A 115,343-nucleotide genomic window follows, 5' to 3' on the forward strand; every position below is an offset into this window, starting at 1 on the left:
ATAGGAATCGAAGAAAACGGTTTGGCTTAAGATTTAACCTGATCGCGGGGATACACAATTTGGAGTTGCCGTAAGGAATTTCGAAAGAAGTCTATTATTATTTTAGTCCATGGGATCAAAAAGATCATCATAACTCTGAAAATATCCTCGAGCAAGTTTTAAAAAAAATGGTTGGAGAGATCCGACAAAATAGTGGTCGGAAAGAGCTCAAGCATTAAGTATACGGATACAGCTGAAAATAGAGGATACGATGCGGGAAAAAAGATCTCAGGCATAAAACGCACATAGCCCCGTAGACACTCAAGATAGAAAAGGGGCTCTAGAAGCATGTTCATTGAACAAGAGTTTTTTGTCAGGGGTAAAAAATGTTTTAGCCGATGGAAGATATTCTGGAAAACTATTTTCAAATAGTATTCAAGAAATATTGGGGTGTACAGTGGAAATAGCAAAAAGAAATGAGTTGCATACTTTTAAAGTGATTCCGAAAAGATGGGTCGTAGAACGTTCTTTCAGCTGGCTGGAAAAATGCAGAGGTTATGGAAAAACTGCGAAAGAAAGCTTAATACCAGCTTAAATCTGGTCATTCTGGACTTTGTCGTTCTTCTTTTAAAAAGATTTTAAACAGGTTCTAAGTCAAAAGAATACGTCCGTTCTAAACAGAACGTGGGGCATGACTTGATGGCTCTGAATATTTCTTTACAACGTTCATCTATTTTTTTAGCAACTAGAGGGATAAACTCTTTGTATCTGGAAGCGAAGGTTGGTTTGATGTGTTGTCTTACATAATTTTCAATCAAAAGGCTATATTGAGGTGTCACTAAACTATAATCAAGAGCAGTCATATCAGTCCCTTTTAATGTATTAAACACGCTATTATAATTTTTTCAGCTTAGCATATTTTGCGACAAGCGTTCTTTCGCGGTTATCTTTAACAAAGAAGATCTGGTAAGTAAGTCCTATAGAGCCTTGGTAAGATTTGTTGATTTTTCCTACTCCAAACTCCTTGTGGAATATTGTGTCACCTGTTTCAAGGGATTCAGGTTCTTCTACAGCAATAACAGGTTCAACCATTTTATATTCTGGTATGGGCGGCCGGTAACTGTCGGGTCGTCGGTTTAAGATTATTTTTTCAATAAAATTGGGTGGAATTTCACTTAAAAAGCGACTGGCACGCTGAGAGCGTATGGTTCCCCATAAATGGCGATTGCGTGCAAAAGTCAGGTATAAATATTCTTTGGCTCGAGTCATTCCCACGTAGCACAAGCGGCGTTCTTCTTCGAGTGCATCAAAATTTCCTCTCGAATTGGCATGGGGGAATAAATCCTCTTCCATGCCAGCTAAAAATACAGCAGTAAATTCAAGCCCTTTTCCGTTGTGAATAGTCATGAGATTGACCCGATTTTTAGAGTGATGGGTGTCATCGATGGTGGATTTAAGAGATAGCTCCTCTAAAAAGGCGGATAAGGAGGGTTCAGGTGTTGAGGTTTCCCATTCATTTGCTTTTGAAACAAGTTCCTCTAAGTTGGCTTTACGATCTTGGAAGGTTTCTGCATCTTCTTTTAGTAGACCTAAGTAGCCGCTTTCTTTAATGGCTGCTTCCACACCTTCTTGAATGGTTCCTTTTGCCGAAATTTCTTGTAAACGAGCAATTACTTGTAAATATTCTTTAAGTCCTTCCTGTTGTTTTTGATTCAATTTAAAGATAAAAGGAAGGGGCTGTTGCTCAATGAGTGCTTGGGCAAAACTTAGAATAGACATCCGATTTTTTTGAGCATGTACGCGGATTTTTTCCAGTGTGGTATCGCCAATGCCCCGTTTGGGAAGATTGATTGTTCGGGCAAAGGAGACATAATCGCTAGCTTCATTTGCGATACGTAGAAAAGCTAAAATGTCTTTGATTTCTTTTCTTTGATAGAATGAAACACCGCCGACAATTACATAAGGGATATCATTATGTAAAAAAGTATCCTCAAATACACGCGATTGGAAGTTTGTCCGATAAAAAACCACCATTTCGTTATAAGGAATACCCTGTTCGTGATAATTTTGGATTCTTTCTGCGATAAATCCCGCTTCGAACCTTTCTGTTTCAGCTGGAAATAGTTTGATTTTTTCTCCAGCACCTCGATCACTCCACAAGGATTTTTTAAGGCGATTTTGGTTATTGTCAATTAAGGCGTTAGAGGCATCCAAAATATTGCTACGGCTGCGATAGTTTTGCTCAAGATGGATCACCTGTGCGCCCGGAAAGTCTTTTTCAAAATTTAGGATATTATAAATTTTAGCTCCACGCCAAGAGTAGATCGACTGATCTGGATCCCCCACAACAAAAAGATTATGCGTTTTTTCTACAAGGTGGGTGACCATGGCATATTGCGCATCATTTGTATCTTGATATTCATCGATTAATAGAAATTGCCAACGATTTTGGTAATAGGCCAGTATCTCTGGGTATTCCCGAAAAAGGCGAACTGTTAAGTAGAGGAGATCATCAAAATCGAGTGCATTGTATTCACTCATGCGGCGTTGATAAGCAGCGTAGACTTTTTGGAAATGGAGCTCCGCATTTGATTCAGCGTCAAAATCATTAATTTGATCGGGATTTTTTAGAGCATTCTTTGCTTGAGAAATTAAGTGCTTAAAAGCTTTGGGTTCAAGTTTTTTGTCGGAAATGTGCAATTCTTCCATGCAATTTTTGATGACCTTCAAAACATCTTCTTCATCGTAAATCACAAAATTGCGGGAATAATGAGGGAAAGCATGAATAGATTCGCGTAAAATGCGTGCACCCAAGCTATGAAAAGTGCTAATTAAAACAGAATGAAAAGTGAGCTCTTTGACTCGATTTTGCATTTCGCTGGCTGCTTTGTTGGTAAAAGTCACAGCCAAAATTTGGGAAGGAGGAATGCCTTCATCAATTAAATGCGCAATTCTTTGCGTCACAACGCGTGTTTTTCCTGATCCAGCACCCGCAAGCACTAAAAAAGGACCCTCTAAAGCTTGAATAGCGCGAACTTGCTGATCATTAAGATTTTTCATAATATCCTTTTTTCCACGAAGTCGTCAAAGACTAAAAACTGAGAAACAATTTTCGCAGAAAAGGGATATTATTTAAACCTGGAATTCACGATCTCCTAAATTCCCATAACGATGATAATTTATGCTAAATGCCACTTCGCGAAGATATTTGATTAACTCTAAATATCCTTTTGCTAAAACAGGGGATACAACCAAGCTAAAGCTATTCTTTGCTAGCATTTCAAGTAAAGCAGGCGTACTTGAAGAAAGCAGTCGGATCCGTCCGTCTTGAGTTTCTGAAATTCGGTGGATAAAGTTTTCTTCCGCTTCTATTTTTAGAGTGAGCAGAGAGAAGTGTTTGATCCAATCCGCTTGGATTAACATCCCGAGTTGTTTTTGATCTCCACTGATTTCAAGAGGGGTTCCACAGATATGTGCCGCAGCCATGACAAGTAGACCATCCACATAGTCGTCTGCATCCTGAATTCTAAAAAACATTTTTGGATAGGGGGTATAATGCAGAAGATTGTCTTGTCCTAGAATTTTAGAAGGGTCATGGTCTCGGCTAAAATAGGTGGTCCATGATTGTTGATAGTCTGTGATAGCCGCCTTCCAGCGGGTCACTTGCTCCTGGGAAAATCCTGATTTTTCGAGATGCTCCACTATTTCAGCGGTGAAGGCCGGAGTTTGACCGTGGTTTTCAGGAAGGTTTTTTTGCTCTGCATGCATAAATTGTGTGAGTGTATGGGGACCGCCGGCTTTAATGCTAGGTCCAAAGCTACTTTGCTTACATCCACCAAAAGGTTGCCTTTGAACGATGGCGCCTGTAATGGTGCGGTTGATATAGCAGTTTCCTGCTTGAATATGCTGCTTCCAGTAGTCTTGCTCACGTTCGTCTAAAGAATGCAGACCCGCTGTTAACCCATAAGAAGTCCCATTGGCCAGCTCTAAAGCATGTTTGAGATTTTCTGCTCGCATGATTCCTAAAACAGGACCGAAGAGTTCGGTTGTATAAGTAAAACTTCCCTTTGTGACGCCGATTTTGATCCCAGGACTCCAAAGATGGGGATTTTCAGGATCTTGCTTGGGTGCAAGCAGCCACTCTTCCCCTTCTTCGAGCGTGGTTAATCCCTTTAAAAGATGTTCATTTGGAGGACGAATTAAAGGATTGATGCGTGTTGAGAGATTCCAGGGAGATCCAACCGGCAAACTTGCGACTGCATCGCAAAGTTGAGCTCGGAATAGTGGATCATCGTAGACTTCTGCTTCCAAAATAGCTAAGCTGCAGGCGCTGCATTTTTGTCCCGCATGCGAAAAGGCGGAATGCATGAGGTCTTTAATGGCGAGATCACGATCAGCTAAACTTGTAATGATTAAGGTGTTTTTTCCTCCCGTTTCAGCCACCAAATTCATTCCAGGTCTTAGCTTAAGTAAGTGTTTGGCCGTTGCTGTAGCGCCTGTTAAGACGATGGTGGAAACACGAGGATCTTTCACGAGCTCACTTGCAACCGGATCATCTTGGCAGGGAATAAATTGTAAAACTTGTGGATCAATTCCGGCTTCCCACAAGATCTGTGCTAGCGTATAACCCACCAATACGGCTTCAAGGGCAGGTTTAAAAAGTACACAGTTTCCAGTAACGAGAGCAGCGACAATGCCACCCGTTGGGATAGAACAAGGGAAATTCCAAGGTGGGGTAACCACTACAATCCCCTTTGGAGACCACGAGATATCTTGAAATAGTCCAAATTTCTCAGCGTTACGTCGATAATATTCAATAAAATCGATGGCTTCCGATATTTCCCCGTCCGCCTCAGCCATTGTTTTGCCCGTTTCAGCAATCATTACCCCGATCAATTTCCCTCTATTAGTGCGGAATGCTTGAGCTACTTTTGCAAGTAGAAGAGAACGATCTTGAAAGGATGTTTCTCGCCATTTTGGATAAGCTTTCAACGCAGCTTCAATCGCTTGATTCACTTGTAAAGAATTAGCTAAGGAATATGTGAATAAAGGTTTGTTAGGATTAGATGGGGCTATTCCGTGTGCTGTTAAATCGGGATTATTGGTATGTATCATTTCTCCCGCGATCATCAGAGGAACAGGCTCAAAAGAAAAATTTTTCCAATCTTTTGCAATATTTTCTGCCCATTTTGAATTTGTTGGAAGAGACCAGTCGGTATCGGCTTCGTTCAAAAAAGGGGAGATGAGAGGAGGATCCTGCGGTGGGAAAAAACGATTTTGGTTTCGCTTGGGATTAATGCTCACATTTTGCATGGTATGACAAGCGTAGGAGAATAGATTTGCTTGTGCTTGCCAATGCTTTGTTCCGGGGATCATGCTAAAAAGGTAGCGAAGGAAATTCTCTGATGACGTGTTTTCATCTAAGCGGCGGATAAGGTAGGCCACTGCATTCTGAAAATGTTCTTTGTCTGCTACTGGGCAATAAAGCAAAAGATCATTTGTGAGTTCCTTGACAACCCTTGGTAGGGGGGCTCCCATTCCTTCAAGCATTTCAAATTGCATGTAAGGCCAAATATCTTTTTCAGCAGTCAGTACGATGGCGTAGCAGATATCAAAGAGGTTGTGGCTTCCAATTCCAATGTGAACAGATTTTGCATGCTCAGGTTGTGCTGCATAGGTGAGCATCCGCTTAAAGTTCCCATCCGTCTCCAATTTCGTTTGATAAGTTGCGAGAGGCCATCCATGCATGGAGGCATCCACTTTTTCCGCCGCTAGATTTGCACCTTTTACAATACGAATTTTAATGGGGGCTCCTCCATTAGCCGTTCGTCTCAAAGCCCAAACCGTGAGCTCTTGCTGGAGAAGGAAGGAATCAGGAATATAACTCTGTAAAACAATTCCAGCCTTATATTTCAGAAATTCCGGTTCCTCTAGAACTTTTTTAAATAGTTCCACGGTGAGGTATAAATCGCGAAATTCTTCCATATCTAAATTAACAAATTTAGAGGTGCGCATTCCAGTTGGCTGGACATATTGATACTGCTGAGCAGCGCGATAAAGCTTTCTTAAGGTTTGAGCTAAATGATTAAGCGTGCCTTCACGATCGATAAGATTAAGCTGGCTTGAAAGGGTGGAAATTTTAACAGAGATGTATTCAATTTCTGGCTTAGATAGATCTTCAATATACTTTTCTAAACGCTTTTCGGCTTCTTTTTCACCTAAAATGGCCTCTCCCAGGCGATTGAGATTGATACGAATTCCTTCATCTCTTCTTTTTCGAACATGTTTTGAAAGAGTACTCCATTCACCAGGAAGAACAACGGCAGCTGTTTCTTTTCTTAATGCTCTTTTTGTGAGAGGTACAGCGATACTTGGAATTTTATTTGCGACCCATTTAAAAGCGTGTAGTTGAAACTGTTTATCATAAGAAAGATAAGAAGGAACCCCGTATTTGTTAAGCAGGTATAAAAGTTGATCTGCAACGCGCGTGACTTTAGAGCTACGGAAGCATTGATCTGTCATATGGATAGTAAAAAGTTTACCTGACGGATCATTCATCATGCGGGCGAGCTGAGCCAGAATCCGTCTTTCTTTATTGGAAATCGTTCGACGCGCTTCTTTTTGAATCAACGTGGCGAGTTCAATGGCGAGCTCACGTCGCTCTTCGACTGTTAGCGATTTGCCTTTGAGATCCTGAATAATTTTTTTGGATTGTGTGATGTAACGAGAGCCTTCCATGAATCTCTTCCTTCATGAGCTAATCCACAAATGGGAAAGTTGTTGCTAAGATATTATATTTATCCTAACAGAACATCCTCTTATATCGAAAGCCTTTCAGGGAGGGTTGCTAAATTTTCTTCAGAATCAACCAACTGGATTAGGAACGTTGGGTATCGGAATGTGCGGTCAAAACTTTCATCCATTTTACTGTCGCGCGACCAACTCGCCAGTTTTGATTTCCAATCTGATGCTTTGCAATTTTTTTTCTAAATTTTGGTGTGTCTTGCTCTGGATGCAAACGCAGGTAGGCTTCAAAATCGGATGGAGAAAATTGAGCGACCTTCATAAAATCAGCGGGTAGAGTTTCTATTTTTTTTAATATTAATTTACCAATTGTTTGGCTGGTCGGGGAATTTTTTCCAACCTCTGTAAAAAAATACGGGTGTTTTAAAAAATTAACCGCATCTTTTAGAGCGAAAACCCAACAACCATTTGATTTTTCTCTCAACACACCAGAGTAATAGAGTGTTGTTGTATCGGGATTCAATTCAGCAGTTAAAATATGGCTTAAAATGAGCTCTTGTTCTGAAAAATCAGTCTCCTTCTCTAAGCCAATACGAGAGGGCGTAATGGTCTCGTTTCCAAGTCGAATCATGGGATCTAAAAGGGCAATATGCAATGCATTTCCTATTTTTTCTGCAACAATGGCAATAATGTGCTGACCGGATGTCTCGGTGCGTTTCGGAACGACATTAGTTTGATCATGACCCCACAAAGATGAGTGTGTTGGCACAATAAATGCGATCCGCTGGTCTCCTTCTAATTTCTCAAGAGCTTTGAGTTTTTGTGAGAGGTTTTGAAGAGAGGGGCACACATGCAAAAGATGATCTTCAAAATGATGCCTTGCTTTTAATAGGTTTGCAATTTGAGTCAATCCGAGTGTACTGGGTCTAATATTGCCATCGGAATAGCGACTCCAAGTAAAGAGAGCATCCCCAGAGTACTGTTGTTTGACTAGGCAATGGTAATGGGTGATTAACGTTTTATTCCATAAATTGTAATCTTGTTTTTTCTTCTCTTTTTTATCCACTCTTGCAGCAGGAATAGACAGGTGGTGAAGTAAATTTTGAGCTCTTTTTTGTGCAATGAAGTGGGAAGTGTGAAATCCTCTGAACAATAAAAAATTTTTAATTTTAGAAAAGAACTCTTTTACATACAAAATGATTTTATGGGTTGTGTTTTTTGGTTGAGGCTGTGAAATAGAGGTCAAAATATTTTTTACGGTTTCGTAAGAGGGGTTAGAAGGAGAGGGATTGAGCTTAAGATATGCAGAAACGAGACCGATGATTTTGTTCTCAGATAATTTTTTATATCCTTTCCCTTGATGCATTTGAAAATGGTCCTCTTTTTGATAAAGGGAATCAAGAGGTGCATTGGATTGGTTGACAAAAGCAATAAAATTTTCAGGAGGCATGAAACTCTTCTTTTTATAAAAAAATTAACTAATTATAACATTATATTAGCATTAAAGCAAATGGGTGATGAAAAAGCTTTTTTGTTTATAAAAATATCCGTTGTAGTTTATTTACACAAACTTTTAGGGGATTTGTGAAATTACCAATAGTCTTTTTTTTACCTTTCCATTTTTTTAAGATATCTATAGAATGAACCGAATAACGTAAACTAATGAGGTAGTAATTGTTGTTGCTTTTCAATAAACGCAACAGGATAAGATAAGGAGTCTATCATGAAAAAGTTGATTGCGCATTCTCTGCGAGAGTGTACGGCTGTAATTGCACAACTTGACAATCCTGAAGTTCATATGTTTATTGAAAATGTAGCTCTTACGCTTGCCTCTGCCTTTCAAAATGGTCAGAAAGTGTTGATTGCCGGTAATGGTGGAAGCCTTTGTGATGCCATGCATTTTGCCGAAGAACTGACAGGCTATTTTAGACAATCAAGACCCGCTCTTCCAGCCATTGCTCTTTCTGATTCTGCCCATATTACTTGCACGGGAAATGATGTTGGATTTGAATCCATTTTTTCTCGGAGCGTTGAGGCTTATGGTCAAGCTGGCGATGTGTTTGTGGGTTTAACAACCAGTGGGAATTCCAAAAACATCATCCGTGCTTTTGAAGCGGCGAAAATGCGAGGACTCAAAACAGTCGCTTTTCTCGGCAAAGATGGAGGACAGCTAAAAGGATTTGCAGACTTTGAAATTATCATTCAAGGTTTTAAAACTTCTGATCGTATTCAAGAAGCCCACATGGCGATTATTCACATTTTAATTGAAATGATTGAAGAAACACTGTTTTCTGTTTCTCCATCATCTCAACATGAATGCAACTGCTTAGCGACAGCTGAAGTATAATTGTTGTATCCTGCTTCTTTTTCCTGTTCATCATCATGTTTTTTTTGACATAATTCGAAGCGGGCTGCCATTTTTCTTATTTAAAAAGATGGAAGAGAAGGAATGTTTGCCTTTATAGAAACTTACATTATTCATGTGATCACAGATCAGCGCAAAGGATTCTTTCCTTCTTTGATTAAGGGAGCCTTGTGGATTTTAAGCTGTGTTTATCAGGCGATTGTCTTTTTGCGAAACTGGGGGTATGATCAGGGATTATTCCGTCAATACAACCCTCCTGTGCCTGTTGTGATGAGCATTGGAAATATTGTGGCGGGGGGAACAGGCAAAACGCCTTTGACTTTAATACTAGCGCAAGAATTTTCCGAAGCTTATCATGCCGTCATTCTATCCCGTGGATACCGTTCGCAGGCAGAACGTTTATCTTCACCCGTTATTCTTAGTCATGGGGATGGACAAGGTCCTATTCTTCCCGCTAATTTCTGCGGAGATGAGCCTTATATGCTGGCAAAAAATTTGCCTGATGTTGTGATTGTGGTGGGAAGAGATAGACGGAAAGGGGCGGTTTTAGCTGCGAAGACAGGGGGGCAGCTTCTCTTATTGGATGATGGGATGCAGCACCGTCGTCTTGCTCGCGACTTTGAAGTGGTGGTAATGGATGGAGCTAATCCTTTCGGAGGAGGCTACTACTTGCCGCGAGGTTTTTTGCGAGAAAGCTTAAAATCTCTTGCGCGTGCAGACATAATTATACTAAACCATGTTTATTCAGATGCAGAATATGATAGGCTTAAAAAGCAAATTGCTGTTTATTCGTCTTCACCAATTATAGCGACGCGAGCCAATGTTTGTGGCGTATGGTCATTGATTGATCATGCCCCTATTAATTTGAAAGGAGTAAAAATCGGCGTTTTTTGTGCCATTGCACACCCCGACTACTTTCTTCAAACGCTGAAAGAGCTGGGGGCAGAAGTCGTTGCCTCCCATTTTGAAAGAGATCATTTAGATTTTGAGACGCAAGAATTAAATAAATTTGCTAAATTATGCAAAAACTGCGGAGCTAATTTTTTAGTTTGTACAGAAAAAGATCAAGTAAAGCTTGTTGATCCGCAGAAACTTTGCCTTCCTGTCGTGTGGGTGCAAATCCAACTTCAAATTGTACAGGGAGTTTTTGAGTGGAATGCTTTTATTGCGAAAGTGAAGAGTGAACTACAGAATCGCATATAAGGCAACGCTTGGCAGATCTTGAGGAGATACTAATGAAGCTATGGTTAAAAATTTTAATAGCCCTTGCTCTAGGTGTGGCAACAGGACTGATATGGGGCCCTCAGGCTGAGATTCTCAAGCCTATTGGAGGTGTTTTTCTAAGCCTCATCAACATGATTATAATGTTGCTTGTGCTTGCATCGATGACAGTGGGAATTACCAGTATCCATGATCCAAAAAAGTTGGGGCGTGTAGGATTAAAGTCCTTGATGGTATTTGCATTTACGACGATGGCGGCCATCGTGATGGGACTTTTGTTTTCTCAGATTTTTCAGGTAGGAGAAGGTCTGAATTTAAAGCAATCGACCGAAATTGTTCTTCAAACACCTCCTAGTTTAAGCGAAATTTTGTTGTCCATTGTTCCTAATAATCCCATAAAATCTTTAGTGGAAGGAAATGTATTGCAAATCATTGTATTTGCTCTTTTTCTAGGCATTTCGATTAATTTTGCTGGAGAAAAAGGGAAACCTCTTCTTGAATTTATGGAATCTTTGGCAGATGTGATGTATCGGATGACTTCTATTGTGATGGAATTTTCTCCGATTGGGGTGTTTGCTATTATGGCTTCTGTCGCAGGATCTTTTGGGATTGCTGTGCTTATCCCTCTCATTAAATTCTTACTCGCTTATTACACAGCTGCGATTGTGCATTGTCTTGTGGTATTCTGCTCAATTTTATGGTTTATGGCAAAGCTTAGTCCCTTACCTTTTTTCAAAGGAATGAGTGACGCGATTATGGTTGCTTTTTCAACTTCCAGCAGTTCCGCTACACTTCCTGTTTCGATGCATTGCGTGCAAGAAAACCTGGGGGTTTCCAAAAATATCTCGAATTTTGTGCTCCCTCTTGGATCAACGGTTAATATGAATGGCGCTGCAATTTTTCAAGGCATGGCTGCTGTTTTTATTGCGCATGCTTACGGGATCGAACTGGACTGGCAGAGCTTGATTACTCTTACGGTAACGGCAACTCTTTCCGCTATTGGAGCTGCCGGCATCCCTGGTTCAGGGTTTATTATGCTGACAGTTGTCTTTACCTCGATTGGTTTGCCAATTGAAGGATTAGCTATTTTAGCAGGTATTGACCGTATTCGTGAGATGGGTTCCACGGTATTAAATATTTTGGGTGATGCAGTTTGTGCGATTTACGTGGCGAAGCAGGAAGGGGAATTAGATGAACGACAATATTATCATGAGGAATTAGTTGAATTAGAGGGGAGTGATATTTAAAAAAAAACTCCTTATCGAAAGAAGTTCGTTTATTTAATTCAAAAAATATTATAATAAAACATATCACATTCCACTAAGGAGGTGCGTTATGTTTCCTCGTAAGTTTTTGTTTCTATCCTTGTTTGCTCTTTCTTGTTCATCTCTAGCCTTTTCTGCTCAATCTACACTTTTGGCTAGAGGAGGTGAGCATGAAGGTGGCGGCCATCACGAAGGTCAGCATCACGAAATGAATCACCATGAAAATGGTCAAAGATTTCATGATGAAGGACATGGCAATGAATTTAGACATGGTTATGGACATGAGGGTGAGTGGAATAATAATCGTCACGGCGTGTTTGTGGATGAATCAAACCCTGCCCCTGTAGTGGTCGAGCCATCAGACGATGTCCCTTATAACTCTTCTAATGGCTATGGTAATTAATATTAAGACACCTCTCTAACGAGAGGTGTCTAGTTAATTTATCATCTGTTTATCCATTTTCTGAGGGAATAGCTGCAAATTGTATTTGGGTATTATCCGATACAAATGGCGTTTTAGAGATTGCTCATATGAGCGTATCTCTTATATAATCCAGTATTTTCCTGGATATCAATCTGCTGAGACTGGTAACTCAAAGCAATCAAATAATTCATTATCTCGCCTCCCGGCGTGTAGTCTTTCTCAAATATCCTGATTTTGTAAAGATTTATGGCGAGACGTTTGGTCTCATTGATTTGGCTAAGCATCAAGGATTCACCAAACTAATATTCAACCGTTGATAAAAAGCCTGTTTTAGCTTCAATGTGAAAGCAGAATGTGGAAAGTTTTGTAACAAATTTGATCAGGATGACGGTTATTATTTTCTAGTAAAAAGAATTCCTCTTCGGAACTAAAATGAATTAAATTTTTATCACTAAATGGAAGTTTAGTAGATAGATTAAATGTAAATAAACAAAAATACGTTTAATATTTTTAATATACATAAAGACTTTCTTTAAGAATGTGTTAAATTTTATTTGCTTAATTTTTACTTTCCATTCTTCCCTCAAATTAGTTTTAGCAATATCCTCTTCTGACAACATTTTTAATGTGTCATATGCAGGACATAAGAGATTATTTATTTCAAAAAAAGCGTTATCTTGCTAAAGTGCCACTTTACCCGCTGACATGTGGTTGAGGGTTTTCTTTTTTTGACAAGGGATGGGTAGCGTGTTTGAAGAAGACACAATAAATGCATATCAAGAAATCTATGAGACAGTAATTCCAGATTTGGATTATTACTTGCGACAAATCGATTGTCGGGATGGATGTCCTGTCAATACGGATCCGCGCGGTTATATGATGGCTTTGCATGCGGGAAATCTTATGGAAGGCTACAAAATAGCCAGAGGGCCAAATCCCTTTGCTTCAATTTGTGGTATGATTTGTGGGGCACCTTGTGAAACCTCATGCCGTCGAGATCGTGTCGATAAAACTCTCACCATTCGTGCGCAAAAACGTTATCTGGACGAATGGTTCGGATTAGATAAAGAAGCTCATATTAAATCTCTTGAAATGAGTTATGCCCGAGGATCAACTAAGCCCGTTCCAAACGGATTAAAAGTTGCTTGTATAGGTGCGGGAGTGGCTTCTCTAACAGCTGCACACGATTTATTACGCTTAGGCTATGCGGTTGATGTTTACGAAATGATGCGCATGCCTGGGGGAATGTTAACTTATGGTGTGCCTTCCTACCGTTTAAAAAATGAAATTGCGATTAATGAATGCTTTGCTATTGAGTATCTGGGAGCCAAAATACACTACAACATGAAAGTTGGACGTGACATCACAATGACTGAACTTCAAGCCAAATATGATGCCGTCTTTATTGGCATTGGATTGTGGAAGTCGCGTGATTTACCGATTCCAGGAGCTGATCAACCAGATGTGATTCGTGGAATTGAATATTTACGCGTGCGCTGTGCGGATCAAGAATGGAAAATTGGTGAGCGCATGGTCGTTGTGGGAGGTGGAAACGTTGCCTTTGACGTTGCCCGAACATCTCGTCGAAACGGGGCTAAGCAGGTCACTATGGTCTGTTTAGAAGCACGCGATGAACAAACCGCGGATGAGTTTGAAATAGAAGATGGCCTTGAAGAGGGCATCAAAATCATCAATCGATTAGCCCCTATTGCTGTTGAAAGAGATGCACAGAATCGGATCACAGGTCTACGTGTTCAACCTATTTACTATCTATTTGATCACACTGGACGTTTTGCTCCAAAATTTGTTCCTGATTCTCAATTTGTGATTGAATGCGATTCGATTGCTTTGGCCATTGGGCAGGGGATGGATATGAGTCTATTTAATGGTTGGGATAAAAAAGATGCACTCAAGTTAGACCGTGGGGTTATTGCTGCGGAAAGAGGAACTTGTCGAACTTCTGTTAAGGGCATTTATGCGGGAGGTGACGCTGCTTTTGGAGCTGCTCTCTTTATTACGGCTATTAGACATGGTCAAGAAGCGGCACGAGCCATTGATGAGGATCTTCAAAATGCCCATCCCTATCAAGAATTTGTGGGCGAATTTACTGAATTACCTCCTATGCGGGATAAAACTTACCTCCGAACAAAATGGGCTTTGCCATCCATGCAGCCCCCAAGTGTACGTGTAAATAATCTCAATATGGTGGAAAACAACTATACAGATGAAGAAGCTCATCAGCAATCAAATCGTTGTTTACAGTGTCATGTAAGCCCTGTTTTTGATGGAACATTATGCATCAAATGCAATGGATGTGTCGATGTTTGTCCTTGTAATTGTTTAAAGCAGGTTCCGATTAGCAAGTTAAACTTGGATCTGGGAGAAGGGGATTTGCGTAAAGCTGTGGATAATTTCTATGGGGTCGACTCGGCCAGCATGAGCCCTTCAGAACTTTCGATCATGGGAACAGCTATGTTAAAAGATGAAGATTTGTGTATTCGATGTGGGTTATGTGCAGAGAAGTGTCCAACCCAGGCTGTAACCATGGATGCGATGAATTATTCTTTCAGGTGGATTGGCTAAGATGTTTTGGGATCTCATTTTAACCCTTTTGCTTGCTGTAGGAGGGATATGCGTGTACTTATATTATTTAAAAAAAGGTCAATTTGAAGATCCGGAAGATGTCAAATACCAGATGTTTCGTGATGAGGAGTAAAGGCAATGCCAAAATATCGTAATTCTTTAAATGTAGATCCAGATGATAAGGATCCTTTAATTTCGCGTCGCTCTTTTCTTGCATTAATGGGAGTCGGAGCGTGTTTGATCGGTGTTGGGCAAATGGTGGGTGCTTCTTTTTTAGGATTTTTATATCCGAATGCGATGAAGGTTCCTCCTAGCATTTTTTCTCTAGGGCGTCCTGAAGAGGTGCTTTCCAAAGATGCCAAAGTATTCGATCCAAAGCAAAAAGTGTTTGTCGAAACACAGTCGGGAAAAGTCCGTGTTCAGACGGCTGTATGTACACATTTGGGTTGTACGGTCAATTTAGTTGAAACGGGATATGCCTGTCCTTGCCATGGCTCAACATATGATCAATATGGAAGAAATACAGGCGGACCTGCTCCTTTGCCATTAGTGTATTTTCTTGTTTTTTTGGGCGCCTCTGGAGAGATCATGGTGGATAAATCGAAAACAACCCTTGATTGGTCAAAAGCATGGTTTACCCCTACTGTATAAATATGATTATTTTGGAGATTGAATAAATATGGAAGTTTTCCAGGGAAGACCTCGAGAAACGTGGGGAGAATATCTTCTTAATCTGCCTGCTTTGTTTGTGCGATCCATTTTCAGACATAACTATCCAAATAATGATGTTGACCGCTCCGAAATTGTCTTTAAGAATTTCTTTTTGCATTTCCACCCTGTCAAATGTCACAAGCACTCGCTTGATCCTTTTTATACCTTGGGTTTAGGCGTAATCACGATGAGCTTGTTTCTTCTTTTAGTTTTTACAGGGGTTGTTTTGATGTTTTATTACATCCCCGCAGAAGATCGTGCATACGACATCATGAAAGATTGGCAAGACACAACCCCTTTTGCCATGATGTATCGTAACATGCACCGTTGGAGTGCTCACTTGATGGTTTTGTTTGTTTTCTTGCATATGTCAAGGGTTTTTTACACGGGATCCTATAAAGGAACAAGACGCTTTAATTGGGTGATTGGAGTCATTTTGATGGTATTGACCCTGCTCTTATCTTTTACCGGGTATTTGCTTCCTTGGGATCAGCTTGCCTTTTGGGCGATTACGGTGGGTTCCAACATTGCGGGATATGTCCCTAATATTCCAGGATTTGAACACAATATCAATCGGGTGATGCTTCTAGCCTCCACGAATGTTGGACAAGATGCTTTAATTCGCTTTTATGTTTTGCATGTCGCTTTTTTACCTTTATTAGCTGGCACATTAATTGGCGTGCATTTTTGGCGCATCCGTAAGGACGGTGGACTTTCCAGGCCTCCAGATCGGATTATTCCTGACCCATTGCGCGTTGTGCAGAGATCGGATACGAAAGAGTCTTTTGCTCCTGGTGTCAAACGCACATATGGTCTGATGGAATTGGTGAGAGGCACATGTCCCACTGTTGATAAAGGGCCTTACCAGTTTGTATTCACCTGGCCTCATTTGCTGAGGGCTGAGTTGGTGGCATTTTTGTTAACAACGGCCCTTGTTTTATGTCTTTCGTTTATCGACGCGCCTTTGGAAGAACCGGCCAATCCCACCAAACCTCCGAACCCTTCTAAAGCTCCTTGGTACTTTTTGGGTCTTCAAGAAATGGTGGCATATGATGCTTTTTGGGGTGGTGTAGGTGTGCCAACGGCAATCATTTTGGGGTTAATGGCCATTCCTTATTTGGACAGAAATCCTCAAGGTCAAGGTGTGTGGTTCCATCGTAGTCGTTATTTAGCCATATTCCTCTATACGGCATTTATGACGTTTCAAGGTCTTTTAATCATTGTAGGGACTTATTTTCGAGGAGCTAACTGGGGATGGGTTTGGCCATGGACAGAAAATTTTGCGAGACACTGATGCAAGGAGTATTTAGGAATGCGTTCTGACTTATACCAAATCGCCCTTATTTTCCTTGGTGTGGTGGTGACTGCTTTATTTGGGGTTTTTTTCTATCGTGAAATTTTTCCAGAATACAAGATCTATCAAAATGATTATGTGGCTTTAGAAGACTTTCGATCTACTTACAGTGGGTCTCCTCCCCCGGCTTTTAATAAGGGGATTCAGCAAATTGTGATGGAGCGAAGTGATAAAGGCCCCGCTAAAATTGATCGGTGCATTTCATGCCACGTGACCATGAAATTTAATCACTTTTCTCCCACCAAAATTGCCAAAGATTTTAATGGAAATATTCTAGTTGATGAACAAGGCTTTCCAGTAAAAGTACCTAATGAAGATTATGTATGGGGAAGATTAAATCAAAAGGTCGCAGAATTAACAGATACTAAAGTGATTCAGCAACTCACGGAACAGGGGCATCAAGGTGAAGTCAACGCAAGACTTTCTCAAGCGGAGAAGCTAAAGTCTTTAAAGACGGCTCAGGTTGGAGAGCACGTTTTTGATGTGACAAAAGTCTTGACCATGCATCCTCTTATTGGGCGAGAAACACGTCCATTTGAGTACCATCCGATGGAGCAATACGGTTGCACTTCATGCCACGGGGGAAACGGAAGAGGTTTAACAACGGAAACGGCGCATGGTCCTGTTTTTGATGGGGATTATGAAGTTGAATATGTAGGGGAAAAACCCCAGTTTACTGAGCCTGATGCTAAAAATGATCCTGAGTTTGCACACGTTTTTAATGCAAAACCCGGTCATCGACTTTTATTCCAAACAGATCCTATCCTGCCTGGAGCGTTGATGCAGGCCAAATGTATGCAATGTCATCAATCCAGTGACGCCTCATTGCAATCAGCCGCTTCAAATGCGAATCGGGTGATCGACCAATTTAAATCCCGCATTTCAGAACTCAAGACTTCCTATGAAAAAGAGAAAGAAGCCCTTTTATCCATGCTTCTCATTCGTAAAAGCATTGAAGAAAATGGCTTACCAAAGGTTGTGGAGGATTTAAAGAAAGAGGCAGAAGATTATCGGATTTCTCAAGCTGAGCGGACCAAGATTGGAGAGCAGACCAAAAGCTTACTTCAAATTGCTGGGGGAGCAAATGCCATCCAGACACCTGTCGCAAAAGAACGCGTTTTAAATCATCTTCGGCAGCAAATTATTCAAATTGTAGGCTCACAAGCAATCTCAGAAAAATTGGAAGAGCAGATTTCTAAATCGTCAGATTTCCTCGATACTCTCAATCAATTTTTACAGGAGGAAGAGGGGCAGGTTTCTACTGGATCCATTTTTACAAAGCTGGCTGCTGTCAAATTGGAAAATGTGGTAGAGAAGCATGTTGAAAATCAAGAACTTCCTTTTTCTCAAAATAGTCGGGATGCTTTAGGCCTGATAACAGATGTGGATATTTTGACCCATAACTTCCACCGCGGGGAACAATTATTTGTTTCGCAAGCCTGTTATGCCTGTCATCGCATTGCAGGTCTGTCAAGAGGGGGTGTTGGTCCAGAATTAACCCGCGAAGGGGAAAGCTATCCTTGGTTTGTAAAGGAATCCATTGTGTGGCCTCAAGCGGATTTAAAAACTTCGACAATGCCCAATTACCGCATGGACCATGAAGAAGTACAAGATTTGATGACCTTTCTTCTCGCGCAAAGAGATGATAGTGCAATTCGCAAGGGTGCTGCTTATCAACTTGCTGTACAAGAATGGGAAGGCGGTAAAAAAACAGCATTAGAAAAACCGATCACTCCAGCCAATGTACATAATCTAAAATACGCCATGACTGTTTTTGCAACAGAAGGCTGTGCGGCCTGCCACCGTCTCAAAGGATTCGATTCCAATGTGGGCTTTGCCATTGAGAAAGACAAATTGGTTACCTTTGAACAACTTCAAAAAGAGCGGGATTGGTTTAGGCAACTTGTTCCTGAAATGATTACCGGAAGCCAATTAACGAAAGTTTTAGAAGAACATCGGGATGAAATCAATCAACGCATTGTGGAAAATGTGCGTCAAAATTCAATTTTAGAGGAGATAGAGGAAAAATCTCCCAACACAATTGAATCCCTATATACAAGCTTTAAGTATGTTTCTCGGGCAAAAAATCATCCGTTCGCAGAGATTATCCAAAATGCCCAGTCTCCTGAGGAGCGACAGAAAGTACAAAAAGAGATGGAGGATTGGCAACAGCTGATTCACCGTGTCTTAATGGCTTATGTTCAAGAATATGGCTTAGGACGATTAGTGGGACCACGTCCAAATTGGTCGGGGGTATACCGATCTGATGAATGGTTAATGGATCACTTCCATCAACCAAGTGCACATGTGGCAAGATCGATTATGCCTGTTATTCCGTTTGATGACAGTAAGTTCTATGCCTTGACTTACATGCTAGATAAGCTTGGCATCCGCAACCGGGATGCTTCGCGCAGGGAATGGAATCAACATGGATTTAATCCACAAATTGCCTATGACATGCTTTGTGCACAATGCCATGGTGACCATTTGCAAGGAAATGGACCTGTCTCCGAATGGATTTATCCGATCCCTAAGAATCTGCGCAATGCAGACTTTTTGAGAAATTACTCGAGAGAAAATGTGATTGCCGCCATCACACATGGTGTGAATGGAACACCTATGCCACCATGGGGAGAAGTCGCAACTGATAAATCCACTTCGGATGGGGTTCCAGTCTTAACTAAAAATGAAATCATTCAATTAACGGATTGGTTATTCTCCTCATTGCCAGGTGGACAAGTGATCAGAAGCACGGAAGACATTCCAAAATGGCGCTATGAGCCAAAAGATGTATTAGAGGAATTGAAACGAGAAGGGTCTCAGTTGAAGGCTAAAGAACCTCCTCCCTCAGAACATGCGGCTCTTTTTGAGCAGGTATTCGAAAAAGGGGAAGGTTTATTTGCTGCTCTAGAGCCCGGTTCCATGATCACAAAAAAAGCAAATATGGATGTTACAGATGTTTTTAATGAAATTCCTAATCTGTATGGTGGCACAGAGAAATATGCTTACTACATCAAAAAAGAATACTATACGCCGGAAAATGTGGAAGCCGGAAGACAGTTTTTTGAATTAAATTGTGCTGTATGTCACGGAAAAGACGCGGATGGTGCCGGACTGCGGGCAGGGACAATGGTTGATGCTAAACCACGTATGTTAACCAATTTGAATTGGATTCATAGTCGGGATGATTTGCGATTGCTCCGTTCGATTAAATATGGAGTTCCGGGGACGTCTATGACTCCCTGGGGAGATCAAACGTCTTCACTCCAGCGCTTACAACTCGTTATGTTTATTCGGTCACTAACAGAAGAACAAACATTAAGAGATAAACTGAAAACCACCACTTATGAATCATTTGCCAAAGCTAATGAGATCATTGAGCAAGCCCGCATACAGCCGTCACTAGCACTTTCAGAATTGCGTCAAAAATTGGAAAGTATACAAAAAGATCGTCGACAATTGCATCGCGGAATGGCAGAAGAAAATACTTGGGCAGAAAAAGCAGCACAGTTCTATAAACAGCAACTTGAAACTCAGGACAAGATTGATCAAATCAAAAGCTTAGATAATCTTTACGAACATTTTAATTTGATCATTAATGACCAAGAGACCCTTTTTAAAAATCTTGGCTCCACATTGATTTTAAAGAAAGTGGGAGAGCCATTTTTTGCACAATATCTACAAATGATTCGGTTATTGACCCCTGAATATCGCATTTCAGATCACACGTTTTCTTTTGCAAATTCAGAAGAAAAAACAAAGCAAGCAGAAGCGATCCAGCAGGAATTATTAAAAGAAATTTCTCATCAAATGGAAGATATAGAAAAGCAAAAAAGAGTCATTGAGGGGAAAATAGGATCGCCAGAACGTTTTGAGCAATTGGAACATTACAACGCGGAATTGAGTGGATATAACCAGATTAAAAATCAGTTAATTAATGCTTTTGAAGAAGCTTTGAGAGCTCAAAAGCAAGAGCTAAAAATTTACAAAGACATTCAAGAAAAATTGAAAACAATCCATTTTTCTAACGAAGCTCCTAAAACAGAGAAGAGTACGCAAACATGACAGCCTCCACATCTTCAGCAAGTGCCATTCCTTTTGATGACACACCTGCCAAATGGCTCATTTATCCCGCGATTATTTTCATGCTCATTGGCATGTTAACTGGTGTGTTTATCGCCTTTAATGGTTTTATTTTTCCCGATTACTTTGCCGGGGAATACATACATTTTGGTAAAATTCGTCCTGTACACGTAGGGCATGTGACGTTACTGTGGCTGCTTTCTGCAAATGCAGGCTTATTCTTTTATTTTGTCCCTCGCTTGTGTGGCGTGCCTTTATGGAGCAGCAAGCTGGCTTATGTCACGATTGCTTTATGGTGGTCTTCCCTTATTATTGGAACCTATTCTCTTCCATGGGGCACAAATTTTGGCTGGGAATATGCTGAATTGCCAGTTTATGTCTCTTGGATTCCGACGAAAGTGATGTTTGCACTGGCATGGATTTTATTTAGCTTAAATTTGTACATGACCATTTTTACACGCAAATATGAGAAGATGTATGTCTCTCTTTGGTATGTGATGGGCAATTTATTCTGGACTGCTTTTACTGTGATTGCAGGTTTTTTTGCTATCAATTGGGTTCCGGGAGGGATTTCTAAAGTTAATGTCAGTTGGTTTTATGTGCACAATCTTGTGGGTCTTATTTTCACTCCGATGGGATTAGCAACGGCTTATTATGCGCTTCCTAAACTTGCAAATGTGCCGATTTATAGTCACCGCCTTTCTATGATTGGATTTTGGTCGCTTGCTTTTGTTTACTCTTGGGTGGGCGCTCACCATATGATCCATGGACCTATTTCACAATGGTTACAAACCACGGCGATTATCTTTTCAATTTGGCTTTTTATACCTGTTTGGACGGTTGTAACGAATATTTTTGCAACTCTAAGTGGATACTGGGAAAAGTATTCACAAAATGTTCCGATTCGCTTCATCATGATGGGCAATATTTTCTATTTGCTTACCTGCATTCAAGGTCCTTTAATGGGATTGAGAAATATCAATGAAATCACCTCGAAAACGGATTGGGTGATTGGACATTCTCATATTTCTCTTTACGCAACTTTCACCTTTTTTGCGATTGCAGGGATCTATCAAGCACTTCCCGCCTTAACCAAAAAGCCTTTATGGTCTCAAGCTCTTGCTGACTGGCATTTTTCTCTTAATCTTTTTGGCAGCCTTCCTTTTCTTTTAGCCTTATGGATCGGAGGGTATCTTCAAGGGATGATGTGGGCAACCTGGGCGGAAGGAACGACTTACGCTGAATTTCACCAAAAATTAGCGATTCTTCCTTTTCTTGAAACAATTGCCGAAATGCGCATTTGGTGGATCTGGAGAGGGATTGGAGGCGTTATCATCTTAATTGGGAACATTTTGTTTGCAATTAACATATTCAATACAATCGTTTTGAAAAGTACAGAAACCATTCCAATGGAAAAAGAGGCGGCACAGTCATGAGCCAGAATAACTTTTTTTATAACATCGAAAAATCTTTTGTAGTCACGATTATTGGTGTTTTGTTGCTCTTTGCGGGTTCTGTTGCTGTCACGCTTCTTGCTCCACGGTATGTAGACCCTACCTGGACGCATCCGACGAGTGATTACCAAGTGCAGATGTATGAGGTGATGGATCCTCATGTTTACATTAGCAGTGCTCCTCTAAAGACGAATGAAGTCCAAACGGTATTTCATCTTAAAAGTGACCATATGTTATTGGCCTTTAAAGAGGATCCAACTGTACGGATCATTGCTCCCAAGGAGCTCCAAAAGTATATCACTACTGTTGATGATCATACGCTCAAGTTAACTTCGCGTCTCTTGCTTTTACGTATCCCTGTGGCTCAGTCTGGGAAGGAATATAATCCTGTAGAAATCGCTCAAACAAAACAAATAGAGTTGCAAAAAGCGTGGGAGAACGCAAATCCAGATTGGGAAAAAGAGGATCTTCCGAAACCCCGTTATACCCTATTGGAATTGTATGATCCAGGAACTTCTGAAGCATTTGCTTTAGCTCCGTTGCAAGGTATTTTACAAGATTGGGTCGATCGAGATTTTAAGATTTTAGATGAATCTATCAAACAGCCTTATCACCAAAGTGAAGGGGTTATTTATGTGCACAATCCGATTGAATATCGCATTTCCTACTATACGTTTGGAGAGGAGAAAGGGTGGCAATACGATCCAAAAGGCGAGTCTATAAAAAATATTCAGGAATTACGCGGTCATGCGTTAGGTTTTCGCTCTCGTCAGGAATTTATTCATGAAGGAGAACAAATTTATGCGGCTGAAGGATGTTGGTATTGTCATACAGATCAAACGCGAACGTTAGTGCAAGACGTGGTTTTGAATGGATCTGATTCGTTTCCTGCCCCACCCTCGTCTGCAAATGAATACATTTATCAATACATCACATTTCCGGGGACCCGTCGAATTGGACCAGATCTGTCTCGTGTAGGAATTAAAAAACCCAGCCGTGATTGGCATATGTCCCATTTTTGGTCACCTAAGACGGCAAGTAAGGGTTCCATTATGCCCTCTTTTCAGCATTTCTTTGATTTTGACCCACGTGGAACTTCAAAAGCGGGTATGGGAGTACCTAATCACCGTTTTGAAGCTATTTTTCAATATTTAATGACCAAGGGAACCCGCATTACACCCCCTACACAAGCTTGGTGGACAGGGAAAGATCCGATTCAGACTATTGAAATTATCGAAGGATTAAGGAGATTACCATGATGGGCAACTTTTTGGTTCTTTTAGCTATCATTGACAAGTATTTCGATGGAGTAGGCGCTTATGGCACCTACATGGGATATGCTATGCGTTTTTTTTTTGGAGGAAGCGCCGTATTTATTTTTTTATATCTTTGGAGAGCAAAGAAGCTACACATGGATGAAGAAGCAAAATTACATATGCTGCAAATTAAAGACGATGTAGGAATAAGTGAGGAAAGACATGACACATGATACAAGCCACGAAATTGAAGAATACGGTGATCCACGTGTAACGAGTGCGGATGCCAAGGTACCTCGTTGGTTGCTACTGAGTTATATCTTGTTGCCCATTTGGGGCTTTTTTTGCTTTTACTTTTTTTGGAATGGGAGTATCCCAGGTTTCATGGAAAATGGGCATTGGCACGAGCTTCAAAAAGCGGCAAACACGACATTTCCAATCCAAAATCAAAATGATCCTGCTTCTTTTGAGAAGGTAACGGAACAAAAAAAGTACTGATTCAAAAAAGACCCGTTATTTAGCGAGTGTTTTTTTGAGAGGCATTGAACCTGGAATGCGATAAACGTAGATTTTTGTTTGATAGAGATCATTCGCAATCCACGTGTCATAGGGAGTCCATCCGGGAATTGCAAACGTATTACTAATTACATGAGAACCTGGCTTTAATTCTTTTTCAAATTTTTCTTTTAATTTGCGCATAGCCCCTGGATACAGGTAGCAAACCACGAGTGCCGCATCTTTTAAAGAGGGGTGGAAAAAATTTTGTCTTGAAAATTGTAGGTTACGAAGATGGCTAAAATGCTGACGGATCAAACAATACACATAAGGGAAGAAAGAAATCTCATAGCCAATGATTTTGTGAGAGGGATATTCCCGTGCTAGAGGAAAAGCCAAAGTTCCCCAGCCAGCTCCCAATTCGTAAATCTTTCCTTCCGTTAAATTAAGAAATGAAATATTTGCAAAAAGAGCTTTATTAACAGCCGGTGCTGTTGGCATGGGGGAAATTCCAGTCTTATATGACCAGACCACGATGGAAATTAAAATCCACATAAGAAGGATGAAAAAAAACGTATAAAATAAGATGTCCATATACATTACATACCTGAGAATAGCAATTAGACCAAAGAAAAAAGTCCTGTTTTGTTTTGCTCAATCTTGAGGAGATATTGGGACTTTGCTATTTTGCGAAAGATTAAAGAAATGATTGAGTAGATCCTTCATGCTAAACCGATCGGAGAATTCGATACATGGCTAAAATTGATGTCAATTCACCTGAAATTCTCGAAGAAATCAATCACTTACTAAAATTATGTGATGTCGATCCTGAGACTTTAGATTCTAGTCTCATTATACAACAAATTCAAAACAGCTTGAAACTTCTGCATGAAGGATTTGATCGAGGCAAGTTAAAGTTGATCACGCGAACTTTTAAAGAGATGCGTTATGCTTATCGGGTTTTTAATCAATATCCGGGGAAACGGCGCATTAGCATCTTTGGGTCGGCTCGTACCCCTGAGACAAATCCCAATTATCAGGCAGCTAAAGCGTTTAGTAGTGAGCTTTCAAAACAGGGGTGGATGTGCATGACAGGTGCAGCTAATGGCATTATGAAAGCAGGTCTAGAAGGCGCAGAAAGAGGATCCTCGTTTGGGTTATCTATTCAGCTTCCTTTCGAAAGTGGGGCAAACTCCGTGATTGAGGGAGATCCGAAACTGATCAGTTTTCGGTATTTTTTTACGCGCAAATTGATGTTTATGAGCCATTCGGATGCTTTATCCGCTTTTCCAGGGGGATTTGGAACACTCGATGAGCTGTTCGAATGCTTAACACTTATCCAAACGGGTAAAGCAAATATTATTCCCATCGTTTTGATTGAAGCACCAGGTGGAGAATATTGGAAATTTTGGGAGTTTTATGTTAGAGACCATCTCTTAGAACCCCATCTCATTAGCCAAGAAGATATGCACTTATATTTTATCACAACATCTGTGGATGATGCTGTGGCACATGTTCTTCAATTTTATAAGCGTTATCATTCAAGTCGATATGTTCAAGATTTCTTCGTTATTCGCATGCTGACCCCAATCGCGGAGGAGTATGTTGAAGAATTAAATAAAAAATTCTCTGCGTTGGTGCAGTCGGGAAAAATTGAACAGAGAGGGCCTTTTCCGGAAGAAGATGAATTTTTAGATCTTCCAAGAATTGTCTTCCATCATACAAGACGTGACATGGGTATGGTCAGAGCTTTAATTGATAAGATTAATCTGTTCTAGGTATCTCGAAGGATGTTACTTTAGAAAAATATTTTATTTCTTATCTTCTTTTTTTCTTATGTCTTAAAGTCTAAATAAATGTTGACACCATAAAGAAATTGTTGATATGAGGGAATATCGTTTGGAAAAAGATTTCTTCAAGATTTTTTGAAGTCAAAGCAATCTTAAAACAAGGAGACATTGTGTCCGATTACTTTCCTGTATATGTCTATTTTGGTTTAGTTTTCTTTGTCACACTGGCAACTTTAAGCTTGTCTGCTCTTTTTCCATCAAAGAAGACATCTCCCGCTAAGTTTATGCCCTATGAATCGGGCATTCAAACAGAAGCTCATTTGCTGCAAGAGCGCTTCCCTCTTCGTCATTACTTGGTAGCGCTTATTTTCTTGGTTTTTGATATCGAGGTTATTTTCTTGTATCCATGGGCTGTAGTCGCTAAGCAAATGGGCCGTTTTGCTTTTTATGAAATGGCATTTTTTATAGTCGTTCTTTTAGTTGGATTTGCCTATGTATGGCGTAAAAAAGGATTGCAATGGCAGTAACACAACAAGAATCAATTCCCTTTATCGTGGCACCTCTACAAAAACTGATTGATTGGGCTCGATCAAATTCACTTTGGCCAGCTCAATTTGGGCTTGCATGCTGTGCGATTGAAATGATGTCGGCAGCAGCTAGTCGTTATGATATGGCGCGTTTTGGAATGGAGGTTTTTCGAGCCTCTCCTAGACAGAGTGATGTGATGATTGTAGCAGGACGTGTAAGTCAAAAAATGGCGCCTGTTCTAAGAACAATTTATGAGCAAATGCTTGAACCCAAATGGGTCATTGCTATGGGAGATTGTGCATCCACAGGTGGAGTTTATAATAATTATGCCGTCATTCCAGGTGTCGATCAAATCGTACCTGTTGATGTGTATGTGGCAGGTTGTCCTCCACGTCCTGAAGCATTAATTGATGGTTTAATCCTTTTGCAAAATAAAATTCGAGATGGACATGCATGCCGCTGAAGCTATTGAAAACTTAAAGAATCACTGTCCTGAAGCTATTTTAGCGCAAAAACAGTTTTTGGGAGAGACTACTCTAGAGGTCCAAAAGGAAAATCTAATCAAGGTGTTAAGTTATTTAAAACACGACTATGAAGTGTTGATGGATTTGACAGGCGTTGACTATGTGGACCCAACTCCTTACACAAAAGTGGTTTATTGGTTACATAATCCTAAAAACTTTGAAAGAATTCGAGTCATTGTTTTTGTGGAAAGAGAAGAGCCTATTCCTTCTGTAACATGCCTTTGGGATGGAGCCGCATGGTACGAAAGGGAATTATTTGATTTATTCGGTGTTCCGATTGAGGGGCATCCAGATCTGAAACGAATCTTAATGCCCGACGATTGGAAAGGACATCCTTTACGACGCGATTATCCATTAACAGAACAACCTGTTCAATTTAAACATGGTGTAGAACCTAAGATACCTTCACAGATTATTTCTTATGACGAAAGCAAGCAAAAATCTTGATCAACTCGGATTATCCGGGGATATATTAGAGCTTAATTTAGGGCCTCAACACCCTTCTACACACGGAGTTCTCCGTATTAAACTACGCCTGGATGGGGAAATTGTGGTTTCAGCTGAGCCTGTGATTGGATATCTTCATACAGGTGTTGAAAAAGAATGTGAAACACGGACTTATCATCAGGTTTTTACTCTCATTGACCGCCTCGATTATTTGTCAGGACCTGCCGAAGAACAAGCTTTTGCAGGTGCTGTAGAAAGGCTTATGCATGTCGAAGTTCCCGAACGTGCACAGATTATCCGTTTGATCATCCTCGAGTTGTCCAGAATTGGAAGCCATTTGTTGTGGGTTGGAACGAGCGCATTAGAGCTCAACATGTCGTCTGTATATATGTACTGTTTTATTGAGCGAGAAAAAATTCTTGATTTATTTGAAGAATTGTCTGGGGCCCGTATGTTTCCTTCTTTTTGGAGAATTGGAGGCATTGCACGAGATCTTAATCCTACTTTTGAAGAACATGCGCGTACCTTTTTAAAAGAATTTCCTAAAGCGTGGAAAGACTTAGATAATCTCTTAACAGAAAACTATGTGTGGTGCGAGCGTCTCAAAGGCGTCGCAGTCATTGATGAAGAGTTATGTAAACAATATATGTGCACAGGTCCGGTCATTAGAGGATCGGGAGTTCCTTATGATATTCGTAAAGTTTATCCCTACTTAAATTACGACAGTTATGATTTTGATATTCCGACACACCCTGAAGGGGATTCTTATGCGCGCTATTTAGTTCGGATGGAAGAGATGTTACAGAGTCTACGTCTCGTTGAGCAGGGCCTTAATCGCTTAAAGCCCGGCCCGGTGATCACAAATGATCGTAAGGTTGCTTTACCTCCTCGACATGAACTTGTCAGAAGTATGGAAGCCGTCATTCACCAATTTAAACTGGTAAGCGAAGGAATTAAAGCTCCTCCAGGAGAGTTATATCAATGCGTAGAATCTGCTAGAGGTGAACTTGGTTATTACCTTGTCAGTGATGGATCGCATCGACCCTATCGAGTCAGGGTGCGTTCACCTTCATTTCCACATATTGAAGTATTGCAAAGGGTATTACCAGGCCATTTTTTATCTGATGTGGTGGTGGCAATTGCTAGTGTAGATCCAATTTTAGGAGACGTAGATCGCTAATGTTAACGGAAGAAACGAGAAAGTCTATTATAGAATTGCAAAAACGTTATCCGAATAAACGTTCGGCATTAATTCCTGCTCTTCATCTAGCTCAAGCAGAAATAGGATATCTCCCTCGCGATATTCAAAATGAGGTCGCTGAGTTATTCGATATTGATTCTAACGAGGTGAACGCTGTCGTTACTTTTTACGATATGTTTTTTGATCAACCTGTTGGAAAGCACTTGATTCACGTGTGCAAAAATCTTTCTTGCATGTTGCGAGGAGCAGATGGTGTGCTTAAAAAGATTTGCCATAGGCTCAATGTAGAGCCTCATGAGACAACAGCGGATGGAGAATTTACGGTGATCCCATCGGAATGTTTAGCCGCTTGCGATCGTGCCCCAATGGTGCTAGTCGACGACAAAGTGGTTGGTCCTATCTCAGAACAAGATGTTGAGCATATCCTTGAGGAAGCAAAAAAGAGCCCGGGACATCCTTCGCCGGTACAAATTTTGGAGGGCTATCATGCCTGAAATGCGCGTGCTAATGGCTCATGTAGATGAACCAAATCAGCATCTCATTGAAACGTATGAGCGAAATGGAGGTTATCAAGCCATTCGAAAGGCCATTCCACACATGCAACCGGATGCATTAATCGACTTAGTGAAGCAATCTGAGCTAAGAGGAAGAGGTGGTGCAGGTTTTCTAACGGGAATGAAGTGGGGTTTTGTACCGAAAAATCCTCAAATTCCTAAATATTTAGTGTGTAATAGTGACGAAAGCGAACCGGGTACTTTTAAAGATCGCTTACTCATCGAGAATGATCCGCATCAAGTCATTGAAGGGATCATTTTAGCTAGCTATGCGATTGGAGCCAAATTAGCATTTATCTATTGTCGAGGAGAATTTTACGAGGGAATCAGACACTTAGAAAAGGCCGTTCAAGATGCTAAACAAAAAGGTTATTTGGGAAATTCAATTTTAGGTTCACAAGTTTCCCTCGAAATTATCGTCCACCCAGGAGCGGGTGCTTATATTGCTGGAGAGGAAACAGCTTTGTTGAATTCTCTAGAAGGATATCGTGCAACTCCCCGTCTTAAGCCCCCATTTCCTGCTGTAGAAGGGCTTTATGGTAAGCCAACGATCATCAACAACGTGGAAACATTGTCGAATGTTGTGCACATCGTGAATCGGGGCGTTGAATGGTATAAAAGCATTGGCAAACCAAAAAATACGGGAACGAAAATCTTTCAAGTGAGTGGGCAAGTTCAGAAGCCCGGTTGTTTTGAATTTCCTCTAGGAACATCTTTGAGAGAGGTTTTAGAGGCAGCTGGAGGGATGCTTCCAGGACGTCGTTTCAAAGCATGTTATCCCGGTGGGTCTTCTTGTGCGCTCTTAACAGAGCGCGATCTAGACATTACAATGGATTTTGAAGCCTTAGCAGCTAGAAAGTCCGCTTTAGGTACAGCTTCTATTATTGTGATGGACGATACTGCGGATATGGTCAAGGTTGCTCATCGGCTTATGCAGTTCTATCAAAATGAATCTTGTGGAAAGTGTACGCCTTGTCGAGAAGGAACGCGCTGGGTAGTGCAGATGTTAGAAAGAATAGAGGCTGGAAAAGGAACCATATGGGATTTGAAGAAAATCGAACAAGTTTGCCAACACATGGAAGTAGAATCTTTTTGTCCTCTTGCTGTAGGGGCTGCACCTCCGATTGTAAGTGCGATGCGTGAGTTTAAAAATGAATTTGAAGTGTATATCCGGGGCAATCCGCAAGCCGATCGCAAACCAGAAATGAAAATAGCATATCCATATGTATAGGTAGCTTGTGCAAAAGTCTGTAGAAACAACCATGATTAACTTAACTATTGATGGGCAAGCAGTCACTGTTCCAAAAGGGACGACTGTTTACCATGCTGTTAAGCAACTAGGCATTGAAATCCCCATTTTCTGCTATCAAGATCGGATGCCTCCATTTGGAGCTTGTCGTGTATGTTTAGTGGAAGTTGAAAAAATGGCTAAGCTTCAAACCTCATGTACATTAGAAGCGACGGAAGGGATGGTCGTCCGCACACAATCAGATCCAGCAGTCGATGGGCGAAAAGCGATTCTTGAATTTTTATTAATTAATCATCCACTTGACTGTCCCATTTGCGATCGGGGTGGTGAGTGTCCTTTGCAAGATCAGGCTTTAAAGTTTGGTCCGGGAGAAAGTCAATTTTTTGAAGACAAGCGACGCTTTAAAAAACCCTTGCCCTTAGGCCATGTGCTCATGCTAGATCGTGAAAGGTGTATTACTTGTGCGCGTTGCACGCGTTTTGGAGAAATTGTGGCAGGAGATCATGCTCTAGAGTTTGTGAACCGAGGGTATCGCACGGAAGTGGGCACACCAGATAATGGTCCCGCACAATCAAAATTTATTGGCAATACGATTCAAATCTGTCCTGTCGGAGCATTGACGAGCCAAGTTTATCGTTTTAGGGCCCGTCCATGGGATAACGATCCCACGAATAGCACTTGTACACTTTGTCCTGTAGGATGTAGTACGACCATTGATTCGCGCGATGGAGAAATCATGCGGATGCGATCGCATGAGAATCCTCCTGTAAATGACATTTGGCTATGCGATAAGGGATGGTTTGGGTATGAATTTACGGCACACCGCAATCGTTTGCAGACTCCTATGATTCGGATTAATGATAAGCTTGAGCCTGCAACTTGGGATCAAGCTTTCAGTCTGATTGCTGAAAAGATTCGCGAGGCAAAACCGCAAGGGAGACTAGCTGCGTGGGGAGGGAATCCTCTAACCTTAGAGGAAAATTATTTACTGCAAAAATTGATGCGTGAAGGTGCGGCAGTTAATCATCTCGATCATCGGATTGGTATGCCAATCATCGATGAAAAAGATGAGGGAATCGCACCAGGGATGGAAGGGACGATTGGAGAATGTGAAGAGTTGGCTTATGCGGTCATTTTCGGTCTTGATCTGACTGAAGAGTTTCCGGTGATATGGTTAAGGTTAAAGCAAGCTCTTAACAAGGGTGCAATTGTGCATTATTTTGGACATTATGCTCCTGAAATGTCAGCACAATTAGCACATGTCGTCGTTCATCCACCTGGGCAAGAGCTTGAAATGATTAAACAAGCCAATGACTTCATTGATGGAATGGCAGAAAAGGGTAAAGGGGCCATCTTTGTAGGAAAGCAGTATTTGGATATGTCCAACAGAGCTCAGCTGTTATCCCAGCTCGCACAAATACGTAAACAAAGACAGGCGTGTGCTCTGCATGTGATGGAAGGAAGGGGAAATAGCATGGGCGCCCGATTAGCTGGCATGCGTCCTGATAGTGGTCCTTTTGATGAGATCATTGAAAAACCAGGAATGAATGCCAATCAGGTTTTAGAGAAAGCAGCTCAAAGTGGCTGGGATTTTCTTTATGTGGTTGGGGCTGATCCTGTGCTTAAATTCCCTTCCAAGCTTTGGAAAGCTTGCCGAAATCAATTGAAGTTCCTCGTCGTGCAAGATCTTTTCCTTACAGAAACAGCTTTGCAGGCAGATGTTGTTTTGCCTACATTATCTTTTGTAGAAAAAGAAGGCAGCTTTGTCAATATCGAAGGGCGTGTTCAAAAGCTGCATCCAGGCAAACAAGTTCCTATTGATATCTATGCGGATGGTCAGATTTTTAATTTAATTGGGCAACATTTAGGTCTGGCGCTTTCATTGGATGTCAATATTGTCGAAAAAATTCAATCGAAAATGTTGTCTCTTCCGAGAAATACAAATCTACACGTCAATGGGGTTTCGCTATTAAATCCACTTCCTATGGATGCATTTTATGCGACATTTGTCTATGCCCTGTTCGATCGAGGAAATCGGATGAAACATAATCCGCACGTCATGCATTTAGCAAAAGAGCCTTTTATTCGGATTAATCCCCTGGAGGGACAAAAACGGGGATTCATGGATGGAGATAAGGTCAGAGTTTCTAGACAAGGAAATGTCATTGTCGGATATATAAAATTAGACCGAAAGGTTGCCGAAAAAACGGCTGTATTACCGCTTGGGTTTCCCCAAGTTGCCGTTCAAGAGCTAGATTTAAATTTATTAAATGGCTTGATCGTCGAAATAAATAAAGAAGTGTAATCATGTGGGTGGATGCTGTTGAAGTTTTAATAAAGGGCTTAGTTGTTATTCTCGCTTTGATGGGCGCTGCAGCTTACATGACTTTTTTGGAGCGCATCATATTGGCTCGCCTTCAGCTGCGTATTGGACCTGATCGTGTGGGACCACTGGGATTGTTACAGCCGATTGCGGATGGAATAAAACTACTTTGTAAGGAAGGATTTAAACCCGCCGGAGCTGAAACGTTCACCTATTGGTTTGCGCCAGGTATTTCTCTCTTTACGGCATTATTTATTTTTGTGCTCATTCCCTTTGGCGGAACGGTCCATTTGTGGGGAAGAGAGGTTACTTTGCAAATTGCCAACGTGAATGCCGGGATTGTGTTTTTGCTCGCCTTTTCTTCTTTAGCGGTTTATGGGGTTGTGTTGTCTGGTTGGGCATCCAATAACCGTTATTCTTTGCTAGGCGGATTGCGTGGAACGGCTCAAATGATCAGCTATGAAATTCCGATGGGATTGTCACTTTTGACGGTTGTTTTGGCTGCTGGGACGTTGAATCTTGCCGAAATTGTGGAAGCCCAGAGGCAACATTGGTTTTTTTGGACAAATCCCATTAGCTTTTTGGTCTATCTAATTACGGGATTTGCCGAAACCAATCGGGCCCCTTTTGACTTACCTGAAGCTGAGCAAGAATTGACCGCGGGTTACCATACAGAATATGGGGGAATGAAATTTGCTATTTTCTTTTTGGGAGAATATATCAATATTTTGGCTGTTTCCTCAATAGCAGTGACTCTCTTTTTGGGGGGCTGGCACGGGCCGGGGAATATTCCGATTATCTGGTTTTGCTTGAAGGTGGCTTTCTTTGTTTTCTTGTTTATGTGGGTAAGAGCTACGTTGCCCCGTTTTCGCTATGATCAATTGATGAGTTTTGGTTGGAAAATATTGATTCCAATTGCCACCCTGAACTTGCTGGTAACCGCATACTTTATTTTGGTGTAAAATGAAAGAGACGTTCAAACAAGTTCTATCGATGTTGCGTGGTTTATTTATTGTGCTTAAGCATATGTTTATTAAACCGGTCACGATTAAGTATCCTGAAGAAAAACGCAAACTACCGGAGCGCTCACGTGGGCGCCACTACCTAACGAAATGGGAAGATGGTAAAGAGCGATGTGTTGGTTGTGAATTGTGTGCCATCGTCTGTCCAGCCCAAGCCATCTATGTCAAGCCATCTGAAAATGAGCCAAAGAATGAACATTCGCATGGCGAACGTTATGCTTCAGATTTTCAAATCAACATGCTTCGTTGTATTTTTTGTGGTTATTGTGAAGAAGCTTGTCCGACGGGGGCGATCGTTTTGGGAAATCAGTACGAGTTATCTGGGTATACACGTGAATCTCTTATCTACACAAAAGATATGTTGACGGAGAAAAATCCGGGTGATTCAGGGCGCGATCCAAAAAGGGAGATTTAATTGGTTATGTCTGGACTCCCAAATACAGCAGAATGGGTTTTTGGTACCATTTTGATTTTATCGTCTCTTGGTGTGATTTCATCTCGCAAGCCCATTTATGCAAGCCTTTCATTTTTAATGACATTATTGGCTTTAGCAGGATTGTATCAGCAGCTTTCTGCCCAATTTATTGCTGTCATGCAGGTTTTGGTGTATGCTGGTGCTATTTTAGTCATTTTTATGTTTGTGATTGTCCTTTTTCAGGATGCTCACGAAAAAATTGCACTTTTCAAAGCAAAAAGTTCACCTCCTTTATTGTTTGCAGCCGGAGGGTTATTCTTATTCACGATGTTATTTCTCAGCGAACGCTTTTATAACCTTAAGACATCGAATGGACCATCAGAAGAGTTCGGAACGGTTGAAACACTTGGAAAAGCGCTTTATGCGGATTTCTTTTTTCCTTTTGAAGCTGTCACTTTGCTATTTTTGATTGCAGTCATTGGAGCGGTGTTTATTGCAAGGAAGGGGGATTAATGGATATATTGCTGATCATTTTTATCAGCTTGGCCATGTTTTCGATTGGAATCATTGGTGTATTGGCTCGGCGGAACGCACTGATTTTTATTCTATCCATCGAATTAATGCTCAATGCTGCCAACTTGCTTTTCGTAGCCTTTGCCTATCATTGGGGAAACGAAATCGGATTAGTTTGGGTTTTCTTTGTCTTGGTTGTAGCTGCTGCTGAAGCGGCTGTGGGGCTTGCCATTATGATTAACTTGTTTCGTACAAAACAGGTGGTGGATGTGGATCAATTCAATGTGTTGAGAGGATAAAATGCCATATGCCATTTTGATCGGACTTTTTTTACCACTTGCAGGTTTCTTAACACTTATGTTTTCCTCCGATTTTATTGGAAGACGTTTGACCGGTGTGATTGCTTGCACAACCCTATTTATTTCGTTTCTCTGTTTTTCAGGTGTTGTTTACCACTACGTACAAACAGATTTGAAACCGTTTAATTTAGAGCTATACCAATGGATTTCAACAGCAAAAATTAAAGCCGATTTTTCTTTGCACATTGATTCTATTTCGCTGTTGATGACTTTAATTATTACGGGGGTTGGATTCCTTATTCATCTCTATTCGATTGGATATATGGGCCACGATAAAGATTATGCGCGGTACTTTGCCTGCTTAAACTTTTTCGTATTCGCCATGTTATTGTTAGTCTTAGCTGCAAATCTACTGCTTTTGTTTGTTGGTTGGGAAGGAGTTGGACTGGCTTCTTATCTTTTGATTGGGTTTTGGTACGAAAGTTCGGCAGCAGCGGCGGCAGCAACAAAAGCTTTTGTAGTGAATCGCATTGGAGATTTAGGTTTATTACTTGGACTTCTATTAACATTCTATCTTTTTGGGACAAGTGACATTACAGAAATTTCTCAGCGAGTTTCACAAGGCTTTTTGGTTGGGGCACCTATCCTATCTGTTTTGACCCTTTTATATTTTGTGGGAGCGGTCGGAAAATCAGCGCAACTTCCTTTACACGTGTGGTTGCCAGATGCGATGGAAGGCCCTACTCCAGTTTCGGCCCTTATCCATGCGGCGACAATGGTGACTGCGGGTGTATATCTCGTTGTCAGGATGCGATATGTTTTTTTAGCAACGCCTGATACCATGCATTTTGTAGGATATGTAGGAGCGGCTACAGCATTGTTTGCTGCATTATGTGCATTGGGACAAACCGATCTTAAACGAGTTTTAGCTTATTCGACGGTGAGTCAATTGGGTTATATGTTTTTAGCTTGTGGTGTTGGGGCCTTCTATGCGGCCATGTTTCACTTAACCACACATGCCTTTGTGAAAGCACTCCTTTTCCTTTCCGCTGGTAACGTTGTGCATGCGATGGAAGGGAATACAGACATGCGCAAGATGGGCGGGTTGTACAAGTTTTTACCTAAAACCAATATTCTTTTTTTAATTGGTGTATTGGCTTTGTCCGGTATCCCTCCTTTTTCCGCATTCTTTAGTAAGGATTTGATCCTTGAAGAAGAGTACCTCGCAGGCTTTAAAAAGCTATTTTACATTGGATTATTGACTTCGCTTTTAACAGCTTTTTACTTAACACGCGCCTATTGTCTAACCTTCATAGGAAAAATGCACATTGAAGAAAAGATCTTAAAGACAATCAATGAGGTTCCTCGAGTCATGATTTTGCCAGTCGCTTTGCTGGCTTTTTTATCAATTGTAGGGGGATTCCTAGGATTTGGAATTGGTGAACAAACCCCACTGGAATATTTCTTGGCAGGGCACGATCCTAGCATGGAAGATAAAGTGTTGGAAGAAAATATTTTCTTCTCTCCTGAGACATGGCTATCCATTATAGGAGGGATTTTAGCTGTTTGTGCGGCAGTCATTGCTTACACACGCTATACAGATGATCTAAAAGGCCCTCTTCCTTTGCTTAATAAAGCCTTTTATGTCGATACCATTTATGAAAAAGGGATTATAAGACCTTTAAAAGCTTTGGCACAATCAATTACAAGCTTTTTTGAACCCCGTTTATTTGATGACTCGATAAAAATTTTAAGTCATGGTGTGCAAAGGGGTGCTGGTTATTTACAGAAAATTCAAAGCGGGCAGATTCGCTCATACGTGGCATGGATGGCTATGGGAATGGTCATTTTGATTTTTTACTTAGGATTTTGAAGGATATCATGCAAACGTTACTATGGTTGTTTTTGATTCCATTTTTGGCTGCCATTTTGATGATCATTATGCCAAGAGGATCAGGAAAATTTTTAAAAGGAATCGCTTTTTTATTCAGTCTTTTGCCGTTAGGAATATTACTGTACCATCATGCGAATTTGAATGGATCCTCTGTTCAGCTACCTTGGCTGCATCCTCTATCGATTGAGTTTTACTTGCATGTGGATTCGCTGTCATTGCTCTTCCTTTATTTAACGGCGATCATCATCCCCATAGCGATCTTATCTGCTTGGGATGCTTTGTCATTTCCTCGTACCTTTTATGCCCTTGTGTTAATTCTACAAGGACTTTTGATTGGATTTTTTACCGCGAGGGACTTAGCTCTTTTTACAATTTTTTGGGAAGGCATGCTGATTCCTCTCTACTTCATTATTAATTTGTGGGGAGGAGCTCAGCGACAATCGGCCGCACTTAAGTTTTTAATTTACATGATTGCTGGTTCCGTTTTGATGGTCTTAGCTGTTCTTTCCCTTTATTTTAGTTCAGCCACAAGTGGTATGGGCACTTTTAATCTGGATGCTCTTGCTAAAATAACCTCACATATTTCGTATACTCCCTGGCTTTGTGCTGTTTTTCTTTTAGCATTCTCAGTCAAAACACCTCTGTTTCCATTTCACGCCTGGTTGCCTGATGCTTACTGTCAAGCCTCCACACCGGGAACCATTCTGCTTTCCTCTCTACTTTCAAAAGCAGGGATTTATGGCATTCTACGCATTAGTTATGGATTATTTCCGCTAATTATGCAGAAATGGAATCCGTGGTTATTAGGATTTGCCATAGCAGGCGTGTTCTATGGGGGATTAGCCGCTTGGCGTCAAAAAGATTTTAAACGCTTAATTGCTTATTCAAGTCTTTCCCATGTCAATTTTATTTTGGCAGGTCTGTTTATCTGGAACCAAGCTTCTCAGTCTGGTGCCATTTTGCAAGCCTTAAACCATGGCTTGACGATTGCAGGTCTTTTTCTGGTGATCGGGTGGTTAGAAGAAAGATTAGGAACGACTTCTATGCTTGAAACAAGTGGATTAGCGAAGTACTTTCCCCATCTTTGCTGGATTACGATGATTTTTGTATTGTCATCCGTGGCTCTACCAGGCACTAATAACTTCATCGGAGAGTTGCTCATTCTTTTTGGGTTGTTCAGTAAAAATCCTTGGTTGGCTGGATTTTTGGGTTTGACCGTGATTTTATCTGTTATTTATATGCTTCGATTCATGCAAAAAGTCTACTTTGAAAATCCCACTCAGCTTAAACAGATCTGGAGTGATGTGCGAGGAAAGGAATTTATGATCGTTTTTCCTTTGATTGCTTTGATCTTATGGATTGGTCTTTATCCTGAGCCCGTATTGAAACAAATTGAATCCATTTCACATATTTCCGCACTCACCGAACCGCAGGAGACTCAATGAATACGGTGCTGCATTTTGCTGACTTTGCTTCTATCAGCCCGCTAGTGATCCTATTAATAGGGGCTCTTTTACTCATTCTGATTGAGAGTTTTTCTGAAGTGGTATCCAGAAAAGGAGCTTTTTATGTGACTTTAGCGGTAATTTTAGTCGCTCTTTGGGCTACCTTTAATTCTCCTCCTGTTGAACATCCCATGTTGGCTCCTTGGTTGCAGTTTGATGCCATTGGACGCTACTTTACAGCATTATTTTTGTGTATTGGCTTGGGTGTGGCTTGCCTATCTTCGACATTTTTTCAACGGTTTGAAGCCTCAAGAGGGGAATTTTACTTTTTACTAATTTCCTCAATTTTTGGATTGATCTTAATTGCCACTGCTGTGGATTTCTTAGTGCTATTTTTGGGATTGGAAACTCTTTCCATCGCGCTTTATATTTTATGCTGTTACATGAAAAAATGGTCGATTTCGCAAGAAGCGGCGGTTAAGTATTTTTTAATGGGATCTATTGCAGCAGCCATCCTGCTTTATGGAATTGCGTTAATTTATGGTGCAACGGGTACAACACATTTTAATGCCTTATTATCAGGTTACCAAGGACTTCATTCTGTTACAGATAAAACCTTATTTCTAAGTGGTATCGCTTTGGTAACCATGGGGATCGCCTTTAAGGCCGCGATTGTACCTTTTCATGTCTGGGCTCCCGATGTTTATGAAGGAGCCTCTACGCCTGTGACCGCCTTTATGGCAGTAGGAACTAAAGCAGGAGCTTTTGCTGCTTTCGTACGCCTCTTTTTTGGCGTTTTGCCCCAGTTTGATCCGGTTTGGAATGAGGGAATTGCTTGGTTAGCCTATCTGACACTGATCTATGCGAACTTTTTGGCATTGCGCCAAACGCAATTGCGTCGCTTTTTTGCGTACTCAGGAATTTCACACGCAGGATTTTTGCTCATCCCTTTAGCAGCAGGAACACCTGAAGCGTTGCCTGCATTGCTATTTTATTTGGTCGTTTATGTCATCGCCACTTTAGGTTGTTTTGCTGTACTTGCTTTTTTGGATGAGCGAAGTGAAGGAGTCGTCATGCAAGATTTGCACGGCTTATTTAAACGTTCACCGGTATTGGCAGGAATTTTTATTGTGTGTCTTTTAACGCTCGGTGGCATTCCACCAACGGTTGGATTTTTTGCGAAATTTTATGTGTTTAAAGTAGCTTTTCAGGCAGGTTACTATGGTTTGATTATTGTCGGACTTCTGACCACCATTTTGTCAGCCTATTACTATTTAAGAATCATTGCGATGATGCTTTCAGAAGCCCCATCAGAAAACGTCTCGCCTTTATATTCCTGGCCCGCAGCAGCTGTCGGTGTTATTTCGTGCACTTTACTAGTCCTTCTATCATGCTATCCTGCTCCTTTATTTGCTTTATTGAATTGGGGAACGTGATTTTCAGATGAATAGTGCAAAGCATTATGGCTAAAAATAACCCTTCAAGCTTGTGCGATTCATTTTCAAAGCTTTGGTCTATATTAAGAATAAACGCGTTTGCTTGATCATCATAGAAGTCTTTAGCAAGACATTATATTTCATGGAAAAATCTCTCCGTATATGAAGGTTTTAGCGTTGACGTAAGATGCGGCATATGTAAAAGATGGTATAATCCCCAAAAACAATCGGGACTATGTCCTCACAAGATAATAAAAAAGTAGCTTAATTATAGGCCATATTAAAAAATGTGGCCATTTTTGAAAAATTCAAATGCATTTAAATAAAACAGTCATTTTTCTTTTCATAGAGCTTCTAAGCAAAAATCTTGCTTTTGGGAATTTCAAAGCAATAGAAACGATTAAATCTGAAATGGGGGACGATGATTTTAACGAGTTAAAAAAAACATTTGTTTTTATTTTCAAAAATAATGAACTCGCATATACTCTTTTTGGAGAAAAACCGCTTTCTTTTTGTTCTATCGGCTCTAATCTCTTTATTGATTTTTATTCAACTCGCTCGATAGTGAGTTTCTGGAATTTTAATTCGCTTAACTTGCAAAAACCCTTTAGAGCCCTTGAAAAAATTAAAAAATTCATTTCCTCTAATTTTGCCCTTATTCTTGATAAGGACTCAGGTTTATTCATTCTGATAAATAAACCTGAATTTACAAAAGTTTTTAACGAAAATTTAAATCTGATACAAACGACTTTGAAACAAAGAATAACGGCGGATGAATTTATCGAAAAGTTAGAAAAGAAAGAGATTAATTTTCCTTCCAATGAAAATCATTTAATAACGGGTATACTACTGGGATATGGTACGCATAATTCAATCATATTCGTCGAAGAATTTGTGTCTGGATCAGAGGGAGTTTACTCCGGTATTCAAAAAACACTTCGAGAAGAGACTATAAAGTCTCAGGCTTTTCGAGATCGAGATGAAAGATTGCTAGTCGTTCAATCTGTAAATTTTGCTGTAGACAACTCTCATCCCGAAACCATTGCTTTACGGGAGAAGTATAATCAGATGGAAAAAAAAGTAATCGAAATTTACAAAAGCCCTGATTGGTTCGAAAAAACCCTTTCAAAGCTTACTGAAGAGACATTCAAACAATGTGACCGCTTTTAAAAATTCAAATGCTTTTAAATAAAACACTCATTATTCTTTTAATTTTTTCATGAATACACTAAGTAAAAATTTTGCTTATGGTGATTTTCAAAAAATAGAAATGATTAGGTCTGAATTAGGGGATGATGGCTATGAAGAGTTAAAAAAACTTTTTCATACATTTTCAAAAACAATGCGCTTGCTTATACCCTTTTGGGGAAAAGCCCCTCTCTTTTTGCTTTGTTGAGCCTAATCCCTTTATTGATTTTTATTCAACACGGTCATTAGTAAGTTTCTGGAATTTTAATTCTCTTAATTTACAGAAGCCGTTTAAAGTTCTCGAGAAGATTAAAAAATTTATCTCTTGCGATTTTGCCCTTATTTTTGATCAGGGCTCAGATCTATGTATATATTGATCAATCGGTACGAATTTACAAAAGTTTTTAGCGAAAATATAAATCTCATACAAACTGCGTTGAAACAAAAGTTATCTGCCGAAGAATTCATAGAAAAATTAGAAAGATGGGAACTTGATTTTCCTACCTGCAAAAATCATTTGATGACAGGTATTCTTCTTGGTTATGGCGTGCATAATTCCTCTCTTTTTGCGGAACGATTGGCTCTTGAATTTGATCTAGGAATTCAAAGAGAACAAACTCAATTTTTTGAAGATTGCGATGAAAGATTGTTAATCGTTCAATCTGTAAACTTTGCCGTAGATAACTCTCATCCGAAACAGTTGCTTTAAGAAAAAAATATAATCAGGCGAAAAAAAAGGGAGTCGAGGTTTTTAAAAATCGTAATTGGTTCAAAAAGACACTCTCAAGGCTTACTCAATAAGTGATTTTATAGAGTTGATTATATCTCAAGATTTCGTTAAATTCCGGTCCATTAAATTTATTCTCTAGTTACGGCATGCAATAATACGGCAAAGGTTCTATGCAAATACATGATATTGACAGCGTGAATACTGAAATTTTTTCCATATTATGGGAAGGATCTCTGACTCAACTAGAGAATAGAGATGGGCTTTTAGCTGCTACCATAAAGCGAAAGGTTGTCATTGGGCAACTCTCTGACGAAGAAAAGTTGGAACTTGAAACGACCGTTGGTAAGATGGAAAGAGTTTTTCTTGAAGCTTTTGGTTGTGGAGATTTTATGCGTTGCATGCCTCTTTGCGAAGAAAGAGTTGTTTCCTATCTTTTGCCTACAGAGCGCTCTGCTAAAACGGACGAACTTAACTTTGAGCATCATGTACGCCTAATGCTTTTTGCTCTATATGGTAAAAAGGAAAAGATTTTATTAACATCAGACCAGATTAAAAAAGTTACCGTAGTCGCAAATGGAATTTTATCAGGTTCTCCACAACCTCTTCCCTTACGAGAAGCGACTTACAAAGTCACAAAGACTTATGAAGCATTTCTGTTGCTTAAAGAGGAAATTAGCCAGTGCAAAGGGGAATGTCATCTTGTGTGGAATAAAGAATGGTTTTCTAGTATTTCACTTTCGAGTAGTTGTGCCTTTTGCAATCCAAAAGTTATTCAGAAACAAGATGTTTTAGAAACCCCCTTCAATCATATCATTTCTAATTCAAAACCATATACAGAGCCTGAACATCATCTGATGATCATTCCAAAAAGGCATATTACAACCATTTCTGTAAGTAGTCCTGAAGAAATTTTAGATAAATATTCGTGTTTTTCTAAAATGTGTTCTATCGTTAATAATTATTTTGTATGTCCAGAGGTTGTTGTAGTCACTAAAATCGGTCGCAAAAGTGGGCAGACACAATCGCACCTTCATGATCATGTCATTGCTTTTTCTTCTGACACACTGCAGCCGTGGATGACAAATTGGGCTTATGAATTTTGCCAAGAACCAAATCCATCTCCAGCCCTAGATGAGAGCCAATTAAGAATGGTTCAAAATAAGTGGTCTCAGCTTTTCATGGAAAACTCAGAAGTTAAACCATAATCACTTTCGGATCTTTGTAGTGAGATTTTGGAATCAGGAAAAGCTAAATTAATGAAAGGATGATGAAAGTTGATGTGCTGCAATTTGAGTATAAAGAATCAAGAGGCATCCTTAGCTTTAAAAAGATATTCTTTATATTTTGATGAAAGCTCTAAAGAACAACATACAATTTAAAAAACTTGAATTTTTTCTTTTCATTTTCCTAAAATGATTTTTGGTAAATTAAATTTTTACTTCTAGCAAATCCCCAGGTCTAAATGAGAACAATTTTTCTATATTATTTTCTGATTTTTAACTGTTTTCTTTTTGCTGAGAATCCTTCTTCTGATCCCTTAGAGAAATGGATTCAGGCCACTTCTTTTATGGGAAATAAACAGTATACAGAGGCTATTGACAGCTATACGCAAGCCTTATCTTCCTTTGATGGTGTTTTGGATAAAGACCATTTTTACGTACTCGTTGACAGGGGTCATGCATATTTCGAATTGGAAAGCTATCAACTGGCAATTGAAGATTTCTCCGCAGTCATCGAATCCGATTTAACGCTTCCTATTGATAAAATTCGAGCCACGAAAGGTCGGCTAAAATGTTTTGCTGAATTAAATCTCTACGAAAATTTTAAAAATGATTATGTGTACATTTGCGAAAATGATCCAAGCTATCCTGTTGTTGAAATGAATGATAAATTCGTTGTAATCAGAAATTTAAGTAACTTTACTGAACAAATCAGGACGTTTTTTTGTGATTGTTTAGTCAGCTTTGGGATCTGCAAGCAGGAAGATATCATTTTTTATGATTCAGGGATTTGCATAATAAAAAGAAGTGATCCTCAAGAGGAAGAGGAGTTTTGTATCCATGTACATCAAGCACATTTAGAGCATGAATTTGATTTAAAAGTGGTAGATGAAACTCACGGCTTTATACACCATCAGATCCAACTCATCTATTCGCTTCTTCACGACCTATATTTTAAATTCTATCAATTATTGAAAGAAGTCTTTTAGTCAATAATGGCCTTAAAGCCTAAACATATGAACTAAATAAGAAAATTATGAAAATATAGAGGCTATACAGGGATCGTTGAATATGATGATGAAGCCAAAATTTTTCATGGAGATGTTTTGGGAATCAAGGCTATCATTACTTTCCCAAAGTACGACTGACAGCGAGATTGAAAAGACTTTTAAGGATTCAGTGGATGATTATCTAGCATTTTGCAAAGAGCAGGAAGAAGATTTCGACAGACCTTTTGAGTAGACTGAATCCTAATGCAGATTGACGAGATTCTCTCCATTCTTCTTTAGAGCTTTAGCGGCATACATTCCGAAAAAAAACTTGAGAATTAACCAAGTGAGATTGTTAAAAATCCTAATCTTATAAAAATTTAATTACTTACTGGAAAGTAATAATTGAATTGTTCATATAGAAATGAAAAAAGATAGAGGAGTTCTTATATGGATATTTCACATTTTTTAGCACGCTTGCTTGGAGTGATGTTGGTTGTTATTTATGGCAGTTATTTTTTAAATAGGGCTTTTTATAGACGCCTTTGGCAAGATGTACTAGACCATCCTGCTATCATTATTCTTTCTGGTTTCATCACTTTGCTATGCGGATTACTTGTTGTGCTTTCTCACGACATTTGGATTCCAGACTGGAGAGGCTTAATCACTTTCCTCGGATGGTTGATGGTTTTTGCTGGAATTGCTCGTTTAGTATTTCCTGCGCAGGTGGCCCAATTTGGACAAAATCTGATTAAAAAAGATGGTTCTTTTCTGGATATTATTTCCGGAATTATGTTCCTGATTGGCTTATATTTACTCTACGTTAGTTTTTAAAATCGCAATAAATGCAGGCTGTACTAAAAAGCTAGACAGCTGAGCTTTTATTTTGTTAAACTTACGTGCTATTAACGAACATTCTTAAGGGAAATTTTTATGGCATATGTGAGTACAAACGAGTTTAAGCAAGGACTCAAAATTGAAGTAGAAGGGCAACCTTATACAATTGTTGCAAATGAATTTGTTAAGCCAGGTAAAGGGCAGGCATTTAACCGTGTTAGACTTAAGCATTTGATGACAGGTCGCGTAATTGAGCGCACGGTTAAATCAGGAGACAAATTTGAACTTGCTGATGTCGTGGAATCGGAAATGCGCATGCTCTATAAAGAATCCGATGGCGTTGTTTTCATGGATGACAAAACATTCGAGCAAATCAAGATTGCGAACCAGAACATTGGGGATACAATGGATTGGCTCATGGAAGATATTCTTTACGAGATTATTTTCTATAAAGGCGAGCCTGTTACTGTAGAGCCTCCAACATTCATGGAAATGGAAATTGTTGAGACTTCTCCTGGCATTCGCGGTGATACATCCGGAAGGGTTTTAAAACCTGCAGTGACAGCAAGTGGCGCAAAGGTTCAAGTGCCAATCTTCATCGACCAAGGTGAAATTGTAAAAGTTGATACACGTACTGGTGAATATGTTTCACGAGCTTCTTCCTAAATAGGCGCTATGAATAAAATTGCACTTCTTAAAGATCGTGCTCAGATGTTATCCAGAGCGCGACAATTTTTCTCTCATCGTGGAGTTTTAGAAGTTGATTGTCCAATGATTAGTCGATATGCCGCTGTAGATGAGCATATCGACTTAATTCCTGTGCAATATGCGGGGGCAAACCGCAGATATTTGCACTCTTCCCCAGAATATGGAATGAAGCGCTTAATTGTGGATGGGATGGGAGATATCTATCAGCTTGCGCATGTTTTCCGTGATGGGGAGTATGGCCGTAAACATAATCCAGAATTTATGATGGCTGAGTGGTATCGTCTGGGCTTTTCTTTCAATGAGATGATCCTCGAAACAGTGGATTTCATGCGTCTTTTTCTAGGGGACATTCCCTTTACTTCGATGACTTATCGAGAAGCCTTCCAAAATTTTGCAGGTCTTGATTATCATCAAGCAACGACAAAAGAGCTGCGTCAATATATTCATGATGCGGGAATCGACCAAATTCATTCCATAGCGGGTGAAGATAAAGATGGTTTGCTGAACGTCATCTTGGGGCTTGTGATAGAGCCTCAGTTAGGTCGAAATGGCTTGTTTGTTCTTTCTCACTATCCCGCTTCGCAAGCTGCTTTGGCTCAGACTGTGACGCATGACGATGAGCATGTAGCGGAGCGTTTCGAAGTCTATTTTGAAGGTGTTGAACTGGCTAATGGCTATCATGAATTGGCGAATGCCCAAGAGCAGCGTCAACGTTTTATTGAAGCCAATAAGCATCGTGAAGAGCGACTAGGAAAAGAGCCTTTACCTATTGATGAGCATTTTTTGGCGGCTTTGGAAAAAGGGTTGCCCAACTGCTGTGGTGTGGCTGTGGGCTTTGATCGTCTCATGATGTTGCGGCATCACTGTTTGTCTCTGGCGGAAGTCATCCCTTTTGATTGGAGTTTAGCTTAGCAGATTTTGCCTTGTGATTGGCTTCGATTTCTTCCAAATGAAACTTATGTAAAAAGCGGTGAAAAATGGGGGCAAAAATTAGCCCTAAGGCAAAGATAAAAGCTAAGCCGCTGTAGAGTGCATAAAAACCCGCAAATAATTTCCCACCTGAAGTTTGAATGGCTCCGAGAGGTCCCATTCCAGACAAAATCATCGCCGCATTTGCAAAAGAATCGATCCAAGGCATTTTTTCAAAATGATGGTAGCCCATCATCCCGATACATAATGAAAAGCTTATAAAACTCATTGCCCAGATAAGATTGCGTAGGAGCCGTAAATAAAAGGCCCTACGCGGTAGAAGTGGCGATTTTGCATGTTCGTACATCGAAAACCTTAAAAAGCGATTTGACTTCCTGATGCCCTGACAATGACTCGGGCCATTTGATTAGGGATGTAGTGATAAGGAAGAATTTCCAAGTCTACAACTTTAATGGTTTTAAAATCTGCACCTTTTTGAATGGCTAGTTGAATGGATTGCTGTCGCAAATCTTCTAAAACTTTTTCCCGCTCCACCAAGGAGACAACCGTATCGACCGTTGCTGAAATTTCTGCTAAAGCCGCTCCAAATGCATTTGCCACATGGGCATAGGGAGGGATAATGCATCGTCCACCCAAAAGGTTTTTGGGGAGCAAAGAAGCGCCTCCTCCAATCATCACAATAGGGAGGGATCGTTCCTCTGGGCTGATATTGGAGATGAGATCATAGATTTTTCTTAAAGCCTCGTCCATCACAACCTTGCAACCGCGGTGAGAGAGGGTGACGTTTTTTGGACGTGCACCAGGGATATCTAAATGACCAAGCGCTAGTGCTACATCTGTTAAGGTGAGTTGCTTTCCACCAAATGAGACAGATTCAATAAAGGTGCGATTTCCGCAGCTTTTAGAGTCAATTTCTACCTTATTGCGTTCGATTGTGACGTGGCTACCTCCACCTAGTCCAATAGAACAAACATCAGGAATGGAAAAATTTAAGCTAATTCCACCAATTTTTGAATTATTTAAACATTGTCTTGGAATACCGCGACGAATCACACCAATGTCTGTAGATGTACCGCCAATATCAATAATAATCGCATCATCGATCTGAGCCAGTTTGGCACCTCCTATGAATGAATTAGTAGGTCCCGCGGAAATAGTTAAAACAGGATATTCGATGGCGTGTGCAAGATCTAAGATGCTTCCATTATTTTGCGTCACCCAAATGGGACAGGCAATACCTAAGTCACTGCAGGTGACCACAAGGTTTTTGAAAACATTTGACATGACAGATTTCAAGGCTGCATTCAAAATGGTTGAATTTTCTCTTTCAACGAATCCTGCACCGCCAATTTGATGAGACAAGGAAATCGGAATTTTGCCCTTTGTGACTTCTTGGCTGATTTCTTTGGCAAGGAGTTCGTGGCAGGGATTAAGAGAAGCAAACACCCCTACAATTGCTAAACTTTCCATCTTTTGTTTCTGGAGATTTTCGACTGCTTTGCGGATTTGTGGAGGATTAATGGGCGTAATCAAGTCACCATTGCATTCAAAGCCCCCATCGACTGTTTCCGTTCCGACATAAAGGGTATCACGTAACTCTTGTGGCCAAGAATAGCAGGAGGGGAGAGATTGAGGGTGATGCCCAGCTATGCGGATGACTCCAACACGATTAAGATGATGCCTTTGATGGATGGCATTGACCGCCTGGGTTGTTCCTAAAAAAATCCCTGAAATATCCTCTCCCTTGATTTTTGTGTCATTCATGATTTGCTTTAGGCCAACGCGAATGCCATCATTCACTTCTCGAGTCGTCGCAACTTTGGTGTAAGCTGTGATTTTTGTTTCAGAATTGACAAGCACAACATCAGTATTTGTTCCACCTATATCAATGCCGATTTTGTATCTTTGTTTTTTCATAGATATTTTCTCAGGTTAATGCCAAGGCTTTTTGTTTGCTTTTTTGGATAGGCAAATAATCTGTCTCATATCCAAAATAACGAGGTCCCACGACGGAAAGCCCTTGCTTTGTTGTCCAAATAGAAGGAGAAGGCAAGGCAATCAGATTGACTTTTAAACCAAATCGAAGTGACTCACTTGTAATAGGTTCTCCAGTTTCTTGTTCCATTAGCATGATGATGTCTGGAGTGGTGGCCAAGATTTTTCCATTGCATTTAGCCAGCAAATATTCATTTTGAAAGCAAATTTCCATACGGTCATTTTTATTTTGGATCACCACATTTCCTTTTTGAAATCCCTTAGAAATGGCTCGATCAATATCGGTAATTTTACCAGATCCTATCCAAAAACCTTTACACAGTGTTAACACGGCTTCTAGCGGATCTGTACCGGCAGCTTTTGCTTCACGATGAACTTTTCCGATAGATAAGGCACGAGACATACTTTTGGGGATTGTGTATTTTTCTGCTTCGTCTGCTGACATCGGACGATCCGCAAAAACACCCCAAGATCCAATCGAAATCGTGATTTGACGGGCTATTTTTTCTAGCGTTAGGGGTGTTTGTGCATTGATAATCACAGAATTTCCCCGCCAGTCTGAAATAAATGCAGGGGCGGAAGGAAGTCCTAATAAGCGATTCGAGCACATTTGCACTTCAGGAAATGCGCGACCCATCAGGTCGGCATCTAGAATGGGAAGACCTAATTGATTGGCAACCATGATAGGAAAAAAGGCATTGCTTCCAGCAGCTTCACATGGCATTAAGACCGTAACTTTTTTGCCCGTCACATTCTCCACGTCTCGAATGAGAGAAATATATTCAAGCCCTGTAGGGAATTTTTCTGTTTCAACTAAGGGTGCTCCAATCATCCCCATGGGAAGAACTAGATCATCAGGCTTGAGTTCTGAACTCTTAATCATCGAAACAGGGCCTAACTTTTCCATGAGATGCTTTGTCATCATGTAAAAATAGGCGGGATCACCACCACCACCAGAGCCTAAAATAGCACTTCCAATGGTGAGATCATCTAGTTGATCAAGCGTAAGCTTTTTCATGTTGTTTTCCACTCAATAAAATTAAAAATGTTCCCAAATGAGCTGCGATGGCTGAATCGATTGTTGAAACAGCCGTAATCGCGATCCCATTCATGCTCAAAATACCTGCAACTGTGCCTAAAAACCAGGCAGCAAAATGCCAAGGGTAATCTCTTGAGGTGATCGGTTGTCCGGAGATGCGCATCATCAGATAACGGGTAATAATCACGGTTCCCATGCTTGTGACGACTATTCCCATTCCTTCTAAAATCAAACTTAAATGTTGAAGCAAATCGAAGTTTGCCAATAAGGTTCCGAGAACTCCAAATATTAGAATCGTGATGTTAAAGGAATGATTAAGATTTGGAAAAATAGAGCGTGCGCTTGTGGCTCCGGAGTAAAGATTCATATTATTTGTGGTCCATCCTGCTAAAATGAGAAATAGGGATACCCAAAGATTCCATAATGGACCGTTGTATCTTTTGAGCACTTCTATGATGTTTCCTGTTTTCCCTGCTGCAAGATAAACACCAATGGATTCCAAAATGGGCATAGCTAAAATGAACATAATAAAAATACTCGTCATTCCATCCTTAGATGAACGTGCGTGGCGCATAAACGTTGGCAGGTCGATGACATAAACGATAGCCATTCCCATAATTGCAGAGATTGCAGCAAAAGTTAGGGGAAGATGATTGGTTTGAGTTGTATCTGAATCCGCTGTATACCACGCATATCCGAGAGTTAAAAGAAGTAGAGGCATGCTGATATTGCTAATGATTTCCATGGCTCGAATGCCGTAAAAGACAACAAATGTAATAAGGAGGCCTAAGAGAGTATTGGCAATGCATTCGATGAAAGGACCTTCAGAATGAATATGAAGGATATCGAGGAGGCTTAAGCTCATCACTTTTAATTGAACGGAAAACCATACTAAAGTGGATAAGGACATTGTTAATGCGAAAAAGGAAACTCCTTTTTTACCAAAATATTCAATAGCGTTTTCCATTGTCGTTTTGCGATTTTCGCAAGCCATGTGGGTGATCACTAAAGCCATAAGTAAGAGAATGGCATTCCCTAATAAAATCCCACATATAGCAGATGCGAAGCCATATTGTTGATTCAGGGTTTGTCCAATCATAATCATTGGAAGGCACACGACACCTCCAATTTGAATGCTAGAGAGTTTCCACCAGTTTTGTTGTTCGATCATAATTTGCCTGTTTCTTTTAAAGGGTTTAATTTGCAACTTTTCGAGTCTAATAAATTCAGAGCTTTCCTAGGGGATTGCGTGAATTTTCTGCACGTAGAGATAAGCTTTTAGGCCATTAAAAATAATTTTAAAAAGGCAATAAACAAATAGTATTTTAAATTTTTAATAAAAACTGTAAGCAGTAAATCAGATTACCTCTTAGTAGTCAATTAAAAATAAGAAAAATTTGGAATGGGGTTTTTGAAAAAATAACTAGGTTAATTTATTTTTTTAAATTAAAAATAGAACTTAATCGTTTATTGTATCGAATGCTGTTTAGCATTGACTCTCAACTTCAGATAAAAGTACTATGTGGGGCTTACATTATTCAATCCCACTATAGTGAGAATTTCTATGAACAATTCACTCAAAAATATCCCGGTATTTATCCTGTGTGGAGGATTAGGGACCCGCATCAAAGAAGAAACTGAATTCAAGCCCAAACCCATGGTTCCCATCGGCAATTACCCTGTTTTGTGGCATATTATGCATTTGTATAGTCGGCAAGGATTCAAAAAATTTGTGTTGTGTACGGGATTTAAATCTGAGGTGATTAAGGCTTATTTTTTAAATTATGCTTCCATGAACAGTGATTTCACTGTTGATCTTAAATCCAACAATTTAACTGTTCATTCCATTGACCATGAGGAAGATTGGGAAGTTACTGTCGCTTATACCGGCGAGAAGACTATGACAGGTGGCCGTGTTGCGATTGCTGCTGAAAAGTACTTATTGGATGCTGAACATGCTGCAGTGACATATGGGGATGCTTTAACTGATGTGAACTTGAGAATGGAATTTGATTTTCATCGTGCTCATGGAAAGCTAGGAACCGTATTGGGAGTCAATCCCCCCTCTCGTTTTGGTGAAATTCGTTTAAATGGAGACAATGTAGAGGAGTTTGCTGAAAAACCGGAATTTAAAGAGAAGTGGATTAATGGAGGGTTCTTCTTTTTTAAAAGAGAATTTTTCACCAAATATTTAATCAAAGATGAAGAGTGTGTATTGGAAAAGCAGCCTCTTGTTAACCTTGCCAAAGATGGGGAATTAAATATGTATCGACACAGAGGTTTCTGGGCATGCATGGATACGCAGAGAGAGAGAGACCATTTGAATGAGCTTTGGACTTCGGGGCATGCGCCATGGGTTCGTAGCTTACCTTTTGTCGAGATGCATCCAAACCTACTAATGAAGGACAAATCGAAATGATTAACTATTTTGGCGATGTATTTAAAGGGTTACCAGTCCTGATAACAGGCCACACCGGATTTAAAGGTTCTTGGCTTTCCATTTGGCTGCAAGCATTAGGAGCTAAAGTTATTGGGTATAGTTTACCGGCTCCTACCCAACCAAGCCATTTCTCAATAACCCATCTCGATCAAAAGATGGTGCATATCACTGGGGATATTTGTCATTACGACAAAATTTATGATACCATTCAAGAACATCAACCCGCTTTCGTTTTCCATTTAGCCGCGCAATCGCTTGTATTAAAATCATATACAGATCCCAAAGAAACCTTCGATGCTAATGTGGGGGGCACAGTTAATGTGTTGGAAGCTGTGCGAAATAGTGAGTGCGTGAAAGGCTGCTTAGTCATTACGACAGATAAATGTTATGAAAATAAGGAATGGACATGGGGCTACCGTGAAAACGATACTTTGGGTGGAAGTGATCCCTATAGTGCTAGTAAAGCCATGGCAGAACTAGCGACACAAGCTTATCGTGCCTCGTTTTTCGAATCATCGAAATGTGTTGCATCTGCAAGAGCAGGGAATGTCATTGGTGGAGGTGATTTTTCTGATTTTCGTCTTGTTCCAGATAGCATGAAAGCATTGATGAGCAATAAGTTAATTGAAGTTAGAAATCCTCATAGTGTACGTCCTTGGTTGCATGTTTTGGATGCACTCAGTGGCTACTTATGCCTTGCTCAAAACTTACTTCAACATGAACAAACCTTTGCAGGAGCATGGAATTTTGGCCCAATGGAGCAGCAAGGCGTATCTGTAGAGGCTCTTGTTCAAAAAGCGGTGGATTATTGGGGAGAAGGCGATTGGATCAACCTAGAAGCTATAGGACAAAAACGAGAAATGCATCTTTTGCGTCTCAATTGGGATCAGGCAGCTCATCATTTAAAATGGCATCCAGTTTACAACTGGCATGAAGCACTTGAAGATACGGTCAAATGGTTTAAAGCTTTTCATAATGATCCAAAAGTAGCAGACAATGAAAATATGTATCAAGTTGCTTTAGACCATATTAAAAAATACTGCATATACGCTCAAAAGCGAGAGCTAAAATGGGCAGAATCTAAAAACCTGCTGGCTGTGGAGGGATAATGGAATTTATATCGACACCTCTGAAAGATGCTTTTCTGATTGATTTAAACAAGCTGGGTGATGAACGCGGATTTTTTGCGCGTCTTTTCTGCCAGAAAGAGTTTACTCAACAAGGTTTAGAGCCTGCTGTTGTTCAAGTGAATAATTCTTATAGTGTTGAAAAAGGAACATTGCGTGGATTGCATTATCAGCTTCCTCCTTTTGAAGAAACCAAGCTAGTGCGATGCATACAAGGCTCTTTGTATGACGTTATTGTGGACTTACGTGTGGATTCTCCCACCTTTAAAAAATCTTTTGGGGCCGTACTTTCTGCTGAAAATCGATTGATGATGTATGTGCCAAAAGGATTTGCACATGGTTTTATGACGCTGCAGCCGAATTCTGAAATCATGTACTTCGTTTCACAATTTTATTCTAAAGAATGTGAAAGAGGGGTGCGTTGGGATGACCCAACCTTTAGCATTGAGTGGCCAGCAAAGCCAAGCCTGATTTCTGAAAGGGACAAAATGCATCCTAATTTTGATCCTAGCTATCATTTAAACCTGGCGGCTGTATAAAATGCGCATTCTTTTTACTGGAGCTAGTTCTTTTTCTGGTATGTGGATGGTCAAACAGTTGGCTGATCAGGGACATCAAGTGACAGCTATTTTTAAACGCTCCCATACCGACTATTCCGGAACACGCGGACAACGTGTTCAGGCCATTCTTCCTTTTGTTCAAGCTATTTTCAATTGTTCTTTTGGCAGCCAACGTTTTTTAGAACTTACCGCTAATAAAGGCCCATGGGATCTATTTTGTCACCATGCAGCCGATGTGCAGAATTATAAGAGCCCCGAATTTGATGTTGGAATAGCTGTCGCGAACAATGTCAGCCATCTTAAACAAGTTTTAGAAGCCTTATTGATGCAACAATGTAAAAAGGTGGTCTTAACGGGAACGGTTTTTGAACAAAATGAAGGGGACGGGACATATCCATTAAAAGCCTTTTCACCATACGGGTTATCAAAAGGCTTAACATCTGAAATTTTCCGATTTTATACCGAAAAATTGGATATGAAGTTAGGAAAATTCGTCATCCCTAACCCTTTTGGTCCCTATGAAGAGCCTCGTTTTACGGCATATCTTGTGCAGAAATGGTTTAAGAAAGAAGTTGCGGCAGTTAGTCATCCATCCTATGTCCGTGATAACATTCACGTAGCGTTACTCGCGAAGGCATATGTCCATTTCATAGAAAATCTTAAGGATGAGCCTGGCTTTGAAAAACTAAATCCTAGCGGTTATGTGGAAAGCCAGGGAAGTTTTACCAAGCGTTTTTCCTCAGAGCTGCGCCCTCGTTTAGATTTGTCTTGCGAATTTGAGCTGCATACTCAGACAGACTATTCAGAGCCGAAAGAACGTTATAATACGGATCCTCTTCGTTATCTGGAATGGGATGAGCAAAAAGCTTGGGATGAGCTAGCCGTATTTTATCAACAGACATATGGAAGCTATAAGCATGGTTGATTCTATAGGCATTGTCTTTATTACACATTGTGCGAAGAAGCATTTACCTTTTTGTTTGCCACCTCTTTTCAACTCATCTTTAAAGCCACGCATTCTTGTCGTGAATTCTTCGTCCAATGATGGAACAGTTGAACTTGCGCAAGCAATGGGAGCGGAGACGTTGGTGATTGAAAGGTCTTTATTCAATCATGGATCTACTCGGGAATTAGCGAGAAAACATCTCAATACAGATATTGTGGTGATGATGACCCCAGATGCCTATCTGACAAATTCCGAAGGATTAGAATATTTACTGGAGCCTATTCTTCAAAGAAAGGCATCCATTGCATATGCTCGCCAAATCGCACACACAGATGCGGACTTTTTTGAGTCCTTTCCGCGAGAATTTAACTATCCTGCTCAAAGTCATCTAAGAGGTATTGAAGATGCTGCTCAATTTGGGACGTACACTTTTTTTTGTTCAAATTCATGTGCAGCATACCGCAATCAAGCTTTAGATGAAATTGGAGGATTTCCTTCAGTCCTTTTAGGAGAAGATACAGCAGTTGTTGTCCAATTGTTGAAAAAAGAACATCGCATTGCTTATGTAGCTGAAGCTATCGTTCATCACTCACATCGCTATTCATTAAAGCAAGAGTTCGAGCGTCATTTTGATACAGGCTTAGCCAGAAAAAAACTTCATGCATTACTGCAAGAAGCCGGTTCAGATAGCGCTAGAGGAAAAAAATATGTGCGAGAAATGATTGAAAGGTTGTTGCAAAATCAACCGCTTATGATTCCATATGCATTTTTGCATATTTTGGCAAAATGGGCTGGATACAAAATCGGTGTTATTGCCATAGGCTGTGTTTTTCTGGAAATCCTGCTAAATTTTTGATTTGACGATTCTTTTGAGAATGCCATCAGGAATACCACGCGACCTAAATTACTATATCTAAATTCTTCGTGAAAAATGAGACGAAAATGAGAAGAAAAGGTCTCGACAAAAATACTACAGTTGTAGCAAGTTGTATGAAATTAAGGGAAAATGAAAAAATAACTTGAACATACGAAAAGGAGAAATTTATGAAATCTTATTTTATTTTACTCATGTTTTTACTCTGCATCATTATGAATAGTGGAAATGCTGCAATAATGAAATGCTCTATTGCTGCTGAGCAAAACCAAGGGAAAGGCAACGAAACGATTTTTATAGATTCTTCCCAAATTCATTTTTCAGGCGATGAAATATTTGTTACATTAAATAATGAAATGCTTCCTGTTAACAGTCTATGTGGCAACTATCGAGGAATTTTTATTGAATATAAATGCGGTGTTGGTTATTGGGTATGCCCAAGGTGTACGAAAAAAAATGAATTATGGGATTATCCATATTGCCAGCATTGTCCATATGTATGTCCCAAGTGAAAAAAATTAGCAACGAAATTTGGATGTTATATAAACGGTTTGTCATGACCTTTGCGTTTACCGTCTTGTTTTTGCCATTGTTGGCCTTTGCAGAGTGTTATGATGGGATGCATACCAAACAAACAGAAAATTTACAAAATATTTTAACTTCCATGCCTATTGAAGATAGGCAAGATTTAGAATGCTTATTCCGCTATCTAATGGCAGATGGAGATTTTGCTTACGCCCTTTTTGGCGATAAACCGATAGCATTTTCTGATTTTTATGTGGATCTAGAACTTGGATTTTTTTTTAACCAATCAACCCTCAACTCCTTTGCGACTATTTATAAAGGATGGCTTGTATGGCAGAAGTATAAATCATCTTTTCCTTCAAACTCTTTTATTTTAATGGATTATGTGAGTGTCGATTATAAGTTGATTGGATTTGTTTTGTATCACAAACAAAAGGTACAAGCTCTTTATGATAAACATCAGCCATTAATGAACATTGTTTTTCAAGATGTAGATCGCATAGCAACAGTTATTTGCTCACCGACTTTAGAGCACTTAAAATTAGAGTATGACAAACACTTATATCATCAAGCTCTGGGGCTTCTACTAGGCTATGATGCAACCAATGCTAAAAGATTTCGAGACAAATTTGAGTTAATCGATGCTCTCATGATTGGACCTTTTGCCTTAGAGGGGCTAAATGTTAAAACTACGGAAACCATTCTATTAAACCTTCAGGATAAAAAATCAATAGATTCACAATATTCCAATTTTAGAGAATTAAAGATCCCCGATATTATTCGGCAGCTCAATAACTTGTCTGATAATTTGAAAGTAATAAATCTGAGCCTAAGGGATGAGACCCTATCTCCTATAAAAATACCGAAATATATGGCTTTTGAAGGAGATCAGGAGGTGATTGCAAGGCAAAAGGCGTATGATAAAATTCGTGATAGGCTAATAAAGATTTATTTTTCTGAAAACTTTTTAGAAATCATTTTATCTCGGTTGCAATCATGAAAAAAATGATCTTTTTTGTAATGGTGTTTTTTTTATTTTCAGGCGCTTATTATGTGTTTCATAACGTTTTACATCAAGTTAGCGCATTGCCAACGCATCGAAATGTTGATGACCAAGTATCATCAATTTTGAGTGATGAGGAACGCCATCAAATTTCTCTTTGCATAGCAAATATATTTTGGAATCAATTATCTCAATATAGTCCTTTTTATGACCTCGATGTGGTAGTGGAAAATTTGAATGAACTAGAAACTGGAAAAAAAATGCCTCTTCACAAACATGAGTGTCAACAGCAAATGCTTTCCTTATTGGATAAGATATCTTCCTATCACGCATGTCTAAACTTGAAAGCTGCAGAGCTATATTTAGAAGAAGTCGCCAAGAGAAAAAATGTTGTGGAGGTTATTCCACACAAAGTCTATTACGAAGTCCTTCAATCAGGCAATGATGCCATAACAACTCCTGAATATACCTTTAAGATACACCTCATTGAAAGTCGGCTATGCAAAGGCGAGGAAGTAGTTATTCAAGATACCCGTTTATCCAAAAGACCTATTACACTAGTACTTTCAGATACCATTCTTGGTTTTGCTAAAGGGGCTTCTGGAATGACTTGTGGAGAACGACGCAAGATTTATATTCATCCAGACTTGGCTTATGGAAAATACGGTCGTCATGGATTCCAGCAGTTAATGATTTGTGATGTTGAGAAATTATGAAAATTGTTTAATGCTCATTTGAAAAAAATATTTATTTAGTAGAGCCTGATTTAAGATAAATTTTTCCAAAAAATAGCCAGCGTTAAGATGTTTTCAGAGTTTTTATTTTCTATGTGCATTGCTTATGTAGCTGAAGCTATCGTTCATCACTTCACATCGCTATTCATTAAAGCAAGAGTTCGAGCGTCATTTTGATACAGGCTTAGCCAGAAAAAAACTTCATGCATTACTGCAAGAAGCCGGTTCAGATAGCGCTAGAGGGAAAAAATATGTGTGAGAAATGATTGAAAGGTTGTTGCAAAATCAACCGCTTATGATTCCATATGCATTTTTGCATATTTTGGCAAAATGGGCTGGATACAAAATCGGAAGTATGAGTTCTTGGATGCCGCTCTGGTTGAAAAAGAAGTTAAGTAGCCAGGACTTTTATTGGGTTTCTCAAGATTTCATGCAGGGCCGTTCAAAGATGTTATGATTAGTTGGACATTTCCCGGAAAATTTTCTGCCGCAGGCTATTGGCATAGGCTGTGTTTTTTCTGGAAATCCTGCTATAATATGTTTTTGAAAGAGTATTTGCATTTTCTCAACCTAGTTTTGCAAACCGTTCTTTAAAATTTTCTGTAAAAAATTCAATTTTGACGATTCTTTTGAGGAGGTCATCAGGAACATCACGCGATTGATTGTAATATCCCAGACCTAATTAATATAATTCGTCTCTTACTTCAGTGGTTCATTTTTGTTTTTAGGTCGTTTGACAGGAATTTCAGTGTTATCGATTAAAATGACATCATAGCGCGACATCACTTTATAAAAGTTCTTTACGACCTGGTAATGCAAAATCGGGGTGTTGGATGTGTCTTCAATCTAAGAACGCATTACAGTGTAAATTTCAGTTGAAACGATTGGGCGCATTAAAAATGTTGCTAGTGGTTGCCGTCACTTTAGCATGCTTGGCAGAAAAAAAATCAATAAAATTGTAGGCGATCTTAAGAAAGAGAAAATCACTTTCCTAAGAGGAAAGAGAGCTCAAAACAGGAAGACCGATGACTAAGATTGTCTTGATGCTTTCTTAATTTTTGTGCTATCGTTCCTCAGCATACGGAAGTGTGAATCAACTTAAAAAGGACACATATGTTTGGTTTAGGAATGTCATATCAGGATCCAATGATCTCGATTAGTCAAGGAGTCGAAGGTACTGTAGAATATACATTTACAAAGGGTGAACACAAGTCTAAAGTGATGATCATCAAAGAAGAAAGTAATGATCTTGCTTACAAGGTATCTGTAACTTACCATGGACTTAGGAATAGTCGATCCCATTGGACCATTCATATCAATGATAAACTTCCGACTATAGATGGTGAAAATTTGAATTACTTTGGGTCAAAAGTATTCATATTTAAATCAGTTGGAAGAACAACGCTTGAAGTACAAGAAACGGATGAGCATTGTACCGCATCTGTATGGATATGCCTCTCTGGAGAAAGGTATGAGGTACATAGAACCCTTTCAATAGTCAGTGAAAAGATTAAAGCTTTGATTGAGAAAGGAAAAATTTTCAAACCAGCTGATGGTAAAGAAGTAAAAAAAATCTTCTACAGTGAAGATGCTGGCGTCTTTCTTTATGTTAGAGATAAGAATCGGGGGCATAGTGATATTTATTACGCAAACGAAGGTGAATTTTCTAAATGCGAATCAAAGATGATTATTCAGTGTAGATGCCCAGCAGGAGATTCATCGTGGAAAGTTAAGCTTCCAACAGAAATCGAACCACGCATTCTTGAATTTCCTCAAGGCAACGCTGATGGGGGCCACGGAAATAATGTTTCGTGGGATAAAACATCTCTGAAAAGTATCATTTTGTAGTTTGCATACCGCCCACCCGTAAGTTGACGAGCGTATAGTAGAATTTTCATAGTCGGGAGAGGGGGTATAGTGACTCGGTCCAAGAAACTTCCTCTCAAATTCTTCACTTCCGTGCAAATAACTGTGGGTTTATCCTAGAAATTCTTTCTTGAGTTTTCCTGCTTTTATTATTTGGCTTAATTGACGACACGCCCTAATTTCTAATCACTTTTTTAGCTAGAGAAATATGGTAATCATGTCCTAAAAGCTTAGGACTCAAACCATATTTTTTTCTGAGTGCTTCTAGTTCTGGGGATTCCACTTGCAAGACGACGTAGCTTGCTGTTTTAGAGGGCTGAACAATCACAATTTGTTTCAGTTCAAACTGGAAAATTTGTCCGATTTCTTCGGGCGTAATGTTTTCATCTACGTAAAAAACACTGATATGCGCACCTGGTGCGCCTTCTGTACGGAAATAAGGAGGCTTGTCGTATCCATCTTCCAATTCTAACATAGGAAAAAGAGTATGAATGTACGCATCATCTACTTTCAAATAAACAAAACCATCAGATTTCGCAACTAATTCCCCTTCCATTGAGAATTGCACACGTGCATATTCCGTGACTTCATCCCAGGAATAATCAACGGCAGTGGCCGACTGAGTTTGGGAAGCAGATTCTAAGGCCCACACCGAGGAAAATTGAGTGATAAGTAGGACAATGCATAGACTTAAAATTCTTTTATAACCCATTACATCATCCTTTTTAAGTATAAAATGACTTGAAATCCACTTTATTGAATGAGTTTACCCAAACTTCCAGACTTTCGTGTATTTCTCGAAATGAACGTTTGTAACAAAAACTTATTAACATATAACAAGAAAATGTTTTATTTGCAATAAAATATTATATAGGTAGCTGCCGTAGTTTTAATTTATTTATTACTTTTTCCATCCTTTAATATTTACGACTTGGTCTCCATATAAATCAACGTATATTAATGGGTTATTGCGAGTATAAGCATAGAGATTACATCCTTCGGTATACCCGAGAGGGTTGATGGTGATCCAACGCGCTGTTTGAGGGTCATAGTAGCGTTTTCCAAAGTAAATAAGATCGGTTTCAGGATCCCTTCGCTTTGAACAAAAACGCCAAGCCGTTGTAGGGATTTTAGAATTGCCGGAAGGATCAAAAATCATTTCTTCCCCAAACGCAGTATAACGATAGATATCAACCGGCTCTCCCTCAGAACTTAATAAAACCTGAACATGTCCCATGCTATTTGTGAGGGGAACATACACTTGATTCTGAATTTCAAAAGCTACGGCAGCGCCAATCTCCGCTCCTTGCCCATATCCTAGCGACCGAAATTCCATTAAATCGAGTTGCTCATTGCAAGCTCCAACTTCATTTTCTCCCTGGTAAAGGAAATATTGAATATCTTGAGTTATCCAACTTTTTGTAGGGGCGTCCCAAACCGCTTTCGATTTGGATAAGCGTCTATTAAAGGAGTCATAAGTATAGCTAAAGCATGTATTGCCTATGGTAACAGTGAGCAATCGATTCCATGCATCATAGGTATATTTCTGTCCGTGATGACTGGTCAAATTTCCGTTAGCATCGTAAATGTAAGCACTGAGCTCATCTGCTAAAAGCTGATTAAGCGCGTTAAATTCAAAAAGCTGACCATCTTTTGCAAAACGATTAAAAAGAGAATTGTATTGATAAACATGGTCAGCACAATTGCTTTCAGAATCAAGCTGATAAAGGCCATCATAGGAATATTGGCAGAGTAAGCAGCCTAGAGGATCTGTATATACTTGCGTGAGAAGGTTTCCAACGGCATCATAAGAGATTTGGAGTTCACTAAAATGTGGGGATTGCATGGACTTATATTGATTGAGCAAATCATATGCGTAAGTTGTTGCACCTAAATTGAAAGGTAGATCTTTTTGGATTAGATTCCCGGCTTGGTCCCAGTGATAGGATTGAGAATAAAGCCTTTCTCCTAATAAGTTGAATCGTTCTATTTGGATTAAATCCACCGCATTGTAGGTGTAGACGACTTGGCCTTGGTCGGGGAGTGTATAAGAATGGATGCGCCCTTGTCGATCATAGGCATATTGTACATTCAAGCCATTTCCCAGCGTTTCCTTAATAAGACGATCAGATCGATCATAGACTCTGGTATTTTGCGTATTTTGAATAAGATCTCGAATGAGAATTGGATTATCATTGAGATCATAGGTATAGGCATAAGAAAGCGTTTGATCGGATGAAGAAACGGTTGCAAGGTTTCCTTTAGCATCATAAGTGAAATAGAGGATCGTTCCATCGGGTTTTAAGGTGGAAGTTTTTTGACTCAGCTTGTTAAAGGTGTGAATAGTGCTTTTTTGTTTAGGAGTTCCTACTGCCTCGGTACAAGAAGCGATATTACCCATACTTGTGTAAGTCCATTTAGTCGTCACTTCTCGATCAAATTTTCCCAGTTTGAAGATTTTTTCTCGAAGTTCAATAAGCTGATCGACGCCATCATAGAAAAAGCTTTTTTGTCGAATAATTTGTCCAAGACCATTTTTAACTTGCAGAGTCGCTATTTTGTTATGTGTGTTGTAGATGGAGACTATGACGTTTCCATTGGAATCTGTTGTTTCAGAATAAGGAACGGTGAGTCCGTAAGCATCTTTATAGTCGTAGCGGTAGGTAATGAACGTGACATTATTTTCTGCATTTGTAATAGAAATGGGCTTTTTATAAAGGTCGAAGATTGTTTTAGTTGTACTTGTGCCGGTATTTGAGTAGGTCGTTGTTTCAATTTGATTTCCATTGATGTCATATGCATAGGTCAGCTTGCGAAAGATATTTTTAAAGGCATCTTCTTGACTTTCTTCAATGATGTGATTTTGAGAATCATATGCACATGTTTTTAGCGTGTAATCGTTTTCTCCATATCCAAAGAGTATTTTTGTTGTTTCCAGGCGACTGAGTGAATCATAAGTGTAATAGGTGGTGGCATCTTCTTTAATGATACCTGTTAATTGTCCCTGTGCATTGTATTGATAAGAGGTGATGTGACCTTTGGCATCTACTTCTTTAATGAGATAAGTGGCTGAATATGCGTAAGAATGGCTCCCCAGGAGTTCTCCTTGAGGGGAAAATAAGTCTCGTGTGATTACGCGACCTTCATCATCATAGGTATAGCTGATTTGCATTCCATTTTTTAATATCTTTTTCTGCAAATTTCCATTAGCGAAGTAAGTCATTTTTTCTATCGATCCATCGGGATATTGAATCTGATAAGGCTGACCCTGTGCATTATTTAGCTGTATGGTGAGATTGTTATTTCCATCTCTTGTTTTTGTGATATATCCCAATTCATCATATTCAAAATTTTCTGTGGGATTAAAAAGTTCTCCATTTGATTTAGGAATTGCCGGGTGTATAATTTTGACAAGATGGTTGAAGACATTGTATTCATAAATCGTCTTATTGCCGTAATGGTCTGTGCGTTCGATACGATAGCTGCGTTTATTAAATGCAAAGGGCGGTTTAAAGTTGAAACCTGTTTTTCCAAAAAGATTGGCTTGAGAAGCTGTAAGCCTATTTTCTGTTACGAGGAAATCTTCTTCTGCAATCAAAAGGGTAAGTTGTAGAATCATGTAACCAAGTATGCTAAAAAAAGATTTCATAATATTTTCCTCTAATGTCAATAAATTAAATTTTTTTATTTTAACACCATCCAACAGGGAAGGATAGGCTTTTAATAAATCTAATATTGTAATAATTTTTTGCTTTTTTTTGGGGAAGTTGTTATCCAGACTTGTTAAGAACGATATCGATATCAAGGGAGAGTATGCTGACTAATTTTATTTTTGCAGGCGTTATTGTCATACTTCTTTTGGGTTATCTAATTTATACCTTGTTATATCCCGAAAAATTTTGAAAAGGTCGTAGGCATGTCAATTCCTAATGGGATACAAATTCTCGTATTTCTTGCACTTCTTTTAATTGTCACTCCCCTTCTAGGGCAATATATCGCTGCGATTTTTTCTGAAAAAGATCCTTTAATGAAACGCGTTTTGGGAAGGCTAGAAGATGGCTGTTATCAAATGGGCGGAGTGGATCCTCATCTCGAAATGACTTGGCAAGAATATGCAAAAGTCTTAGGGATTTTTAATTTATTGGGTTTTATTTTTCTTTTTTTTCTACTGCTTTTGCAAGGCATTCTTCCTTTGAATCCGCAACATTTTCCCGGTGTTTCCTGGCATCTTGCCTATAATACTGCGATAAGTTTTGTCACGAATACAAATTGGCAGTCCTATGCGGGGGAAACCACATTGAGCTATTTGACGCAAATGGTAGGTTTAACCGTGCAAAATTTCTTAAGTGCTGCTACGGGAATGGCCACCTTGTTGGTTTTGGTTCGAGGCATGACTCGAAAAATGGTGAACACAGTTGGAAATTTTTGGTGTGATCTTGTAAGGACGATTGTCTATTTGTTGTTGCCACTTTCCATTATCATGGCAATTTGTTTAGTTGCAGAGGGGGTTGTGCAAACGTTTTCTCCTTATGTCGAAGCAATTGGTTTGGAAGGCCATGAACAAACAATTCCGCTCGGTCCGGTTGCATCTCAAGTTGCAATTAAGCAATTGGGAACGAACGGTGGAGGCTTTTTTAATACCAATAGTGCCCACCCTTTTGAAAATCCTTCCGCGTTCAGTAATTTTTGGGAGGCGTTTGCTATATTAGTCATTCCAGCTGCAACTGTTTATGCTTATGGCATTATGATCGGATCAAAGAAGCATGCCTGGATTTTGTATGTCGTTATGTTGTTATTGTGGATGGGAGGTCTTGGATTGTCCCTTTATTCGGAGAATTTAGCCAATCCTATTTTAGATGCCTTTCCCCATTTGGAAGGGAAGGAGACACGTTTTGGTGTAGCAAATAGTCTTTTATGGACAGTGAGTACAACCGGAACATCGAATGGATCTGTTAATGCGATGATTTCGAGCCTTTCACCAATGGCGGGTGGAATAGCTATGTTCAATATTATGCTAGGAGAGCTTATTTTTGGGGGCGTGGGCGTTGGTTTATGCGCAATGTTGATGTATACCATTTTAACCGTTTTTCTTTCAGGCTTGATGGTGGGAAGAACACCAGAGTATTTGGGTAAAAAAATTGAGAAACAAGAAGTCAAATGGGTCATGCTATCTGTGCTTATGCCGAGTGCTTTAATTTTATTAGGTTCCGGGGTTTCGAGTATTTTACCTAAAGCTTTGAGTAGCCTCTCTAATCAGGGACCTCATGGGCTTTCTGAGATCTTATATGCCTTTTCATCGGCAGCAGGAAACAATGGAAGTGCTTTTGCGGGTTTAAATGCGAACACCCCCTATTACAATTTGGTTTTGGGTACGATCATGCTCATCTGCAGAATTTCAACCATTCTTCCCAGCTTGGCCATCGGGGGATTACTGGCAGAAAAAAAGTTTATTCCCCCCTCAATCGGAACCTTTTCTGCGGAATCATTGCTATTTGCCATTCTTTTGGGAGGAATTATTTTGATTGTAGGAGGTCTTGTATTTTTTCCAGCTTTTGCTTTAGGACCAATTGTCGAGCATTTTTTAATGTTAAAGAAAGTGTCATTCTGAGGATTGATTATGTCACAAAAGAAAGTGAATGTTTTGGATATCAAGGCCATTTTGAATGCCTTAAAAGAATCTTTTTTCATGCTAACCCCTCAAGCCCAATTTAAAAACCCGGTGATGTTTGTCACATACATTGTTGCACTTGCAACCTCTTTTTATTTCTTGCAACAAATGTTTTATGGAAATTTATCTTGGTTTGATTTTCAAATCACTCTCTGGTTGTGGCTAACATTGATTTTTGCAAATTTTTCTCAAACGATTGCAGAGAGTCGTGGAAAAGCCCAGGCCGATAGCTTAAGAAAAGCCAAAACAGAGATTTTTGCTAAACAAGATAAGGGAGGAATTGAGATTAAAATTCCCTGTAATCAGTTGAGAAAAGGGGATGTTGTGATATGTGAGGTAGGAGACATTATCCCAGCAGATGGAGAGGTTGTTGAGGGGGTCGCAACCGTGGACGAATCTGCCATTACTGGAGAATCGGCCCCCGTGATTCGTGAAAGTGGGGGAGACAGAAGTGCCGTTACGGCAGGTACGAAAGTTTTAAGCGATCGCTTAAAAATTAGCGTTGTGTCAGATGCCGGACAGAGCTTTTTAGACAAAATGATTCATCTCATTGAAGGTGCTAAAAGACAGAAAACACCCAATGAAATTGCACTAAGTATTGTTTTATCTGGTTTAACAATTATATTTTTGTTGACCACAAGCACTTTAAAAATGTTCGGAGATTATAGCAGTGTAGCCGCCAAACAAGATCTTTCTCAGATTTTAACCATTCCCGTTTTAGCGGCTTTGCTTGTGTGTTTAATTCCGACAACGATCAGTGCACTTTTAAACGCGGTGGGGATTGCGGGAATTGATAGGCTCATTAGAAAGAATGTCATTGCATTGAGTGGACGTTCTGTGGAGGCTTCAGGTGATATTGATCTATTAATTTTGGATAAAACAGGGACCATCACAATTGGTAATAGAATGGCTGCAGCTTTTCTGCCTGCAACAGATATTGGGGAAAAAGAATTTGCAAAAATTGCGCAGCTCGCATCTTTATCGGATGAAACCCCAGAAGGGCGCTCAATCGTTGTGTTAGCCAAAAATCTATTTGGTTGGCGTGGAGAATCCGTTGAAGCGGGGAGCTCAACTTTTATCCCGTTTTCTGCAAAAACACGTATGAGTGGAGTCGATTTCAAAGACAATCACGGAAAGGTCGTCCGCTCAATTCGGAAAGGAGCTGCAGATGCGATTAAAAAACATATTATGAGCTTGGGGGGGAAATATTCATCACAATTAGATGCTGTGATTCAATCCATCGCAAAAATGGGGGGAACGCCTCTGCTCGTGAGCGATCAAGAGAAAATTGTTGGAATTGTTCACTTGAAAGATGTAATCAAAGGGGGAATTAAGGAGCGTTTTGCGGAAATGCGAAAAATGGGCATCCGTACTGTTATGGTAACGGGTGATAATCCAATGACGGCAGCAGCAATTGCCGCAGAAGCGGGGGTGGATGAATACATTGCCGAGGCAACTCCAGAAATGAAATTGTCTAAAATTAGACAAGAACAAGCAGGGGGGAGACTTGTGGCTATGACGGGAGATGGAACAAACGATGCCCCAGCACTAGCTCAAGCAGACGTGGCTGTGGCAATGAATACAGGTACGCAAGCTTCACGAGAAGCAGGAAACATGATTGATTTGGATAGCAATCCGACCAAATTGATTGATATTGTGGAAATCGGCAAACAAATGTTGATGACAAGAGGGGCTTTAACGACATTTAGTATAGCCAACGATGTCGCTAAATATTTTGCCATAATTCCCGCGATTTTTAGTGTCCTTTATGTGACAGATTCCGAGCAACAAGGTCCTTTGTCGATTCTGAACCTCATGCACTTAAAATCCCCACACAGTGCAATCTTGAGTGCTTTAATTTTTAATGCTTTAATTATTGTTGCTTTGATTCCTCTGGCACTTCGCGGGGTCAAGTATAGTGCACAATCCGCTCATGATTTATTGAGAAATAACCTTCTGGTATATGGTTTAGGAGGAATCATCGTTCCATTCCTCGGAATTAAAATAATCGATATGTTGATTACCTTTTTAGGATTGGTGTAAATATGGTTATGCAAGCTCTTCGTATGCTTGGTTGTATGGTTGTATTGCTTGGCCTGATTTATCCTGTCGTGATTACAATTATCGCCCAGATCTTCATGCCGGAAAATGCAAATGGAGGAATCATTGTAGATAAAGGCAAAACTATTGGAGCAGAATTAATTGCACAGAAATTTGAGAGTGAGCGTTATTTTTGGGCACGTCCCTCGGCTGTAGATTTTAATCCTCTTCCTTCAGGAGGAAGCAATTTGGGACCGACAAGTAAAGCTCTTGAAAAAATGGTCGCGGAAAGAAAAGCTGGAGTGGCGAGTGTTCATTTAGTCGATGTTTCTCAAGTGCCTGCCGAGTTATTGTTTGCTTCTGGAAGTGGCTTAGATCCGCATATTAGCCGTGATGTCGCTTTTTTTCAGGTCAATCGGATAGCTAGAGCAAGAGGAATGTCAGAATATGAACTGATCGATTTTCTCAAAGAAATGGTCATCGAACCTAGTTTATCCATTTTTGGCGAACCGTATGTGAATGTGCTCCTTCTAAATCAAGCTTTGGATAAATTAAATGAGAAGCAGAGGCTTCCATTAAAGGGATACAATGAGTGAGCAAGAGAGACCCGCCCCAGAAGATTTTTTAAGGATGACAGAAATTCAGGAGAGTGAAGAAAAGGGGCAGCTCAAGATATTCTTAGGAATGGCAGCTGGTGTAGGAAAAACATATGCGATGCTGGAGGAAGCACAAGCTCTTCAAAAAGAAGGTGTCAATGTTGTCATTGGAATTGTTGATACACATGGGAGAAGTGAGACGTCAGCCTTAGTATCGGGTCTCAAAAAAATCCCTGAAAAAGTTATCACTTATCGTGATCGAGAATTTCAAGAACTAGATCTCGATGCCATCATTCTTTTAAAACCTGATGTTGTCCTTGTTGATGAACTTGCTCATACGAATATACCTGGAAAGAGACATAATAAAAGATGGCAGGATGTTTTAGAAATATTAGACCATGGAATCGATGTTTACACCACTTTAAATGTCCAACACATCGAAAGTTTAAAAGATGTCGTTCATGGGATTACAGGAGTTGTTGTTCAAGAAACAGTGCCAGACTTAATCATTGAAAAAGCGGCTTCTATTCAGCTTGTTGACTTAACAACCGATGAATTATTGCAAAGACTAAAAGAGGGAAAAGTTTATCTACCAGAGCAATCTAAAATTGCGACACAAAATTTCTTTAAAAAAGATAAGCTCACCGCTTTACGAGAAATTGTGCTGCGATACGCTGCTGATAAAGTGGATCGTGATTTACGGCAAATGGAACCCACAGGGGAACGAAGCACACTTTGGCGAGCAAGGGAAAAATTTCTTGTGGCAGTGAGTCAAAGTCCCTACTCACAAAAACTCATTCGACGGGCATGTCGCATGGCGGTCAATTTTGATGCCCCTTGGATTGCGCTTTACGTCAATAATGAGCGTATATTGAATGAGCAAGACAGCCAGCAATTAACCAAAAATTTACAGCTAGCACGCAATTTGGGAGCCGAAGTTGTTACGATAAAAAATCCAACCATTGCCGAAGGCATACAAAGCATTGTTCGACAAAAAGGAGTGACACAAATTCTTTTAGGGCGCTCTTTGGAAAAAACCGTTTTTGGTACATCAACCTATTTTTCATTGCCCGATCTTTTAGCTGCGGAATGCCCAGAAGTGGACATCCATATCCTTAGGCAAGATAAAGATGCTTCTTACACAAAAAAAATGCTTTTTCTGCCATTTTCTCACATTCCTTTTATTAACTACATTTACGTATTTTTATTTGCAGGTTTATTTACTTTAGCGAATTTTTTTTTGGCCCCTTTTGTGGGGTATGAGACTATTGGAGTTATCTATTTATTAGGTATTTTGTTGCTGAGTTTATTTTTTACGAAAGGTCCCATCATTTTTGCAGCATTTTTATTTGCTCTATGCTGGGATTTTTTCTTTATTCCCCCCATATGGGGTTTTGAAGTTAGTAAAAAAGAAGATATTGCTTTACTGGTTTTATATATTATGACTGCGGCATCTACAGGGATTTTAGTTGATCGAGCCAGGGGACATAAGGAAATGTTCCAGAAAAGTGAAGAAACGACCCGCTTGTTGTATGATGTTGTAAAAAAGATTGCCAGCGGCCCTTCAACCCAAGAAATTTTTAAATCTGTAAAAGAAGAATTAGATCGGTTTTTCAAAGGGAAGTTCGAGATCATCGTGAAGCAATTAGGAAATGGATTAAAATTCGATGACTCCAATTCTTTGCTAACAAATGATATGGAGAAAAATACAGCGATTTGGGCTTTTGAAAATGGAAAAGAAGCCGGTTGGTCAACGGACACGCTCCCTTCAGCTAACAACTTATATATTCCTCTAAAAGGGTTTCACGAAATTGTCGGGATTCTCGTTTTTAAACCCGATACCGCAAAAAATTTGTCCCCTGAAGAAAAGAACTTTATTTACACAATCGGAGGACAGTTAACAGGGCATATCGAACGCAAATTTTCTGAAGAAGAGACCAAACAGAACGAGCAATTAAAGCTAATGGAAAGGGTCCATAAAACAATTTTAGATCGCATTTCCCACGAATTTAGCGATCCAATCGTGAGTATTCAAACATCAGTTCAAATTCTTAAAGATCAAAATAAAGACAGTCTAGAAGTACAAAAAATTGACAATGCAGCTGAAACACTTTCAAAGATCTTGACTAACGTTTTGGCAATGGCGCAGCTGAGTGAAGGGCTAGTTCCGCTGAATTTAAGTTTACAGGATGTCAAAGAATTGATTCATGAATGTTGTTTTAATGTCAAAAGAGCGCAGAATGGGCATCGATTGAACATCCACATTGATGAAAAAATTCCGTTAATTCCCATCGATTTTTATTTGATTGAGATTTTGCTATATAATTTACTTTTCAATGCTTTTGAATATTCTCCCTCTGATTCCACGATAGAAGTAGAGGCAAAAAAATTAGATAAGTATGTGGTCATTTCTGTCGCAGATGAAGGAAAGGGAATTCCCGAAGATCAACTTGAAACCATATTCGAAAAATTTTTTCGACTTCCTGAAGAAACAGGTCCTGGCATGGGCTTAGGTCTAGCGATTGCAAAAACAATTGCCGAAGTGCATAAAGGAAAGCTTAAAGTAGAAAATTTACCTGTAAAAGGAGCCAAATTTTCGCTGTATCTCCCAATCAAAATTTAATTTAATAAACTAAAAGACAAAAAAGCCAGATTCGCATATGAAAAAAAAGAAGCGATTTTTTCATATGATGGAACCCTGGACCTACTATTCATGAAACTTTTAGTCCGTATTTTTTTAGGCTGCTTATTATTCTTGAGCGGCTGTTCAAATCGTATCCCGTCTGCCTCAGGAATTGAGATTCCAGATGCCCCATTGATAAAAGCGGTTCAAGATGTTGAGGATCTTCCTTTGTTTGAAAAAACGGAATGGGTTCCTCAAGAATGGTGGACAATTTTTAACGATGATCAATTGACAGATCTCATTAATCGAGCTCTTTCGAATAATCCCTCTCTACAGTCTGCGAAAGCAAAAGTTTATTCCGCGCTCTATCGTTCAGATGTGCAAAGGTCCTATTTATATCCAAATGTCTACAACGAAGTTGATGTGCAACGGGAAAAATTAAGTAAAACATCGCTCATTCCCGCACAGGCTTCTCCCCCGCCAGTGGGAGTGATTCCTCCAGTTGCAGTACCCATTCCTTTTTATTTCACACAGTACGATTTTAACTTCTTTTTGACATACGATTTTGATCTTTGGGAAAAACGCCGAAATACTTATCGAGCTGCCCTTGGAGAGTTGCAAGCTTCATTAGCGGATCGGATTTTTACAGAATTAACAGTGAGCATTTCACTTGCTCAATCTTATTTTCAGCTGCAAACCGATCGCTATCGAAAAGAATTAACAGAGCGGCTTGTGCAAATTAGAGAAAATAACCTTAATCTCATTAAAAACCGTATTACACATAATCTTGATAGCAATTTAAATCTTTATCAAACTGAAGATCTTCTTACGGCGGCTAGACAGACCTTATCACAACGTGTACAAAGTGCTTTGCATGATGAATTGCAGGTCCAAAGCTACATCGGAGGTGAGTTTGATACAGAAATTGAATATATCTCTATTCCAAATAAAGCCTTGCCAAAAGTTCCACTACCCAATGTTTTGCCTTTACACTTGATTGCTCATCGACCCGATATTATTTCGCAGCTTTGGATGTTAGAGTCTGCTGGCAGGCAAATAAAAATCGCACAGGCGGGTTTTTATCCCGATTTCAATTTAACAACTCTTTTGGGTTTTCAAACCATTCATTTTAAAAAGTTATTTGAAGCCAGAAGTTCCGTCTATGACTTTGAACCCGCATATACCTTACCCATCTTCGATGGGGGATTGCTAACGGCAAATTTGCGGGGAAGTGAAGTCAATTATGACCTTGCGATTTTTGAATATAACCAAAGAGTGATCAATGCAGTCCAGGAAGTTTTGGATGCACTTGTCATTGTTAAGCAAAGCTATATAAGGCTACAAGAAGCTAGACAGGATGCTGATATTCAGCGTAAAGCTTTAGATCTTGTTAAACAACGCATTAAAAATAACCTAAGCTCGCTTATCGATATACATTTAAGCGAGGAAACATATATTACAGCCTTAGACAATGAAGCTGTTGCCCTGAATAACACTTTTTCCGCCATTCTAAACTTAATCAAAGCATTAGGTGGTGGATATGACATCTGCGAAGAGAATGCATCATGACAACACAAAATCAAACTCCTATAGAAGAAAATCTTACACCAATGCCCAATGATGAAACTCAAGCGGCTCAAGATGAAAAACAAAAACAATTCAAAGAAAGTGCGAAAAATCGGAAGAAACCCCTCATTATTCTGACCGTTGTTATTTTGCTCATTGCACTGGTTTGGTTAGTGTTATGGCTCGCCTATTTCAGATTTCACCAGTCGACTGATGATGCATATGTGAATGGCAATCTAGTGAATGTCACAAGTGTCATTGCTGGAACTCCTATTGCGTTTTTTGCAGACGACACCGATTTAGTAGAGACAGGTCAGCTATTAGTTTTACTTGATCCAACACTTTATCAAGTTCAATATGAACAAGAACTTACACGGCTATCTTCAACAGTGCTGCAGGTGATGCAGATCTATGATACCGTGAAAGTCAATCAATCGACCGTTGAAAATCGAAAGGTGCAATTGAAGCGTGCACAATACGATTTTTTAAACAGAAAAAATCTGGTGGATATCAAAGCCGTTACAAATGAGGATTACACACATTCTCGTGATGCTTTTCTGACTGCAAAACTGGACTATCAACAAGCGCTTAATCAATTGCAGGTGGCAGTTGACGCGGCAGGGAACACAGCCATGGAGGAGCATCCAATTTTGCTTACCCAAAGAAAAGCCGTTCGTCAAGCCTACTACAATCTAAAACACTGTTCTATTTATGCTCCTTGCCGAGGTCATATCGCGAAACGAACTGTGGAGGTTGGGCAAGCAGTTACACCCCAAAGTTATTTAATGGCCATCATTCCTCAGGATTACATGTGGGTGGATGCCAATTTTAAAGAAACCGAACTCACACATATGCGTGTGGGGCAACCCGCGACGGTTACATTTGATATTTATGGAAGATGTGCCAAATTTGACGGCGTCGTTTTAGGTATAGCCTCAGGTACAGGTAGTGTTTTTTCTTTGATTCCTCCTCAAAATGCAACGGGAAACTGGATTAAGATTGTACAAAGACTCCCTGTAAGAATTGGGCTAGATCCTAAAAAAATGAAAGAATTTCCTTTGCGGTTAGGTCTTTCAGCTTATGTGACAGTGGATGTCACAGATACATCTCTACCTATGCTAGTCGAAGAAATTAAAACACATCCTGTTGCTGCTACCGGAGTTTTTGAACTCGATTTTACAGAATTAGATACTCGTATGGATGAGATCGTCAAGACGATTTTTACAAACGTTTGCCAAGTTGATTGCAATGAAAGATGAGTTACTGACAGGACCAAGGTTATTATTACTAAATATTGCCTTGGGCTTGGGTACGTTTATTCAAATTTTGGATACCTCCATCGCTAATGTGTCGATTCCTTATATTGCGGGGTCTTTAGCCGTAAGTGCTAATGACGGAACTTGGGTGATCACCTCATTTGCGGCAAGTAATGCCATTGTGTTGCCTTTGACAGGATGGTTATCTGACTATTTTGGGAGAGTAAGGCTATTTGTCTATTCGGTTTTTTTATTTAGTTTGACCTCCTTTATGTGTGGGCTTGCTACTGATCTGACCATGCTTGTGATTTTTAGAGTTTTGCAAGGAGCTGTTGCAGGATCTTTAATTCCTCTATCTCAAAGTTTGATTGTCACAAATAATCCTCCAGAAAAAAGGGGGGCAGCCTTGGGCTTTTGGGCAATGGTAGTGGTGGTTGCTCCTGTTGTCGGTCCTATTTTAGGGGGATATTTAACCGAAGAGTATTCATGGCCGTGGATTTTTTATATCAACGTGCCTATTGGAATTTTGTCAGGTGTCATCGTTGCCTTGCTACTCAGTGATCGTGAAAGTGACATTGTTCGCAATCCGATTGATTGGGTCGGGCTCTTTTTTCTGACGGTAGGCGTGGCTTGTTTGCAAGTGATGTTAGACAAAGGGGAAGACTTTGATTGGTTTGACTCGAATGCGATTCGAATCTTAGGAATAATATCCGCCATTGGAATATCGTATTTTATTATCTGGACCTACTATCAACCCTTTCCTATCGTTAGCTTTAAATTTTTTGCGGATCGAAATTTTACGATTGGGACGATTGTTACAACACTTGGCTTTTTAGCATTTTTTTCGAGCACAGTGGTGATTCCGCTTTGGCTGCAAACTGTACAGGGGTATACAGCTTATCGGGCTGGTTTGGCGGTTGCCCCTATAGGCATTTTTCCCGTCCTTTTAAGCTTTTTTGTCGGGCAATATCTTCAAATATTAGATCTACGATTATGGACAGCTCTATGCTTTTGTTTGTTTGCATTCGGATTTTTTATGCAGGCGAACTTCATTTCAGAAGTCAGCATTCAACACATCATGCTCGTTCGGCTTTTTCAGGGACTTGGTTTAGCCATATTTTTTATTCCCTTAGTGCAATTATCATTAGGCAATATTCCCAACGCAGATTATGCGAGAGCTTCTGGTTTGTTCAATTTTATTCGTATTCTAGTTGGTAGTGGTTTTGGAACCTCTCTATCAGTTGCTTTGTGGGATCGTCTTGAAATTTTTCATCATGGACGTTTAACTGAATTGACTACTCTTTACGATCCTCAAGTTATCCAGCTATATGAACAGCTTCCGCATATTTCGTCAAATTTTACAAGAGGTGTCATCGATCGCGTTTTTGACATGGAAATCGCTCAGCAAGCTTATATGCTTGCAACCAATGACTTATCATGGATGGTAGCATGGACATTTATTTTTATGGTTCCTATTCTTTTGTTTTGCAAGCCTGTTCATAAGCACCAAGTAGATGTCTCCCAATCCGTTCAGCATTGATAGAATGAGAATTCAATTGTCGTCCATCTTGTTGTTTTTGCAATGTTCTTGTATGCTTTATTTCATTATTCAACACACTCTTTTATTTAGGAATTCATATGTCCCAAGAAAAAAATGCAATTAGCCCAACTCGTGAAGAAAACTATCCAGAGTGGTATCAGCAGGTTGTAAAAGCGGCTGACCTTGCTGAAAATTCGCCCGTCCGGGGTTGCATGGTTATTAAGCCATGGGGTTATGGTATTTGGGAAAACATGCAAAAGTACCTCGATCAAAAAATCAAAAGTACAGGACATGAAAATGCCTATTTTCCTTTGTTTATCCCACTCAGTTTTTTGGAAAAAGAAGCAGCTCATGTCGAAGGATTTGCCAAAGAATGTGCGGTTGTCACCCATCATCGTCTAGAAGAGAGAAATGGGAAATTGATCCCTACAGGTGAGCTGGAAGAGCCTTTAATCGTGCGGCCAACTTCTGAAACTATTATCGGAGAATCATTTTCTAGATGGGTAGAATCCTATCGCGATTTACCTCTTTTAATTAACCAATGGGCAAATGTTGTGCGTTGGGAAATGCGCCCACGTATATTTTTGCGTACGGCGGAATTTTTGTGGCAAGAAGGGCACACTGTGCATGCTTCATCTGAAGAAGCTTTTGAAGAAACGTTAAAGATGTTGGAAGTGTACCGAGAATTTGTAGAAAACATCTTAGCGATTCCTGTGATCACAGGAGAAAAATCTCCAGGCGAAAGATTTCCAGGTGCGGTCAGCACATATACCATTGAAATGATGGTACAAGATCGCAAAGCTTTGCAAGGGGGGACTTCTCACTTTTTAGGGCAGAATTTTGCCAAAGCTTCAAATATTCGTTTTAGCAATAAAGATGGTGAAACCGAATACGGGCATACCACTTCTTGGGGTATTACAACGCGTTTGATTGGCGCCTTGATTATGACACATGGCGATGACGATGGAATTCGCCTACCTCCTAAAATTGCGCATCGACAAGTTGTCATTCTCCCTATCATGCCAAAACCTGAGCATGAAGCCGCAGTGTTAGGGCAGGCGGAGAAGGTTGCTCAGGAGTTGCGCTCTTCCACATTTAATGGTCAGCCAATTTCTGTTCATGTGGATAAAAGAGATTTACGCGGTGGCGAGAAAAATTGGGAGTGGATTAAGAAAGGGGTTCCGATTCGTATCGAGATAGGACCAAGAGACGTAGAAAACCAAGTTGTAACACTCTGTCGACGTGACCAGCCGCACAAAACTAAGATCACAATTCCTGTAGCGGAGTTAAGTCAAAAATTGCCTTTGATATTAGAAGACATGCAAAATAACTATTTTGCACAAGCTTTGCAATTCAGAGATTCCCATATTCGAAGAGACATCCATACATTTGAAGAGCTCAAACAATTTTTCACACCGAAAAATGCAGATAAACCCGAGATTCATGGTGGATTTGTTTTAGCGAAATGGTGTGGAGATCCAGAAACAGAAAAAATGTTGGATGATTTAAAAGTGACCATTCGTTGCCTGCCTTTAGAGCAGTCAGAAACAGAAGGCACTTGCATTTTGACAGGCAAAAAAGCTAAGTTAGATGTGATTTTAGCAAAATCTTACTAAGCTATCTCACAAACAGCCAGTGATTCCCAACAACGGCACGCTCAGCATAACGTTTTTGTTGTTGTTGGGGATTGCGGATGCTTTTGAGATCAGTTTCTAGCTTAGCAGATAACCTTGCTTTTTCCTCTTGCATTTGATTCCAATTTTCTTCGGTAAAATGATCTTTTGTCTGAATGAATTGGCTTAATTGTTCAGGTGTGACTTTGAGCTCTTCCTCAAGAAGGGTATTAATTTGGCGATCGATTGATTCGATGTGAATAGAAAGTTCTTCGATTTTAAACGTATTTTTCTGGATTTTTTCTTCTAAAGAATCATGATCAAACATGGGATTACTCCTTTTTTCCGTTAATTTTAAAGGAGTTGGCTTTTTCAAGCAAAAAAAGAATAAGGGATTATAATGACACTCTACTTTGCTTTAATGACGGGAATATGTGCTGTGTTTGCCTTGGTTTGGTTGTTAAGGCAAAAAAAGGAAAATAGAATCCCTGAAATTTTAAACAAAGAGGAAAAATTTTCCCTATTACTTGATCAGTCAATTGAGAGAGTTTTTGATCGTTTTATGGAAGAAATCCCGATGGCCGGCATGTTTTTAAAAGGCGCGACAGCTGAAAAACTAAAAAAAACGGCAAAAAAAGAACTTGAACCTCTTTGGGGAGAAGTTCAAGCCTTGGAGATGGTTAAAGAAACGAACCAAGTAAAACCTAAATACCCAATCTTGTTGATTGGCTGTCTCCTAATCAGCATTTGTATACTCGCTATTTTTCTGCTATTTCCGACCGTGCTTTTAAATTAATAAGGTATCGATTAGAATTTATTCTAGTTCAAGCTTTTTTTTGAGCTCAGCCACACGCTCATGTAAAATAGCCACTTTTTCTGCGAATACTGGGGGATTGCTATTTTTGTTTTTCCTAATTTCTTCGATTAAATTCTCGTTCTCTTTAACAAATGGATCAATCAAATCGAATATTTTTCTCTCTGAAGGGGTTTTTTTGTCTAAGGATTCTGTAATTTCTTTTAGCGTATTCAGAAAACGTCGATGGGTGACTATATTATTTTTAAAATTATCGAAGTTTTTAAAAGTATCATTTAGATTAAATTCAATTGAAACATGTCTTTTGATATAATCTAAATCAAAAACACCTTTATGATTGAATTTATTAAATTCATTTTTATCTATTTTTAATTCTTTTCGTAGGTTTGCTTTATTTAAAACAACCCATTTGCCATCTTCTGTCTGAATTCTTGTTGAAAAAAGTCGAGTAATGAACCAAAAGGAAGGTTTTTTTTCGTAGATTTTCACTCTGCCTTCAACATTCAATTTTTTTTGATAATCTTGATCAAAAGCCTGAACTTTATCTTTAAAAAGAAGTTGTATGCGCTTGTCTTTGGCTTTAGCTTTTTCTGAACTGGGAGGTGGTATAAAAAGTTGGGCCGAAAATTTAATAGAATCGGGATTAAAATTGACCATAGGGGAACTCCATTGTTAATAATAATTATTATTATACAATTATTGTTAATTAATCATAATAATTTAAAACTCTTCTAATTGCTCCAGTTTTTCATAGCAGGTACGCTCTTTACATTCATAAAATCGGAAAATTCTAAAATCTTTAATTATCGATTATTTTAATAAATGAATGTGATGTTATAATAAAAATACCACGTTAAAATATTATTTTTTTGTCTCAGGAAAACTAATGGAAAAAACAATTATTCTTTATTCAAAACAAGACCAGCAATTTCAAATGTCTATGCAGGTCGAAGCTAACGCTCCCCTTAATGATGCACGCCTTATTCAGATTATTGAAGATGTTTTAGGTCAGGTAAAAGAAAAACCGATTAAAAATTTAAAGCTTAACGTGAAAGATCTAAGCGCCATTACGTTTGAGATCAATCAAGATCAGCAAGTTCAAAAATTAAGTTCTGAACTCAAACAAGCTCTTCCTGAAGATCTTCGTATAAAAATCGTTTCTGCGACAGCTCGTGCGCTTCCAAAAAATTTCCGATCAATCAAAGAAATACGGCAGTCTCTATTGGACACTTGGCCAAGCAATGTGCCTGTTATCAAACTATTGTGGAATGTTGCTGTGCATCCCCTAAGTCTTTTAGGACGTCTCCTCTTTTTAAAAAAATACGATATCTCAGGCTTAGATCTTGTACAAAGCCCGCATGATAAAAGAGCTTTTTTGACAGCTTTAGAGTGGAGTAAAGATGCATTGGATTTAAAATCTGAGGATGATTCGCTCCTTCCTTTGGGGGAAGAATTCACCTTGGCAGCACAATTTAAAGAAGCGATCGAAACGGGCAAAGGACAAGAAACAGGATCTAAGCAGACCCTAGCTAAAAAATACGCGGAGCAAATCTTAGAACGCTTTGAAAAAGTCGAAGATGTAGATCGTGCTGTCAATTTGATGCTCATTCCCACAGGCTACTGGAAAGATCGTGCTTTTGAGCCCGTCCTTTTAGCATTTTATCGTCATCCCGAAGGTTATTTGGCCTTGACCGAGTTGACTTATGGACAAAAAAATGCAGCTGTTTCCCACGATTTTGGATGGAAAGATGGGATTGATGCTGACAAGTTAAGTGTATATTTAGCTCCTATTTTAGGTTTGACTGAGAAAACCACTGATTCACAAGATTTTAAAAAGGACAATGTTTACCGTTTGGCCTATTTAAAATGGATGGCTCTGAAAGGTAAAGGAGCTCAAAATCTAGGGGAAAGCGAAGTCCTGGGTGAAGGAGAAGGAATCCCTACCACTGTGGAAGCCTTCAGACAAGGGATTTGGGGAACTTCTGGCGCAGTGTTTTTAGAACCAAGCCCTCAACGTCGCATGAAAGTGAATCGAGATCCTCAGCAACTCGTACATGAAACTATTCGTTTGCAATTTTCCGGCTCTGCAGCGGCAGAAAAAGCTGTCTTCACACTAGCAATTCTCAATGATCGCTTAGAAAAAGTTCTCAAGGCATTACCACAATTGAGAGAAGAGGAAAAGCGAAAATGGCTTCATCAACTGGAAAAAGATCAAAAGAGATTAGAGCGGCAATTGGGAAAAGCTTCTGGAGATATTGAATTTAAAGACATTATTTTTGGCCCAAACAGTGCTTTTTCATCCTACACGAAAAGAATAGAACAATTAAAAGGAGAGTTAACGAAGTTAGAAAGAAAAGAAGCTGCCTATCAAAAAAAGAGGCTTGCTCTTTTTACCAAAGTCAAAAGTGTTCCAACCTTTTTAAAAGTTCCTGAGGGGTTTTCCATTCAAGCCAAAACGCAAAAAATATCTTCGAAGGAAATTCTAGCATTCGATTTGAAAATGGTGTCTGAAATTCAAGAAAGGTTTGAAAACCCTTCCATGGAAAATGTGGAAGCCACGTTAGAGCAATTAAAAACGATTGCAGGACGTCTCGATGAGTTAGTTGACCAAAAGAAATATCAGGCAGCCAAAGAGCTTTATCGCTCGGTGATGTCTCATCTTCCTCTTCCAATCAGTGGTGATCCTGGTCGGGCTGAGACATTCTATGATATTTTATATCAAGTGTGTCTTGATCAAGGAAATAGCCAGCTTTTGGATCAATTTAGCGCATCGTTAGAAAAATTTTCTCACTTTTTTTGGGAAGCTAAAATTAAAACAGCAGATATGCCGCTCACTGCAAGCGACTGGGTGCACGCCATTAACCAGCAAGCAGTTTTGCTGAGGTTAATTGAAGATCGAAAAACTTATATTGAATCGATTTATCCGGGTCAATTGGATTTAAATGCTTTAAAGGACCCACAAAAAAGAGAGAAAATTAAAGAAACATTAAGCTACGAAGATCTTGCGATTTATCTTATTCGCAGTGATATAAATTACGATCTTTTGATCGAAAAACTCATTCTCGAAAAACATCTCAAGCCTTCTTTGAGTCCAGATTTAGAAGAAAAGTTTACATTGATTCGACATTACTTCAAAGAAGCTGCAGCTAGAAAAGACTCATCTTTCGGATTGAGCATAAATTCATTAGAGAGAGTCCATGATTTATATCATAAAGGCAAAGAGCGTGATAAGGTACGACCTATAATGGAAGAATTATTAATTGAGGAGTCATTGTATCGTCGCTATGCTGGAAAAAAAAGTTCAAGTTTACATGTGCCCTATTTACCAGGTCAAATGGTCGATTTGTTGCGTGCACAAACGATGTTTGTCTCTCAACTCTTCCCTGATACCTCTTTTGGTGAGACAAATGGAACCATTTTTGCTTTGAAAAATACTTTCACTCACATTAGGGAAGTGAGAACGGATTCTCCTGTCAAGAAGAAAGAAATTCTGGATGAGCAATTAAAAAAATGGAATAAGTCTACTTTCAAAGCCTTACGAAAAATGAAAAGGCTTGAGCTTCGCTACAACAAGTCCGCATGGGACATGTGCGAAATTTACAGTCCGGGTGGTTTTCGCTCAATAATGAATCCGTATGGAGTTTCCGCAGAGGGCATGATTGGACACATGCAAGTGAATTTTAATATTCAGCGAAAACATACCATTCATGCATCAGAAATGGGGAATCCACAAGCTAGATTTTTTGGAGGTTTTTTAGGCAAGAGAGCAGAACCTTATCAGGGTGCAAAAGAGTCTCCTTATCTGGAAGATGGTTGGGGGAGGATGTTTGGGAAGGGGAATAGTTCTGCAACAAATTTAAATTATTTATTTGGGTTGGAGGATTCAAATCCAGTTGATGATTTGTTGATGATCTCCACAGAAGTTAAAGAAGAAAATGGTCGAGATTATTCCCCCAAAAATGTTCAAAGTATCTTAGACCTGGCTTTGCAAAGATTTGACTTTTTCGAGGGCCCTGATGAACAAAGACGTCTAGTCGCGGCCCTTTTCCGTCCCCATGTCATACAAAGAGCCCTACGTTTATATCCAGAGTATTTTTTAGAACGGGCAGATCTATTGCACGAAGCTCTTCAACAAGCCATCCAACAAGGCCATCATGAACGGGCTGGGTTTTTATTGTTTTTGTGTTCGCAGATTGTCAACCATGCTCAAGCTGCTATGAAGTGGACTGATGAGGATTCTAAAGACCCTTATGTCTCAGAATTCCAAACCCCTCCAGCAGATCCCGATGTCCTTCAAGAGATAACTGAACGTTTGCCGAGTTTTTATACGGAGAATCCCGTGAGTAAGAAGAGGTATCTAACTTACTTGCTTGGGCGTTTGCAGCATCAGAACGTTTCATCAGAAGAACAATTAAATTTCTCGGCATATTTTGTAAGCTTTTTTGCCAATCATGCTGATGCGAATTTTCCTGAAAAGTTGGATTTGCTAAAAGATCCTAACACGTGTGCCAATTTGCTATTGGCCATAAATCGCCTGCAAAATTTGCAGGAACAAGTCACCATTCCATTCTTGGCTCATATGGGCATCGAATGGGCAGAGAAAATACTTTTTCCGTGGATGCTAAAAACCTATTCAGCTGATGACTGGAGCATGACTTTAGATAAATTTGTAGAAACCTCTCAAGGGATAATCCTTGGTGCAGGAGGGTGGAGTCCCAATAGGAAGAGTCCCCACGTTTGGGAAAAGGGAAAGACACAAGTCGATATTTCTTCCATGCGAATTATTTTGATTGAAGGAAATAGGCCAAATGGCGTCCAAACAGGATTGCCGAAGGATTTAGTGCAGTCTTCTGAATATCAGTTTCTTTTTGGCGATAAAAAGTTTTACGGTACTGCCCAAGTTGGAAAGGCTGCGGATGAACGCGTTTATCATTTTGAAGATGATCAGAATCGTCAATTTAGAGCTTTTTGCAGACAGGGTGATGAGCTTCCAGTGATTGAGCAAAAATTTTCAAGTGAGACTACCGGTTTAAAAAAAGATCGATGGTATCGCTTTTGCTTTCCTCAAGCTGAGGTTACTGACAAGCCATTGTCCGGAATTGAGCAGAAGCTTTCTTCCCAAGGAATGTGGGTGGATAGTCGCCATCCAAAAAAAGGCTTAGCTTTTTTACCTTTAAATGCCTCAAATACAACTCTTCAAGACGTTTTTTATTTAGAATTTGACCAAAAAAGTCGTTTAAAAACCATTAAAAATCAGCGAGGCCAACAGGTTGTGAATGAGCGGCGCAACTTATTAACAAAAGTGATGGGACCGACTGCCAGTCAGGATATCCTGTTTTTGCGAGGTAAGTGGGCTCAAAGGATTACGGAAATTCGATTTTTAGGTCTTGGAATAAATCTCAAAGAAAGCAAAAAACAAGGTCCCTGGAAAGTTGTTTCTGGGCCTTATCAAGGGTTTGAGTGGAATATTGGGGGAGATGAAAAAACCAGGCGTTTGCTCTCTTCATTAGATGCTTCTTTAGAGGAATTTGGATTGCCTTTAACGGATCCTGAGACCGGCGATATGCATCTTTTACTTTGGCCCCAGGAGGTTACTAAAGATGCTCAGGGCAGTTTGTTATTTCATAAAAATGAGACTCTTGCAAAGCCTCTAAAGGTTCGCTTTTCAGATCGTTTACCTCCTCAAGGATCCAGTGCAGGATTTTTATACTTAGCTTATTTGTTTGGTACTAAGCAAGATTATCAACATGCCTTTTATTTTTTAGAGCAAGCTTTACAAGGCAGGCTAGAATCTGCAGATGAATTAGAAAGCTTTTTGAAAGTTATGGAACTTTTTCAAAAGTTGCCAGGCAATTCTGTACGTAGCATTACGCTGAAATTAAAGGCTGAACTGTGTGGCCGGAAAATTGTGCGACAACAAAGCCAGAAAGGGAATTTTTCCCCTGAAAATTGGCAAGCGTTTCTCGGGGATTCTCAATATATTGCGGATTTATATAGAAAACGTGAAGAACATTTTGAGCACTCTACTTTTAATCCAGAATCATTGGAAAGTTTTATTAAAGAGAGTTTTCAAGAGCTTCGCCTCACTGAAGAAGAACTTGAAGAAATTGGGCATGTGCAAGTTGAATCTTTGCGTGATTTAACTCAGGAGCAAGACCATTTTAAAACTTTGCAAGCGCAAGAAACCCCACTCGACTTAACCGAAACGCAGCTCAAGGCTTCAATTGGGGAGCTAAGTGAATTTTTGCTAGCAAGTGTGCAAAAACCCCCGAAGCATCCTGAAGAACTTTTGGCTAATCTTCATCATCTTGATTCAAATGTTTTATCGGAACATTTTTTTAGTTTTTGGAATTTAGTCATCGATAAAAAATTAAAAAAAGAAGATTTGATCGGTTTATTCGCCCCTTTAGAACAAAAGGACAGCAGATCAAATACTGAAATGGAAAAGCTTGTAGGAGGAAGTCTTGTAAAAGGGATAAAGGGAATCATCAAAAGTTCCAAGGCGTTGCTGACAGTGGGGCATTCACAGAAGATCGAATCTTTAGCGATTCTTTTGGTCGCTTTGACGGAGCTTCCTGATAGCGATAAACAAAGGCTTAAATTTGATGTTAATCAACTTTATCAAGCCAAACAAAAACTGCCATCTCATTTAGTGTCTTTAGGTGTAAAATTAATTCGAAAGAATAATCGGGAGCTTATTCAAGCTAAGACGCAGATCCATAATCAAATTCATCATGTTTTATCTCAGAGAAAGGAAAAAGAGCAAAATGTTGCTTCAGAAGATCTTGTAGATGATCAAATTCAAAATAGTTTAAGAACTCTCTATGCTCTTGAAGCAAATCGAAATTTATTGGATTTAAAACGCCTTCATACACACTTGCGAAAAAATCCATTACTATTTGGTGCGGTACTCAGCCCTGTTATTGTCGAATTTTTAAGAGGATGTTCTTCTGCTCAGCAGATTCCTATTCATGCATTTGTCGAATCGATTCGAGCAAGGCATCGGCTGAATGTGATTTCAGAACTACGCGAATCTGAGTTGAGTAAGCGGATTCAAGCTTTGGAGCAAACACTGCGATCAAAGAGGTTCCAAGACAAATGGCCAGAAATAGATGAGGTTGGTGTTTGTGAGATTTTGCATCCAAAAATTGCTGATTTGACAGACCATTTGTTGGTGAGCACTCCCCCAAAATTAGCATTCATTTCTACAGAAGGGATTGAAAATGCGCATCAAGAAATTCAAAAGGCTTTACAAACTTCTCAAGGATTGATTGAGCAGAACGAAAATGAATTGCTTATGCAAGGTGTGCAAGGTGCCGCCAAGAATCTTGCGATGAGCCACGATCAAAATCAAATTTATGATCCGGAATCATTCAAAGCATTAAAAGACATTTTCGAGTTACATAGAAAAGGTCTGATGCAAGCTTCTCAAGGAAAACGGGAAACCATTTTAGGTTTTTTACGAAAGAAAGAACATTTTCTGAAACTCCCAAAACACATCCAATGGGCTGTCAAAAATGAAGAAACAGTAGGAGAAGCTGTTTTACTTAATCATGCGATCAATGCGTACCAAAGCCTGCTGTTAAATATTCCATCTTTGGAAAAAGAGATCTCGGAATTTTTAATGATCGATACAGAAGCTGAAATGTTAGGACAACCAACAAACGCGATCTTAATGCAAATGGAGCAACTTTTAAAGTTCAAAAAACGAGATGATGAGTGGATGCAAGAGTGGAGTTTACAAGCCTTTGCCTTGCAAAAACTGGTCAAAGCGGCTTCTGATCGAGAGTTATTCTTGGTTGGGGAAGGAGCGGATAAAGGAAAACTGGCTGATCCTCGTTTTAATCGCAAATTTTTAGTCACACAATGGCGAAATAAAATTTATTTACGCCAAGAACAAATGGATATGGCGCGAGAAATGGAGAAAAATCCCTCCGCCTATTATGAGCTGCGGATGGGACTTGGAAAAACTTCTGTGATTCTTCCTACTGTGCTGCTCCTCATTGCAGAAAAAGGGCAATTACCTGTTGGAATCGTTAAAGAAGAATTATTTAGAGATAATTTAGAATCCCTCGATCAGAGTACCCGTGCGATGATGCAACAAGCAGCTTGTGAGTTCACATTTGATATAAATGCAGGAACAACTCCAGCGGTTTTAGCGGAGCAGTACTTGCGTTTGTTAAAAGCAAAGGAAGAAAAAGGCTACATTTTAACAACCCTGCATACGAAAGCTTCCATTGAGCACAGGCTAGGCCTACTGCGTGATGAGATGGCTGCACAAGTGAGAAAAGCGAAAGTTCAAGGTAACATCGAGCAAGCATTGCCTTTGTTACATACTCCGCAAAGAGAAGTCTATTGGCTAGAAAAAATGCGGGCTCTCATCAACGGAGATTCAAACTTTTTTGGTTTTGACACTCAGACCATCATTGATGAGGTAGATGACGTTCTCAATGTGATTAATGAGGATAATCTGGCCTTAGGAAAATCCGTTCCTTTGAATCGCACTGTAATTGACATGATGGAAATCCTTGTTGAAGTTATCTACACTTCATCCGATTCCGAAGTAAAAAAACTGCGAGAAGCGATTCAGACAAAACAACAAGCCGCATTACGAACATCAGATGTTAAAGAGATCCTCTTGCCAGCTTTAGCAAAAGAAATTCTAAAAAATGATCATTTTCAAACCCTTATTAGTGGCTTAAATGCGGATTCAGAAAGTCTTTTTGTTGAATATCTATGTGGAAACAAAGAAAGTCTTCCTCCAGAGTTTCCGGTGCCTAGTTTAGACGAAGAAGACAGCTTTCAAAGAAATGTGGGTGCATTAAAGCACATTTTGCAGACTACACTGCCGATTGCATTAAATCAAAATCCTGGTATTGATGTTGCGGTAAAAAAAGAAGACGGATTTACCGTTGGCCCGCAGGTGAGTGGACAGGATAAAAAAGATGTGGTTTATGGGGATGAGTATGATGTAATTGTGAATCATTATTTAGCCTATGTTTCCGAATTGCCTACCACAGGTGTGATTTCTCAAGCTTTGAGTTCTTTAAGGGAGAAATTTCCAGATGAATTTTCAGAAATTTCTCGACAAGCCTTTGTCGCTGGGGAAAAAAATCTGATCAAGTTTTTGAATCGTCCAGAAAACTGGAAAGAGAGGCTTCTTATTTTACGAGCAGAGATTTTAGAGTCTCAGAGAATCAAACGTTCCGAAGAAGAAATGGTAATCAATGCTCAAGAATTAGTTTATGGGCAACAATTTGGAGGAATGACCGGAACATTAAATGCTTATCTTCTGCCTGAAACGCAGGGAAAAACAGCAGATTACACACCCCGCCAAGTTGAAGGTGAAACGTTATTGCGTATTGCAGGAAAAGAGAAACCTCCAGTTGAGGTTGCTCCAGATGACGAATTAATCGCTAAAATGGCTAGTTACCTGGTAGATTCTAGCTGCAAGGCTTTGATCAATGAAGGAATGTCATTTAGTGGGAAAAATGCTGTCCAGGTGGTTGATGAATTACGCAAAACTTCTGCGGGGAAAAATCGAATATATATCTTGATTGACCCTGAAACTCGGAAACCCCTTATCTGGCGTCCTGGAGTGCAAGAACCGCAAGAAATCTCAAAAACTGCTATCCAGGAGATGCTCACTTCGAATGCCAAATTTAAAAAAGAGTGTGTGTTTTATTTTGGACCTCCAGATACACGTGGGACAGATTTTGTCATCCCAACAGGATATGGAGTTGTTGTGTATGGACCAACAACGACGATGTCTAGCGCCGTGCAAGCCTGCTGGAGGCTACGAGGATTAGGGGTGCAGCATCATTTAAAATTCTTATGTCCCGGATCTGTGGCTAAGCGGATTAATGAAGAAACGCAGAAAGATAAAGATCAAATCACTTGGCTAGATATTTTCAATGATATTAAAAAGCAGACGCTTGAAAGCCAAAAGGGACTTAATTTGAAAGCAGCCCAGGAAAAAATACAAGCAATCATTCCGGTTGGGATTCGCAATCTGCTCAGTCAGCATCATCCTGAAAAAGATTCAGCCTCTTATTGGGATCCCTCTCATTCAGCAGGTCGCCTAGTTGACACGATTTTGGATACAGAGCTTCATCTTGTGGTTCGAGAGTTTTTATGTAATTCTAAAGAAAGCCATCCTGTTCGAGACTATTCTCCAACCTCCTTAATTCCTATTCAAAAAGAGATGGCCAACACGATTAAGCAACAAAGAGAACTCCTAGAAGAAATTGAAGAGCGTATTGCAAAAATCAAAGAAGAAATGCGTGAATCCGAAATTCTAGAGTATGCCGAGCATCGTTTTACTTCTGTAGAAAATCAGCTAGAGGAGATGAAGCAGAGAATTGATGCTTATGAATTAACATTTAAGACTCATCTAGAGATGCACAAAAAGTACCTGCCAGAGCATGTCCCCAACAATGGGTCTGCCGTCGCTACATCACAAGCACAAGTTCAAGAAGCCCAACAACAACAGCAGCAACAGCAGCAGCAACAACAACAATTGACAGCCATAAAACGTGCGGATAGGAATTATCACAATTATCAATATGATTATTGGGATTTCGTAAAAGATTCGTATCCGTTTTACCAAATAGGAATAGACGGTACGAGCATGGGACTAAAAGAAAAGCTTGATGCGCTTCCTGGCTTTGATGAAGATGTGATGTTTTCAAAACACATGGCACTAGTTTTAGCCCTATTGCCGACGGTGACAGGGGCTCCTTTGGGACGCATACTAGTCGTTGAGGATGAAGTGACCTTAATTTGTACCGAAGATTTTCATTTTGCATTGGAGAAAATTAAAGGACAACAAGCCGCCGTATTTTCTCTTCTAGATGGAGCACGTTATCCAGCGGGAATAATGATTAATGAATATGGTGAAGAGATTCCAGATATTACAAACCCAGCACTTATACGCAAAATCGTCCAAATAAAATGGCGTCTTGGTTACTTTTCATATTCGAAAATGGAAGAGAATGTTTTAAAAGAATGGTTAGAGGAGTTATCGCATGAAGAAGTAAAATTTCACTGGAAATGGTTGAATCAAAGTTCTAATAAGTTCCAAGTTGAACTCTTTAAAAAATGGTGCCCACATTTAAATAAGGTTGTTTGAGAGATTCTTTTATCAAGTGAAGGGCCCCCCACGAAGAGCCCTACATGTTTATTTTGAGAACCCTACATTAACATTGAAAATTGGCGAAAGATTTCCAGAATAAAGATGGCGAAAAAAATCGTCATTATAATTGCCAGGGATGTTTTTCCACCCCTTACAACAAAGGGGCTCGTTTGTTTTAAATGATAGCGAGATCTCCAGGCCATTAAAGCAGGCAAAACTCCAAAAAGAATCACCGTAATAAATCCTCCGGCATATCCAAGAGCTGTCAGGAAAATATGGGGATAAGTAACGGCAAAAGGAAGAGGTGAAAGCAGAACCGCAGCGCATAAATAGGCGCGTGTTTTTCCTTCATTTTTGACGCTTAATCCATCGCTGAGAAAATCAATGCAACTTAGTGCTGTGGTGATCAAAGAAGTCGCAATGGCGAGAAAGGCGAATAAATTAACGGCCGTTAAAATATATGGAGATCCTGTAGCGTGCGTCAATAGGCCACTTGCCATATCTTGATTTTGAACTGTTTCAGAAAAAAGGGGATGATTGCGTAGAGGCAGCATCCCTAAGATAACCCCTTCCCAGAGTAAATAAATCCCCAGGGGGATAAGATTTCCTAAAATAATGGCTAAACGAAGTTTGCTCACGTTTCTTTTCATGTAGATTGTCAGACTTGGAATCAGATTATGATGTCCAAATGATATCAACATTAAAGGAACGGTGGCAAAGGCTGTTGACCATTCTTTTTCATGCAAAGATTGCATTTCAATGTTGGGCATGCCGAGTAAAATCAGAATCCCATAAGCGGCGACAAGGCCTATCATAAGGATTCGATTAAGGCGATCTATCGCATGCGTTCCCAGGTAGATCAAACAAGCAACTAAAGACATGGAAAATAGGCTGCCAAATGAATGAGAAATCGGAATATTAAGCTTGTGGAATCCATTTGCGACTATTTCACCACTCCCCGAGGCGTAGGCCACCAGAATGCAATAAAAAAGGAGAATGAATAGGATCCATGTCAAAAATTTTCCTGTTTGCCCAAGGGTAGCTTTTGCCATGCTGATCAAACTGACCTCATGATCAAAGCTCAGTGTTAGCTCCAAAACTAGTAAACCGGTACATATCATGACGAAGCATGACGCGATTAAAATTAAAGAAGCAGGAATAAAACCTGTCAGTGCGCTGACCACAGGAAGACCTAACATGCCTGCGCCAATGCAGCAGCCTGCGACTAGGAGAACACCACCTGTGGCGCTTCCTTCTTTTGCAAAAGAACTCATCATCAATCTCGATTTATGATTTGATAAAATAGTCAAAAAAAAGGCTTAAGCCTTGGATATAAAACCAAAACGGTTAGCGGCTAAATACTTAAACTAAAAGGAATTGTGGGGAAAAATATAGATAGGCTAACGCCAGGAAGAGACAAAAGAAAGGAATTGTAAGTTATGATGTAATAAAGACATCATCGTGCTCTTTTATAAATGGGTTTGGTTAAGTTGAGATTACTAAATCATAAAAAAAGACGCAAGCCTTAAAAACTAATCGGATGGGAAACTTACTCTTTTTCCCATCCGATAATCTTCAGTTTTTACGAGAGAGTAGGGCATTGCGTACACCTGCTGCGTAATCAGGATGTGCCTTTTCAAAATGACCTAGTTGTCTGTCAATGATATATTGAGGAACTCCTTGCATGGCATCTGCAACATTATTAAATAGACGTTGTTTTTGTTCGAAATTGAACAGATTAAATAAGGCGCGCGGTTGGCTGTAGTCATCATTTCCTTCTCTATGGTTGTATCGATCGGCATCCCCTGAAATTTTGAGAGGTGGTTCTCTGTATTTTTCATCTTGAACAGGTCCATTGAAAGAATTGGGTTCGTAAAAAGCATCTGCAGGTGTGCGACTTGGAAAAAACCGCATAGGCCCATCTTTATGATAATTGTGTACCGGGCATTTAGGTGCATTGACAGGCAATGCTTCATAATGGGTACCTAAACGGTATCTGTGTGCATCTGCATAGGCGAAAATTCTCGATTGCAACATTTTATCAGGGGAGTAGCTGATTCCATGGACAATGTTGGATGGGGAAAAAGCAGCCAGTTCGATATCCGTGAAGTAATTATCAGGATTGCGATTAAGTTCTAAAACGCCGACCGGATTCAGAGGATAATCGCCGTGAGGCCAGACTTTTGTTAAATCGAACGGGTTGTAAAGTGTTTTTTCTGCTTCATGTTCTGGCATGATTTGAACAAACACATTCCATTTGGGAAAGTCTCCTTTTTCAATGGCGTGAAAGAGATCCTCTTGAGTGGATTCTCTGGTTTTTCCTACGACAGCTGCTGCTTCCGCATTTGTCCAATGACGGTGTCCTTGAGCTGTTTTGAAATGAAACTTGATCCAAAAACGCTCATTCTGTGCATTAATAAATGAGTAAGTGTGTGAACCGTATCCATTCATGTATCGCACGGATTGCGGCAAACCACGATCAGACATCAAAATGGTGACCTGGTGAAGAGATTCGGGCGATAACGACCAAAAATCCCACATGGCTGTGGGTGAGCGTAAATTTGTGCGTGGGTGTCTTTTTTGGGTGTGAATAAAATCGGGAAATTTATAAGGATCACGCACAAAAAAGACGGGGGTGTTATTTCCAACCAGATCCCAATTGCCATCTTCAGTGTAGAATTTCAAGGCAAATCCCCTGACATCTCTTTCTGCATCGGCAGCTCCCAGTTCGCCTGCGACAGTCGAAAAACGGGCGAGCATGGGTGTTTTCTTACCAACTTCGGCAAAAACTTTGGCACAAGTGTATTTGGTGATATCGTGGGTAATGGTGAGCGTACCAAAAGCTCCCCATCCTTTAGCATGCACGGTGCGTTCAGGTACACGTTCTCTATTTTGGTGAGCAAGCTTTTCAACAAGCTGGTAGTCTTGAATAAGTAAAGGGCCTCTTGGCCCAGCTGTAAGCGAATTTTGGTTGTCTGGTACGGGTGCTCCAGCGGTGGTGGTCAGCGTATCTTTATTCTCCATCCTTATCCCCCTTTTAACTTGTTAAATTAAAATTAAATATAAGGATGGAGGTTTATTTTCAATAAAATTATGCGCTATTACATCCGCTCAACTGTTTGGACCCCAAGAATCGAAAGGCCCTGTTTCATGGTTTTGGCCACAATTTCACAAATTTGCAAGCGAGAGTTTTGTTGTGGGGATCCCTCGACGCGACAATCTCTGAAGAAAGCATTGAATTTCTCTGCTAAACCGTACAGGTATTCGGTTAAGCGGTTTGGCAACAAGTCTGAAGCCACTTGTTCTAGGGCTTCTTCAAATTGTGCTAGATGTACCGCTAAGGAAATTTCAGAGGGATGCTCAAGTACAATCGGATCTTTAAGTTCTTCGATTTTGAGAGCCGGATTAATTTTGCGTTTAATGCCTGCCACACGTACATAAGCATACATCAAAAAGGCAGCCGTATTCCCTTCAAAGCGAAGCATGCGCTCGTAGCTGAAGGTATAATCGCCTGTTCGATTGCAAGCAAGGTCGGCATATTTTACAGCCGCGATACCCAACGTTTTAGCAAGTTTTTCTCGTTCTTCTTTTGGCATCTCAGGGGAGCGTTCGATGAGCAATTGATCTGCATGCTTGACAGCGGCTAGTAGAAGATCGATTAAACGTTCGGTTTCACCAGATCGGGTTCGAAACTTTTTCCCATCAGATCCCAAAACTAAACCGAACGGTACATGGTCCACACGTACTTTTGAAGCATCTAGATAGTGCGCTTTTTCGGCGGCTTGGAAAATCATTTGAAAATGAAGAGACTGTCCTGCATCGGTCACATAAATAATTCGATCCGCTTTTTCTTCCAGAGTCCGTTGACGAATGGCCGCCATATCGGTTGTGTCATAATTATAACCTCCATCAGACTTTTGAACCATTAAGGGCAATGAGGCGCCTTCACGGTTTTGAAAGCCTTCTAGGAAGATACATTTTGCACCATCAGATAGGGTGACAAGACCTTTGGCTTCTAGATCCGCGACAGTGTCTGCTAGCATCGGATTGTAATAAGACTCGCCTCGTTCGATAATTTTGACGTCGAGAAGATCATAGATTTCTTGGTAAGCTTTACGGGAGATATCGCAGATGATTTCCCACGCTTTCAGAGCTGCTGGATCGCCACCTTGCAAAGCGACCACTTCAAGTTGAGACGTTTTTTTAAAATCTGCGTCGCTATCAAACCGTTCTTTTGATTTTTTATACCACTGAACTAAATGTTGAAGATCGGTCTTTTCTGTCCCATCTAACACATGCGGCGTCTCTTGCTTCATGTAAGCAATCAGCATTCCGAAGGCTGTGCCCCAGTCCCCGATATGATTGAGTCGCAAGACATCATGACCTAGAAATTCAAAAAGGCGAGCCAAGCTATCCCCAATGATGGTCGAGCGCAAATGACCCACATGGAGCTCTTTGGCTGTATTTGGGGATGAAAATTCCACAATGATCTTTTGCTTATGCTGGGGTAGTTCAATATCTAAATGGGAATCCAAAAGAATGCGATGCAACTTTTGTGATAAATAAGCGGGATCCAGCGTGATGTTGATAAAACCCGGTCCTGCAATTTCCATTTTTTCGATCAGGCGAATCCCTTCTAAATTGACATCTACATGCTCAATAATACGGGTAGCAATATCTCGAGGTTTCGCACCCAATACTTTTGCCAATTTCATGGCAGAGTTGCATTGATAATGTCCAAACTGCGCTTGTGTGCTTTGGGAAATTTCCAAAGGGAGGGGCGTATTGGGATCCCATTCTGGAAAAGCCGAAAGGATGGCTGTTTGAAATTTTTGACTTAAAATATGGAGTAAAGTTGACATGTTGATAAGGCTATTTTGTTATGAGTGTTTTGATTGATTTCCCCAGCTATGGATAACGGCACGTATATCCAGGGCAAGCTCTTTTGAGAGGGCGGGATGATTTAAAAGCTCTTTAAAATCTTTTTGTTGGGCAGGATCTTTAAGGCCTTCACATGTTAAAATCAGATATGGAGCAAGAGATAGGTTGGAGAGGATATCTTTCTCCTGAAGCATCTTGAGACATGTTTGCGCCACATCCTCATCATCTTTAAAAGAAACCAAGGCAATCGCAGCCCGCTCAGTATCGTAAGTTAAGGGACGTCCTTTGAGAATTCGCATGAGAAACTCTTTGGCAGGTTCACCAATGCTCTTTAAAGCCTTTAGGGTAATTTCTTCATCAAAAACGTCCATTTCTCCAATCGATTCAAATAAGGATATAATGGCGCGTTTATCTCCAACTAGTCCCAGGCATTTTGCGGCTAAGGCTGGCGCAAGTCCATATCCAGGGAATAGGGGATCATGAAAGTCTTCTGAACGGAGCAAATCGATGAGCGCCGGAACGACCGCGTGCTTCTGATCGGCAACTGCTTGGATATCTTGTTCTTCCGATTCTCTTTCTGAGAGGATGAGATCGGCAATCAAGCGAGGAATTTTGGTAGCAGAAGATTCTGTTTCATACAAAGAACGTAGCTTTTTATAAAGGTCTCTTGATTGAGCTACTTTTTCCATTTCAGGACCTGTCAATAAGAGTGCAGCTAAATTTTGCTGCATCTGTGCCTCGAGCATGGCTAATCGATTGATATCTTCTAAGGAAAAATCTTCGGAGACTCCTTTTCCTTCTTTTTCATAATAATCGATCATAGTGGGAAAATGTCCACCAAAGTGGCATTCTCGATGCATGAGAATCAAATGGTCTATCGCATTCGTAAAAGAATGCTCTTCATTGAAATCATTTTGTGGATTATGCGTCATATTATTTAACTATTAATGTGAATGGATTCATTTGCTTTTTTGAGAACAAGATTGGCATTGTAGCTTGAACGGACAAAAGGTCCGCAATACATATAAGGAACACCTATGGAATGCCCAAATTGTTCATAATGTTTAAATTGTTCGGGAGTTACGAAGGCTTTGACTCGTAGCTTTTGGCGATGAGGCTGTAGATATTGGCCAATTGTGATAATGGCACATCCGGCCTGTTGCAAATCTTGGATTGTTGCGAGGACTTGCTCTTCCGTTTCCCCGAGTCCCACCATTAAACCGGACTTAATTAAGGTGTGAGAGTTGGCTAAATGCTTTTTCATATAGCTTAAAAAAGAAAGGGTTCGATCGTAGGTGGCATGGTGTCTTACGCGTGGAGTTAATTCTCGAACGGTTTCAATATTGTGATTGAAAATGTCGGGTTTAGCATCGAGCACTAGGTCCCAAGCTGTTTCGTTTCCAAAGAAGTCGGAGGTCAGGACTTCAATTGTGGCGTCTGGGTTTTCACGTCGAATTTCTTCAACCACAGCAGCTAAATGTCCGGCTCCGCCATCTGACAGATCATCGCGCGCCACCATTGTAATCACAACATGTTTAAGGCCTAATTGCTTAACCGAATCTGCGACACGTTTAGGTTCGTTGGGATCAATCGCTTTGGGGGCTTTTGAAAAGTCGATGCTGCAAAAACCACAATTACGAGTGCATTCTTTTCCAAGGACTAGAAAGGTCGCTGTATTTTTTGACCAACATTCCAAAAGATTCGGGCATTTGGCTTCTTCACACACTGTGTGAAGACGATTTTCTGCCACAATTTTGCTTGTAGCTCGCAGTTCTGAGCCTTTGGGGAGTTTACGATGTAGCCATGAGGGAAAACGTCCAGGTCCAACAGCCTGCTCAGGATCACGGGTTTCAGGATTTGCAGGCAAAACATTTAACTTAGAGATCTTAGGCTTAGGAAAGAGGTCAAATTTTTCTTGCGTCATCAATCAGTCCTGCTTTTTTTTCTTCGGAGGTAGATGCAATGGAGTTTCGTTGGCTAATAAGGCCGCTTCCATCCAAGCCTCTGCGACAGTTGGATGTGCATGAATTGTGTCAGCAACAGATTCAACAGTCAATTCATTTGCGATGGCGACACCCATTTCGGCGACTAAAGTTGAGGCATCGTGACCCACAACTTGAGCACCTAAAATTTGTCCCGTTTTTTTGTCCGTTACAATTTGCGCAAATCCCTCAGTTTGAATCGCTGCTTGCGATTTGCCAAGAGCGCTGAAAGGAAACGCTGAGACGGTAGCTGCATAACCAGCTTCGAGAGCCTGTTCTAAAGATAGACCGACAGTTCCAATTTCGGGGTGGGTAAAAATGACCGAGGGGATTGCGTTATAATGCATGGTGGCTTTGATTCCAGCAGCATTACTTCCAGCGACTAGACCTTGGTGTGAAGCCACGTGCGCTAACCACCATTTGGAGGCAATATCGCCCACCGCGTAAATTCCTGCAATGTTCGTTTCCATCTGATCATTCACTTTGATTAACCCGTTATCTTGTACATAGACCCCGGTTTTTTCAAGACCAATTGCCGTTGTATTGAGTTGACGCCCAACAGCTACAAGGGCAATGTCAGCTGTAATGGTTTTATCCCCTGCAAGATTGACACTAATGCCGGCTTCGGTTGAGTCGATCGAATGGACCATTGCACTGGTTTCGATCGAGATCCCTTGTTTTTGAAAGGCCTTCGTTAAAAAACCAGAGACTGTTCCACTTTCCATGGGAAGAATACGGGGCATCATCTCGATAAGGATGACTTCCACGTTAAATGCGGCATATAAAGAAGCAAACTCACATCCGATGATTCCGCCCCCGATAATCGCAATTTTTTTTGGCAGTGTTGTCAAATCAAGCAATGAGGTGGAATCATGAATTTTTTTATAGTCAAAGGGGAAAGCAGGAATTGAGCGAGGCTCCGATCCTGTGGCAATAATCGTTTTGTCTGCGTAAATTTCGAGGTTGTCTTGACCCGTAATTTTGATAGTTCTTTCAGACGTGAATTTTCCATAGCCACGGAAAAGGGTGATTCGATTAGAAGCAATCAATCCTTCCAAACTTGTGCGAACTTTTTTGACCACATCGTCTTTTCGTTGAACCATTTTGGCGTAGTCGAAGGAGACAGTGCCGACTGAAATGCCAAATTCTTCCGCGTCTTTGATTTTTTGCAATACTTCTGCATTAGCGATCAAAGCTTTAGAGGGAATACACCCTCGATTCAAACACGTGCCGCCCAGTGTGTTGGCTTCGATTAAGGCGACAGACAATCCGTTTTGGGCAGCTTTAATCGCTGCGGGATAGCCACCGGGACCACCGCCAATAACGGCTACATCAAATTTTTTTTGAGTATCAGGCATACTCACCTCTGCAGATTATTCAAACGTTAGTAAATAAATCATTTAAAATGACTACCCATCTTTATAATTAAGATACAATAAAATGAATTCTTAATAAAGGTTTTGAAGCTAAGAATTAGTCATTTTCTCCAAGGGCTCTTCAGTTTTTCGAAGGGGCCGCTTTGTGAGAAGGTTAAACTTTAAGCCAAAGTTGCCGCGGCAACGCCAACCAATATAAAAATCACTGCGATAATGAGAGAAGTAGCATAATCGTAAAGATAAAAAAGGTTTGCCTCCATGCAGGCCGGCAAAAAAACAGGACCTTTCATTCGCGAAAACAATTTTTCCTTCTTCGGAATAGTCGCCAATTGAAATCCCTTTTTTCGTCATTTTCAAAAGTGTCCATTCACTATTTTTTCGATGAGCCGAGCCAATCACATAGAAACAAAAATTATGTAAAGGATTTCGAAGACTCCAACACAGGGCTTTTGATGCAGAGATGGGGTATTCAGGGCGGTAATGAGCCGTTTCTTCCTCACCAAAAATGCCATCGTCATCGTTACCAAATAAGCTCCATGTGAGCCAATGCCCCACATCATAAGGCTTGATTTGGCTGCGGTGACGAGGAATATAACGATAAAGCCAGTGGGATAAAGCCGCTTGTTTCTGTGGAGAAGGTGTTGCATCTTGAGGGAAAGATGTGTTATCTATTGTAGGATAAATGCAGGAAGAAGCTAGAAAACTGCTTGTTGGAATTTTATAAGAAGCACATCCTTCAAAGAGCAAAAATAAAATGAACCAGAATCTCATGATGTGCAGCTAATTTCCTGTATAAAAGAAAGGGAAGCTTTGAAATGTCAGAGCGCCCTTAAAAAGATCACTTCCAATATATCTAAGAAGAAAATATGAATGCAACAGACAAAAAAAGACTCTGTTGGAACTGTGAAGCAAGGGTTCCTTTTTCCGAAGAAAATTGTTCTTACTGTGGAGTTTATCTTTCTCCAATGATCCTTCCAGGACTAACTCCTGAAGATGAAATTCCAGCGCCACTCTATAAGCCGGTCGAAGACACAACGATCCCAAAATCTCCCTACGGAGAAATTTTTGAGGAGCAAAAAGAAGAGCATAAAGAGTCTGCTGTAACCCTACAAAAAGTTCCTGAATTGATTTATGAACCCATTAAAACGGTTGCCATTCCGATGGGTCTTCTGTTGGGGGGATCTGTTTTTTTTCTCTTTGGAATGATTTTATTTCTCTTTGCGTCTGACAGCTTTTTTACTCTGCAATGGAATGGTGCTTATTGGTTTATTTATGTGCTTCTTTCTTTGCCCATGCTGTTTTGCGGGTGGAAAAAAATGCAAAATTTAGATGCTTAAACAGTATTCATAAGTGAGCAATCTATCTTCTTAAAGCGAGTGCAAAAGCTCTTGTTTTAATCAAATGAATTTTTTAAAAAATACTTTTATATTTTAACTTCTTAGTGCGTCAGGTCTTAGTATGATACAGAGCAGTGTAGGGGTACAGCCCAATTTTCAAGCCCAGTTATTTGTCAGATTTCCTTGCAAAATTTTTTTAAGTAAAAATCCTTTTCAAGGTTTACAAAATGAAGCAACCAACGAGCAGGTATTTTCTTTTCTAAAAAGAAGATTTACGCATGTGATTTCTTTATTAGAGTCAGATAGCCTTTATCAAGCCTACCTTAGTCGAGATATCAATGCGGAACATTTACCCATTTCTCGCTTGGAACTCCCGGAAGAAGATAAACTAAGAGACCTTATCTGTCGTATAGCTGAAATTGTCAAAGAAAATCCGCATGCTAAAATTTTAATCCACAGTGAAAATGGAACGGATAGAAATTTAGTAGTGGCTGCATGCGTGTATAAATTTTTTTGCAAATCTGATGGGAGAAAAGCAATGGCAGTGTTGCCAAGAGCTATAAAAAATCGCAGACAGATTGAATTTATTGAGAATTACGGCTCTACAAAGCCTGTAGATACAGCTATGGAAGAAGTGGATTTTGACTTGAAAAGAGGCTATGAGTCGCAATAAGATGCTCGTAGATATCTGAAATAATACTGTGAAGACGATTTAATCTCTTTACATATTCTAAATCTTCGTATTAGTGTAGTTCCTTTTCAAAATATGTCCCTTTAGGAGGGGAACTATGACAAGCAATGTGAGTGATAGATGTTCGAACGTGATTGGTCATCCGTATGACCAATACTCGCTTTCCGAGGAAAATGATAAGAAAAAAATTCAGAATGAATTTGAAAAAGTAAATCAATTTTTTGATGAACATTATGGTTTTCAGAGAACTCTTAATCGAGATGTTACTGTCGAAAGAGCATCACAATGTTCTCAATGTGAGTGTGCAGTAGACGGCGATGATTTAAAAAACATTCCCTTAGCTTATTTCAGAGACCGTTTTCCTTCACAAGGTTTTACCGGCGATGCCTACTCCTTAAGATTGGCTATGCCTATTATTCTTAGTGCTGTATACAACAGAAATTGGTTAATTGAAGGCCGTGATTTAACGCAGTTTATTGGAATGCAAACTAAAACAAGAGAAAACCTTACATCGCATAACAGTTCCGATTTAACTGGATTTATTGGAATGCCACCAGCAGATAGCTTAACGCTGCATAACAGCTATGTTTTGAGCCATGTTTTTTGCGCGACAGTTTTGGGTGTTGGAGATGATGATTTAATAACTATTTCCAAAGTATGGTTCAAAGCATTTCAGAGCATGTCTAAAGAGATTTCCATTGAGAAATTTGCTTGCTTGACAATTGCATCAGCACGAGCTGAAAAGCACAAGCTATTAGATGAACTTCGGAAGAGTTGGCTAAAAGTGGGAGTTCTAAAAGTTCCCAGAGTACCCTTATCTTCCTTGCCCATAAATAGAGAATGAAATGTTGAAGCTGTAGCTGAATGAAAGGCTCATTTTTTGTGAGCCTTTATTCTCATTCATTTCCAAGCAATTCAATACCTCTTGATATCACCATAAAGCCCTTTTCAAGTCTGTCGACACCAAAATGTTCGTTTGGAGCATGAATTTGATCATCGGGAAGGCCTAATCCGAGTAATAAAATTTCGCTCTCACTGGTTTCGGCAAGTTTTGTCACCACAGGAATGGAACCTCCACTGAAGATGTACTGACAAGGTGCATCGAAAACTTCCTCGTAGGCTTTAGCAAAAGCCTTGAGGACTTTGGATTGATGATTTGCTCTGACAGCTGTACCTCCACCCTCATGCAGATGTACATTAACCTTGATCCCATCAGGAGCATTCTCTTCGAAAAAGCTTGCCACAAGTTGCCGGATTTTTTGTGGACTTTGGTTTGGAACTAAGCGACAAGAAACTTTGGCGTAAGCCTTAGAAGGGATCACAGTTTTAAATCCATCTCCACAGTAGCCTCCGTGTATGCCGTTGATTTCTATCGTGGGTCTGATCCATGCGCGTTCCAAAGGCGTAAAGGTTTTTTCCCCTCCAGTCGCTTTTGTTCCAAATGTGTGGGCATATTCTTCTGCATCAAAATCTAATGCCAAACAGGAACGTTCATCTTCTGAAACTTCCAGCACATCATCATAAAAATGGGGAATACGAATTTTGCCCTTTTCATCTCGCAGTTTAGCGATAAGTTCAGATAGGGCATGAATGGGGTTATAAACCATGCCACCGTGGGAACCAGAGTGTAAATCAAAAGAAGATCCAGTCACTTCGACATCCATTGTCACAATACCCCGAATTCCCAGGGTTACGGCTGGTTCCGTCGGTTTGTTGATTCCCATGTCGACAACAGCCAAATAATCAGCTTTTAATTCGACTTTTTTGTGTGGAAGAATTTTGGCAAGAGAGCCGCTTCCCATTTCTTCTTCCCCTTCAATACACAGTTTGATGTTAAGAGGGTATTGTCCACTCTTTTCCCACATGGCTCTTAAAGCTTGCAAAACATAAAAGCACTGTCCTTTGTTATCCTGAGCACCGCGTGCAAAAATTTCTTGTCCTCTTTGAACAGGCTCGAATGGAGGAGACTTCCATAATTCAAGAGGATCGACAGGCTGAACGTCGTAATGGTTGTAAATTAAAAGCGTGGGTTTGGAAGGACCCGCATTTAGATTGGAAGCAAAAAGAATCGGATGTCCTTCGGTTTTCCAAATCTCGACCTCAAATCCAATTTTTTGAATATAATCTTTTAACCAAGCAATACAATCTAGCATCGCACCTTGGAATTCGGGCTCGGAACTTATGCTTTGAAAACGTAGAAAGGTAAAAAATTCTTCTAAAATGCGAGATTTATTTTCAGTGAAATAAGACTGTAGTTCTGTGAGATGTTTTTGAACCATTTAAATGTCCTTTTTGAAGGTTTTAATGATCGCCATCTTTTTTTCATATTCTTGCTGAAGGCGTTGGATTTTTTCTGGATTGATTGAAGGTTGTTGCAAAATAAAGACTGTAAATTTCGTGAGATGTTCTAAAAATAACTCAGGATAATGGTTGGGTGAAATTTGGTGCCAAAGCTGAATTAGGAGAGTCGCACTTGCAGACACCTCACCAGCCTTATACAAACGTTGTGATGCTATGAGGTTAATTTCTTCCACGGTTCTTCCCCTATCAAAAGATTCAAAAGTGTTTTCTAAAGTCTTTTGAATGATTTCTGAATGACCTGTGAGTTGATAGTCATTTTGATATTGCTGGGCAAGATCGTTTCTAAGTGAGGCATTCCAAGATTGATTTAATCCATTTGAAATCGAGGAAAATGTTTCTTGGATTTTGGAAAAAGGAAATACGTTGGGAAGCCACGGGGAAAGAAACAAGATAATCCCCACCAAGAGGGTGATAAAGTAAGCTAAAAGTGTTTTTTTGACTTTTTGATGATGTTGAGTCACAACAGAGGGAGATTGAATTGTTTTGTTAATAAAATCGATTCTTTGTCGAATGCTATAGTGATGCCAGCTTGGGTGGTCATGTGTATGCCCTGTCGCGACGCCTAATTCATCTAAAGCTTTTATCATGTGTTCTGGGGGAACATCTAGGATATAGACATGTAAATCGGCCTGTCTTTCAAATAGGCGTGAAAAAAAACCAAAAACGTAGCGGAAATACAGCATAAGGAAAGCACCGTAACAGAGGAAAAAGAGCAGAGGGACAATGAGCTGCCAATCAAAGGTGGGATTTAGCAGGATTTCTAAGTTCAGGGTATTTTCAAGGGTTTGGGCAAATATTAGAGAAAAAATTCCAGCGAGGGTAATAAAACCAAATAAAATGAATGGGTAGAGTAGAAGATGGCGACGGTAGCTGTGTCCTATTTCATGAACAAGAATAGCTTCAACAGCTTCAGGAGAAAGGCTATTCAGGAGTTTTTTGGTGAATAAAATGTATCTAAATGGGGCGACTACGCCAATGATCGCTGCCGTCATGGATTGGTTCATAACTGTCCAAGTTTTCAGCTTGGGATGTTTAAAACCGGCTCGTTCACAAATCGCTTGAAGTCTTTCTTTAAGGGGTGAAGGTTCTAAAGGTTGACATTGCCAAATCCATTGAATGAGAGGAGGCAAAAATAATAATAAAAGCAGCATAAAGACCAGGCTAAATCCTAGGAGAATAAGCGTGTCGGACAGCGTTGACATTTCCTGCATTTTGTTAAAATCAAACAAAGAGCTGTTTTGGAAGATGTCTGTCAAAAAAGTAAGCAAAAGAAAAGGAATCGCAAAAGGGAAGATAAAGCGTACTTGGGCTGACGCGTAGGAAGACGCATTTTCATGGGGAAGATGGAGTCGCTTTTGTTTAAATCCTGTGTAATGAAAAACCCACAGCCCAAAAAAGAATAAAGCCACAGAAAAGAAAGTTTGAAGCGTTGTGGGGAACAGCTGAAAAGAAGAAAAGAAAATCTGATCTCCACCTAAAAGGTAATGATACAGAATGAGAAAGCCCAATAGTTCTAAGTTGACAAGATTCAGGATGAGGGCTCGGTTTTTTCTTAAAGTCTCTCTAAACAGGATGTTTTGGCAGAAAATGAGACCAATGAGCAGTGCATATAAGCTTATTGAAATAAAGAAAGCCATCCAAGGATGTGCATTGGAGACCCCTTCGTGAGGAGAAAGACTAATGGCTAATAGGGCTAGAATAAGATAGAAAATACTTGAAAACACGCGCGTTCCTCGATTTGCTAAAACATTAGCTTAAAGGAATAAAATGATTTAAATCACGGCGCATTTTCTTCAAATTCTATTCTCTTCTTACGAATTTCCTCAAAATGTTCTAAAAATTCCCGTTCTTTTTGATTTTGTGGAGCTTCAGAGGAATCGAGTGAGGCAATCGCTTGCATTTCGAATGCGTGAGAAAGTTCTTTTCGAAGTATTTTTGTGAGGGATTTTTGTGAATCTAAAATTGCAAAACCATAAGGGGGAATTGTAAGGGAAACAGTGCGATGATTAACATGTTTTAGAGGGAGATGCTTTAAGGTCACTTTTTCGCTTTCTTCGTTATTATCGAATGGGGATGCAGCCTCTATATATGTCATGGAAGTAGGCAGAGGTTTGTTATCATCTGGAAACGTTAAATCAAGTGATAGTGCACTTTCATTTGTAGAAACAAGGGCTGCTGCCCATGCGTTTTCAGGTGTGAAAGCGAGCGCTGTCAGATGAATGGCATTGATATCCACAGTAGTGGGTCCAATATCATAAACAGTGCCTGCGCAGATGGTATTGAGCATGCGCATGGCCAAACCTGTTGGTCTATACCTAAAGTGTGTACCTACATTGCGCACAATGCCAGATAATTTGACATCATCTTGGGAGTCCCATGTATTGGAATTATGTTGAAAAAGATTAAAGACCATGATGGGATCAGCACCCAACTTGATCAACTCGAGGATTCTTTTGGCAAAAGCCGTTCCTGCAATACTGCCTGCCACAAAACGGTTTTTTTGTTCACCAGAAGCCGTTCCTTCAAAGGTGTGTAAATTTATTTCACTAACAGAGAACTTTTTCCCCAATGACTTTGTTCCGGCTGCAATTTGTTTAACGTATCCGCGATCTGCTTGGAAGAGAGATTTAATGGCCTCTTTGTCCGATGTCTGTGCATCTAGCGAATTGAAAAAATAAGGAGATATTGCTAATGCGTCTGCTGTGGCACTTTTTTCTAAATAAATCAAAGAAAGCGGTGGGTCAATGTACTGCCCATTGATGGTTTTAATGAAATGTGTGGGGGCATTTGCTCCAAGTAGAATGAATTGAAAGGCACGATTAGCAACAGCACCATGGGAGCTAGGAATAGGGATTCCTGTGGGGCGAAAAGTCCAGTTCCAGTTTTCTTTACCAAATTCTAAAATGACTTTTGGGAATAAGTGTTCTGGCGCATGCAAGGCGAGAAATTGACCAAGTTGTCGGTATTCTTCATCGCTAAAGGTTGTTGGAATAATGATCCAAGGATTAGCTCGCACGGTTTGACACAAATTTAAAAACTCATTCAATGAGTAGCTGAACATTTCTTGTCCACTGCTACCCGCTGTGTGTAACGTCCAATGCTGCCGTTTTGTTGGATCAGCAAGACGGTTTTCTAACGTGTCTCCTATGGAGGGGTGCTCACGAATAAAAGAAGGGCGTAGATCTTTCAAAAGTTGGATCATTTCCTGTCTAAATTCTGTTGACTCTTCTTGAATAGGTCCTAGAGATAAGTCATCCACCCAAATTTTTATGCCTGTATCCCCACTTCCCGTTATTTTAAGGGCTAGCGGCTTGGCAGGTCCATCATCATGCGCGGTGAAGTCAAAGCTATATTTTTTCCAAAAAGAGGTCGGATGGATGGTTTCCGCTAAAAAAACTTGGCTTTTTCTTTTAAATTCAATTGAGAGGGCTGGATTTTCCCCTTCGGCTTTGACCCAAATGGAGAAATTCCAGTTGCCGTTTACAGGAATTAATTTGCCGTTTTGCTGAGCCTCTTTATCAAAAATACTTGAAATTGTCAGAGGAATGTGGTGAACAGGCTCTAAAAGAAGTGCATGCGAGCCTCCACTACCTGGTCGATGATTTTCGTCAATTTTGACGAGCTTTTGAGCCGATTCTGAAATGCGCCAAAAAGAAAGGGAGTCTTGAGGAAAAGTTTTTGTTAAAGCAATGACATCATCTGGCTGGAAGGTGGGTAGGGTGATATCGGAAAAATATTGAGGATATCCATCCTTTCCTTCATGTAAAGAATCGGAAATATTTCCTTTTAATCCTACATAGGGACCAGAACGCACTTCGAAAGTGGCCCCTTTCCAGTAACCATCAGGGTATCCCCATCCTTTATCATCGGAAAAACTCGTTTTGTCTGATTGGGAAGTCATTACGATTAAGCGATCGATTTTTCCTTCAAATCCAGGATTCATCAGGATATTGCGAAAAATTTGGCCCGTTTCGTCCGTATTCGGAATCGCCAGGTTAATCCCTAAGCGTTCGACATTTTGTAAAAGAGGTTGAGAATCCACTTTAAATGAGCTATTTTGAGAAGCTATCCCTTTTTCAGTAGCCTCTGCAGGGCCGCTTTGCTCAAAAAGTCCATTAAAATAGCCGATGATTGCAACACATGCAATTAAGACGGGGAGTAGCCAATTTTTGTTCATGCTCATACATTTCCAATTTTCGCAATAAATCTACTGGAGATTAAAGCAAAAAAAAATGTTAAATTCGAGCTGAAAATCAAGGGACTGGAATTTTTTCAAGAATACGATCAATGATTTCATCTGGGGAGACGTTTTCAGCTTCTGCTTCATAGGTTCTTCTTAATCGATGCCGTAAGATATCGTGGGTAACTTGTTTGACATCATAGGGCGTCACGTAAGATCGACCAGCTAGGAAAGCTTGAGCTTTGCCAGAAAGCGTTAAAGCAATACTTGCGCGGGGGGAAGCCCCATAGAGAAGAAGTTGATCAATGGGGATTCCATAGGCTTTGGGATTCCGCGTTGCGAAAACGATGTTTAAGATGTAGTTGATGATTTTTTCATCTACGTAGATTTGGTTGACTAGTTGTCGAGTGGCCAAAATTTCATCTCCAGAGAGAGACGGTCCGGGTTCAACATGCTTGCCAAGGGTGGCCATCCGCTCAATGATAGTTTTTTCCTCGTCTATGGAGGGATATCCAATTTTAACCTTCATCATAAAGCGGTCTGTTTGGGCCTCTGGTAAGACATAGGTGCCTTCTTGTTCAATCGGATTTTGTGTGGCTAAGACCAAAAAGGGTGAGCCTGTCACAAAGGTTTTTCCTGAAATGGTGGCTTGTCTTTCTTGCATGACTTCAAGAAGGGCGGATTGAACTTTGGCTGGAGCTCGGTTAATTTCATCTGCAATCAGAATATTGGTAAAAATAGGGCCTTGATTGACATGAAAAGAGCTATCTTTAGGATTGTAAATGGATGTTCCAATTAAGTCGGCGGGGAGAAGGTCTGGAGTGAACTGAACCCGTTTGCAATCACACTGGATAGTCTTTGCAAGGGTTGTGACAGCTAAGGTTTTGGCTAATCCGGGGAGACCTTCTAGTAAAATATGTCCATCAGCGAGTAGTGCGACCAGGAGTCGATCAACCATTTCTCTTTGACCGACAATCACTTTGCCGATTTCTTCCTTTGCACGTTGAAATTTATGTAAAGAGAGTTGAATAGCAGAATCCAGATCGCTCATGAGCCAATTCCTTGCTTCTAGGTTGTTAAACAACATAAAAGCAAGGAAAAGACTTTAAAGCCACTGGATTTTTAAGGCCGACATTCAATATCAATTATGATTTCCAATTAGAAAAAAATGGAATCAAAAGACTGGATGGAGCTGGTGGTGATGGAGGAGCGGGTGGAACCTTCGTTTCATTCACTTTTTCCACGGCTGTTTGCACTAAGTGTTTGAAAAAATCGAATGTGTTAGATGCCCACTCAACAAGTGTTTTAAATGCATCTGGAAAGTAAAGCCAAATGAGATAAAACAGAATTCCAAAAAAAATAAAATTGAAGATGAATCTCATGTCAGCACCTCATTTTTTAATCTTGTTGATACTTTTATTATATCAAAAAGATTTTTTTTAAAATAAAACTTAATTCTTTAGCTTTGTTTAAGCTAGTGTCACTTCTTTGGCCAGATAAACGTCTTGAATGAGGTTAAGTAGCTTGACTCCTTCATTCATAGACTTTTGGAAAGATTTTCTGCCACTAATTAATCCAATTCCGCCTGCTCTTTTATTGATGATCGCGGTTTTCAATGCATCTTTTAGATCATTCTTGCCTGAAGCCCCGCCTGAGTTAATGAGCCCGGCACGTCCCGCAAAACCATTCAAAACTTGATAACGGCAAAGGTCGATTGGGTGATCGCTGCAAAGTTTATCATACATCTGTTCTGAATATTTTCCATAACCTTTTGTAACGCGGTTAAGGGCTGGATAGCCGCCGTTTACAACAGGAAGTTTTTGCTTCACAATATCCGCTTCGATTGTTGCACCTAAATAGTTGGCTTGACCAGTTAAATCTGCACTTTCGTGGTAATCTACACTGTCAATTTTAAAGGCCGGATTGCGCAAATAACACCATAAAATCGTGGCCATGCCAAGTTCATGGGCCATATGAAAAGCTTCGCTAACTTCTTGAATTTGGCGATGGCTTTCAGGGGATCCGAAGTAGATCGTGGCTCCAACAGCAGCCGCTCCCATTTCATAGGCTTGCTGGACATTTGCAAATAAAATTTGATCGAACGAATTGGGGTATGAAAGGAGTTCATTGTGGTTAATCTTGAGAATAAAAGGGATCTTATGTGCATATTTTCGCGCGACACTCCCTAAAGTTCCTAAGGTAGAAGCAACGGCATTGCAGCCCCCTTCAATCGCGAGCTTGACGATGTTTTCTGGATCGAAATAGAGGGGGTTAGGGGCAAAAGAAGCTCCAGCAGAGTGTTCAACCCCTTGATCGACTGGCAAAATCGAAAGATAACCCGTTCTAGCTAAGCGCCCATGATTGAAGATCGATTGTAAATTTCGCATAACGGGAATCGAGCGATTACTGACACCGAAAATGCGATCAACCCAGTCGGGACCGGGTGCTTGGATCTCATTTTGAGTAACAGCTTTACATGTGTAATCAAGTAAAAAATGGGCTTCTTCACCAAGAAGTTCTTCTGCAGTATGTAAAAAAGATCTTTTTTGAGTCGCTGTTTCTGACATAGTCTCTCCCTAAATATGGGTTTTGCAAATTAATTATCTCCAAAACGATAGAATGCTTCCGCTGATCATAAGAAAAAGTAAAACCAGTGAGACGTGGATAAGATATATCTTTAGGGATTTTTTTTCCCAGATCACGTTAGAAAAAAGGGTAGGTACAATAAAGCCCAGCCAAATCCACAATCCTAAGCATGCTCCCTGCGCAAGCGTATAGGAATTGGTTAAAATAATAAACTGTGACAAAGCATAAGACATTAAGAGGGCCATAAAAAAAGCTGCCAAAGAGCCTAGCCATGGCGAACGTAATTGTTCGCGCGTAAGTTGCATTTCTTTCAACCAGGTAGGCCCAAATAGCCAAGGGGAATACCAAAGCGTTCCCAGAGCTAAGTATATGCAAGAGGTGACAAAAATCGGTACAAAGTGAACCGGAGAAAGGGGAATCATGTAAAGCTCCTTTAATTCAAAGTAAAAGTAGGCATGACTATAAGAGGTTGGGAATAAAACGGCAATCCTTCCTGCAATGATTTTGGCATTGAATCTTATCAATTAAATCCGTTATGATTGTTTGAAAAATTATCAGATCATTTTGATTTTAAAAGTCTTACGGTTAAAATAAATATGGATTTTATCCACGAACCCTACCAAGCTGGCGATACGATTGCCGCCATTGCAACCCCTCCAGGAGAGGGCGGGGTTGCTATTATCCGCATTTCGGGGAATGCCGCCATAGAAGTGGCAAGTCGTTGTTTTTCTCGCCCTGTCGAAGGGCTACCTACGCATACCGTGCAATATGGCAAGATCAAAAACCGAGAAGGAGAATGTGTCGACCATGTGCTTCTGCTACCTATGCATGCACCCCGTTCTTATACAGGTGAACATACCGTTGAAATTCACTGCCATGGGGGAAGCTTAATTGCTCGTCGCGTTTTACAAACCGTTTTAGAGGCTGGAGCTCGAGCAGCGCGTCCAGGGGAATTCACCTTTAAAGCTTTTATGAATGGGAAGCTTGACTTAGCACAGGCTGAAGCTGTGCAGGAATTAATTGGAGCAAAGAACGAAAAGGCTTTGCATGCAGCTGGCAGTCAATTACAAGGTGCTTTGACACGTAAAATATCCACATTTCAGCATGGTTTAAATGACATTGCGGCTATTTTAGAAGCTTGGGTAGACTTTCCAGAAGAAGGCTTGGAATTTGCTACTATGGAAGAAATCCAAGTGACTTTAAGGGAAGCAATTGAAGCCATGCAAAAGCTAGCAGCGACGTTTCATAATGGAAAAATTCTCCGAGATGGGGTTTCGTTGTGTTTAATTGGTTGTCCAAATGTTGGCAAATCTTCCTTGATGAATGCGTTACTTGGAAAAGATCGCGCCATTGTATCGGCTATTGCGGGAACAACGCGGGACATCTTAGAAGACCATTTGAAGTTGAATGGACTGAATTTTCGCTTGCTCGATACAGCGGGGATTCGTGATTCAGACGAAATTGTGGAAGCGGAAGGGATTCGACGTTCGCGACAAGCCATACAAGAAGCTGATTTAATTCTCTTTGTGCTAGACTCGAGCAGAGGCTTGCAAGCAGATGATCATTTGTTGATGCAGCAAATTCCCCACGAAAAAACTATTGGTGTGTGGAATAAAATTGATATCCAGAAACCGGAAATGACTCCCTTGCCTTTTTCTACTGTGTGTGTGTCTGCACAAGAACGGCAAGGATTGGATACTTTACATGAAACCATCGACCAGGTGATTTGGAAGAATGGGATGCCCGACCAGCAAGAGGTTGTGATAACAAGCATGCGACACTTGCAAGCGTTAACGCAAGCCATTCTATTTGCCCAAAATGTGCACGATGGATTAACGGATAATTTGTCGCCCGAATTTTTATGTGTGGATATGAGACAATGCTTGCGAGAGTTGGGGAAAATTATTGGCACCAATGTAACAGAAGACATACTTTCTTCGATTTTCTCCAAATTCTGTATAGGGAAATAAAGTGGATAAAAAAGCGCGCGCTAGACGAATCGGAAAAATTTTAAATGCTTATTTTCCTGCTCCAGCAGTTCCGCTCATCCACCAAGATCCGTACACGCTGTTAATTGCTGTGTTGCTTTCGGCTCAATGCACAGATGCACGCGTGAACATTGTGACACCTTCTTTATTTGCGTTAGCGCACACCCCTGAGCAAATGGTGAAATTGCCAGTTGCGAAGATTCAAGAGATCATCCGTCCTTGTGGCTTATCTCCTACAAAGGCTAAAGCTATTTGGGGACTATCTCAAATTCTAATTGAAAAGCATAACGGAAGTGTTCCGGCAAGCTTTGAGGGCTTGGAAGAGCTACCGGGGGTAGGGCATAAAACGGCATCGGTTGTGATGGCACAAGCTTTTGGAATTCCCGCCTTTCCTGTTGATACACATATTTTACGTTGTGCGAAGCGATGGGGATTAAGTAAAGGAAAAACTCCAGAACGTGTGGAGAAAGACCTTAAAGAGCTGTTTCCCAGAAAGGATTGGATTAAGGTCCATCTGCAGATCATTTATTTTGCACGAAAGTTTTGCCAGGCCCGGCAGCATATAGAAGAATGTCCTATTTGTTCTGTATTAGGCGATCTATAGTTGTCCTGTTGGAGCATTAATTGGCGTTCTTGTTGGGCTGCAGTTTGTTGCTCTGCATCTATCATAGTTTGTTCTTGAATGGATGTACTAGTAAATCCATGATTAACCAATTCTTTTTTCAAGCACTTGCTGCATAAGGCGAGCTAATAATGGCGTTGAAAATTTTTCATTGCTTAAGAGATGTGTACTGAGTCTAGTGAAAGCTGATACGACTTAGAAGGCAAGCGTGACTCTAAAACGAGGTATGGCTGGATGGAATACGGCTTACCGTTTAAGATATTAGGAGTCAAGTACAATCGCCCTGGGCTTGCAGCTTTTTCTGCAATCTAAATTCATTCCAAGAGCTTTTGAAGCGATATATGAAGAATGTTATCAGGCTTATAATTTTTAAAAATTTTAATGTCGGCTTCATTGTATTTTTCTCTTAATTCTTGCGTCTCAGCAGAATGCGGATCCACCAGAAAATTAATAAGAGAGAAAAATGTCAAATCATTGTCACTTTTAAAAAAAGTAGGATTTTTTATTAAAGGGTGCGGTTCTTCACTTTGAGAGCGCAGTAGGTTGAATGCAGGTTTATAATAAAACCTTATTCTCTCTTCAAACAAACGTGCATTTTGTTCGTCATATCCTAACAGAATCCCTTTAAGGATTTCGCTTTCTTTCAAAGTCTTTTGATATCCAAATTTAGACATTTCTTCCAGTAAGTCTTGTGCATCAATTTTTCGATTTAAAATTTTTTCAAACGTTTTTAAATGCTCATTGACAACTTGCCGAAAGACTGGTTTGTTGATGAGTAAAATAAATTTAACCGATTCCATTTTCATGGATCTTTCTTCTAATAACGCAAAATTTTCCATTTTAAAATTTGACTGCTTTAACCAAACCTTCCAACCTTCCTGGAGAGGGAGCGCGTATAACGTCTTTCCCATAAGGAATTAGGTGGTAATATAAAAAATCACCGGACAACGCGATTGCTTTATACCCTTCGAAGGTATAGGCAAACTGATCGTAAAAAACGGCTCTCTTAAAAAAATCTGTTAAGTCTGCTCTTTCCTCTGGTTCAAGGGCCTCAGTTAAAGCACTGATATTATCTGCAGACAACTTACAAATATGCAAAAATAAAAAAAGTAAACCCATATAAAAACGCATTTTTACGACCAGCAAACCTAAGTGTTTATTTATAACGAGGGTTTTTATTACAGTTCGTACATATGTCACCGTTCGCCATAGATCCGCAATTTTTGCGGTAATGAGGTTCTAGAGCCTTGGGACTTTCAATGAAAAATCCGTAATTATCTACTTGTATTGAATCAACTGTAAATAGTTCACTATCACGTATCACAAAAATTTGAGATTCTTCAAGAAATATGTCTGATGAAGAAATATAAAATTTGTTCGTTTCATTTTGAAATTTACTGAAGTCTTCATTTGAAGATAGATTTGTAACAACAAACATTAACAATAAAACTAATTTTAAAATACGCGTTTTAGTTCTCCTCAATTAAAATTGCACAGTATATAACCTCTAGTTTATATGTTTTGCGTGACCTCACGAAGATAGCATGCTGAATCAGTCGGCCAAGCAATTGGTTAGCTTATAAGCCTAATCTTTTTTTAGTCATCTTTTTTTATTTTCGGATTCTTTTCTATTTAAGTGATCCCACGTTTATTTTTTCCTTCTCAAGGTCTTAGAGACAAGCTTCTCTAACTAACTCACCTTACACAGCAAGTGCTTGAAAAAAGAATTTTAAAGGAGTAAATTTTTTTCAAAAAATGGAAAAAATATGCCTCAAGATATTCTCGACATCTATACAGATTACCTAATTTACCAAAATCAACAGGCAACAGCTATAGGGCTTTCTAATCTTCTAGAAGGCGGACTTAGCCACGACCAAATCCCTAGATTTTTGAACCGCCATGACTATGGTTCAAAAGACTTTTGTCAAGTCAGATGTTCGTCAGCATGAACAAACAACAGGAGGGGTTCTCATTATCGATGATGCCACAGAAGAAAACCTTATACGGATGAAAATGAAATTGTTTATTGGCATTTTTCACATGCGAAGGTAAGATGCGTTAAGGGAATGAATGTTTTATCAGGGTTAATTCGTTATGCTGATATTGCCCTTCCAATAGCATATGAAGTCATAAATAAAGACCTTCATTTTTGCGATATAAAAATTAAAAAAGAAAAAGGCGGCATCTACTACTAAAAATCAATTTTTCGAAGGAATACAATGTTCGCAGACGGCCCCTTTCCGTAGCCTTTGATCTCAGAGTTGTGCTGGCCAAATGTTTAAAACCATATGTGGCTTGGCTGTTTGATTAAAATAATTGTCGGAAAATGTTTGAGTGGTTTCATTCAAGAATTTTTTTAGGGTGTCATTTCTTAAAACGTGTATGCCATTTTTGCCTAAATATTTTTTAAATTCTTCTGGAGTATACTGAAGAACACATACCCCTTTTTCTGTTTTGTTGTTATTCACAGATTCTAAAAGAGTGATTTTATCTTTATCAATCGATTTGACGATCGCGATGTGATTAGAATTGACATAGCGGGAGTTAGGGCCCAATAAAATTTTTTGGGCGCGTGTAATCGTTTTATTATTTTTTTGACGTGTTAAGATATCTCCAGGTTGAAGTCCTGCGATTTGGAATATAGATGAGTCCGTGAGATGAGAAGAATTAGTGTGAAGGATCCATACTAAAGTTCCCCCATTTTAAATTAATCTCTAATTTATTATATCATATATAATTGTTTCCCTTGCTAAAGTTATTTTAATAAAAACTTTTATTGTTCCAATTCCCTTTTTTACAAAAAAAATTGCAATTATTATCAAATATTACTTACGTTCATATTTCTGGTTTATGACGTAGGAGCTATGATGATTTCCTTAAATTCTTCAGGGCAATATCCGACCCATTCCGAAACTTTACTTTTTAATTTACCCACCGAATTGGTTTTACATATTTTTATTTCCTATCTGAATATGCGATCTGTCGTGGAAGTGAGCTTGGCATGCAAAACATGGAAAATTCTTTCAAAGCCCTTTTTTAATGAAATATTAAAAAAAAGATTCCCTGAAATTGAGCGGAATCACCCAGAAAATTTCGTTGAGGAATGCAAAAGATTTTGGCAATTGAGAAGTTGCCCTTTAGCTATACGATTACTATCCTGTCAATTTTGCTTGAGTAATCAAGGAAATCCGTTTTTTCGTTCGATCATACAACCAAATTCATGCATCAACGAAAGTAAAACGTTGATTATGGGGCAAAATATCAATAATCAAGGGATTGTTAAAATTTGGAATATCAAAACATATAAAAGACTTGCTTCAATATGTTTATCAGCAACTATTTATAGTTTTGATACAATTGATTTTCGTACGATTGCTGTCAATTACGGATGTGCATTAGCAGTCGTTTGTCTCGAAACACAGAAGATATTAAATGAAATTGCTATTTCAAATTGTTTAAGCGCTTTGATTTGTGTTCAGGAGCATATTATTTGCGGATATGTAAGTGGGGAAATTCAGGTTTACCGGAAAGATTCTTTAAAAAAGATTGCTGAGTTAAGGCATCTCGATGCAGAAATACTGTGTCTCAAAGCCCAAAATTCTGTTTTATTTAGCGTTGCCTCTGATAAAACAATGAAGATATGGGATTTAGATAATTACCTTCTTATTCATTCTTTCGACACTCACGAGGAAATCACTTGTCTAGCACTTTCAGATAACAAGATTGTAGGAGGAACAAAAAATGGAAAGATTTGTATTTGGGACATGAAAGGAAATCTGCTCCGTCGATTCAATCATTTAGAACACGAAGAAAAGCCTCTACATTCTATTGTTATCTTTAATCGAATGATCATTAGCATGTCTAAAAATGATAGTCGAGAGAATACATCTTTTCATATTTGGGATTTAGAGACCTGCATAAGACTTAAAATTCACCGGATCGAGCATGCAGGAAGAATCTGCCATTTGAATGTATCCGATGATGGAAAAGTGATTTGTTTTAGCCAAAATTGTTTTTTTATCTATGAACTTCCCGATATTTATACAAAATAACGAATGATACAGGGCGAAATTTCCACGAATGGCTCATTTTTTTCTCAGGATTCTTTCAGATCGTAATGAGAGACAATTTAAGCTTTTTATGCTATAATAAATTAGCTATTCATAGCGTTCTTTTTACTTGATCTCAGAGAGATGATGCGCTAGTCTGCTTTAAATTTAGCATCGATGTTTACTCAGCTAGAAGCGTTCATCGTGAGAATTTAATGGGAGGGAAGTAAGGTGAAAGATCGCACAAAATCAGAGAAAATTTTTGGAACAGACGGTGTTCGTGGAAAGGCGAATCGATCTCCCATGACCGTTGAAACAGCTTTAGCGTTGGGGCGTGCAGCGGGGAAAATCTTTCGTTCTCACGAAGGCAAGCATCGGGTTGTGATTGGTAAGGATACCCGTTTATCGTGCTATATGTTTGAAAATGCTTTGATTTCTGGCCTTTGCTCTATGGGCGTTGACACTTTGATGGTCGGTCCTCTTCCAACACCTGGCGTTGCGTTTATCACGCGTGCGTATCGCGCTGATGCAGGAATCGTAATTTCTGCTTCTCACAATCCTTATTATGACAATGGCATTAAATTTTTCTCTTCGGATGGTTTTAAATTGCCCGATACGTGGGAAAAGCAAATGGAAGAGCTGGTTTCGACAAATAACTTTGACGATAGTTTGCCTGCAGATCACGACATTGGAAAAAACTTTAAAGTGACAGATGCCGATGGGCGCTATATAGAATTTGCAAAAGCCACTTTTCCACGTCGATTATCTCTAAAAAATCTAACGATTGCGCTCGATTGCGCGAATGGAGCAGGTTATAAAGTAGCGCCATTGATTTTTAGAGAATTAGATGCCAAGGTATTTGTGTATGGAAATAATCCAGATGGCTTAAACATCAATTTGCAATGCGGCTCTCTATATCCTGAAACCATTCAAAAAGCTGTCATTGAGCATCGAGCTGATGTAGGGATTGCTCTTGATGGAGATGCGGATCGCGTTATCATGGTCGACGAAAATGCACAAATTATTGATGGAGATACAATTCTTGCTATTTGTGCCAAAGATATGCAGCGCAGAGGAATTCTGAAAGGCAATAAGGTTGTTTCTACAATAATGAGTAATTTCGGATTTGTGAAGGCCATGGAAGAGCTGGGAATT

92 protein-coding genes and 2 pseudogenes (1 of these 94 running past the window's edge) are annotated in these 115,343 nt (G+C 39.8%); 64 read left to right on the forward strand and 30 right to left on the reverse strand.

Going from position 1 to position 115,343, the window contains the following annotated elements; genetic code table 11:
• Nucleotides 1-204: 204 nt before the first annotated feature.
• Nucleotides 205-621, forward strand: a pseudogene (locus AOM43_RS13730) (transposase); the annotation flags it as partial.
• On the opposite strand, the gene AOM43_RS07195 reads toward AOM43_RS13730, so the two are convergent.
• From AOM43_RS07195 to AOM43_RS07210, 4 genes are all read right to left on the reverse strand, one after another.
• The gene (locus AOM43_RS07195; protein ID WP_039377910.1) at nt 618-842 is read right to left on the reverse strand and encodes a hypothetical protein; all 225 of its coding nucleotides are present in this window, start codon (nt 840-842) and stop codon (nt 618-620) included. The pseudogene AOM43_RS13730 and the gene AOM43_RS07195 sit on opposite strands and share 4 nt — an antisense overlap.
• A 31-nt stretch (nt 843-873) precedes the next feature.
• Complete coding sequence (locus AOM43_RS07200) at nt 874-3,039, reverse strand: ATP-dependent helicase (protein ID WP_006340436.1); 2,166 nt, start codon at nt 3,037-3,039, stop codon at nt 874-876.
• Between the two features lie 72 nt (nt 3,040-3,111).
• Nucleotides 3,112-6,717 carry a bifunctional proline dehydrogenase/L-glutamate gamma-semialdehyde dehydrogenase gene (locus AOM43_RS07205; RefSeq protein WP_059359661.1) on the reverse strand — a complete coding sequence of 1,202 codons (3,606 nt, stop codon included), beginning with the start codon at nt 6,715-6,717 and terminating at the stop codon, nt 3,112-3,114.
• A gap of 139 nt (nt 6,718-6,856) precedes the next feature.
• Nucleotides 6,857-8,173 (reverse strand): hypothetical protein, encoded by a 1,317-nt coding sequence (locus tag AOM43_RS07210; RefSeq protein WP_059359663.1) that lies wholly within the window; start codon nt 8,171-8,173, stop codon nt 6,857-6,859.
• 270 nt (nt 8,174-8,443) lie between these two features.
• Between AOM43_RS07210 and AOM43_RS07215 the strand changes: the two genes are divergently transcribed.
• The 13 genes from AOM43_RS07215 to AOM43_RS07275 all read left to right on the forward strand — a co-directional run bounded on the left by AOM43_RS07215 (nt 8,444) and on the right by AOM43_RS07275 (nt 23,937).
• Nucleotides 8,444-9,070, forward strand: a complete 627-nt coding sequence (locus tag AOM43_RS07215; protein ID WP_408633527.1) for a D-sedoheptulose-7-phosphate isomerase — start codon at nt 8,444-8,446, stop codon at nt 9,068-9,070.
• 102 nt (nt 9,071-9,172) lie between these two features.
• Nucleotides 9,173-10,291, forward strand: a complete 1,119-nt coding sequence (gene lpxK / locus AOM43_RS07220) for a tetraacyldisaccharide 4'-kinase (RefSeq protein WP_006340431.1) — start codon at nt 9,173-9,175, stop codon at nt 10,289-10,291.
• A 32-nt stretch (nt 10,292-10,323) separates the two neighbouring features.
• A complete protein-coding gene (locus AOM43_RS07225; protein WP_006340430.1) occupies nt 10,324-11,556 on the forward strand; it encodes a dicarboxylate/amino acid:cation symporter in 1,233 nt (410 codons plus the stop codon).
• A gap of 88 nt (nt 11,557-11,644) precedes the next feature.
• The gene (locus tag AOM43_RS07230; protein ID WP_013925701.1) at nt 11,645-11,977 is read left to right on the forward strand and encodes a hypothetical protein; all 333 of its coding nucleotides are present in this window, start codon (nt 11,645-11,647) and stop codon (nt 11,975-11,977) included.
• Nucleotides 11,978-12,736: 759 nt separating this feature from the next.
• Complete coding sequence (locus AOM43_RS07240; protein ID WP_226987444.1) at nt 12,737-14,581, forward strand: FAD-dependent oxidoreductase; 1,845 nt, start codon at nt 12,737-12,739, stop codon at nt 14,579-14,581.
• A gap of 1 nt (nt 14,582) precedes the next feature.
• Nucleotides 14,583-14,714: a cbb3-type cytochrome oxidase assembly protein gene (locus AOM43_RS13035; protein WP_006342134.1), complete on the forward strand. Its 132-nt coding sequence runs from the start codon at nt 14,583-14,585 to the stop codon at nt 14,712-14,714.
• Nucleotides 14,715-14,719: 5 nt separating this feature from the next.
• Nucleotides 14,720-15,232 carry a QcrA and Rieske domain-containing protein gene (locus tag AOM43_RS07245; protein WP_006342133.1) on the forward strand — a complete coding sequence of 171 codons (513 nt, stop codon included), beginning with the start codon at nt 14,720-14,722 and terminating at the stop codon, nt 15,230-15,232.
• A gap of 28 nt (nt 15,233-15,260) precedes the next feature.
• Nucleotides 15,261-16,586, forward strand: a complete 1,326-nt coding sequence (locus tag AOM43_RS07250) for a cytochrome b N-terminal domain-containing protein (RefSeq protein ID WP_006342132.1) — start codon at nt 15,261-15,263, stop codon at nt 16,584-16,586.
• 18 nt (nt 16,587-16,604) lie between these two features.
• Nucleotides 16,605-20,711, forward strand: a complete 4,107-nt coding sequence (locus AOM43_RS07255) for a c-type cytochrome (protein WP_059359667.1) — start codon at nt 16,605-16,607, stop codon at nt 20,709-20,711.
• A complete protein-coding gene (locus AOM43_RS07260; protein ID WP_006342130.1) occupies nt 20,708-22,165 on the forward strand; it encodes a cbb3-type cytochrome c oxidase subunit I in 1,458 nt (485 codons plus the stop codon). Before AOM43_RS07255 ends, AOM43_RS07260 begins: the two co-directional genes overlap by 4 nt.
• The gene (locus AOM43_RS07265) at nt 22,162-23,442 is read left to right on the forward strand and encodes a cbb3-type cytochrome c oxidase subunit II (protein ID WP_006342129.1); all 1,281 of its coding nucleotides are present in this window, start codon (nt 22,162-22,164) and stop codon (nt 23,440-23,442) included. Before AOM43_RS07260 ends, AOM43_RS07265 begins: the two co-directional genes overlap by 4 nt.
• Nucleotides 23,439-23,672, forward strand: a complete 234-nt coding sequence (locus AOM43_RS07270) for a hypothetical protein (protein WP_013925696.1) — start codon at nt 23,439-23,441, stop codon at nt 23,670-23,672. Before AOM43_RS07265 ends, AOM43_RS07270 begins: the two co-directional genes overlap by 4 nt.
• Entirely contained in the window at nt 23,662-23,937 is a 276-nt protein-coding gene (locus AOM43_RS07275) for a hypothetical protein (protein ID WP_013925695.1), read from the forward strand. Before AOM43_RS07270 ends, AOM43_RS07275 begins: the two co-directional genes overlap by 11 nt.
• Before the next feature lie 15 nt (nt 23,938-23,952).
• Here AOM43_RS07275 and AOM43_RS07280 read toward each other — a convergent pair whose 3' ends face one another.
• Nucleotides 23,953-24,435: a class I SAM-dependent methyltransferase gene (locus AOM43_RS07280; protein WP_148265751.1), complete on the reverse strand. Its 483-nt coding sequence runs from the start codon at nt 24,433-24,435 to the stop codon at nt 23,953-23,955.
• 251 nt (nt 24,436-24,686) lie between these two features.
• Here AOM43_RS07280 and AOM43_RS07285 point away from each other — a divergent pair, with 251 nt between their 5' ends.
• The 22 genes from AOM43_RS07285 (at nt 24,687) to epmA (ending at nt 46,158) form a co-directional block, all read left to right on the forward strand.
• Entirely contained in the window at nt 24,687-25,712 is a 1,026-nt protein-coding gene (locus AOM43_RS07285; RefSeq protein ID WP_059359669.1) for an LOG family protein, read from the forward strand.
• Between the two features lie 182 nt (nt 25,713-25,894).
• The gene (locus AOM43_RS07290) at nt 25,895-26,251 is read left to right on the forward strand and encodes an NADH-quinone oxidoreductase subunit A (RefSeq protein ID WP_006342124.1); all 357 of its coding nucleotides are present in this window, start codon (nt 25,895-25,897) and stop codon (nt 26,249-26,251) included.
• Nucleotides 26,242-26,715: an NADH-quinone oxidoreductase subunit B gene (locus AOM43_RS07295; RefSeq protein ID WP_006342123.1), complete on the forward strand. Its 474-nt coding sequence runs from the start codon at nt 26,242-26,244 to the stop codon at nt 26,713-26,715. The genes AOM43_RS07290 and AOM43_RS07295 overlap by 10 nt, the downstream gene beginning before the upstream one ends.
• Nucleotides 26,702-27,223: an NADH-quinone oxidoreductase subunit C gene (locus tag AOM43_RS07300; RefSeq protein ID WP_006342122.1), complete on the forward strand. Its 522-nt coding sequence runs from the start codon at nt 26,702-26,704 to the stop codon at nt 27,221-27,223. Before AOM43_RS07295 ends, AOM43_RS07300 begins: the two co-directional genes overlap by 14 nt.
• Nucleotides 27,198-28,403 carry an NADH-quinone oxidoreductase subunit D gene (locus AOM43_RS07305; protein ID WP_013925693.1) on the forward strand — a complete coding sequence of 402 codons (1,206 nt, stop codon included), beginning with the start codon at nt 27,198-27,200 and terminating at the stop codon, nt 28,401-28,403. Before AOM43_RS07300 ends, AOM43_RS07305 begins: the two co-directional genes overlap by 26 nt.
• Nucleotides 28,403-28,918: an NADH-quinone oxidoreductase subunit NuoE gene (gene nuoE, locus AOM43_RS07310; protein WP_006342120.1), complete on the forward strand. Its 516-nt coding sequence runs from the start codon at nt 28,403-28,405 to the stop codon at nt 28,916-28,918. The genes AOM43_RS07305 and nuoE overlap by 1 nt, the downstream gene beginning before the upstream one ends.
• A complete protein-coding gene (gene nuoF, locus AOM43_RS07315; protein ID WP_006342119.1) occupies nt 28,911-30,209 on the forward strand; it encodes an NADH-quinone oxidoreductase subunit NuoF in 1,299 nt (432 codons plus the stop codon). The genes nuoE and nuoF overlap by 8 nt, the downstream gene beginning before the upstream one ends.
• 7 nt (nt 30,210-30,216) lie before the next feature.
• Nucleotides 30,217-32,532, forward strand: a complete 2,316-nt coding sequence (nuoG, locus tag AOM43_RS07320; RefSeq protein ID WP_059359671.1) for an NADH-quinone oxidoreductase subunit NuoG — start codon at nt 30,217-30,219, stop codon at nt 32,530-32,532.
• Nucleotides 32,533-32,534: 2 nt separating this feature from the next.
• The gene (nuoH, locus tag AOM43_RS07325) at nt 32,535-33,512 is read left to right on the forward strand and encodes an NADH-quinone oxidoreductase subunit NuoH (protein WP_006342117.1); all 978 of its coding nucleotides are present in this window, start codon (nt 32,535-32,537) and stop codon (nt 33,510-33,512) included.
• A gap of 1 nt (nt 33,513) precedes the next feature.
• Nucleotides 33,514-33,987, forward strand: a complete 474-nt coding sequence (gene nuoI, locus AOM43_RS07330; RefSeq protein ID WP_059359673.1) for an NADH-quinone oxidoreductase subunit NuoI — start codon at nt 33,514-33,516, stop codon at nt 33,985-33,987.
• Nucleotides 33,988-33,993: 6 nt separating this feature from the next.
• Nucleotides 33,994-34,500: an NADH-quinone oxidoreductase subunit J family protein gene (locus AOM43_RS07335; RefSeq protein WP_006342115.1), complete on the forward strand. Its 507-nt coding sequence runs from the start codon at nt 33,994-33,996 to the stop codon at nt 34,498-34,500.
• Complete coding sequence (nuoK, locus tag AOM43_RS07340) at nt 34,500-34,799, forward strand: NADH-quinone oxidoreductase subunit NuoK (protein ID WP_006342114.1); 300 nt, start codon at nt 34,500-34,502, stop codon at nt 34,797-34,799. The genes AOM43_RS07335 and nuoK overlap by 1 nt, the downstream gene beginning before the upstream one ends.
• A 1-nt stretch (nt 34,800) precedes the next feature.
• Nucleotides 34,801-36,672: an NADH-quinone oxidoreductase subunit L gene (gene nuoL / locus AOM43_RS07345; RefSeq protein ID WP_059359675.1), complete on the forward strand. Its 1,872-nt coding sequence runs from the start codon at nt 34,801-34,803 to the stop codon at nt 36,670-36,672.
• Between the two features lie 8 nt (nt 36,673-36,680).
• Nucleotides 36,681-38,138: a complex I subunit 4 family protein gene (locus AOM43_RS07350; protein WP_039377895.1), complete on the forward strand. Its 1,458-nt coding sequence runs from the start codon at nt 36,681-36,683 to the stop codon at nt 38,136-38,138.
• On the forward strand, nt 38,135-39,574 hold the full coding sequence (locus AOM43_RS07355; RefSeq protein WP_059359677.1) for an NADH-quinone oxidoreductase subunit N: 1,440 nt from the start codon (nt 38,135-38,137) through the stop codon (nt 39,572-39,574). The genes AOM43_RS07350 and AOM43_RS07355 overlap by 4 nt, the downstream gene beginning before the upstream one ends.
• A 312-nt stretch (nt 39,575-39,886) precedes the next feature.
• Nucleotides 39,887-40,744 (forward strand): hypothetical protein, encoded by an 858-nt coding sequence (locus AOM43_RS07360; RefSeq protein ID WP_059359679.1) that lies wholly within the window; start codon nt 39,887-39,889, stop codon nt 40,742-40,744.
• A gap of 382 nt (nt 40,745-41,126) precedes the next feature.
• Nucleotides 41,127-41,471: a hypothetical protein gene (locus AOM43_RS07365; protein ID WP_059359681.1), complete on the forward strand. Its 345-nt coding sequence runs from the start codon at nt 41,127-41,129 to the stop codon at nt 41,469-41,471.
• Between the two features lie 191 nt (nt 41,472-41,662).
• On the forward strand, nt 41,663-42,697 hold the full coding sequence (locus AOM43_RS07370) for an HIT domain-containing protein (protein WP_059359683.1): 1,035 nt from the start codon (nt 41,663-41,665) through the stop codon (nt 42,695-42,697).
• Nucleotides 42,698-42,954: 257 nt separating this feature from the next.
• Nucleotides 42,955-43,701 carry a tetratricopeptide repeat protein gene (locus AOM43_RS07375; protein ID WP_059359685.1) on the forward strand — a complete coding sequence of 249 codons (747 nt, stop codon included), beginning with the start codon at nt 42,955-42,957 and terminating at the stop codon, nt 43,699-43,701.
• A 450-nt stretch (nt 43,702-44,151) separates the two neighbouring features.
• Nucleotides 44,152-44,535 (forward strand): hypothetical protein, encoded by a 384-nt coding sequence (locus AOM43_RS07380; RefSeq protein WP_013925680.1) that lies wholly within the window; start codon nt 44,152-44,154, stop codon nt 44,533-44,535.
• Nucleotides 44,536-44,634: 99 nt separating this feature from the next.
• Entirely contained in the window at nt 44,635-45,204 is a 570-nt protein-coding gene (gene efp / locus AOM43_RS07385) for an elongation factor P (RefSeq protein ID WP_006342100.1), read from the forward strand.
• A gap of 9 nt (nt 45,205-45,213) precedes the next feature.
• Entirely contained in the window at nt 45,214-46,158 is a 945-nt protein-coding gene (gene epmA, locus AOM43_RS07390; RefSeq protein WP_039377883.1) for an EF-P lysine aminoacylase EpmA, read from the forward strand.
• Here epmA and AOM43_RS07395 read toward each other — a convergent pair.
• From AOM43_RS07395 to AOM43_RS07410, 4 genes are read right to left on the reverse strand one after another with little or no spacing between them, the layout of a single operon-like run.
• Nucleotides 46,130-46,522: a hypothetical protein gene (locus tag AOM43_RS07395; RefSeq protein WP_059359687.1), complete on the reverse strand. Its 393-nt coding sequence runs from the start codon at nt 46,520-46,522 to the stop codon at nt 46,130-46,132. The genes epmA and AOM43_RS07395 overlap by 29 nt on opposite strands.
• An 8-nt stretch (nt 46,523-46,530) precedes the next feature.
• The gene (locus AOM43_RS07400) at nt 46,531-48,093 is read right to left on the reverse strand and encodes a hydantoinase/oxoprolinase N-terminal domain-containing protein (RefSeq protein WP_006342097.1); all 1,563 of its coding nucleotides are present in this window, start codon (nt 48,091-48,093) and stop codon (nt 46,531-46,533) included.
• 10 nt (nt 48,094-48,103) lie between these two features.
• Complete coding sequence (locus AOM43_RS07405) at nt 48,104-49,189, reverse strand: S-methyl thiohydantoin desulfurase family protein (protein WP_013925677.1); 1,086 nt, start codon at nt 49,187-49,189, stop codon at nt 48,104-48,106.
• On the reverse strand, nt 49,170-50,381 hold the full coding sequence (locus AOM43_RS07410) for a purine-cytosine permease family protein (protein WP_006342095.1): 1,212 nt from the start codon (nt 50,379-50,381) through the stop codon (nt 49,170-49,172). The genes AOM43_RS07405 and AOM43_RS07410 overlap by 20 nt, the downstream gene beginning before the upstream one ends.
• A gap of 393 nt (nt 50,382-50,774) precedes the next feature.
• On the opposite strand from AOM43_RS07410, the gene AOM43_RS07415 reads away from it, so the two are divergent.
• The 9 genes from AOM43_RS07415 (at nt 50,775) to AOM43_RS07460 (ending at nt 59,267) form a co-directional block, all read left to right on the forward strand.
• Nucleotides 50,775-51,629 (forward strand): sugar phosphate nucleotidyltransferase, encoded by an 855-nt coding sequence (locus AOM43_RS07415; RefSeq protein WP_006342094.1) that lies wholly within the window; start codon nt 50,775-50,777, stop codon nt 51,627-51,629.
• Complete coding sequence (gene rfbG / locus AOM43_RS07420; protein ID WP_013925676.1) at nt 51,626-52,759, forward strand: CDP-glucose 4,6-dehydratase; 1,134 nt, start codon at nt 51,626-51,628, stop codon at nt 52,757-52,759. The genes AOM43_RS07415 and rfbG overlap by 4 nt, the downstream gene beginning before the upstream one ends.
• The gene (gene rfbC / locus AOM43_RS07425) at nt 52,759-53,316 is read left to right on the forward strand and encodes a dTDP-4-dehydrorhamnose 3,5-epimerase (protein WP_013925675.1); all 558 of its coding nucleotides are present in this window, start codon (nt 52,759-52,761) and stop codon (nt 53,314-53,316) included. The genes rfbG and rfbC overlap by 1 nt, the downstream gene beginning before the upstream one ends.
• Before the next feature lies 1 nt (nt 53,317).
• The gene (locus tag AOM43_RS07430; protein ID WP_059359689.1) at nt 53,318-54,262 is read left to right on the forward strand and encodes an NAD-dependent epimerase/dehydratase family protein; all 945 of its coding nucleotides are present in this window, start codon (nt 53,318-53,320) and stop codon (nt 54,260-54,262) included.
• Nucleotides 54,255-55,139: a glycosyltransferase family 2 protein gene (locus AOM43_RS07435; RefSeq protein WP_059359691.1), complete on the forward strand. Its 885-nt coding sequence runs from the start codon at nt 54,255-54,257 to the stop codon at nt 55,137-55,139. Before AOM43_RS07430 ends, AOM43_RS07435 begins: the two co-directional genes overlap by 8 nt.
• 188 nt (nt 55,140-55,327) lie before the next feature.
• Entirely contained in the window at nt 55,328-55,669 is a 342-nt protein-coding gene (locus tag AOM43_RS07440; protein ID WP_059359693.1) for a hypothetical protein, read from the forward strand.
• Entirely contained in the window at nt 55,657-56,682 is a 1,026-nt protein-coding gene (locus AOM43_RS07445; RefSeq protein ID WP_059359695.1) for a hypothetical protein, read from the forward strand. Before AOM43_RS07440 ends, AOM43_RS07445 begins: the two co-directional genes overlap by 13 nt.
• 53 nt (nt 56,683-56,735) lie before the next feature.
• The gene (locus AOM43_RS07450; RefSeq protein ID WP_226987445.1) at nt 56,736-57,401 is read left to right on the forward strand and encodes an FKBP-type peptidyl-prolyl cis-trans isomerase; all 666 of its coding nucleotides are present in this window, start codon (nt 56,736-56,738) and stop codon (nt 57,399-57,401) included.
• A 1,131-nt stretch (nt 57,402-58,532) separates the two neighbouring features.
• Complete coding sequence (locus tag AOM43_RS07460; protein WP_006342623.1) at nt 58,533-59,267, forward strand: hypothetical protein; 735 nt, start codon at nt 58,533-58,535, stop codon at nt 59,265-59,267.
• Nucleotides 59,268-59,460: 193 nt separating this feature from the next.
• Here AOM43_RS07460 and AOM43_RS07465 read toward each other — a convergent pair whose 3' ends face one another.
• Entirely contained in the window at nt 59,461-59,997 is a 537-nt protein-coding gene (locus AOM43_RS07465; RefSeq protein WP_079978249.1) for a hypothetical protein, read from the reverse strand.
• A gap of 189 nt (nt 59,998-60,186) precedes the next feature.
• The gene (locus AOM43_RS07470; protein ID WP_059359700.1) at nt 60,187-62,934 is read right to left on the reverse strand and encodes an RHS repeat domain-containing protein; all 2,748 of its coding nucleotides are present in this window, start codon (nt 62,932-62,934) and stop codon (nt 60,187-60,189) included.
• A 164-nt stretch (nt 62,935-63,098) separates the two neighbouring features.
• Here AOM43_RS07470 and kdpF point away from each other — a divergent pair, with 164 nt between their 5' ends.
• The 9 genes from kdpF to proS all read left to right on the forward strand — a co-directional run bounded on the left by kdpF (nt 63,099) and on the right by proS (nt 76,190).
• Nucleotides 63,099-63,188: a K(+)-transporting ATPase subunit F gene (gene kdpF, locus AOM43_RS14085; RefSeq protein ID WP_079891772.1), complete on the forward strand. Its 90-nt coding sequence runs from the start codon at nt 63,099-63,101 to the stop codon at nt 63,186-63,188.
• Nucleotides 63,189-63,201: 13 nt separating this feature from the next.
• Nucleotides 63,202-64,893, forward strand: a complete 1,692-nt coding sequence (gene kdpA / locus AOM43_RS07475) for a potassium-transporting ATPase subunit KdpA (protein ID WP_006339759.1) — start codon at nt 63,202-63,204, stop codon at nt 64,891-64,893.
• Between the two features lie 9 nt (nt 64,894-64,902).
• A complete protein-coding gene (gene kdpB, locus AOM43_RS07480) occupies nt 64,903-66,996 on the forward strand; it encodes a potassium-transporting ATPase subunit KdpB (protein ID WP_059359702.1) in 2,094 nt (697 codons plus the stop codon).
• 2 nt (nt 66,997-66,998) lie between these two features.
• Nucleotides 66,999-67,589: a potassium-transporting ATPase subunit KdpC gene (gene kdpC / locus AOM43_RS07485; protein WP_006339757.1), complete on the forward strand. Its 591-nt coding sequence runs from the start codon at nt 66,999-67,001 to the stop codon at nt 67,587-67,589.
• On the forward strand, nt 67,582-70,212 hold the full coding sequence (locus AOM43_RS07490) for an ATP-binding protein (protein WP_006339756.1): 2,631 nt from the start codon (nt 67,582-67,584) through the stop codon (nt 70,210-70,212). The genes kdpC and AOM43_RS07490 overlap by 8 nt, the downstream gene beginning before the upstream one ends.
• A 90-nt stretch (nt 70,213-70,302) precedes the next feature.
• Nucleotides 70,303-71,781: an efflux transporter outer membrane subunit gene (locus AOM43_RS07495; protein ID WP_059359704.1), complete on the forward strand. Its 1,479-nt coding sequence runs from the start codon at nt 70,303-70,305 to the stop codon at nt 71,779-71,781.
• Nucleotides 71,778-73,037, forward strand: a complete 1,260-nt coding sequence (locus tag AOM43_RS07500; protein WP_059359706.1) for an HlyD family secretion protein — start codon at nt 71,778-71,780, stop codon at nt 73,035-73,037. The genes AOM43_RS07495 and AOM43_RS07500 overlap by 4 nt, the downstream gene beginning before the upstream one ends.
• Nucleotides 73,027-74,574, forward strand: a complete 1,548-nt coding sequence (locus AOM43_RS07505) for a DHA2 family efflux MFS transporter permease subunit (RefSeq protein WP_059359710.1) — start codon at nt 73,027-73,029, stop codon at nt 74,572-74,574. The genes AOM43_RS07500 and AOM43_RS07505 overlap by 11 nt, the downstream gene beginning before the upstream one ends.
• Nucleotides 74,575-74,672: 98 nt before the next feature.
• A complete protein-coding gene (proS, locus tag AOM43_RS07510) occupies nt 74,673-76,190 on the forward strand; it encodes a proline--tRNA ligase (protein WP_006339752.1) in 1,518 nt (505 codons plus the stop codon).
• 1 nt (nt 76,191) lies between these two features.
• Here the strand turns inward: proS and AOM43_RS07515 are convergent, their stop codons facing one another.
• Nucleotides 76,192-76,515 (reverse strand): hypothetical protein, encoded by a 324-nt coding sequence (locus AOM43_RS07515; protein WP_050784535.1) that lies wholly within the window; start codon nt 76,513-76,515, stop codon nt 76,192-76,194.
• Nucleotides 76,516-76,587: 72 nt separating this feature from the next.
• Here AOM43_RS07515 and AOM43_RS07520 point away from each other — a divergent pair, with 72 nt between their 5' ends.
• Complete coding sequence (locus AOM43_RS07520) at nt 76,588-76,983, forward strand: hypothetical protein (protein WP_059359712.1); 396 nt, start codon at nt 76,588-76,590, stop codon at nt 76,981-76,983.
• A gap of 18 nt (nt 76,984-77,001) precedes the next feature.
• On the opposite strand, the gene AOM43_RS07525 is transcribed toward AOM43_RS07520, so the two are convergent.
• Nucleotides 77,002-77,658 carry a hypothetical protein gene (locus tag AOM43_RS07525; RefSeq protein WP_059359714.1) on the reverse strand — a complete coding sequence of 219 codons (657 nt, stop codon included), beginning with the start codon at nt 77,656-77,658 and terminating at the stop codon, nt 77,002-77,004.
• 229 nt (nt 77,659-77,887) lie between these two features.
• Between AOM43_RS07525 and AOM43_RS07530 the strand changes: the two genes are divergently transcribed.
• On the forward strand, nt 77,888-88,132 hold the full coding sequence (locus AOM43_RS07530) for a DUF3638 domain-containing protein (RefSeq protein WP_059359716.1): 10,245 nt from the start codon (nt 77,888-77,890) through the stop codon (nt 88,130-88,132).
• Nucleotides 88,133-88,194: 62 nt separating this feature from the next.
• On the opposite strand, the gene AOM43_RS07535 is transcribed toward AOM43_RS07530, so the two are convergent.
• The 7 genes from AOM43_RS07535 to AOM43_RS07565 all read right to left on the reverse strand — a co-directional run bounded on the left by AOM43_RS07535 (nt 88,195) and on the right by AOM43_RS07565 (nt 97,145).
• Nucleotides 88,195-89,412: an amino acid permease gene (locus tag AOM43_RS07535; protein ID WP_006339747.1), complete on the reverse strand. Its 1,218-nt coding sequence runs from the start codon at nt 89,410-89,412 to the stop codon at nt 88,195-88,197.
• Between the two features lie 298 nt (nt 89,413-89,710).
• Nucleotides 89,711-91,159 (reverse strand): catalase, encoded by a 1,449-nt coding sequence (locus AOM43_RS07540; protein ID WP_006339746.1) that lies wholly within the window; start codon nt 91,157-91,159, stop codon nt 89,711-89,713.
• A gap of 77 nt (nt 91,160-91,236) precedes the next feature.
• Nucleotides 91,237-92,997 (reverse strand): arginine--tRNA ligase, encoded by a 1,761-nt coding sequence (argS, locus tag AOM43_RS07545; protein WP_059359718.1) that lies wholly within the window; start codon nt 92,995-92,997, stop codon nt 91,237-91,239.
• A gap of 18 nt (nt 92,998-93,015) precedes the next feature.
• Nucleotides 93,016-93,948 (reverse strand): hypothetical protein, encoded by a 933-nt coding sequence (locus AOM43_RS07550; RefSeq protein WP_013925658.1) that lies wholly within the window; start codon nt 93,946-93,948, stop codon nt 93,016-93,018.
• A gap of 5 nt (nt 93,949-93,953) precedes the next feature.
• Entirely contained in the window at nt 93,954-94,883 is a 930-nt protein-coding gene (gene lipA / locus AOM43_RS07555; protein ID WP_369508925.1) for a lipoyl synthase, read from the reverse strand.
• 60 nt (nt 94,884-94,943) lie between these two features.
• Entirely contained in the window at nt 94,944-96,356 is a 1,413-nt protein-coding gene (gene lpdA / locus AOM43_RS07560) for a dihydrolipoyl dehydrogenase (protein ID WP_006339742.1), read from the reverse strand.
• A 108-nt stretch (nt 96,357-96,464) separates the two neighbouring features.
• Nucleotides 96,465-97,145, reverse strand: a complete 681-nt coding sequence (locus tag AOM43_RS07565) for a hypothetical protein (RefSeq protein WP_059359722.1) — start codon at nt 97,143-97,145, stop codon at nt 96,465-96,467.
• Between the two features lie 95 nt (nt 97,146-97,240).
• On the opposite strand from AOM43_RS07565, the gene AOM43_RS07570 reads away from it, so the two are divergent.
• The 3 genes from AOM43_RS07570 (at nt 97,241) to AOM43_RS07580 (ending at nt 99,246) form a co-directional block, all read left to right on the forward strand.
• Nucleotides 97,241-97,711 (forward strand): hypothetical protein, encoded by a 471-nt coding sequence (locus AOM43_RS07570; protein WP_006339740.1) that lies wholly within the window; start codon nt 97,241-97,243, stop codon nt 97,709-97,711.
• A 121-nt stretch (nt 97,712-97,832) separates the two neighbouring features.
• Entirely contained in the window at nt 97,833-98,384 is a 552-nt protein-coding gene (locus tag AOM43_RS07575; RefSeq protein ID WP_013925655.1) for a protein-tyrosine phosphatase family protein, read from the forward strand.
• 115 nt (nt 98,385-98,499) lie between these two features.
• Nucleotides 98,500-99,246 (forward strand): hypothetical protein, encoded by a 747-nt coding sequence (locus AOM43_RS07580; protein ID WP_059359724.1) that lies wholly within the window; start codon nt 98,500-98,502, stop codon nt 99,244-99,246.
• A 52-nt stretch (nt 99,247-99,298) separates the two neighbouring features.
• Here AOM43_RS07580 and AOM43_RS07585 read toward each other — a convergent pair whose 3' ends face one another.
• The 7 genes from AOM43_RS07585 to AOM43_RS07615 form a co-directional block, all read right to left on the reverse strand.
• Nucleotides 99,299-100,681, reverse strand: coding sequence for a dipeptidase (locus AOM43_RS07585; RefSeq protein ID WP_059359726.1), 1,383 nt, complete (start codon nt 100,679-100,681; stop codon nt 99,299-99,301).
• Nucleotides 100,682-102,487 carry a M48 family metallopeptidase gene (locus AOM43_RS07590; protein ID WP_006339736.1) on the reverse strand — a complete coding sequence of 602 codons (1,806 nt, stop codon included), beginning with the start codon at nt 102,485-102,487 and terminating at the stop codon, nt 100,682-100,684.
• 53 nt (nt 102,488-102,540) lie between these two features.
• Entirely contained in the window at nt 102,541-104,940 is a 2,400-nt protein-coding gene (locus AOM43_RS07595; RefSeq protein ID WP_226987446.1) for a hypothetical protein, read from the reverse strand.
• 76 nt (nt 104,941-105,016) lie between these two features.
• Nucleotides 105,017-105,994 (reverse strand): AAA family ATPase, encoded by a 978-nt coding sequence (locus AOM43_RS07600; RefSeq protein ID WP_006339734.1) that lies wholly within the window; start codon nt 105,992-105,994, stop codon nt 105,017-105,019.
• A 94-nt stretch (nt 105,995-106,088) separates the two neighbouring features.
• Nucleotides 106,089-106,325, reverse strand: coding sequence for a hypothetical protein (locus tag AOM43_RS07605; RefSeq protein WP_006339733.1), 237 nt, complete (start codon nt 106,323-106,325; stop codon nt 106,089-106,091).
• Nucleotides 106,326-106,412: 87 nt separating this feature from the next.
• On the reverse strand, nt 106,413-107,510 hold the full coding sequence (locus AOM43_RS07610) for a class I fructose-bisphosphate aldolase (protein WP_059359730.1): 1,098 nt from the start codon (nt 107,508-107,510) through the stop codon (nt 106,413-106,415).
• 33 nt (nt 107,511-107,543) lie between these two features.
• Nucleotides 107,544-107,951 carry a DUF1761 domain-containing protein gene (locus AOM43_RS07615; RefSeq protein ID WP_100067469.1) on the reverse strand — a complete coding sequence of 136 codons (408 nt, stop codon included), beginning with the start codon at nt 107,949-107,951 and terminating at the stop codon, nt 107,544-107,546.
• 174 nt (nt 107,952-108,125) lie between these two features.
• Between AOM43_RS07615 and mnmE the strand changes: the two genes are divergently transcribed.
• Together mnmE and nth are read left to right on the forward strand one after the other, a co-directional pair.
• Nucleotides 108,126-109,499 carry a tRNA uridine-5-carboxymethylaminomethyl(34) synthesis GTPase MnmE gene (gene mnmE / locus AOM43_RS07620; RefSeq protein WP_013925650.1) on the forward strand — a complete coding sequence of 458 codons (1,374 nt, stop codon included), beginning with the start codon at nt 108,126-108,128 and terminating at the stop codon, nt 109,497-109,499.
• A gap of 1 nt (nt 109,500) precedes the next feature.
• The gene (nth, locus tag AOM43_RS07625; RefSeq protein WP_006339727.1) at nt 109,501-110,121 is read left to right on the forward strand and encodes an endonuclease III; all 621 of its coding nucleotides are present in this window, start codon (nt 109,501-109,503) and stop codon (nt 110,119-110,121) included.
• Between the two features lie 332 nt (nt 110,122-110,453).
• On the opposite strand, the gene AOM43_RS07630 is transcribed toward nth, so the two are convergent.
• Both AOM43_RS07630 and AOM43_RS07635 read right to left on the reverse strand, forming a co-directional pair.
• The gene (locus tag AOM43_RS07630; RefSeq protein WP_006339726.1) at nt 110,454-110,978 is read right to left on the reverse strand and encodes a hypothetical protein; all 525 of its coding nucleotides are present in this window, start codon (nt 110,976-110,978) and stop codon (nt 110,454-110,456) included.
• 1 nt (nt 110,979) lies between these two features.
• Entirely contained in the window at nt 110,980-111,258 is a 279-nt protein-coding gene (locus tag AOM43_RS07635) for a fibrinogen C-terminal domain-containing protein (protein WP_013925647.1), read from the reverse strand.
• Between the two features lie 647 nt (nt 111,259-111,905).
• Between AOM43_RS07635 and AOM43_RS14180 the strand changes: the two are divergent.
• A pseudogene (locus tag AOM43_RS14180) lies at nt 111,906-112,356 on the forward strand (IS701 family transposase); the annotation flags it as partial.
• Nucleotides 112,357-112,394: 38 nt separating this feature from the next.
• Here AOM43_RS14180 and AOM43_RS07645 read toward each other — a convergent pair.
• Nucleotides 112,395-112,694: a hypothetical protein gene (locus tag AOM43_RS07645; RefSeq protein ID WP_059359732.1), complete on the reverse strand. Its 300-nt coding sequence runs from the start codon at nt 112,692-112,694 to the stop codon at nt 112,395-112,397.
• A 309-nt stretch (nt 112,695-113,003) separates the two neighbouring features.
• On the opposite strand from AOM43_RS07645, the gene AOM43_RS07650 reads away from it, so the two are divergent.
• Nucleotides 113,004-114,191 carry an F-box/WD repeat-containing protein gene (locus AOM43_RS07650; RefSeq protein WP_152618848.1) on the forward strand — a complete coding sequence of 396 codons (1,188 nt, stop codon included), beginning with the start codon at nt 113,004-113,006 and terminating at the stop codon, nt 114,189-114,191.
• Nucleotides 114,192-114,419: 228 nt separating this feature from the next.
• A protein-coding gene (gene glmM, locus AOM43_RS07655; protein ID WP_006342435.1) for a phosphoglucosamine mutase crosses the window boundary here: on the forward strand, nt 114,420-115,343 show its 5' portion. It continues 456 nt past the right edge of the window; the window shows 924 of its 1,380 coding nt (coding positions 1-924); it begins with the start codon at nt 114,420-114,422; its stop codon lies beyond the right edge, outside the window.

The sequence above is a fragment of the Parachlamydia acanthamoebae genome, assembly GCF_000875975.1.
GTDB classification, from domain to species: domain Bacteria; phylum Chlamydiota; class Chlamydiia; order Chlamydiales; family Parachlamydiaceae; genus Parachlamydia; species Parachlamydia acanthamoebae.

What these genes read in the sequence shown, in the direction of transcription:
- AOM43_RS07630 (WP_006339726.1), bottom strand. Translation starts at nt 110,978, where the DNA reads ATGGAAAATTTTGCGTTATTAGAAGAAAGATCCATGAAAATGGAATCG.
- AOM43_RS07305 (WP_013925693.1), top strand. Translation starts at nt 27,198, where the DNA reads ATGACGAAAGCAAGCAAAAATCTTGATCAACTCGGATTATCCGGGGAT.
- AOM43_RS07280 (WP_148265751.1), bottom strand. Translation starts at nt 24,435, where the DNA reads ATGCCAACAGCACCGGCTGTTAATAAAGCTCTTTTTGCAAATATTTCA.
- AOM43_RS07465 (WP_079978249.1), bottom strand. Translation starts at nt 59,997, where the DNA reads ATGGGTTATAAAAGAATTTTAAGTCTATGCATTGTCCTACTTATCACT.
- AOM43_RS07210 (WP_059359663.1), bottom strand. Translation starts at nt 8,173, where the DNA reads ATGCCTCCTGAAAATTTTATTGCTTTTGTCAACCAATCCAATGCACCT.
- AOM43_RS07610 (WP_059359730.1), bottom strand. Translation starts at nt 107,510, where the DNA reads ATGTCAGAAACAGCGACTCAAAAAAGATCTTTTTTACATACTGCAGAA.
- AOM43_RS07250 (WP_006342132.1), top strand. Translation starts at nt 15,261, where the DNA reads ATGGAAGTTTTCCAGGGAAGACCTCGAGAAACGTGGGGAGAATATCTT.
- lpxK (WP_006340431.1), top strand. Translation starts at nt 9,173, where the DNA reads ATGTTTGCCTTTATAGAAACTTACATTATTCATGTGATCACAGATCAG.
- nuoI (WP_059359673.1), top strand. Translation starts at nt 33,514, where the DNA reads ATGAAAGAGACGTTCAAACAAGTTCTATCGATGTTGCGTGGTTTATTT.
- AOM43_RS07490 (WP_006339756.1), top strand. Translation starts at nt 67,582, where the DNA reads ATGAGTGAGCAAGAGAGACCCGCCCCAGAAGATTTTTTAAGGATGACA.
- AOM43_RS07635 (WP_013925647.1), bottom strand. Translation starts at nt 111,258, where the DNA reads ATGGGTTTACTTTTTTTATTTTTGCATATTTGTAAGTTGTCTGCAGAT.
- AOM43_RS07270 (WP_013925696.1), top strand. Translation starts at nt 23,439, where the DNA reads ATGATGGGCAACTTTTTGGTTCTTTTAGCTATCATTGACAAGTATTTC.
- AOM43_RS07240 (WP_226987444.1), top strand. Translation starts at nt 12,737, where the DNA reads ATGGGTAGCGTGTTTGAAGAAGACACAATAAATGCATATCAAGAAATC.
- AOM43_RS07435 (WP_059359691.1), top strand. Translation starts at nt 54,255, where the DNA reads ATGGTTGATTCTATAGGCATTGTCTTTATTACACATTGTGCGAAGAAG.
- AOM43_RS07535 (WP_006339747.1), bottom strand. Translation starts at nt 89,412, where the DNA reads ATGATGAGTTCTTTTGCAAAAGAAGGAAGCGCCACAGGTGGTGTTCTC.
- AOM43_RS07505 (WP_059359710.1), top strand. Translation starts at nt 73,027, where the DNA reads ATGAAAGATGAGTTACTGACAGGACCAAGGTTATTATTACTAAATATT.
- AOM43_RS07585 (WP_059359726.1), bottom strand. Translation starts at nt 100,681, where the DNA reads ATGGTTCAAAAACATCTCACAGAACTACAGTCTTATTTCACTGAAAAT.
- AOM43_RS07445 (WP_059359695.1), top strand. Translation starts at nt 55,657, where the DNA reads ATGTCCCAAGTGAAAAAAATTAGCAACGAAATTTGGATGTTATATAAA.
- AOM43_RS07430 (WP_059359689.1), top strand. Translation starts at nt 53,318, where the DNA reads ATGCGCATTCTTTTTACTGGAGCTAGTTCTTTTTCTGGTATGTGGATG.
- AOM43_RS07195 (WP_039377910.1), bottom strand. Translation starts at nt 842, where the DNA reads ATGACTGCTCTTGATTATAGTTTAGTGACACCTCAATATAGCCTTTTG.
- AOM43_RS07255 (WP_059359667.1), top strand. Translation starts at nt 16,605, where the DNA reads ATGCGTTCTGACTTATACCAAATCGCCCTTATTTTCCTTGGTGTGGTG.
- AOM43_RS07570 (WP_006339740.1), top strand. Translation starts at nt 97,241, where the DNA reads ATGAATGCAACAGACAAAAAAAGACTCTGTTGGAACTGTGAAGCAAGG.
- AOM43_RS07650 (WP_152618848.1), top strand. Translation starts at nt 113,004, where the DNA reads ATGATGATTTCCTTAAATTCTTCAGGGCAATATCCGACCCATTCCGAA.
- nuoH (WP_006342117.1), top strand. Translation starts at nt 32,535, where the DNA reads ATGTGGGTGGATGCTGTTGAAGTTTTAATAAAGGGCTTAGTTGTTATT.
- AOM43_RS07300 (WP_006342122.1), top strand. Translation starts at nt 26,702, where the DNA reads ATGCATGCCGCTGAAGCTATTGAAAACTTAAAGAATCACTGTCCTGAA.
- AOM43_RS07415 (WP_006342094.1), top strand. Translation starts at nt 50,775, where the DNA reads ATGAACAATTCACTCAAAAATATCCCGGTATTTATCCTGTGTGGAGGA.
- AOM43_RS13035 (WP_006342134.1), top strand. Translation starts at nt 14,583, where the DNA reads ATGTTTTGGGATCTCATTTTAACCCTTTTGCTTGCTGTAGGAGGGATA.
- AOM43_RS07375 (WP_059359685.1), top strand. Translation starts at nt 42,955, where the DNA reads ATGAGAACAATTTTTCTATATTATTTTCTGATTTTTAACTGTTTTCTT.
- AOM43_RS07440 (WP_059359693.1), top strand. Translation starts at nt 55,328, where the DNA reads ATGAAATCTTATTTTATTTTACTCATGTTTTTACTCTGCATCATTATG.
- lpdA (WP_006339742.1), bottom strand. Translation starts at nt 96,356, where the DNA reads ATGCCTGATACTCAAAAAAAATTTGATGTAGCCGTTATTGGCGGTGGT.
- AOM43_RS07395 (WP_059359687.1), bottom strand. Translation starts at nt 46,522, where the DNA reads ATGTACGAACATGCAAAATCGCCACTTCTACCGCGTAGGGCCTTTTAT.
- AOM43_RS07380 (WP_013925680.1), top strand. Translation starts at nt 44,152, where the DNA reads ATGGATATTTCACATTTTTTAGCACGCTTGCTTGGAGTGATGTTGGTT.
- argS (WP_059359718.1), bottom strand. Translation starts at nt 92,997, where the DNA reads ATGTCAACTTTACTCCATATTTTAAGTCAAAAATTTCAAACAGCCATC.
- AOM43_RS07225 (WP_006340430.1), top strand. Translation starts at nt 10,324, where the DNA reads ATGAAGCTATGGTTAAAAATTTTAATAGCCCTTGCTCTAGGTGTGGCA.
- nuoL (WP_059359675.1), top strand. Translation starts at nt 34,801, where the DNA reads ATGCCATATGCCATTTTGATCGGACTTTTTTTACCACTTGCAGGTTTC.
- AOM43_RS07575 (WP_013925655.1), top strand. Translation starts at nt 97,833, where the DNA reads ATGATACAGAGCAGTGTAGGGGTACAGCCCAATTTTCAAGCCCAGTTA.
- AOM43_RS07600 (WP_006339734.1), bottom strand. Translation starts at nt 105,994, where the DNA reads ATGAGCGATCTGGATTCTGCTATTCAACTCTCTTTACATAAATTTCAA.
- AOM43_RS07515 (WP_050784535.1), bottom strand. Translation starts at nt 76,515, where the DNA reads ATGTTTGATCATGATTCTTTAGAAGAAAAAATCCAGAAAAATACGTTT.
- kdpB (WP_059359702.1), top strand. Translation starts at nt 64,903, where the DNA reads ATGTCACAAAAGAAAGTGAATGTTTTGGATATCAAGGCCATTTTGAAT.
- AOM43_RS07205 (WP_059359661.1), bottom strand. Translation starts at nt 6,717, where the DNA reads ATGGAAGGCTCTCGTTACATCACACAATCCAAAAAAATTATTCAGGAT.
- AOM43_RS07595 (WP_226987446.1), bottom strand. Translation starts at nt 104,940, where the DNA reads ATGAACAAAAATTGGCTACTCCCCGTCTTAATTGCATGTGTTGCAATC.
- nuoK (WP_006342114.1), top strand. Translation starts at nt 34,500, where the DNA reads ATGGATATATTGCTGATCATTTTTATCAGCTTGGCCATGTTTTCGATT.
- kdpF (WP_079891772.1), top strand. Translation starts at nt 63,099, where the DNA reads ATGCTGACTAATTTTATTTTTGCAGGCGTTATTGTCATACTTCTTTTG.
- AOM43_RS07410 (WP_006342095.1), bottom strand. Translation starts at nt 50,381, where the DNA reads ATGATCGAACAACAAAACTGGTGGAAACTCTCTAGCATTCAAATTGGA.
- AOM43_RS07470 (WP_059359700.1), bottom strand. Translation starts at nt 62,934, where the DNA reads ATGAAATCTTTTTTTAGCATACTTGGTTACATGATTCTACAACTTACC.
- AOM43_RS07275 (WP_013925695.1), top strand. Translation starts at nt 23,662, where the DNA reads ATGACACATGATACAAGCCACGAAATTGAAGAATACGGTGATCCACGT.
- epmA (WP_039377883.1), top strand. Translation starts at nt 45,214, where the DNA reads ATGAATAAAATTGCACTTCTTAAAGATCGTGCTCAGATGTTATCCAGA.
- rfbC (WP_013925675.1), top strand. Translation starts at nt 52,759, where the DNA reads ATGGAATTTATATCGACACCTCTGAAAGATGCTTTTCTGATTGATTTA.
- AOM43_RS07350 (WP_039377895.1), top strand. Translation starts at nt 36,681, where the DNA reads ATGCAAACGTTACTATGGTTGTTTTTGATTCCATTTTTGGCTGCCATT.
- AOM43_RS07265 (WP_006342129.1), top strand. Translation starts at nt 22,162, where the DNA reads ATGAGCCAGAATAACTTTTTTTATAACATCGAAAAATCTTTTGTAGTC.
- AOM43_RS07525 (WP_059359714.1), bottom strand. Translation starts at nt 77,658, where the DNA reads ATGGTCAATTTTAATCCCGATTCTATTAAATTTTCGGCCCAACTTTTT.
- AOM43_RS07520 (WP_059359712.1), top strand. Translation starts at nt 76,588, where the DNA reads ATGACACTCTACTTTGCTTTAATGACGGGAATATGTGCTGTGTTTGCC.
- AOM43_RS07605 (WP_006339733.1), bottom strand. Translation starts at nt 106,325, where the DNA reads ATGAGATTCATCTTCAATTTTATTTTTTTTGGAATTCTGTTTTATCTC.
- AOM43_RS07405 (WP_013925677.1), bottom strand. Translation starts at nt 49,189, where the DNA reads ATGAAAAAGCTTACGCTTGATCAACTAGATGATCTCACCATTGGAAGT.
- AOM43_RS07285 (WP_059359669.1), top strand. Translation starts at nt 24,687, where the DNA reads ATGGCTAAAATTGATGTCAATTCACCTGAAATTCTCGAAGAAATCAAT.
- AOM43_RS07540 (WP_006339746.1), bottom strand. Translation starts at nt 91,159, where the DNA reads ATGGAGAATAAAGATACGCTGACCACCACCGCTGGAGCACCCGTACCA.
- AOM43_RS07500 (WP_059359706.1), top strand. Translation starts at nt 71,778, where the DNA reads ATGACAACACAAAATCAAACTCCTATAGAAGAAAATCTTACACCAATG.
- AOM43_RS07245 (WP_006342133.1), top strand. Translation starts at nt 14,720, where the DNA reads ATGCCAAAATATCGTAATTCTTTAAATGTAGATCCAGATGATAAGGAT.
- AOM43_RS07550 (WP_013925658.1), bottom strand. Translation starts at nt 93,948, where the DNA reads ATGACGCATAATCCACAAAATGATTTCAATGAAGAGCATTCTTTTACG.
- AOM43_RS07615 (WP_100067469.1), bottom strand. Translation starts at nt 107,951, where the DNA reads ATGATTCCCCTTTCTCCGGTTCACTTTGTACCGATTTTTGTCACCTCT.
- AOM43_RS07355 (WP_059359677.1), top strand. Translation starts at nt 38,135, where the DNA reads ATGAATACGGTGCTGCATTTTGCTGACTTTGCTTCTATCAGCCCGCTA.
- kdpA (WP_006339759.1), top strand. Translation starts at nt 63,202, where the DNA reads ATGTCAATTCCTAATGGGATACAAATTCTCGTATTTCTTGCACTTCTT.
- AOM43_RS07230 (WP_013925701.1), top strand. Translation starts at nt 11,645, where the DNA reads ATGTTTCCTCGTAAGTTTTTGTTTCTATCCTTGTTTGCTCTTTCTTGT.
- mnmE (WP_013925650.1), top strand. Translation starts at nt 108,126, where the DNA reads ATGGATTTTATCCACGAACCCTACCAAGCTGGCGATACGATTGCCGCC.
- kdpC (WP_006339757.1), top strand. Translation starts at nt 66,999, where the DNA reads ATGGTTATGCAAGCTCTTCGTATGCTTGGTTGTATGGTTGTATTGCTT.
- proS (WP_006339752.1), top strand. Translation starts at nt 74,673, where the DNA reads ATGTCCCAAGAAAAAAATGCAATTAGCCCAACTCGTGAAGAAAACTAT.
- AOM43_RS07360 (WP_059359679.1), top strand. Translation starts at nt 39,887, where the DNA reads ATGCATTTAAATAAAACAGTCATTTTTCTTTTCATAGAGCTTCTAAGC.
- AOM43_RS07495 (WP_059359704.1), top strand. Translation starts at nt 70,303, where the DNA reads ATGAAACTTTTAGTCCGTATTTTTTTAGGCTGCTTATTATTCTTGAGC.
- AOM43_RS07400 (WP_006342097.1), bottom strand. Translation starts at nt 48,093, where the DNA reads ATGAAAAAACAAAGATACAAAATCGGCATTGATATAGGTGGAACAAAT.
- AOM43_RS07260 (WP_006342130.1), top strand. Translation starts at nt 20,708, where the DNA reads ATGACAGCCTCCACATCTTCAGCAAGTGCCATTCCTTTTGATGACACA.
- AOM43_RS07200 (WP_006340436.1), bottom strand. Translation starts at nt 3,039, where the DNA reads ATGAAAAATCTTAATGATCAGCAAGTTCGCGCTATTCAAGCTTTAGAG.
- rfbG (WP_013925676.1), top strand. Translation starts at nt 51,626, where the DNA reads ATGATTAACTATTTTGGCGATGTATTTAAAGGGTTACCAGTCCTGATA.
- AOM43_RS07530 (WP_059359716.1), top strand. Translation starts at nt 77,888, where the DNA reads ATGGAAAAAACAATTATTCTTTATTCAAAACAAGACCAGCAATTTCAA.
- AOM43_RS07565 (WP_059359722.1), bottom strand. Translation starts at nt 97,145, where the DNA reads ATGAGATTCTGGTTCATTTTATTTTTGCTCTTTGAAGGATGTGCTTCT.
- AOM43_RS07365 (WP_059359681.1), top strand. Translation starts at nt 41,127, where the DNA reads ATGTATATATTGATCAATCGGTACGAATTTACAAAAGTTTTTAGCGAA.
- AOM43_RS07580 (WP_059359724.1), top strand. Translation starts at nt 98,500, where the DNA reads ATGACAAGCAATGTGAGTGATAGATGTTCGAACGTGATTGGTCATCCG.
- efp (WP_006342100.1), top strand. Translation starts at nt 44,635, where the DNA reads ATGGCATATGTGAGTACAAACGAGTTTAAGCAAGGACTCAAAATTGAA.
- AOM43_RS07295 (WP_006342123.1), top strand. Translation starts at nt 26,242, where the DNA reads ATGGCAGTAACACAACAAGAATCAATTCCCTTTATCGTGGCACCTCTA.
- nuoF (WP_006342119.1), top strand. Translation starts at nt 28,911, where the DNA reads ATGCCTGAAATGCGCGTGCTAATGGCTCATGTAGATGAACCAAATCAG.
- AOM43_RS07335 (WP_006342115.1), top strand. Translation starts at nt 33,994, where the DNA reads ATGTCTGGACTCCCAAATACAGCAGAATGGGTTTTTGGTACCATTTTG.
- nuoE (WP_006342120.1), top strand. Translation starts at nt 28,403, where the DNA reads ATGTTAACGGAAGAAACGAGAAAGTCTATTATAGAATTGCAAAAACGT.
- AOM43_RS07370 (WP_059359683.1), top strand. Translation starts at nt 41,663, where the DNA reads ATGCAAATACATGATATTGACAGCGTGAATACTGAAATTTTTTCCATA.
- AOM43_RS07460 (WP_006342623.1), top strand. Translation starts at nt 58,533, where the DNA reads ATGTTTGGTTTAGGAATGTCATATCAGGATCCAATGATCTCGATTAGT.